The sequence below is a fragment of the Cryobacterium sp. TMT1-2-2 genome, assembly GCF_004403505.1.
In the GTDB taxonomy this organism is placed as follows: Bacteria; Actinomycetota; Actinomycetes; order Actinomycetales; family Microbacteriaceae; genus Cryobacterium; species Cryobacterium flavum.
The window spans coordinates 171967-284940 of sequence record NZ_SOGS01000025.1 but is presented as its reverse complement, the minus strand read 5'-3'; the positions used below and the strand labels follow the sequence as shown (position 1 = coordinate 284940).

109 protein-coding genes (2 of these 109 cut by a window edge) are annotated in these 112974 nt (G+C 65.7%); 33 read left to right on the top strand and 76 right to left on the bottom strand.

Annotated features, from left to right (window positions below):
* A protein-coding gene (gene wecB, locus E3T35_RS16440; protein ID WP_092341061.1) for a non-hydrolyzing UDP-N-acetylglucosamine 2-epimerase crosses the window boundary here: on the bottom strand, window positions 1–123 show its start. The gene continues 1044 nt to the left of window position 1, outside the view; 123 of the gene's 1167 nt are visible here — the first part of the coding sequence; its start codon is at window positions 121–123; the stop codon falls past the left edge of the window.
* 66 nt (window positions 124–189) lie between these two features.
* Window positions 190–873: a hypothetical protein gene (locus E3T35_RS16435; RefSeq protein WP_134343665.1), complete on the bottom strand. Its 684-nt coding sequence runs from the start codon at window positions 871–873 to the stop codon at window positions 190–192.
* Window positions 874–1095: 222 nt separating this feature from the next.
* On the opposite strand from E3T35_RS16435, the gene E3T35_RS20310 reads away from it, so the two are divergent.
* The 3 genes from E3T35_RS20310 to E3T35_RS16420 are packed head-to-tail and all read left to right on the top strand — an operon-like array spanning window position 1096 to window position 3385.
* Entirely contained in the window at window positions 1096–1935 is an 840-nt protein-coding gene (locus E3T35_RS20310; RefSeq protein WP_134343664.1) for an alpha/beta hydrolase fold domain-containing protein, read from the top strand.
* Window positions 1932–2462, top strand: a complete 531-nt coding sequence (locus E3T35_RS16425) for a hypothetical protein (protein ID WP_134380108.1) — start codon at window positions 1932–1934, stop codon at window positions 2460–2462. The genes E3T35_RS20310 and E3T35_RS16425 overlap by 4 nt, the downstream gene beginning before the upstream one ends.
* Complete coding sequence (locus tag E3T35_RS16420; protein WP_134343662.1) at window positions 2456–3385, top strand: MsnO8 family LLM class oxidoreductase; 930 nt, start codon at window positions 2456–2458, stop codon at window positions 3383–3385. The genes E3T35_RS16425 and E3T35_RS16420 overlap by 7 nt, the downstream gene beginning before the upstream one ends.
* A 3-nt stretch (window positions 3386–3388) precedes the next feature.
* Here the strand turns inward: E3T35_RS16420 and E3T35_RS16415 are convergent, their stop codons facing one another.
* The 4 genes from E3T35_RS16415 to infC form a co-directional block, all read right to left on the bottom strand.
* Window positions 3389–4189 (bottom strand): RNA methyltransferase, encoded by an 801-nt coding sequence (locus E3T35_RS16415; RefSeq protein WP_092341056.1) that lies wholly within the window; start codon window positions 4187–4189, stop codon window positions 3389–3391.
* A gap of 133 nt (window positions 4190–4322) precedes the next feature.
* Window positions 4323–4715 carry a 50S ribosomal protein L20 gene (gene rplT / locus E3T35_RS16410; protein ID WP_104196972.1) on the bottom strand — a complete coding sequence of 131 codons (393 nt, stop codon included), beginning with the start codon at window positions 4713–4715 and terminating at the stop codon, window positions 4323–4325.
* Window positions 4716–4767: 52 nt separating this feature from the next.
* Window positions 4768–4962, bottom strand: coding sequence for a 50S ribosomal protein L35 (rpmI, locus tag E3T35_RS16405; RefSeq protein ID WP_092341054.1), 195 nt, complete (start codon window positions 4960–4962; stop codon window positions 4768–4770).
* A complete protein-coding gene (gene infC / locus E3T35_RS16400; protein ID WP_104130035.1) occupies window positions 4955–5581 on the bottom strand; it encodes a translation initiation factor IF-3 in 627 nt (208 codons plus the stop codon). Before infC ends, rpmI begins: the two co-directional genes overlap by 8 nt.
* A gap of 288 nt (window positions 5582–5869) precedes the next feature.
* On the opposite strand from infC, the gene E3T35_RS16395 reads away from it, so the two are divergent.
* Window positions 5870–6235: a DUF1844 domain-containing protein gene (locus E3T35_RS16395; protein WP_092341053.1), complete on the top strand. Its 366-nt coding sequence runs from the start codon at window positions 5870–5872 to the stop codon at window positions 6233–6235.
* Window positions 6236–6317: 82 nt separating this feature from the next.
* Here E3T35_RS16395 and E3T35_RS16390 read toward each other — a convergent pair whose 3' ends face one another.
* The 8 genes from E3T35_RS16390 to E3T35_RS16355 form a co-directional block, all read right to left on the bottom strand.
* Window positions 6318–7106: a DNA-formamidopyrimidine glycosylase family protein gene (locus E3T35_RS16390; protein WP_104088855.1), complete on the bottom strand. Its 789-nt coding sequence runs from the start codon at window positions 7104–7106 to the stop codon at window positions 6318–6320.
* A complete protein-coding gene (locus E3T35_RS16385) occupies window positions 7099–11724 on the bottom strand; it encodes an ATP-dependent helicase (protein ID WP_134380106.1) in 4626 nt (1541 codons plus the stop codon). The genes E3T35_RS16390 and E3T35_RS16385 overlap by 8 nt, the downstream gene beginning before the upstream one ends.
* A gap of 45 nt (window positions 11725–11769) precedes the next feature.
* Window positions 11770–12630 carry an SseB family protein gene (locus E3T35_RS16380; RefSeq protein WP_134343660.1) on the bottom strand — a complete coding sequence of 287 codons (861 nt, stop codon included), beginning with the start codon at window positions 12628–12630 and terminating at the stop codon, window positions 11770–11772.
* Window positions 12630–13376, bottom strand: a complete 747-nt coding sequence (priA, locus tag E3T35_RS16375; RefSeq protein WP_092341049.1) for a bifunctional 1-(5-phosphoribosyl)-5-((5-phosphoribosylamino)methylideneamino)imidazole-4-carboxamide isomerase/phosphoribosylanthranilate isomerase PriA — start codon at window positions 13374–13376, stop codon at window positions 12630–12632. Before priA ends, E3T35_RS16380 begins: the two co-directional genes overlap by 1 nt.
* An 83-nt stretch (window positions 13377–13459) precedes the next feature.
* Complete coding sequence (gene hisH, locus E3T35_RS16370; protein ID WP_134343659.1) at window positions 13460–14089, bottom strand: imidazole glycerol phosphate synthase subunit HisH; 630 nt, start codon at window positions 14087–14089, stop codon at window positions 13460–13462.
* Window positions 14086–14709, bottom strand: coding sequence for an imidazoleglycerol-phosphate dehydratase HisB (gene hisB, locus E3T35_RS16365; RefSeq protein WP_134343658.1), 624 nt, complete (start codon window positions 14707–14709; stop codon window positions 14086–14088). The genes hisH and hisB overlap by 4 nt, the downstream gene beginning before the upstream one ends.
* Window positions 14710–14713: 4 nt before the next feature.
* Window positions 14714–15808 carry a histidinol-phosphate transaminase gene (locus tag E3T35_RS16360; protein ID WP_134343657.1) on the bottom strand — a complete coding sequence of 365 codons (1095 nt, stop codon included), beginning with the start codon at window positions 15806–15808 and terminating at the stop codon, window positions 14714–14716.
* A gap of 31 nt (window positions 15809–15839) precedes the next feature.
* Window positions 15840–16268 (bottom strand): LysM peptidoglycan-binding domain-containing protein, encoded by a 429-nt coding sequence (locus E3T35_RS16355; RefSeq protein WP_134380104.1) that lies wholly within the window; start codon window positions 16266–16268, stop codon window positions 15840–15842.
* 291 nt (window positions 16269–16559) lie between these two features.
* On the opposite strand from E3T35_RS16355, the gene lexA reads away from it, so the two are divergent.
* Entirely contained in the window at window positions 16560–17264 is a 705-nt protein-coding gene (gene lexA, locus E3T35_RS16350; RefSeq protein ID WP_092341044.1) for a transcriptional repressor LexA, read from the top strand.
* Between the two features lie 54 nt (window positions 17265–17318).
* Here the strand turns inward: lexA and metE are convergent, their stop codons facing one another.
* The 3 genes from metE to hflX form a co-directional block, all read right to left on the bottom strand.
* Window positions 17319–19661, bottom strand: a complete 2343-nt coding sequence (gene metE / locus E3T35_RS16345; protein WP_134343656.1) for a 5-methyltetrahydropteroyltriglutamate--homocysteine S-methyltransferase — start codon at window positions 19659–19661, stop codon at window positions 17319–17321.
* 87 nt (window positions 19662–19748) lie between these two features.
* Entirely contained in the window at window positions 19749–20714 is a 966-nt protein-coding gene (locus tag E3T35_RS16340) for a methylenetetrahydrofolate reductase (protein WP_092341042.1), read from the bottom strand.
* A gap of 221 nt (window positions 20715–20935) precedes the next feature.
* Window positions 20936–22528, bottom strand: a complete 1593-nt coding sequence (hflX, locus tag E3T35_RS16335) for a GTPase HflX (protein ID WP_134380102.1) — start codon at window positions 22526–22528, stop codon at window positions 20936–20938.
* 40 nt (window positions 22529–22568) lie between these two features.
* Between hflX and E3T35_RS16330 the strand changes: the two genes are divergently transcribed.
* Entirely contained in the window at window positions 22569–23177 is a 609-nt protein-coding gene (locus E3T35_RS16330) for a class I SAM-dependent methyltransferase (RefSeq protein ID WP_092341040.1), read from the top strand.
* Here the strand turns inward: E3T35_RS16330 and dapF are convergent.
* The 15 genes from dapF to thyX form a co-directional block, all read right to left on the bottom strand.
* On the bottom strand, window positions 23174–24055 hold the full coding sequence (gene dapF / locus E3T35_RS16325; RefSeq protein WP_092341039.1) for a diaminopimelate epimerase: 882 nt from the start codon (window positions 24053–24055) through the stop codon (window positions 23174–23176). The two genes, E3T35_RS16330 and dapF, sit on opposite strands and share 4 nt — an antisense overlap.
* A gap of 44 nt (window positions 24056–24099) precedes the next feature.
* Entirely contained in the window at window positions 24100–25083 is a 984-nt protein-coding gene (gene miaA, locus E3T35_RS16320; protein ID WP_241988888.1) for a tRNA (adenosine(37)-N6)-dimethylallyltransferase MiaA, read from the bottom strand.
* Window positions 25084–25088: 5 nt separating this feature from the next.
* The gene (gene miaB / locus E3T35_RS16315) at window positions 25089–26693 is read right to left on the bottom strand and encodes a tRNA (N6-isopentenyl adenosine(37)-C2)-methylthiotransferase MiaB (protein ID WP_134380100.1); all 1605 of its coding nucleotides are present in this window, start codon (window positions 26691–26693) and stop codon (window positions 25089–25091) included.
* A gap of 74 nt (window positions 26694–26767) precedes the next feature.
* Entirely contained in the window at window positions 26768–27520 is a 753-nt protein-coding gene (locus E3T35_RS16310) for a regulatory protein RecX (RefSeq protein ID WP_166789994.1), read from the bottom strand.
* 58 nt (window positions 27521–27578) lie between these two features.
* Window positions 27579–28724: a recombinase RecA gene (recA, locus tag E3T35_RS16305; RefSeq protein ID WP_134380096.1), complete on the bottom strand. Its 1146-nt coding sequence runs from the start codon at window positions 28722–28724 to the stop codon at window positions 27579–27581.
* Window positions 28725–29045: 321 nt separating this feature from the next.
* Window positions 29046–29270: a DUF3046 domain-containing protein gene (locus E3T35_RS16300; protein ID WP_092341035.1), complete on the bottom strand. Its 225-nt coding sequence runs from the start codon at window positions 29268–29270 to the stop codon at window positions 29046–29048.
* Window positions 29271–29366: 96 nt separating this feature from the next.
* On the bottom strand, window positions 29367–29675 hold the full coding sequence (locus E3T35_RS16295) for a helix-turn-helix domain-containing protein (protein WP_092341034.1): 309 nt from the start codon (window positions 29673–29675) through the stop codon (window positions 29367–29369).
* A gap of 144 nt (window positions 29676–29819) precedes the next feature.
* Window positions 29820–30380 (bottom strand): CinA family protein, encoded by a 561-nt coding sequence (locus tag E3T35_RS16290; RefSeq protein ID WP_370449347.1) that lies wholly within the window; start codon window positions 30378–30380, stop codon window positions 29820–29822.
* Window positions 30373–30966, bottom strand: coding sequence for a CDP-diacylglycerol--glycerol-3-phosphate 3-phosphatidyltransferase (gene pgsA, locus E3T35_RS16285; RefSeq protein ID WP_134380094.1), 594 nt, complete (start codon window positions 30964–30966; stop codon window positions 30373–30375). Before pgsA ends, E3T35_RS16290 begins: the two co-directional genes overlap by 8 nt.
* Window positions 30967–30969: 3 nt before the next feature.
* A complete protein-coding gene (locus tag E3T35_RS16280; protein ID WP_134380092.1) occupies window positions 30970–33885 on the bottom strand; it encodes a DNA translocase FtsK in 2916 nt (971 codons plus the stop codon).
* Between the two features lie 107 nt (window positions 33886–33992).
* The gene (locus E3T35_RS16275) at window positions 33993–35219 is read right to left on the bottom strand and encodes an ABC transporter permease (protein ID WP_104088838.1); all 1227 of its coding nucleotides are present in this window, start codon (window positions 35217–35219) and stop codon (window positions 33993–33995) included.
* Window positions 35216–35926 (bottom strand): ABC transporter ATP-binding protein, encoded by a 711-nt coding sequence (locus E3T35_RS16270; protein WP_134343648.1) that lies wholly within the window; start codon window positions 35924–35926, stop codon window positions 35216–35218. The genes E3T35_RS16275 and E3T35_RS16270 overlap by 4 nt, the downstream gene beginning before the upstream one ends.
* Window positions 35923–36984, bottom strand: coding sequence for an efflux RND transporter periplasmic adaptor subunit (locus tag E3T35_RS16265; protein ID WP_174777110.1), 1062 nt, complete (start codon window positions 36982–36984; stop codon window positions 35923–35925). Before E3T35_RS16265 ends, E3T35_RS16270 begins: the two co-directional genes overlap by 4 nt.
* A gap of 107 nt (window positions 36985–37091) precedes the next feature.
* Entirely contained in the window at window positions 37092–38069 is a 978-nt protein-coding gene (dapA, locus tag E3T35_RS16260) for a 4-hydroxy-tetrahydrodipicolinate synthase (RefSeq protein WP_134343647.1), read from the bottom strand.
* A 35-nt stretch (window positions 38070–38104) separates the two neighbouring features.
* Window positions 38105–38842 (bottom strand): FAD-dependent thymidylate synthase, encoded by a 738-nt coding sequence (gene thyX, locus E3T35_RS16255; RefSeq protein WP_134380090.1) that lies wholly within the window; start codon window positions 38840–38842, stop codon window positions 38105–38107.
* Window positions 38843–38943: 101 nt separating this feature from the next.
* Here thyX and E3T35_RS16250 point away from each other — a divergent pair, with 101 nt between their 5' ends.
* The 4 genes from E3T35_RS16250 to E3T35_RS16235 all read left to right on the top strand — a co-directional run bounded on the left by E3T35_RS16250 (window position 38944) and on the right by E3T35_RS16235 (window position 41364).
* Window positions 38944–39399 carry a thioredoxin family protein gene (locus E3T35_RS16250; RefSeq protein ID WP_134380088.1) on the top strand — a complete coding sequence of 152 codons (456 nt, stop codon included), beginning with the start codon at window positions 38944–38946 and terminating at the stop codon, window positions 39397–39399.
* A gap of 1 nt (window position 39400) precedes the next feature.
* The gene (locus E3T35_RS16245; RefSeq protein ID WP_092341027.1) at window positions 39401–39880 is read left to right on the top strand and encodes a DUF4395 domain-containing protein; all 480 of its coding nucleotides are present in this window, start codon (window positions 39401–39403) and stop codon (window positions 39878–39880) included.
* 153 nt (window positions 39881–40033) lie between these two features.
* Entirely contained in the window at window positions 40034–40465 is a 432-nt protein-coding gene (locus tag E3T35_RS16240; protein ID WP_092341026.1) for an OsmC family peroxiredoxin, read from the top strand.
* Window positions 40466–40473: 8 nt separating this feature from the next.
* Window positions 40474–41364 carry a TIGR01777 family oxidoreductase gene (locus E3T35_RS16235; protein WP_134343644.1) on the top strand — a complete coding sequence of 297 codons (891 nt, stop codon included), beginning with the start codon at window positions 40474–40476 and terminating at the stop codon, window positions 41362–41364.
* Between the two features lie 8 nt (window positions 41365–41372).
* Here the strand turns inward: E3T35_RS16235 and E3T35_RS16230 are convergent, their stop codons facing one another.
* Complete coding sequence (locus E3T35_RS16230; protein WP_370449349.1) at window positions 41373–41789, bottom strand: hypothetical protein; 417 nt, start codon at window positions 41787–41789, stop codon at window positions 41373–41375.
* Between the two features lie 23 nt (window positions 41790–41812).
* On the bottom strand, window positions 41813–42580 hold the full coding sequence (dapB, locus tag E3T35_RS16225) for a 4-hydroxy-tetrahydrodipicolinate reductase (protein ID WP_134343642.1): 768 nt from the start codon (window positions 42578–42580) through the stop codon (window positions 41813–41815).
* Between the two features lie 56 nt (window positions 42581–42636).
* Here dapB and E3T35_RS16220 point away from each other — a divergent pair, with 56 nt between their 5' ends.
* Window positions 42637–43152, top strand: a complete 516-nt coding sequence (locus tag E3T35_RS16220; RefSeq protein WP_134380084.1) for a GNAT family N-acetyltransferase — start codon at window positions 42637–42639, stop codon at window positions 43150–43152.
* Here E3T35_RS16220 and E3T35_RS16215 read toward each other — a convergent pair.
* Both E3T35_RS16215 and E3T35_RS16210 read right to left on the bottom strand, forming a co-directional pair.
* Window positions 43149–43751 (bottom strand): histidine phosphatase family protein, encoded by a 603-nt coding sequence (locus E3T35_RS16215; RefSeq protein WP_134343690.1) that lies wholly within the window; start codon window positions 43749–43751, stop codon window positions 43149–43151. The two genes, E3T35_RS16220 and E3T35_RS16215, sit on opposite strands and share 4 nt — an antisense overlap.
* A 64-nt stretch (window positions 43752–43815) precedes the next feature.
* Entirely contained in the window at window positions 43816–45159 is a 1344-nt protein-coding gene (locus tag E3T35_RS16210; protein WP_134380082.1) for a pitrilysin family protein, read from the bottom strand.
* A 213-nt stretch (window positions 45160–45372) separates the two neighbouring features.
* Between E3T35_RS16210 and E3T35_RS16205 the strand changes: the two genes are divergently transcribed.
* A complete protein-coding gene (locus E3T35_RS16205; protein WP_092341016.1) occupies window positions 45373–45963 on the top strand; it encodes a TetR/AcrR family transcriptional regulator in 591 nt (196 codons plus the stop codon).
* 10 nt (window positions 45964–45973) lie between these two features.
* On the opposite strand, the gene E3T35_RS16200 is transcribed toward E3T35_RS16205, so the two are convergent.
* Entirely contained in the window at window positions 45974–46990 is a 1017-nt protein-coding gene (locus tag E3T35_RS16200; RefSeq protein ID WP_134380080.1) for an aldo/keto reductase, read from the bottom strand.
* Window positions 46991–47318: 328 nt separating this feature from the next.
* Here E3T35_RS16200 and E3T35_RS16195 point away from each other — a divergent pair, with 328 nt between their 5' ends.
* Complete coding sequence (locus E3T35_RS16195) at window positions 47319–48932, top strand: peptide chain release factor 3 (RefSeq protein WP_092341013.1); 1614 nt, start codon at window positions 47319–47321, stop codon at window positions 48930–48932.
* A 66-nt stretch (window positions 48933–48998) separates the two neighbouring features.
* On the opposite strand, the gene E3T35_RS16190 is transcribed toward E3T35_RS16195, so the two are convergent.
* Together E3T35_RS16190 and E3T35_RS19405 are read right to left on the bottom strand one after the other, a co-directional pair.
* Window positions 48999–50684 carry a ribonuclease J gene (locus E3T35_RS16190; RefSeq protein ID WP_134343638.1) on the bottom strand — a complete coding sequence of 562 codons (1686 nt, stop codon included), beginning with the start codon at window positions 50682–50684 and terminating at the stop codon, window positions 48999–49001.
* A 272-nt stretch (window positions 50685–50956) separates the two neighbouring features.
* On the bottom strand, window positions 50957–51133 hold the full coding sequence (locus tag E3T35_RS19405) for a hypothetical protein (protein ID WP_158253290.1): 177 nt from the start codon (window positions 51131–51133) through the stop codon (window positions 50957–50959).
* A gap of 339 nt (window positions 51134–51472) precedes the next feature.
* On the opposite strand from E3T35_RS19405, the gene E3T35_RS16185 reads away from it, so the two are divergent.
* Window positions 51473–51976 carry a glutathione peroxidase gene (locus E3T35_RS16185; RefSeq protein WP_134380078.1) on the top strand — a complete coding sequence of 168 codons (504 nt, stop codon included), beginning with the start codon at window positions 51473–51475 and terminating at the stop codon, window positions 51974–51976.
* 104 nt (window positions 51977–52080) lie between these two features.
* Here the strand turns inward: E3T35_RS16185 and E3T35_RS16180 are convergent, their stop codons facing one another.
* The 5 genes from E3T35_RS16180 to E3T35_RS16160 are packed head-to-tail and all read right to left on the bottom strand — an operon-like array spanning window position 52081 to window position 58340.
* On the bottom strand, window positions 52081–53004 hold the full coding sequence (locus E3T35_RS16180) for a CoA ester lyase (RefSeq protein ID WP_134380076.1): 924 nt from the start codon (window positions 53002–53004) through the stop codon (window positions 52081–52083).
* Window positions 53001–53498, bottom strand: a complete 498-nt coding sequence (locus E3T35_RS16175) for a MaoC family dehydratase (protein WP_104088822.1) — start codon at window positions 53496–53498, stop codon at window positions 53001–53003. The genes E3T35_RS16180 and E3T35_RS16175 overlap by 4 nt, the downstream gene beginning before the upstream one ends.
* Window positions 53499–53520: 22 nt before the next feature.
* A complete protein-coding gene (locus tag E3T35_RS16170; protein ID WP_134380074.1) occupies window positions 53521–54687 on the bottom strand; it encodes an acyl-CoA dehydrogenase family protein in 1167 nt (388 codons plus the stop codon).
* Entirely contained in the window at window positions 54684–56729 is a 2046-nt protein-coding gene (locus E3T35_RS16165; RefSeq protein WP_134380072.1) for a biotin carboxylase N-terminal domain-containing protein, read from the bottom strand. Before E3T35_RS16165 ends, E3T35_RS16170 begins: the two co-directional genes overlap by 4 nt.
* A 3-nt stretch (window positions 56730–56732) precedes the next feature.
* Window positions 56733–58340: a carboxyl transferase domain-containing protein gene (locus tag E3T35_RS16160; RefSeq protein ID WP_134380130.1), complete on the bottom strand. Its 1608-nt coding sequence runs from the start codon at window positions 58338–58340 to the stop codon at window positions 56733–56735.
* Between the two features lie 113 nt (window positions 58341–58453).
* Here E3T35_RS16160 and E3T35_RS16155 point away from each other — a divergent pair, with 113 nt between their 5' ends.
* A complete protein-coding gene (locus E3T35_RS16155; protein WP_134343632.1) occupies window positions 58454–59050 on the top strand; it encodes a TetR/AcrR family transcriptional regulator in 597 nt (198 codons plus the stop codon).
* Here the strand turns inward: E3T35_RS16155 and E3T35_RS16150 are convergent.
* Complete coding sequence (locus E3T35_RS16150; protein ID WP_134380070.1) at window positions 59047–59670, bottom strand: LysE/ArgO family amino acid transporter; 624 nt, start codon at window positions 59668–59670, stop codon at window positions 59047–59049. The two genes, E3T35_RS16155 and E3T35_RS16150, sit on opposite strands and share 4 nt — an antisense overlap.
* A gap of 69 nt (window positions 59671–59739) precedes the next feature.
* Here E3T35_RS16150 and E3T35_RS16145 point away from each other — a divergent pair, with 69 nt between their 5' ends.
* On the top strand, window positions 59740–60639 hold the full coding sequence (locus E3T35_RS16145) for a LysR family transcriptional regulator ArgP (protein WP_134380068.1): 900 nt from the start codon (window positions 59740–59742) through the stop codon (window positions 60637–60639).
* A gap of 3 nt (window positions 60640–60642) precedes the next feature.
* On the opposite strand, the gene E3T35_RS16140 is transcribed toward E3T35_RS16145, so the two are convergent.
* The 4 genes from E3T35_RS16140 to pdhA form a co-directional block, all read right to left on the bottom strand.
* On the bottom strand, window positions 60643–61305 hold the full coding sequence (locus E3T35_RS16140; protein WP_134380066.1) for a VOC family protein: 663 nt from the start codon (window positions 61303–61305) through the stop codon (window positions 60643–60645).
* Between the two features lie 194 nt (window positions 61306–61499).
* On the bottom strand, window positions 61500–62921 hold the full coding sequence (locus E3T35_RS16135; protein ID WP_134380064.1) for a dihydrolipoamide acetyltransferase family protein: 1422 nt from the start codon (window positions 62919–62921) through the stop codon (window positions 61500–61502).
* Window positions 62918–63877 carry an alpha-ketoacid dehydrogenase subunit beta gene (locus tag E3T35_RS16130; protein ID WP_233206121.1) on the bottom strand — a complete coding sequence of 320 codons (960 nt, stop codon included), beginning with the start codon at window positions 63875–63877 and terminating at the stop codon, window positions 62918–62920. The genes E3T35_RS16135 and E3T35_RS16130 overlap by 4 nt, the downstream gene beginning before the upstream one ends.
* Window positions 63878–63966: 89 nt before the next feature.
* On the bottom strand, window positions 63967–65079 hold the full coding sequence (gene pdhA / locus E3T35_RS16125) for a pyruvate dehydrogenase (acetyl-transferring) E1 component subunit alpha (protein WP_134380062.1): 1113 nt from the start codon (window positions 65077–65079) through the stop codon (window positions 63967–63969).
* Window positions 65080–65210: 131 nt separating this feature from the next.
* Here pdhA and E3T35_RS16120 point away from each other — a divergent pair, with 131 nt between their 5' ends.
* The 7 genes from E3T35_RS16120 to E3T35_RS16090 all read left to right on the top strand — a co-directional run bounded on the left by E3T35_RS16120 (window position 65211) and on the right by E3T35_RS16090 (window position 72919).
* Window positions 65211–65672 carry an Lrp/AsnC family transcriptional regulator gene (locus E3T35_RS16120; RefSeq protein ID WP_092340996.1) on the top strand — a complete coding sequence of 154 codons (462 nt, stop codon included), beginning with the start codon at window positions 65211–65213 and terminating at the stop codon, window positions 65670–65672.
* Between the two features lie 186 nt (window positions 65673–65858).
* Entirely contained in the window at window positions 65859–66344 is a 486-nt protein-coding gene (locus tag E3T35_RS16115) for an NADH-quinone oxidoreductase subunit B family protein (RefSeq protein WP_092340995.1), read from the top strand.
* Entirely contained in the window at window positions 66341–68359 is a 2019-nt protein-coding gene (locus tag E3T35_RS16110) for a proton-conducting transporter membrane subunit (protein WP_134343626.1), read from the top strand. The genes E3T35_RS16115 and E3T35_RS16110 overlap by 4 nt, the downstream gene beginning before the upstream one ends.
* The gene (locus E3T35_RS16105) at window positions 68356–69309 is read left to right on the top strand and encodes a respiratory chain complex I subunit 1 family protein (protein WP_134343625.1); all 954 of its coding nucleotides are present in this window, start codon (window positions 68356–68358) and stop codon (window positions 69307–69309) included. Before E3T35_RS16110 ends, E3T35_RS16105 begins: the two co-directional genes overlap by 4 nt.
* A gap of 12 nt (window positions 69310–69321) precedes the next feature.
* Entirely contained in the window at window positions 69322–69981 is a 660-nt protein-coding gene (locus E3T35_RS16100) for a hypothetical protein (RefSeq protein WP_092340991.1), read from the top strand.
* Window positions 69981–71429 carry a proton-conducting transporter membrane subunit gene (locus tag E3T35_RS16095; protein ID WP_134380060.1) on the top strand — a complete coding sequence of 483 codons (1449 nt, stop codon included), beginning with the start codon at window positions 69981–69983 and terminating at the stop codon, window positions 71427–71429. Before E3T35_RS16100 ends, E3T35_RS16095 begins: the two co-directional genes overlap by 1 nt.
* Window positions 71429–72919: an NADH-quinone oxidoreductase subunit C gene (locus E3T35_RS16090; protein ID WP_198421043.1), complete on the top strand. Its 1491-nt coding sequence runs from the start codon at window positions 71429–71431 to the stop codon at window positions 72917–72919. The genes E3T35_RS16095 and E3T35_RS16090 overlap by 1 nt, the downstream gene beginning before the upstream one ends.
* 22 nt (window positions 72920–72941) lie before the next feature.
* On the opposite strand, the gene E3T35_RS16085 is transcribed toward E3T35_RS16090, so the two are convergent.
* The 3 genes from E3T35_RS16085 to E3T35_RS16075 form a co-directional block, all read right to left on the bottom strand.
* Window positions 72942–73277, bottom strand: coding sequence for a metalloregulator ArsR/SmtB family transcription factor (locus tag E3T35_RS16085; RefSeq protein ID WP_198412796.1), 336 nt, complete (start codon window positions 73275–73277; stop codon window positions 72942–72944).
* A gap of 51 nt (window positions 73278–73328) precedes the next feature.
* Window positions 73329–74024 carry an SGNH/GDSL hydrolase family protein gene (locus E3T35_RS16080; protein WP_241988891.1) on the bottom strand — a complete coding sequence of 232 codons (696 nt, stop codon included), beginning with the start codon at window positions 74022–74024 and terminating at the stop codon, window positions 73329–73331.
* 327 nt (window positions 74025–74351) lie between these two features.
* On the bottom strand, window positions 74352–76640 hold the full coding sequence (locus E3T35_RS16075; RefSeq protein WP_134380056.1) for a polyribonucleotide nucleotidyltransferase: 2289 nt from the start codon (window positions 76638–76640) through the stop codon (window positions 74352–74354).
* 629 nt (window positions 76641–77269) lie between these two features.
* Here E3T35_RS16075 and E3T35_RS16070 point away from each other — a divergent pair.
* Entirely contained in the window at window positions 77270–78220 is a 951-nt protein-coding gene (locus tag E3T35_RS16070) for a GAF domain-containing protein (protein ID WP_166789993.1), read from the top strand.
* On the opposite strand, the gene E3T35_RS16065 is transcribed toward E3T35_RS16070, so the two are convergent.
* The 4 genes from E3T35_RS16065 to rpsO form a co-directional block, all read right to left on the bottom strand.
* Entirely contained in the window at window positions 78210–79016 is an 807-nt protein-coding gene (locus E3T35_RS16065; protein WP_198417696.1) for a hydroxypyruvate isomerase family protein, read from the bottom strand. The genes E3T35_RS16070 and E3T35_RS16065 overlap by 11 nt on opposite strands.
* A 19-nt stretch (window positions 79017–79035) precedes the next feature.
* Window positions 79036–79746 (bottom strand): extracellular solute-binding protein, encoded by a 711-nt coding sequence (locus E3T35_RS16060; RefSeq protein ID WP_092340986.1) that lies wholly within the window; start codon window positions 79744–79746, stop codon window positions 79036–79038.
* 87 nt (window positions 79747–79833) lie between these two features.
* Window positions 79834–81348 (bottom strand): amino acid permease, encoded by a 1515-nt coding sequence (locus tag E3T35_RS16055; protein WP_134380052.1) that lies wholly within the window; start codon window positions 81346–81348, stop codon window positions 79834–79836.
* Window positions 81349–81516: 168 nt separating this feature from the next.
* The gene (gene rpsO, locus E3T35_RS16050; protein WP_092112143.1) at window positions 81517–81786 is read right to left on the bottom strand and encodes a 30S ribosomal protein S15; all 270 of its coding nucleotides are present in this window, start codon (window positions 81784–81786) and stop codon (window positions 81517–81519) included.
* 206 nt (window positions 81787–81992) lie between these two features.
* On the opposite strand from rpsO, the gene E3T35_RS16045 reads away from it, so the two are divergent.
* Entirely contained in the window at window positions 81993–82325 is a 333-nt protein-coding gene (locus E3T35_RS16045; RefSeq protein ID WP_134343619.1) for an ATP-dependent DNA ligase, read from the top strand.
* A gap of 1 nt (window position 82326) precedes the next feature.
* Here the strand turns inward: E3T35_RS16045 and E3T35_RS16040 are convergent, their stop codons facing one another.
* Genes E3T35_RS16040 through E3T35_RS16030 form a run of 3 tightly spaced genes read right to left on the bottom strand, consistent with a single transcriptional unit; the run spans window position 82327 to window position 87338 of the window.
* Window positions 82327–85227 carry an aminotransferase gene (locus tag E3T35_RS16040; protein ID WP_134380050.1) on the bottom strand — a complete coding sequence of 967 codons (2901 nt, stop codon included), beginning with the start codon at window positions 85225–85227 and terminating at the stop codon, window positions 82327–82329.
* Between the two features lie 57 nt (window positions 85228–85284).
* The gene (locus E3T35_RS16035; RefSeq protein WP_134380048.1) at window positions 85285–86394 is read right to left on the bottom strand and encodes an AI-2E family transporter; all 1110 of its coding nucleotides are present in this window, start codon (window positions 86392–86394) and stop codon (window positions 85285–85287) included.
* A gap of 59 nt (window positions 86395–86453) precedes the next feature.
* On the bottom strand, window positions 86454–87338 hold the full coding sequence (locus tag E3T35_RS16030; RefSeq protein WP_134380046.1) for an LLM class flavin-dependent oxidoreductase: 885 nt from the start codon (window positions 87336–87338) through the stop codon (window positions 86454–86456).
* 69 nt (window positions 87339–87407) lie between these two features.
* On the opposite strand from E3T35_RS16030, the gene E3T35_RS16025 reads away from it, so the two are divergent.
* Window positions 87408–88559 carry a M4 family metallopeptidase gene (locus E3T35_RS16025; RefSeq protein WP_134380044.1) on the top strand — a complete coding sequence of 384 codons (1152 nt, stop codon included), beginning with the start codon at window positions 87408–87410 and terminating at the stop codon, window positions 88557–88559.
* A 9-nt stretch (window positions 88560–88568) separates the two neighbouring features.
* Window positions 88569–88835 (top strand): protealysin inhibitor emfourin, encoded by a 267-nt coding sequence (locus E3T35_RS16020; protein WP_092340977.1) that lies wholly within the window; start codon window positions 88569–88571, stop codon window positions 88833–88835.
* A gap of 50 nt (window positions 88836–88885) precedes the next feature.
* Here the strand turns inward: E3T35_RS16020 and E3T35_RS16015 are convergent, their stop codons facing one another.
* Window positions 88886–90637 (bottom strand): BCCT family transporter, encoded by a 1752-nt coding sequence (locus tag E3T35_RS16015; protein ID WP_134380042.1) that lies wholly within the window; start codon window positions 90635–90637, stop codon window positions 88886–88888.
* Between the two features lie 205 nt (window positions 90638–90842).
* Here E3T35_RS16015 and E3T35_RS16010 point away from each other — a divergent pair, with 205 nt between their 5' ends.
* Together E3T35_RS16010 and E3T35_RS16005 are read left to right on the top strand one after the other, a co-directional pair.
* On the top strand, window positions 90843–91286 hold the full coding sequence (locus E3T35_RS16010; protein ID WP_134343613.1) for a pyridoxamine 5'-phosphate oxidase family protein: 444 nt from the start codon (window positions 90843–90845) through the stop codon (window positions 91284–91286).
* A 69-nt stretch (window positions 91287–91355) separates the two neighbouring features.
* A complete protein-coding gene (locus tag E3T35_RS16005) occupies window positions 91356–91601 on the top strand; it encodes a DUF167 domain-containing protein (RefSeq protein WP_134343686.1) in 246 nt (81 codons plus the stop codon).
* Between the two features lie 15 nt (window positions 91602–91616).
* Here the strand turns inward: E3T35_RS16005 and E3T35_RS16000 are convergent, their stop codons facing one another.
* The 3 genes from E3T35_RS16000 to E3T35_RS15990 all read right to left on the bottom strand — a co-directional run bounded on the left by E3T35_RS16000 (window position 91617) and on the right by E3T35_RS15990 (window position 94836).
* Complete coding sequence (locus E3T35_RS16000) at window positions 91617–91988, bottom strand: FKBP-type peptidyl-prolyl cis-trans isomerase (RefSeq protein ID WP_104197031.1); 372 nt, start codon at window positions 91986–91988, stop codon at window positions 91617–91619.
* Window positions 91989–92171: 183 nt separating this feature from the next.
* The gene (locus E3T35_RS15995) at window positions 92172–93419 is read right to left on the bottom strand and encodes a PrsW family intramembrane metalloprotease (protein ID WP_134380040.1); all 1248 of its coding nucleotides are present in this window, start codon (window positions 93417–93419) and stop codon (window positions 92172–92174) included.
* A 31-nt stretch (window positions 93420–93450) separates the two neighbouring features.
* Window positions 93451–94836, bottom strand: a complete 1386-nt coding sequence (locus E3T35_RS15990) for an FAD-binding oxidoreductase (RefSeq protein WP_134380038.1) — start codon at window positions 94834–94836, stop codon at window positions 93451–93453.
* 75 nt (window positions 94837–94911) lie between these two features.
* On the opposite strand from E3T35_RS15990, the gene E3T35_RS15985 reads away from it, so the two are divergent.
* Entirely contained in the window at window positions 94912–96480 is a 1569-nt protein-coding gene (locus E3T35_RS15985) for a DNA-3-methyladenine glycosylase 2 (RefSeq protein WP_134380036.1), read from the top strand.
* An 18-nt stretch (window positions 96481–96498) separates the two neighbouring features.
* Window positions 96499–97374: a fumarylacetoacetate hydrolase family protein gene (locus E3T35_RS15980; protein ID WP_166789992.1), complete on the top strand. Its 876-nt coding sequence runs from the start codon at window positions 96499–96501 to the stop codon at window positions 97372–97374.
* Here the strand turns inward: E3T35_RS15980 and E3T35_RS15975 are convergent.
* The 4 genes from E3T35_RS15975 to E3T35_RS15960 form a co-directional block, all read right to left on the bottom strand.
* Complete coding sequence (locus tag E3T35_RS15975) at window positions 97371–98624, bottom strand: MFS transporter (protein WP_134380034.1); 1254 nt, start codon at window positions 98622–98624, stop codon at window positions 97371–97373. The two genes, E3T35_RS15980 and E3T35_RS15975, sit on opposite strands and share 4 nt — an antisense overlap.
* Before the next feature lie 100 nt (window positions 98625–98724).
* Window positions 98725–99048, bottom strand: coding sequence for a hypothetical protein (locus E3T35_RS15970; protein WP_134380032.1), 324 nt, complete (start codon window positions 99046–99048; stop codon window positions 98725–98727).
* Window positions 99049–99101: 53 nt separating this feature from the next.
* Window positions 99102–100529, bottom strand: coding sequence for an NCS2 family permease (locus E3T35_RS15965; RefSeq protein WP_370449348.1), 1428 nt, complete (start codon window positions 100527–100529; stop codon window positions 99102–99104).
* 124 nt (window positions 100530–100653) lie between these two features.
* Window positions 100654–102213 carry a carboxylesterase/lipase family protein gene (locus tag E3T35_RS15960; RefSeq protein ID WP_134380028.1) on the bottom strand — a complete coding sequence of 520 codons (1560 nt, stop codon included), beginning with the start codon at window positions 102211–102213 and terminating at the stop codon, window positions 100654–100656.
* A 125-nt stretch (window positions 102214–102338) separates the two neighbouring features.
* Here E3T35_RS15960 and E3T35_RS15955 point away from each other — a divergent pair, with 125 nt between their 5' ends.
* Window positions 102339–103616 carry a uracil-xanthine permease family protein gene (locus E3T35_RS15955; RefSeq protein WP_092340962.1) on the top strand — a complete coding sequence of 426 codons (1278 nt, stop codon included), beginning with the start codon at window positions 102339–102341 and terminating at the stop codon, window positions 103614–103616.
* Between the two features lie 83 nt (window positions 103617–103699).
* Here E3T35_RS15955 and E3T35_RS15950 read toward each other — a convergent pair whose 3' ends face one another.
* The 3 genes from E3T35_RS15950 to E3T35_RS15940 are packed head-to-tail and all read right to left on the bottom strand — an operon-like array spanning window position 103700 to window position 105700.
* The gene (locus tag E3T35_RS15950) at window positions 103700–104032 is read right to left on the bottom strand and encodes a peptidase (RefSeq protein WP_092340960.1); all 333 of its coding nucleotides are present in this window, start codon (window positions 104030–104032) and stop codon (window positions 103700–103702) included.
* Entirely contained in the window at window positions 104029–105234 is a 1206-nt protein-coding gene (locus E3T35_RS15945) for an inorganic phosphate transporter (RefSeq protein WP_233197330.1), read from the bottom strand. The genes E3T35_RS15950 and E3T35_RS15945 overlap by 4 nt, the downstream gene beginning before the upstream one ends.
* A complete protein-coding gene (locus tag E3T35_RS15940; RefSeq protein ID WP_134343605.1) occupies window positions 105227–105700 on the bottom strand; it encodes an 8-oxo-dGTP diphosphatase in 474 nt (157 codons plus the stop codon). Before E3T35_RS15940 ends, E3T35_RS15945 begins: the two co-directional genes overlap by 8 nt.
* 57 nt (window positions 105701–105757) lie before the next feature.
* On the opposite strand from E3T35_RS15940, the gene E3T35_RS15935 reads away from it, so the two are divergent.
* Window positions 105758–106012, top strand: coding sequence for a mycoredoxin (locus E3T35_RS15935; RefSeq protein WP_134343604.1), 255 nt, complete (start codon window positions 105758–105760; stop codon window positions 106010–106012).
* Between the two features lie 105 nt (window positions 106013–106117).
* Here the strand turns inward: E3T35_RS15935 and E3T35_RS15930 are convergent, their stop codons facing one another.
* The 6 genes from E3T35_RS15930 to E3T35_RS15905 all read right to left on the bottom strand — a co-directional run.
* Window positions 106118–107146 carry a 6-phosphofructokinase gene (locus E3T35_RS15930; protein WP_092340956.1) on the bottom strand — a complete coding sequence of 343 codons (1029 nt, stop codon included), beginning with the start codon at window positions 107144–107146 and terminating at the stop codon, window positions 106118–106120.
* Between the two features lie 5 nt (window positions 107147–107151).
* Entirely contained in the window at window positions 107152–109338 is a 2187-nt protein-coding gene (locus E3T35_RS15925) for a DEAD/DEAH box helicase (protein ID WP_092340955.1), read from the bottom strand.
* A gap of 293 nt (window positions 109339–109631) precedes the next feature.
* On the bottom strand, window positions 109632–109967 hold the full coding sequence (locus E3T35_RS15920; protein ID WP_241987563.1) for a DUF6804 family protein: 336 nt from the start codon (window positions 109965–109967) through the stop codon (window positions 109632–109634).
* On the bottom strand, window positions 109967–111877 hold the full coding sequence (locus E3T35_RS15915) for a DUF2207 domain-containing protein (RefSeq protein ID WP_134380026.1): 1911 nt from the start codon (window positions 111875–111877) through the stop codon (window positions 109967–109969). Before E3T35_RS15915 ends, E3T35_RS15920 begins: the two co-directional genes overlap by 1 nt.
* Before the next feature lie 55 nt (window positions 111878–111932).
* A complete protein-coding gene (locus E3T35_RS15910; protein ID WP_104088789.1) occupies window positions 111933–112493 on the bottom strand; it encodes a GDSL-type esterase/lipase family protein in 561 nt (186 codons plus the stop codon).
* An 85-nt stretch (window positions 112494–112578) separates the two neighbouring features.
* Window positions 112579–112974: the final stretch of an SDR family oxidoreductase gene (locus E3T35_RS15905; RefSeq protein ID WP_134343601.1), read on the bottom strand. Its footprint extends 1125 nt past the window's final position; the window shows 396 of its 1521 coding nt (coding positions 1126–1521); its start codon lies beyond the right edge, outside the window; it ends in the stop codon at window positions 112579–112581.

The following is a 112974-nucleotide window of genomic DNA, read 5'->3' as shown; positions in this document are numbered from 1 at the left end:
CCGATGCTGCCCGGTTGAAATAAGTATCGGCGTGAATCGGGCGTCTTCCTGCAACGCTTTAATGATGGGTGCGAATTTCACGGCTTCGGGCCGGGTTCCAAAAATTAATCCGATGGTCTTCATGGTGCTCCTCAAGAGGTCGAGCCAGGTTTCGCAAGGGTGCCCCGCACTATGGCGAGGACTCCGAATTCAGATCCGGTGGTATTCGACGGCAAGCCACACGCAGTCGGTGTCGGCGTGGTATTGGTGCCAGGGGTAGTGGAAGGTTCCGCCGACTCCGATGCAGAACGGAGTCGGGTTGGTATTCCCCGGGCTGAGCAACTGATCTTCGTAGAGTGTGTCTTCGTTTTCGGACATGAATTTCTGCATTCGGCCGCGCCCGAGCACCTGGGTGTGCACCTCGATGAAGTCGTGTTGATTGTGAATGCCGCAGTCAGTGCCGGCCGGGCTGAACCAGAGGTTGGCTCGCACCTCGAAGCGGGACGTCCCGATGGCGTTGTCAGTGATTCCGAGTATGTCGGCGCAATTCAGCTCCACCGTCCCCAACCGGTCCTGCGGCGATTTCAGAAGGACCGGAGAACCAAACTGGGAATCATAGAAGTTCGTCCACCCACGGTGTACGAGTTGAGCTTCCTGCACGGCTGGTGATTCTATGGTCAGGACGATGAGTTTCTCGCCGGCGACCGTGCCCTGCCGAAGAATCGTAGATGAGAGGGCGGGGAGGATGCTCCGTTGGGAACCGGAGGTGAACGCGCGGGTGGGTGCCACATTCACGACGATGCCTGCTCCGACGATCGGCACTTCTGCCGGATCGTCGAGCACGCGGGCTGAAATAAGATCGCTGGTGAAGTTAAGGAGTCTCGCTCTTTCCATTTCTTAGGTCCCTCAGTTTGGCCTCTGCGAGGCTTTTAGGACACAAGATGCCGCTTCAGCGGCCCGGGAAGAGAACTGAAACAACGCGGTCACCTGCGCCGATCAACAGCTCTGTTACAACGCCCCCAGTATGGGTGGTGGTATTCCCCAGTATCCACACCCTGTCAGTGATAGGCAGCGCAGGGAGAGGCGGTGACCCGCCGTTCTTGTCAGGATCGACCTATGAGATTCGGCGCGATGACAGCAGCATCCGTGCGGTGGTCCGAGTCGGAAGTGCAGGCCGAAGACGGGTATCGCATCCCGCTCAGAATCTATGACGGTCCCCGAGCCGGCCTGGCCACACTGGTATGGGCGCACGGCGGAAGCTGGACGCGCGGTTCCCTTGAGGACTGGCACGCGGCATGCCTGGCCCTGACCTCCCTGTGCGGCCTTCGTATCGTCAATGTCGGCTATCGGCTGGCTCCGCGGTGGACGCACCCCACCGCCCTGAATGACCTCCTCAGGGTGGTGCGGTGGGCGTCCGCGCATCTGACAGACCCCGCGAGCCAGCTGGTGATTGGCGGGGACAGCGCCGGAGGCACGATTGCCGCTGGCGCTGCATTGTGGTGCCGTGATCACGGAATTCCCCTCGCGGGACAAATACTGGCCTACCCACCCTTGGACCCAGAGTGCACAGCGCCTTCCTACCTCGCCATGCCGGCACGATTCCCGGAGCGTCGCCAGCTTCAACAAGCGTGGGCTCGCTACCGGGGGCCACTCGCCGACCGAATGGGTGAGTCCTACCTGACACCGTTGAACGGGGCAAACCTGTCCGGACTCTGTCGCACCGCCCTCATCACGGGGACCTTCGATCCTGTCTCAGACGACGTGCGATCCTACGCCGCAAACCTGCAGCGCGACGGAGTTCCTGCCCTGTTGCACACCGATCCGGCGCTGGAGCACGGCGACTTTCTGTTTCAGAGAGGACCGCGGCCCAATCCTGTGCACGTCTGGATCAACACAGTGCTGGACACCTGGTTCGACACCACACACGACCACAACAGAATGAGGACCCCACGATGACCAGCCCATACCCGATTGACCTCTCGGTAACAGACAATGCTTCAGCCCTTCTCCGGCACTTCGCCGATCTCCGCGACGGCACGCACGGTGAGGCGCACAGTCGTGCCGACAAGGAGGCTCTGTTCGCGACCACAGCGACGCTCATGGATTCGCCGTGCCGCTCAGCGCTGACAGAACTGAATGCGGCGCTCTTGCTGAACACTGGAACGATCCACAGTACCGGTGTGGCCCGAACGCAGGACGGCGGGCTCGGCTGCTCGTGGACGCTGTCGTGGCCCCGTCAGGTAGCCGCAGAGATCCCTCCGATCACTCTGACGGCCTACTTCGGCCGCAACTTTCACCATCCACATCTCCGCGGAGGGACGGTGCGCGACTGGCCTCTCAACGTATTCACCCCCCTGCAGGCTGCGGGCGAGCTGCCGACGTTACGCGCGATAGCGGCCGCCGAACTGCACAACCTGGTCTTCCTCGCGGATTTCCGCATCGTGCCGGCAACCGGACCTGCTGAAGCAATTTCGCCGTGGTGAGGCTGTCGATTCTTGACCAGTCGCCGATCGCCGAAGGCACGACCGCTGCTGCGGCAATCCGCGACACGGTGCGGCTGGGGACGGTGGCGGCCGAGCTCGGTTATGAGCGTTTCTGGGTGGCCGAGCATCACGACTCCCCCAGTTTCGCCGGCACTGCACCGGAGATTTTAGCGCTCGCGCTCCTCGAAAACACGAGCGGGATCCGGATCGGTACCGGCGGGGTGCTGCTCGCTCGGTACACTCCGGCGAAGGTGGCCGAGACGTTCAATATTCTGGCTGCCTTGCACCCAGGGCGAGTCGATCTGGGGATCGGGCGGGCCGGCGACCGCGACGGTTCATACCCCGCGAAGGTTGTTGAGTTGCACGAGAGGCTGGGTCTCCTGCCCCATGATCCGGAACGCACGGATCTTCGACTCTGGATGCTGGGCGCCGGCCGCAGCACTGCCCCGGTCGCCGGAGCGATCGGAAGCGGCTACGCGCACGCCCACTTCTTGAATCAGGAATCCGCACAGGCTGCCCTGCACGCCTATCGAGACAGTTTTCTTGCGACCGTCCATCGCCCGGAGCCCGAGCCTCTTCTTGCCGTACGAGTCATCACAGCGGAGCACTCCAGCGTCGTGTCCGGGTTGCGGGAGATCGCCCTGCTGTGGCGGTCACGCAAAGACCTGGGTGATGACAGCCCGTTCCCCGCCATGAACGTGTCCTTGGCGCACCGCTGGAGCGGGCATGAAACGACCCGCCGCGCTGCCAACCAGTCATCGATTATTTCGGGAACACCACAGGACGTGAGACGTCAGCTTGAAGATCTGGCCCGCCTCCACGGTATCGACGAGATCATGGTCAACAGCCCGATTGCCGGGTATGCGGATCGAGAAGCTTCGTACGCCTTGCTCGCTGAGGCTTTTGCCCTGGTGCGGAAGTGATGCTCAGGCGCGCTGGGCGAATGCACTTTCATACAGGCAAACGGATGCCGCGGTCGCCAGGTTCATCGACTCGGCTTCGCCGTAGATCGGCACGCTGACACTGCGGTCGACCCGAGCGAGGTCTTCGTCGGTCAGGCCTCGAGCTTCGTTGCCGAACAGCCACACGGTCGGAGCTGCGAGCAGCCCCTCGTTGCGGGCGGTGAGCAAGTCGGAGCCTTTAATGTCGGCGGCGAACAGCTGCAGGCCGGCGGCGCGGGCACGGTCGAGCACGTCGGAAAGGTCGGCCGCGATGGCGACGGGCAGGTGAAAGATGGAGCCGGTCGAGGAACGGATGACCTTGGGGTTGTACAGGTCGACGCTGCGACCGGTGAGGATGACGGCGTCGGCGCCGGCGGCATCCGCTGCGCGAATGATGGTTCCGGCGTTTCCCGGGTCGCGTACCTCTTCAAGGATGGCGACGAGTTTGGGTTCGGCGTTGAAGATCTTCTTCACCGAGGTGGGGAACTGGTGGCAGACGGCCACGAAGCCCTGGGGGGTGACCGTGTCGGCCATGGCCTCGAGCACCTCTTCAGAGACGAACTCCACCTCAACCTGGGCGTCGACCGCTTTCTGGGCGAGGTCGGAGTAACGATCGAGCGCGGTCGGTGTGGCAAACAACTCCACGACCAGCTCTGGACGAAAGGTGAGGGCTTCGGAAACGGCCTGTGGGCCTTCGAGCAGAAACAGACCGGACTCGAGGCGCGCGTCGCGCTTAGCAAGTTTTGCGACGGCACGGACGCGCGGTGAACGTGAATTATCAAGCATGTACCCCAGTTTAGGTGCACAGCGAATGCGCACAAAAAAGGAGCGGGTGACCAGGTCACCCGCTCCTTATTTTGAGCCGTTCACGACATTCACGCCCAGGAGGCAGCCAGTGATGAACGGTTCGGTTGACGCATTACGCCGTGACGGCGACCTTCGGTGCCGAGGTGTCGGCGGGAAGAGCAGCCTTGGCGCTCTCAACGAGGGCGGCGAACGTCGCTGCCTCGTTGACGGCCAGGTCGGCGAGGATACGACGGTCAACCTCGATGCCAGCCAGGCCGAGGCCTTGGATCAGACGGTTGTAGGTGAGGCCATTCGCGCGCGACGCAGCGTTGATCCGCTGAATCCACAGGCGACGGAAGTCGCCCTTGCGTGCGCGACGGTCACGGTAGCTGTAGGTGAAGGAGTGAGTGAGCTGCTCCTTCGCCTTGGTGACCAGGCGTGAACGCTGACCGCGGTAGCCCTTGGCGCGTTCGAGAATAACGCGGCGACTCTTGTGGGCGTTTACGGCCCTCTTTACTCTTGCCATTTTCTACAAATCCTTATTCGTATTTACGAGGCCTGGTTTCCGGTGTTGGAATTTACAGACCGAGAAGCTTCTTGATGACCTTCTGGTCTGACTTGGCCAGCACCTGGTCCTGGTTCAAACGGGACTTGCGCTGCGTGCTCTTGACCTCGAGGTTGTGTCGAAGTCCGGCCTGCTGCTTCATGATCTTTCCGCTGCCGGTGACCTTGAAACGCTTCTTGGTTCCGGAGTGGGTCTTCATCTTAGGCATCTGGTTCCTCCTGTTTCGCTGCCTTGTCGGCAACCTTGTCTGCCTTATCGGCTACCTTGTCTGCCTTCTCGGCAGCCTTGTGGGCGTTGATCTCAGCCTTGGCTTCTGACTTGTTCTTCAACGGGCCAATCACCATGACCATGTTTCGACCGTCGATCATCGGAGTAGATTCCACGGAACCGTACTCGGCGACATCCTCGGCAAATTTTTGGAGCAGTCGTACGCCCTGATCGGGTCGGGACTGTTCGCGGCCACGAAAAAGAATCATGGCTTTGACCTTGTCACCGCTCTTCAGGAAGCCCTCGGCGCGTTTGCGCTTGGTCTCGTAGTCGTGCGTATCAATCTTGAGACGGAAACGAACCTCCTTGAGGATCGTGTTCGCCTGGTTGCGCCTGGCCTCCTTGGCCTTCTGCGCAGCCTCGTACTTGAACTTGCCGTAGTCCATGATCTTGGCCACGGGCGGCTTGGCTTCGGGTGCAACTTCGACGAGGTCGAGGTCGGCATCCTGTGCCAGGCGCAGGGCAACATCAATCGCCACGACCCCGACCTGCTCGCCGTTGGGACCAACGAGACGAACTTCGGGGACGCGTATACGGTCATTTGTACGGGGATCGCTGATGCGTCTCTCCTCTTGGTTAACTTCGTGATCACAACCAGCCAGCGGATGCTGACCGGGACGAAGAGAGGAAAATCACGCGTTTTCCACACCAACTTTTTCGTTGACGTGTTCCACACGGCACCCTGTCTACCCTCGCCCTGCCACCTTCCCGGAAGAGGTGATAACGCGACGGCGGAGTGCAATCTACCCGGTAACCTTGACGAAGCGGTATGCGCGGGTGGGAGATTCTCCACTTTCGTACCGAGACTATTGTCCCGGAACCAAACATTAGCCTAGCAGAGGAATGCAGTGAGCCAAAGTTTTGAGCACGATACGAGTTTTGAGCAGGATGCAGCACAAGCCACACGCGATATCGCCGATGTGGCCGCTGTGGAGATCATCACCACGGCCGCGGTGCACCTGATGAGCGCGGCCGCCGTGAAGTGCGGACTGGCCGAAGACCCCGACGCCCAGATCGACCTCGACGAAGCCCGCAAACTCATCACGGCCCTCGCCGGGCTGGTCACGGCAGCGGCTCCCGACATCGCCGATATGCATGCCCGCAGCCTGCGTGACGGACTGCGTTCCCTGCAACTCGCGTTCCGCGAGGCATCCGCCATTCCCGACGCCATCGGCGAGGGCCCCGGCGAGAAGTACACCGGGCCGGTCAATTAGCCCATTTTTTGTCGAGCGGATGCCGCGGTCGCCCCGACCGACGGCATCCGCTTTGTGTCGTGAGCACCGGAGCGGACCCGAGCTAGATCTGGCAGCGGGGGCACCAGAATGTGTTGCGCTGCTCGACATCACTCCGGCCCAGGGTGCCGCGACTGATGCGGGTACCGCAGCGCCGGCACGGCTGGCCGCCTCTCCCGTACACCCACACTTGCGCTCCGCGGCGCAGGTTGCCGGTGGTCGTGCGTTCGTCGCGGTCCTTGTTGGCCAGAAGCAGGCGGCGGGCCAGCGCGACGAGCCCGGCGATATCGCTGACCTCAGCCATGGGCCGGGTCGGCAGCAGTCCACGCAGAAAACAGAGCTCGTTGACGTAGACATTGCCGAGTCCGGCGAGATTGCGCTGGTCGGCGAGCGCCAGAATAACCGGTTGGTCGGGCCTGGCAGCGAGTCGATTGGTGGCCTCGGCACCGTCGACCGCGCTCCAATCGGGGCCCAGCAGGTCGGGCCCGAGATAGCCGACCACCTCCGACTCGGCGCGGGTCGGCACGAGTTCCAGAATACCCAGCTCGAAACCGACGGCGACCCACTCGAGGGTCTGCAGCACGATACGCGCCTGGAACGCCGGCCGGTGCCAGCGCGTGCCCGGCCGGTAGAGGTGCCAGGCACCCTCCATTTTGAGATGCGAGTGGATACTCGTCTCGCCGACCCGATGCAGCAGGTGTTTGCCGTAACTCACGACCTCGTGCACGGTCTGCCCGGTCAGGTCGACGGTGGCGAAGGCCGGCACCCGAATGTCGCAGCCGGTCAGGATGTTTCCGCGCAGGGCCTGGTCGAGGGAACGAGCCGTGCGGTAGACGGTATCGCCCTCAGGCACGCAGCCTCAGCCCCTTCGGCGTTTCGGTGAATCCGGCGGCGCGCAGGGCCGCGCCGAGTTCGGTGCCGATCACGAACACGCCGTTGGCCGTTTCCACGGCGATTTTCTGGATGCGCCCGGCAGTGACGAGGGCGGCCAGACTGGCGGTCGCTGCGGCGAGCACGGCAGCATCCGTCTCGTAGACAACCACAGTCTTGCCACCGCGCTCGACATAGAGCACGAGGCCGCCGTCGACGATCACGACCAGTGCTCCCGCCTTGCGACCCGGGCGGTGGGTGGTGTCCCCGGGCAGCGGCGGCCACGGCAGCGCGGCGCCGTAGGCGTTCGCCGGGTCCGCTGCGGCCAGGGTCACCGCGACGGCTGGCGAGGTGCGTCGGGCAGCGGACGGGTCGGATGCCCCCGCAGCGAAGGTGCGCAGCCGGTCGATGGTGCCGCCGGTGGCGAACTGGGCTGCGCCGAGCCCTTCGATGAAGTAGCCGCGACGGCAGCGGGCCATTTCTTCGAATCCGGTGAGCGTGCGGTAGACGAGCGAGAACCCCCCGGCGATTCCCTCGGCCATCACCGCGCCGCGGGTCACGACGCCGTAGCGTTCCAGCAGGGTCTCCCCCAGCGCGTGCGCACGACGGGTCGGCGAGTCATCGGCCACCGGCAGGATCGACCACCGCCCCGACACCGTTGGTGGTCCGCTGCGACTCGGCAGACTGGGCCGCGGCATCGACCGCCCGCGATGCAGGCGCGCCCGGGGCACGGCGCGGCTCTGCCGGTGCGCGGTATGCCCGCCGGCCAGGAGCGAGCGAACCGGGGCGAAGGTGTCGTTGTTGATCAGCCCGGCCCAGACCAGGTCCCACAGCGCCTGCACCAATTCCTTGTCGTCTTGGCTGCCCACGGCATCGGCGAGCTGGCGAAAGAAGTAGGCCCCGCCGCTGCCGAGGGTCGCGAGGATCTCCTGCTGCAGGGGCGTCGTGTCCACATCGATGGGCAGTGGCAGCGTGAGCTGGGCGGTTTCGGCGAGGTGCAGGCTGACCCAGCCGTCATTGCCGGCGAGGGTTCCCGCGCCCGCCCAGAGTACTTCGCCCGCGTTGGTGAGTTCGTCGAGCATGCCCGGCTGGTAGTCGCTCACTCGGGCTGGTAGAATGAGCGTCTCCCAGGCGGACGCCGGTATGCGCACTCCCTCGAGCTGTTCCACAACGGATGCGACGCCGTCGATTCCGCGCAGCTTACCGCCCACGTGTTGCCAGGCCGGCAAAAACCGGCCGATAGCCTTCTGATCGACGGGTTCCACCTCGTGCCGAAGCGCGGCGAGGGAACGGCGGCGGAGGCGGCGCAGCACCTCGGAGTCGCACCATTCCGGGCCGGTGCCGTTCGGTCGGAATTCGCCGGCCACGATGCGTCGGGCATCAGCGAGGCGGCCGAGGGCAATCTGTACGACGGCCTCGCCCAGCCCGAACCGCTCGGCGACAGCCCGCGTGGTGAACGGTCCATGCGAGCGAGCAAAGCGGCTCATCAGGTCGCCGAGCGGGTCCTTGACGGATTCGGTGAACGCTGCCGGTACACCGATTGGGAGCGGAACCCCGAGTGCGTCGCGCAACCGGCTGGCGTCTTCGACGGCCGCCCAGCGGTCCTGGCCGCCGATGCTCACCCGGATCGCGCGGCGGGAGTCGACGAGGGCGTGCAGGGCGTCGTCGGCGACAAGCGGGTCGGCGGCGGGCTGCGACTCGGGCGTGAGCATCCGCTCGGCCACTTCGATGGTGCTCAGCGGGCCGAGCGTGCGCAGCAGGTCGGCGACGCCTTCCACGCCATTCGCTAAATAGTCGGGGGCGAGCCGTTGCAGCTCCCGGTCGGTCTGGTCGATGACGGTGGGGTCGAGAAGTTCACGCAGTTCCACCCGCCCGAGCAGTTCGGCGAGCAGGCTCGAGTCGATTGCGAGGGCCGTGGCGCGCCGCTCGGCCAGCGGAGTGTCGCCCTCATACATGAACGCGGCCACGTAGCCGAACAGCAGGGTGCTGGCGAACGGGCTGGCGGTCTCAGTTGTGGTTTCGACCAGGCGCAGTTCGCGGGAGGCGATCTGCCGGGCCAGCACCCCGAGGGCCGGCAGGTCGTAGACGTCCTGCAGGCATTCGCGCAGGGTCTCGAGAATGATCGGAAAGGTGGGAAAGGTGCGGGCCACGTCGAGCAGTTGCGCGGCTTTTTGCCGCTGCTGCCAGAGGGGCGAGCGGACACCGGGCTTGTACCGGGGCAGGAGCAGGGCCCGAGCGGCGCACTCGCGAAACCGGGAGGCGAACAGCGCGGAGCCGCCGACCTCGTCGGTGACCAGCTGTTCGAGCTCGTCGGGATCGAACACGAACAGGTCACTGCCGGGCGGTTCGGTTTCAGTGTCGGGGATGCGCACGACGATGCCGTCGTCGCTAGCGACGCAGGAGCCATCGATTCCGTAGCGCTCGCGCACGCGGGCCCCGACGGCGAGTGCCCACGGTGCGTGCACCGGCGTGCCGTATGGCGAGTGCAGCACCACGCGCCAGTCCCCGAGTTCATCGCGGAACCGTTCGACCACGAGCGTGCGGTCGGTAGGCAGCTGGCCCGTTGCACCGCGTTGCTCGCCCAGGAAGGCAAGCAGGTTACTGATGGCGCGCTGATCGAGGCCGCCCACGGCACAGCGCTCCCGCGCCGCATCGGCCGGCAGGCTCCCGACTTCGCGCACGAAAGCACCGATGGCCTGACCGAGTTCAGCCGGGCGGCCGAGGCCGTCACCCTTCCAGAACGGCAACCGCCCCGGCTGCCCAAACGCGGGCACGACGAGTACCCGGTCGTGGGTGATCTCCTGGATGCGCCAGCTCGTAGTGCCGAGCGCGAAGACATCGCCCACCCTCGATTCATAGACCATCTCTTCGTCGAGTTCGCCGACCCGTTTGCCGGTGATCTGCTCGCCGCCGACCATGAAGACGCCGAACAGACCGCGGTCGGGGATGGTGCCGCCGCTGGTGACGGCCAACCGCTGCGCGCCGGGACGGCCGGTCAGGGTGCCGGCGTCGCGATCCCAGACGATGCGCGGGCGCAACTCGGCGAACTGGTCAGAGGGGTAGCGGCCGGCGAGCAGGTCGAGGGTGGCCTCGTAGGCGGAGCGGGGCAGCGTTGCGAACGGTGCGCTGCGCCGAACCATGTCGAACCAGGTCTCCACGTCGATCGGTTCAAGCGCGCAGGCCGCGACGGTCTGCTGGGCCAGAATGTCGAGCGGGTTGGTGGGAACCCGCAGCGATTCGATCGCGCCGGCCACCATTCGCTCGGCCGCGACCGCCGCGTGGATCAGGTCTGCACGGTGCTTGGGGTAGATCACCCCGCGGCTGATCTCACCGACCTGGTGCCCGGCGCGGCCGAGCCGCTGCAGTCCGCTCGACACCGACGGCGGTGACTCGACCTGCACGACCAGGTCGACGGCGCCCATATCGATGCCGAGTTCCAGGCTCGACGTGGCAACGACACAGCGCAGCCGGCCCGATTTCAGGTCGTCTTCAATGAGCGCGCGTTGTTCTTTGCTGACCGAACCGTGATGTGCGCGGGCGAGCAGCGGCTCGGCGCCATCGGTTTGGCCGCTCGCGCCCATCAGTTCGGCTGGCGGGCGAACGGCCGGAGGACTCCCCACAACACCTCCGTGCACCACGGGAACCAGCGCGGAGGCCGCCAGCCTCTCGGCATAGATTTCGTTGAACCGGGCCGTCAGGCGTTCGGTGAGCCGTCGCGAATTGGCGAACACGATGCTCGAGGAGTGTGCCAGCACTTCGTCGACGATGGCCTCTTCGACGTGGGGCCAGATCGATCCGGTCTGCGGCGCCGCGGCCGACGTGACCCCCTCGCGTTGAGGCACCGACCCGAGGTCGCTCATGTCATCGACCGGAACGACCACACGCAGATCGAACCTTTTCAGCGCGGGCGGCGACACGATCTGCACCGGGGCGGCGCCGCCCAGAAACCGTGCGACTTCGCTCTGCGGGCGTACCGTGGCCGACAGTCCGATTCGCTGGGCCGGCTGATTGAGCAGTGCGTCGAGTCGTTCGAGGGACACGGCCAGGTGGGCGCCGCGTTTGCTCGCCGCGACCGCGTGCACCTCGTCGATGATGACCGTCTGCACACCGCGCAGCGATTCGCGGGCCGCTGACGTGAGCATCAAAAACAACGACTCCGGGGTAGTGATGAGAATGTCGGGCGGCGTGGTGATCAGTTTGCGGCGGTCGGCGGCAGGTGTGTCTCCGGAGCGCACCCCGACCGAGACGTGCGGCGGCTCGAGCCCGAGCCGCTCAGCGGCGCGGCTGACGCCCACCAGGGGGGCGCTGAGGTTGCGTTCCACGTCGACGCCGAGTGCTTTGAGCGGCGAAATATAAAGCACACGAGTAGCGGGTGCATGCTTGGTTTGCTCTGTTCCTGGCGCTGACTCGGTATAGAGCCGGTCGATGGCCCACAGAAACGCGGCCAGGGTCTTCCCTGATCCGGTCGGAGCCACGACGAGGGCGTGCGAGCCCTGCGAAATAGCGTTCCACGCCCCGAGTTGAGCCGCGGTCGGCGCGTCGAACGCTTCGGTGAACCAGCCTCGGGAGGCCAAGGAGAAACGATCGAGAACGTCGGTCATAGGGTTATTGTCGCCTACCCCACCGACATTCGTGCTGCGCAAAATCTAGGCCGAGGCGATGAGCTTCACCCGCAGCGAATCGACACCGGTCGTAATGACCTCGCTCTCCGACCAGCGAGTGCCGAGCCGGCTCAGAATGGCGTCCAGGTCGGGCTGGGTGAGGCCGTCGACCAGTTCCAGTTGAACCACCAGTTCGGGCCCCTCCAGCCGCCCCAACGGGTCGCCGGCTGAGAGCTGAACGGTCAGCACCGACAGCTCCGTTGCGATGGATGCGGCGAACGCGTCGGCCACATGATGGCTGGCATAACTCGGTGTCCAGGGCAGGGATTGGGCGATCGCCCAGAGCGCCGGTCGCCGGATGACGAATTCGCCGGGCGAGGTGGGGTCGAGCACCACGAGGTCGGTGTTTTCCTGCGCGGCGGCCAGGGCGACGCGCACGGCATCCGCTGGAACGGGTCGGGCGAGGGGATTCCAGGCCGTCATGGCGGCCGTGGAGGAGAAGGCGGGCAACACGGTGCGGCCGTCGGGACCGGCCACGGTGATGATCGACAGCTCCTGGGTTTTATCGATCGTCTGCCCGCGTGCGTTCAGGGCGGCCTCGCCGAGCTTCGTCACCAGCGGAATCAGCAGGCGGGAACCGCGGATGGCGTCGATGACGCTTTCTTCGCCCGCTTCCCGGGCCTGAAAGCGGGTGAGCGCCTCGGCAAGCGCGGCGGGGGCTGACCCGTCATCGCCGGCGTCCAGATTGGCCTCGAATTCTCGGCCGGCCCAGGGCTGACCGGCCGAATCGGCCAGCTCGTTCGGCTCACCGGGCTGGCCCGGCGAGCTTTGGGAACCGGGCTGGCTCTGTGAACCCGGTCGACCGGAGGGATCGCCCGTTGAGCCGAGGTTGCGCGCCTTTGCCATTAGTCCCCCGCGACGTCCAGGGCCTCGGCCAGAGTGAACGCGCCGGCATAGAGCGCTTTGCCAACGATGGCACCTTCCAGGCCGAGCGGCACCAGCTTGCGCAGCGCTTCGATGTCATCGAGGCTGGAGATACCGCCGGAGGCGATGACCGGCTTGCGGGTGCGATCGAGTACCTGGCGGAGCAGGTCGATATTCGGGCCTTGCAGGGTGCCGTCCTTCGTGACGTCGGTCACGACATATCGAGCACAGCCGGCCTCCTCCAGCCGTTCGAGCACCTGCCAGAGGTCGCCCCCGTCCTTGGTCCAGCCGCGGGCGGCGAGGGTCGTGCCGCGCACGTCGAGTCCCACGGCCACGGCCTCGCCGTATTGCGCGATCACGCTGGCCGCCCACTCCGGGTTTTCCAGGGCCGCGGTTCCGAGGTTGATGCGTTTGACGCCCGTTGTCAGTGCTGCTTCCAGCGATGCATCATCGCGGATACCACCGGACAGCTCGATGTTGACACCCTTGACCTGGCGAATGACCTTCTTGATCACGCCGGTGTTGGTGCCGCGGCCGAATGCCGCATCGAGGTCCACGAGGTGAATCCATTCGGCGCCCTGTCTGGCCCAGTCGGCCGCAGCATCGACGGGGTCACCGTAGTTCGTTTCCGTACCAGCCTCGCCCTGCGTCAGGCGCACGGCCTTGCCTCCGGCCACATCGACGGCGGGCAGGAGGACGAGCCTCGGTGTCTTGTTGAACTCGCTCATTGGTTTCCTCGGTTGTGCGGTCGCAGGCTGCGGCCAATTTCATAGTGGTGGGGCGGATTGTGCAGTCTAGGCGCGCAGTTCTATTAGCGCAGGGTACCGATCCAGTTTTTCAACAAGCGGATGCCCGCCTCGCCCGATTTCTCCGGGTGGAACTGGGTTGCGGTGAGCGGACCGTTCTCGATCGCGGCCAGGAACGGCGCTCCGTGTTCGGCCCAGGTGAGCCGTGGTTCGGGGAACGGGGGCATGACCTCAAGCGTCCAGGACTGCGCGGCGTAGGAGTGCACGAAGTAGAATCGCTCGTCTTCGATCCCGCGAAACAGCTCGGAGCCCGGCGCGCTCGTGACGGTGTTCCAGCCCATGTGCGGCAGGATCGCGGCGGGAAGTTCGGTGACCGTTCCGGGCCATTCGCCGAGGCCCTCGGTGTCGACGCCTCGTTCGACCCCGTGCTCGAACATGACCTGCATTCCCACGCAGATTCCGAGTACCGGGCGATCGCCGGCCAGGCGACGGTCGACGATCTCGTCGCCGCGAACCGCTTTGAGGGCCTGCATGACGGCGCTGAACGCGCCAACACCGGGCACTACGAGGCCGTCGGCTTCGAGCGCGACCGTGCGGTCGCTCGTCAGGGTGACGTCAGCGCCGGCCAGTTCGAGCGCCTTGACCGCGGAGTGCACGTTGCCGGTGCCGTAATCGAAGACGACGACCCGAGTCACAGGGCTCCCTTGGTGGAGGGGATGCCCTGCACGAGCGGGTCGAGGGCCTTGGCGAGACGGAACGCACGGGCGAAGGCCTTGAACTCGGCTTCGGCGATGTGGTGCGGGTCGCGGCCGCCCAGCACGGTGACGTGCACGGTCAGCCCGGCGTGAAAAGTGATCGCTTCGAAGACGTGACGCACCATGGAGCCGGTGAAGTGTCCGCCGATGAGGTGGAATTCGAAGCCGGCCGGCTCGCCGGTGTGCACGAGGTACGGGCGACCCGAGATATCGACGACGGCCTGGGCGAGCGCCTCGTCGAGTGGCACGAGGGCATCACCGTAGCGGGAGATGCCCGACTTGTCGCCGAGCGCCTGGCGAATGGCCTGGCCGAGCACGATTCCCACGTCTTCGACGGTGTGGTGCACGTCTATTTCGATGTCACCGCTGGCGCGCACCGTGAGGTCGGTCAGGGAGTGCTTGGCGAAGGCTGTCAGCAGGTGGTCGTAAAACGGCACCGAGGTGTGGATATCGCTGACGCCGGTGCCATCGAGGTTCAGTGAGAGATCGATGCTGGATTCACTCGTCTCCCGTTGCAGGTGTGCGACGCGGGGCGCGGAAATGCCAACAGGTGAGCTCATAGCGCTAGTTTATCGGTCGTCCGAGGCGGGCCAGAGCGTCAAGGAACAGCGAAGTCTCCTTCTCGGTACCCGCCGTCACCCGCAAGTGGTTCGGGATACCGACATCACGAATGAGAATTCCCTCCGCCAGCAGCGCCTCAAACGTCTGCTGCGGGTCGGCCACTCCCCCGAATAATACGAAGTTGCTCCAGCTTCGGTGCGGGGCATAGCCCAGACGGGCCAGCTCGACCACGAGCCGATCGCGCTGTCCACGAATATCGTCGACCATGGCGAGCATCTCCGCGCTGTGCGCCAGGGCAGCGTTTGCGGCCGCCTGGGTGAAGGTGGAGAGGTGGTACGGCAGGCGAACCAGGCGCAGGGCATCCGTTACCGCCGGATCGGCAGCCAGATAGCCGACCCGCGCACCGGCAAAGGCAAAGGCCTTGCTCATTGTGCGTGAGACCAACAGTCGCTCCCGGCCTGGCAGCAAGGTGAGCGCACTCGGAGTTCCGGCGGGCGCGAACTCGGCGTAGGCCTCGTCGACGACGACGATGCCATCGGTCGCGTCGTAGGCGGCGGCGATGGTCTCGAGCGAGAGCGGGGTGCCGGTGGGGTTGTTCGGTGAGCAGAGAAAGATGATGTCCGGATTGGTGCGAATGATCTGGCTCACTGCGGTGGCCGGCGACAGCTCGTAGTCGGCATCGCGCGTGCCGGCAATCCAGGTGGTGTCGGTTCCGGCCGCGAGGATCGAGTACATCGAATAGGTGGGGGCAAACCCGAGCAGGGTGCGCCCAGGTCCACCGAAAGCCTGCAGTACCTGCTGGAGCACTTCGTTGGAGCCGTTGGCCGCCCAGATGTTGTCGGAGGTGAGTGCCTCGCCAAGATACTGCGCGAGTGCCTCACGCAGGGCGGTGAACTCGCGGTCGGGGTAGCGATTCACCGAGCGGATGGCCTCGGCCAGGCCGGCGAGAATGTCGCGGGCCACTGCTTCGGGAATTGGGTGCGTGTTCTCGTTGACGTTCAGGGCCACCGGAACGTGTAATTGCGGAGCACCGTACGGGGTGAGGCCTTGCAGGTTGGTGCGGAGCGGAAGATCGTCGAGAGTGGTCACACTCTCCATGCTACGACCCTGTGCTGGCGCGCATTGCTACTTACGAGTTGGCGGGCAGTTCGAGTCGCTGACCGGGCTGGAGCGTTTCGACGGTGAGCGCGTTCAGTCGTTTGATGTCGGCGACGACGTCGCGCGGGTCGGCGGACGGCGAGACCTCTTCGGCGAGGTCCCACAGGGTTTGGCCGGGTTCGACTGTGATGAACCGGGCAGACCCGACGTCGGTCGGCGAGTAGGCCAGCGTCGCCACGATTCCGGAGTCGGTCGTGTACGACGTGAGGTCGATGCCCGTGGCGAAATTGGATGCGCCGGCCGCTCCCCCGTTGAGGGCGAATGCGACGGCACCGATGACGAGGGGCACGGCTGCGAGGGTCGTGAACACCACTCGCCCACGCCGGGTGAGGTGCAGACGGGTGCCGGGGGTACGAGAAGCGCCGTATTCACGGGCTGTGGGTGCAAGTGCTGTGGTCATGTCAAACCTCCAAGGTAGGCGGGCTGCGAGTCTCGTATCCGGCCCTCGGCCGGGAAGGCCGGATACGAAACTATGTTCCGAATATAACTTCGAACAATCGAACATGCAAGCTTTTTCTGATCCTCACCCCGAATTTCGCGCAACACACTCGAATAAGTGTTTGTTTCAGGGTTCGGAACTGGATAAACTTTCGATAGGACAATTGCTTGATTTACACTCAACCAGACACCACCGACATCCCCGTGTGACACGGTTTCAGACCACGCGGGGCCAACTCCAGGAGGGCACATCGTGACACAGGACACCAGCGGTACCCGTGACAAGGGCGGCACCCGGCGCCGCAAGAGTTTGAGCCAGCGGCAGCTCGCTATTCTCGACGTGATTCAGCGTTCGGTGAGTTCGCGCGGGTACCCGCCGAGCATGCGTGAGATCGGTGACGCGGTCGGGCTCGCCTCACTGTCGAGCGTGACCCATCAGCTCAACCAACTCGAACTCAGTGGCTACCTGCGCCGCGACCCGAATCGTCCGCGGGCACTCGAAGTTCTCATCGAGATTCAGCGCGCTCCCGAAGATGTCGGTACCGGCGACCAGGACAGCTTCCACCCCGGCGTTCAGGTCGGCGACGCCGCGATGGTGCCCCTCGTCGGTCGTATCGCCGCGGGAATCCCGATCACGGCCGACCAACAGATCGACGAGATTTTCCCGCTCCCCCGCCAACTCGTTGGGCAGGGCGAGCTGTTCATGCTCAAGGTCGTGGGTGAGTCCATGATCGACGCCGCCATCTGCGACGGTGACTGGGTCGTGGTTCGCCAGCAGAAGACCGCGGAGAATGGCGAGATCGTCGCGGCCATGCTCGACAACGAGGCCACCGTGAAGGTTCTGCGAAAGCGCGATGGCCACACCTGGCTGCTGCCGCGCAACAGCAACTTCGAACCGATTGTCGGCGACTTTGCGGACATCCTCGGAAAGGTCGTCGCGGTGCTGCGTTCGGTTTAATCGACGAAGGCCCGACCACCAACCGGTGATCGGGCCTGTTTTCGGTCTGCCCCGCTAAACGCCGACGGTGGCACCGAGGCGTTCACGCACCACCCGCGTCGCGGCGAGCATGTTGTGCAGCGACTGCACGGTCTCGTCGTAGCCACGCGTTTTCAGTCCGCAGTCCGGATTCACCCACACCTGGCGTTCGGGAATGGATTCCAGGGCGGTGTCGAGCAGGATGGTCAACTCGTCCACACTCGGTACGCGCGGCGAGTGGATGTCGTAGATGCCGGCGCCGATGCCGTGGTCGAAGCCGCCCGCCTCGATTTCCCGCACAACTTCCATGCGCGACCGGGCCGCTTCGATGCTCGTGACGTCGGCGTCGAGGTTGCGAATGGCTTCGATGACAACACCGAATTCTGAGTAGCAGAGGTGGGTGTGGATCTGGGTCGCATCCGCGACCCCGGCCGTGGCGAGCCGGAAAGACCCGACCGACCAGTCCAGGTAGTCGGCCTGATCCCTCTTCTTCAGCGGCAGCAACTCGCGCAGGGCCGGCTCGTCCACCTGAACGATCTTGATGCCCGCAGCCTCGAGGTCGGAGATTTCATCGCGCAGGGCCAGAGCCACCTGGCGGGCGGTCTCGCCCAATGGCTGGTCGTCGCGCACGAAGGACCAGGCCAGAATTGTCACGGGGCCGGTGAGCATGCCCTTGACCGGCTTGGTGGTGAGGCTCTGCGTGTAGACCGACCAGTCCACGGTGATCGGTGTCGGGCGCGACACGTCGCCCCACAGAATGGACGGCCGGGTGCAGCGACTGCCGTAAGACTGCACCCAGCCGTTCTCGGTCACGGCGAATCCGTCGAGGTTCTCGGCGAAGTACTGCACCATGTCGTTGCGTTCGGGTTCGCCGTGCACGAGCACGTCAAGGCCGATCTCCTCTTGCAACTGCACAACGCGGCCGATCTCGGCGCGCATCAGCTCGCGGTAGGCATCCGCTGCCAGGGTTCCCTTGAGGAACTGTGCGCGTGCTCGGCGAATGTCGGCGGTCTGTGGGAAGGATCCGATCGTGGTCGTCGGCAGTGGCGGAAGGTGCAGCGCCGCCTCCTGGGCGAGGAGTCGATCGGCGTAGTCGCCACGAGTGAAGTCGGCTTCCCTCAGCGCGGCGGCACGGCCGCGCACGGCTCCGTCACGCACGCCGGGGGCGCTGCGCCTGGCCGCCAGGGCCGCCTCGGCCTCGGCCAGCGGCGCCGCGATGGCCTCACGTCCGGCGGTGAGTCCGAGCGCGAGGGTGGCGACCTGACCGACCTTTTGGTCGGCGAAGGCCAGCCATCTGGTCAGTGAGCCCGGCAGCGATGTCTCGTCGGCAACATCGTGCGGCACGTGCAGCAGTGACGTCGAAGTGGACACGGTGACCGAGTCGGAGAGGGCACGCACGCTCTCGGCGGCCTCGAAGGCACCGGTCAGATCGCCGCGCCAGATGTTGTGCCCGTCGACGACGCCGGCGACGAGGGTCTTGTCGGCCAGTCCGGGGACGGCCCGGGGCAGGGTGCCCCGCACCAGGTCCAGCCCGATCGCCTCGACGGCGGTGGCCGCAAGTACCGGCAGGGCGTCGTCGAGGCTGCCGTAGGGCGCGGCAACAAACAGGGCGGGCCGGCCGGTCAGTCGACCAAGCACTCCATAAGCGGATGCGACGGCCGCCAGCGTCTCCGCGCGCGGTACGTCGATGGATTCACTGACCAGGCCCGGCTCATCGAGCTGCACCCAGTCGGCTCCGGCATTCGCTAACCGCGCCAGGAGCGCCGCATACACGGGAAGGAGATCGTCCAGCCGCGACAGGGGCGAAAAGCCAGCCGGGGCTTCGTCACTGGCCTTGCTGAGCAGCAGGAAAGTGACCGGGCCGACGAGCACCGGACGGGTGAGGAACCCGGCCGCTTTGGCCTCGATGAATTCACGTACGATCCGGTCGCCGGCAAGCGAGAACGCGGTCTCCGGCCCGATCTCGGGCACGAGGTAGTGGTAGTTGGAGTCGAACCACTTGGTCATCTCGAGGGGCAGGTTTTCGCCCGCGCCACGGGCGAGCGTAAAGTATCCGGCCAGATCGAGGGTGCCGTCAGCGGCGACGAGCGAGGCGAACCGGGCGGGAATCGCGCCGACGGCAACGATGGTGTCGAGCACCTGGTCGTAGTAGGAGAACGACTCGGGGATCGACGAGTCGGTGCGGCCCAGCCCGAGACTGGCGAGCCGATCGCGGGTCTGCTGCCGCAGCCCAGCGGCGACGGCCTCCAGGGCCGGCGCGTCGATCGTCCCCGACCAGAACGCTTCGACGGCTTTCTTCAGTTCGCGCCGTCGGCCGATGCGTGGGTAGCCGAGGATGGTGCCGGTGGGAAAGGTGCTGGAAACTGGCGAAATGGGCATGGTGATTCCTTCACTGGAGCGATGATGGCTGGAACGGTCGGAGGAACGAACGTGGTGGGTGGGCCTCGCGCCTGAGCGGCGTGCGGCCTAGGGCATGGCAGCGGGCACTGGCAGTGCCCCACACCCTTCGAGAACCTTCAGCACGGTGTCGTGCTGGTTGAAGGCGTAGAGGTGAAGCCCGGGGGCGCCGCCCGCGAGTACGTCCTGGCCGAGGCGTACGGCGTAGTCGATGCCGATCTGGCGCTGGCCTTCGTCGGTCGGTTCGACCTCGAGCTGGATGGACAGTTCGGCGGGCAGCTTCTCACCGGAGAGCTGCAGAATACGGCGCAACCGGTTCGGGCTGGTCACCGGCATGATGCCGGGAAGGATCGGTAAGAGCACTCCGGCGGAGCGAGCCCGCTGGATGAAGCTCAGGTAGTCGTCGGCGTGGAAGAACAGCTGGGTGATCGCCAGGTTGGCTCCGGCGGCCTGCTTGGCCAGCAGGGTGTCGATGTCTTGGGTGACCGACCGCGAGTTCGGGTGGCCGTTGGGGAAGGCCGCAACGCCGATGCGCACCTTGCTGCGTTCCGTTTTCACCCCGCGGGCACCGGGCAGGCCCGGAATCACCGTCTCGATGTACGGCACCCGTTCGATCTGCACTCGATGGATGAGCTGTACCAGCTCCCCCGCGCTGTGCAGGTCGCCGAGAAAGGTGGTGTCGCCCTCATCCGCGCCCTGCGGCGCGTCGCCGCGAATGGCCAGAAAGCTGCGGATGCCGGCGTCGAGAAACTCGCGAATGAGGCGGCTGGCTTCTGTGTGCGAGGAGCCGACGCAGGTGAGGTGAGCCATGGCATCCACTGAAGTGTGGTCTTTGATGTAGCGCAGCACGTCGAGCGAGGAATTGCGCGACGAACCGTTGGCGCCGTAGGTGACCGAGATGAACTCGGGGCCGGCGGCGGCAAGGTGATCGATGGTGCGGGTGAGAGCGGATGCTGCGGCCACCGATTTCGGCGGGTACACCTCGAACGAGAACGCCGGGCGGGCGTCACACGCGTTGGGCGTTGGGGCGGTCATGGTTCCTCATTCGGCAGAAGCGGTACAGCGGGTGATGGCCGGGCGGCCGCGGACACACCAGAACACTGGTGGGTTTTCGCGGGCGGGTGCCGGGCTCGGCTGTCGCTCCATGCCGGGGAATGGATTCCGTCGGCAACGATTGATTAGACACTAACAACACCAGCGCCGGGTCGCACCAATGTGACAGTTCGTGTCATTGGTGCGCCGACGGGCGGTGGCAATCAGACGGAGAGCGCGGGCAGAATGACGAAGGGGGCGAACTGCGGCTCGATCTCGGGAGTGACGAACGCGGTGACGTGGGTGCCGGTCTCGATGTACTCGGTCGTCTCGATGCGGCCCACGTCGTGCAGAACGGCGATGAGGTCGCCGCGATCATAGGGAATGAGCAGGTCGAGTTCGATCTGCGGTGTCGGCAGCAGCAGCGCAACGGCAGCGAGCACGGTGTCGATGCCCTCACCGGTGCGGGCCGACACGAACGTTGCCTTGGGCTCCAGGCCGCGCAGTACCAGCCGGTCGTCATCGCTGATCAGGTCGCTCTTGTTGAAGACGACCAGTTGGGGAATATCGCGGGCGCCGACCTCGGAGATGACGTCGCGCACGGTGGCGAGCTGGGCCACGGGGTCGGGGTGGGACCCGTCGACGACGTGCACGATGACGTCGGCGTCGGCGACTTCTTCCAGGGTTGAGCGAAAGGCTTCGACCAGCTGGTGCGGCAGGTTGCGCACGAAACCGACCGTGTCGGTGAGGGTGTACAGACGCCCGTCGGCGGTCGTCGACTTGCGCACGGTGGCGTCGAGGGTCGCGAACAGGGAATTCTCGACCAGCACTCCGGCCTTGGTGATGCGGTTGAGCAGGCTGGACTTGCCGGCGTTGGTGTAGCCGACGATGGCGACCGAGGGAACGGCATTGCGCTTGCGGTTGGCGCGTTTGGCCTCGCGGGCCGGCTTCATCTCGACCATCTGCTTACGCAGTTTGGACATCCGGGTGTGAATGCGGCGTCGGTCGAGTTCGATCTTGGTCTCACCGGGGCCACGGGAGCCCATGCCGGCACCGGTGCCACCGACCTGGCCACCGGCCTGGCGAGACATCGAGTCGCCCCAGCCACGCAGGCGCGGGAGCATGTAGGCCATCTGGGCGAGTTCGACCTGCGCCTTGCCCTCTCGGCTCTTGGCGTGCTGGCTGAAAATGTCGAGGATCACGGCGGTGCGGTCGATGACCTTCACCTTGACCACGTCTTCGAGGGCACGGCGCTGGCTGGGCGCGAGTTCGGTGTCGGCGATGACGGTGTCGGCGCCGAGCGCCTTCACGATGTCGGCAACTTCCTGGGCCTTGCCCTTGCCGAGGTAGGTGCTCGGGTCGGGGGTGGCCCGGCGCTGCAGCAGACCGTCGAGTACGGTTGCCCCGGCGGTTTCGGCGAGGGCGGCCAGTTCGCGCATGGAGTTCTCGGCGTCATCGACCGTGCCGTGCGTGTAGACACCCACGAGAACGACGTTTTCGAGCCGCAGTTGGCGGTACTCAACCTCGGTGACATCTTCCAGCTCGGTCGAAAGCCCGCCGACTCGCCGCAGGGCGTTGCGGTCAGCACGTTCGGACTGGTCGCCGTCGTGCTCGCTACCGTCATACTCGCCGGATGCGTGAGTTTGCAGGGCCTGGGCTGCCCCGCTGCGGAACAGGGAGTAGCCGGCAGCTTTGCTGTCGGCGCTGGCCAACACGCGCGCTACGACATCGTCAGCGTCTGCGGCGTCTGCGCCTGTGTTTACTACCGCGGTGTTTTCTACCGCGTCGTTGCCCGAGGGCGCCGTTGGATCATTCATCCCATTAACCTTAGTTCAACGAAGTTGAAAGGTTCCTCTTATGTCGTCCGACCACTATTTTTCTCCGGCGCCCGGCACCGTACTGAAAACCCGCCAGATCACCGTGCAACTGCACGGCCAGGATCGGCTCTTGACGACCGCCAATTCGGTCTTCAGCCCCGCCCACATCGACGGTGGCACCGAGGTTTTGCTCAAGTACGCGCCTGAGCCGCCGCTCACCGGTCACTTTCTCGACCTTGGCTGCGGCTGGGGCCCGATCGCCCTGCACCTCGCCATGGCCTCCCCCAACGCCACCATCTGGGCCGTCGACGTCAACGAGCGTGCCCTCGATCTCGTGCGCACGAACGCCGCCGCGCTCGGCCTGACCAACATCAACGCCGTGCTCGCCGCCGATGTGCCCACCGACATCAGCTTTCGCACCATCTGGTCGAACCCGCCCATTCGCGTCGGCAAGGACGAACTGCACGGGCTCATGACGACCTGGTTACCCCGCCTCGAATCAGAAGCGGATGCCTGGCTCGTCGTGCAACGCAACCTCGGGTCGGATTCGCTCCAGCGTTGGCTCGCCGCCGAACTCCCCGACAACTTCGAAACCACGCGTGAGGCCATCAGCAAGGGCTTCCGTGTGCTGGCAGTGCACCGCGACTAGCCCAGGTTCAGAACCCCGTCGAAGACGAGCTCTGCCGGCCCGGACAGCGACACGTGCTCGCCGTCCTCGGCGGGGAACATGCGCACTCCGAGCACGCCACCGGGAACCTCGACCCGCCACTGGTGCGGCGCCGATTTGCCGGCCCAGTGCCGGGTGGCGAGGGCGGCCGCGACCGCTCCGGTGCCGCAGGACAGCGTCTCCCCGCTGCCGCGTTCGTGTACGCGCATGCGGAAGCGCCCGACGCCGTTGACGACCAGCGGTTCGTTGGGCACGACGAATTCAACGTTCACACCGTCGGCCGGCTCGGGATCGAGTTGCGGAATGAACGTGAGGTCGGCCGCGTCGAGTTCATCGTCGTCGGCGAGGGCGACGACCGTGTGCGGGTTGCCAACATTGATGCCGAGTCCCGGCCGCGCCACGGGCAGGTTCTTGGTGCGCACGAGCGGTTCGGTGCCGTCGAGCTTCCATCGGCCGAGGTCCACCTGAAAGCCGGAGGCGTTGCGCTGTACGTCCCGCACGCCCCCGCGAGTGCCGATGGTCAGGGTGTCGCCGGGCAGCAGCTCGGCGAGGTCGTTCTCAATCAAGAATTTGGCATACACACGGATGCCGTTGCCGCACATTTCCGAGACGGTCCCGTCGGCGTTCCAGTAGTCCATGAACCACTCGGCAGCGTCGTCTTCAGCGAGAGCGGCCGCGCCGTCAGGCAGGTTCTTGCTGCGAACCGCACGGATGATGCCGTCCGCACCGACGCCGAACTTGCGGTCGCACACAGCACGAATCTGCGCCGGCGTCAGCTCCGTAGTTCCGTCGGGATCAGCGAACAGCACGAAGTCGTTGCCCGTGCCGTGGCCCTTGGTGAAGTTCAGAGTGATGCCCATGCTGCCAGTTTACGGGGCGGCCGCTGCGAGACTTTCCGGGCACCTCAGAGCGGTCGTGCCGGGAGGGCACTGGGCGCACTGCCCCGGTCGACGTGTGCGAGGGCGTCATCGACCCGGTCTGCCGCATCGGATTCGACCCAGTGGGCGTGCGCGTAGCGTTTAAACCAGCTCACCTGCCGGCGGGCATAACGCCGGGTCAGCTGCTGGGTCGCTTCGACGGCCTCAGCTTGGCTGCGCGTGCCGTACACCTGGCCGAGTGCCTGCGCGTAGCCGATCGCGCGGCTCGCCGTCACTCCATTTTCGATGCCGGCCGCAAGCAGCCCTCGGGCTTCGTCGACGATGCCGGCCGCCCACATCCGCTCGACCCGGGCATCTAGCCGCGGGGTGAGCTGCTCGCGCGGCGTACGCAGGCCGAGCAGCACGGTGGGCTTCCAGTAGACCGGTTCCTCGGGCAAGGCCGCCAGATGCGGGGCGCCAGTGAGCTCGACGATCTCCAGGGCCCGCACCAGTCGGCGACCGTTGCTCGGCCCGATCCGCAGGGCGGCCTGCGGGTCGACGGCCTGCAGCCGGGTGTACATCAGGCCGGGTCCGCTCATGCTGAGTTCGGCTTCAAGCCGGGCGCGCAGTATCGGATCGGTGCCGGGAAACTGAAAGTCGAACACGACCGACGAGACATAGAGGCCCGAGCCGCCCACCAGGATGGGCACAGCCCCGCGCGCGCGGATCTCGGTGATGACGGCGCGGGCATCCGTTTGGTAATTGCTGACGGTGGCCTCGTCGGTCACGTCCAGCACGTCGAGCAGGTGGTGCGGAATGCCGCGGCGTTCGGGCACGGTGAGCTTCGCCGTGCCGATGTCCATGCCGCGGTAGAGCTGCATGGCGTCGGCGTTGACGATTTCAACCGACTGTCCGCGCTGAATCAGCCTTTCGGCCAAGTCGAGGGACAGCTCCGACTTGCCGGTGCCGGTCGACCCGACGATCGCGATCAGAGCCGCTGGGTCGGCTGTGACCGCTGGTACTGTCGACACGGCTCCTAGCGCTCGTCGTCGTTCACGTTATAGATGGGGATGGTGGTAGAGCCACCCTCGAGCCGCAGGCCGATCGTCGGCAGACCGAGCGAAACGGGGCCGGGGCCACCGGTTGCGCCGCCATGAGCGGGTACTCCGCAGGATTCGGCTTCCATACGGTCCCACGCCTCGCCGGCCCGAGTCGTTCGGATGCGGAGCGGCGCACCGTCGGTGGAGTCTGCGATGAGGTGGAACGGTGCGGCCTGGGTGACGACGACAGTGACCATATCGCCGGGACGGGGACGGGGTGAACCGGCTGGCACGTCGAAGTGCACGAGGCGGCTGTCGGGCGCCCGGCCACTCATCCGGTGGGTATCGCTGTCCTTGCGGCCCTCGTTGGCGACGAGCAGTTCCACCTCACGGCCGATCATCGCCTGGTTCTCTTCGAGGGAGATGCGCTCCTGCAGGGCCGCGAGTCGCTCGTAGCGGTCCTGCACGACGGCCTTGGGAACTTGGTCAGGCATTGTCGCGGCCGGAGTGCCAGGGCGAATGGAGTACTGAAAAGTGAACGCCGTCGCGAACCGGGCCTGTTCAACAAGCCGCAGGGTTTCCTGAAAGTCCTCTTCGGTTTCGCCGGGGAAACCGACGATGATGTCGGTGCTGATGGCCGCGCTCGGCATCTGGGCACGCACCCGGTCGAGAATGCCGAGGAACTTCGCACCGCGGTAGGAGCGTCGCATCGACTTGAGGATACGGTCGGAGCCCGACTGCAGCGGCATGTGCAGCTGCGGCATGACGGCCGGCGTTTCCGCCATGGCGTCGATGACGTCGTCGGTGAACGCGGCGGGGTGCGGGCTGGTGAAGCGGATGCGCTCCAGCCCCTCGATCTTGCCGGCCGCGCGCAACAGCTTGCCGAAAGCGAGCTTGTCGCCGAATTCGACCCCGTAGGAGTTCACGTTCTGGCCGAGCAGGGTGACCTCGATGGCACCGTCATCGACAAGGGCCTGGATCTCGGCGAGAATCTCGCCCGGGCGGCGGTCTTTCTCCTTGCCGCGGAGGGCCGGCACGATGCAGAACGTGCAGGTGTTGTTGCAGCCGACCGAGATCGAGACCCAGCCGCTGTAGCTGGAGTCCCGTTTGGTGGGCAGGGTCGATGGGAAGGTCTCGAGGGATTCGAGAATTTCGAGTTGAGCCTCACCGTTGTGCCGGGCCCGTTCAAGCAGGCTGGGCAGGGAGCCCATGTTGTGGGTGCCGAAGACGACGTCGACCCACGGTGCCTTTTCGAGGATGGTGGTCTTGTCTTTTTGAGCGAGGCAGCCGCCAACGGCGATCTGCATGCCCGCGTGCTTGCGCTTGACCGAGGCGAGGTAGCCGAGGTTGCCATAGAGCTTGTTGTCGGCGTTCTCACGCACGGCACAGGTGTTGATCACGACGATGTCGGCCTCGCCGCCATCGGCCGAGACGTAGCCGGCCGCCTCGAGCGAACCGCTGAGCCGTTCGGAGTCGTGCACGTTCATCTGGCAGCCGAAGGTGCGAACCTCGTAGGTGCGCGCGCGCCCCGACTCGTCGATCGCGGCTGCCGAGGGTGTGATCACGGTTCGGCGGGCTAGTTCGGGGGCGACGATACTCATAGTAGGTATAGTTTACGCGAGCAATTCGGTGTGCGGGCCGTGAGCCAGGCCCGCGCCTGCATCAGCGGCCAGCATCAACGAAAACGCACGCGGGAGGCGCCGCCGCCACCACGGCTGTCCATGGCTGCTTTGACGGCGAGTCGTACCGCTGCCGAGCTGTAGCCCTTACGCATGAGAAAGCCGGTGAGTCGACGGTCGATGGTCTGGTCGTCGAAGCGTTCCATCTGCCCGATGCGCTTGGTGGCCAGGTCGATGGCGCGTTCGGCTTCGTCGTCGGGAAGTTCTTCGAGCTTGTCCATCATGACGCCCGGGTCGAGTTTGCGCCTGCGCATCTCCGCTTCAACGCCGGTGCGGCCGAGGCCCTTGCGCACGTTGTGGCTGTGGATGATCTGGTCGGCAAGCTTGGCTTCGTCGAGGTAGTTCAGCTCAATGAATTTCTCGATGATCCCGCTGGCATCACCGGAGTCGACCCCGGTAGCGTTCAGCACCAGGAGGGCTTCGACCGTGGAGAGGGAGCGGCCGCGCAGCCGGTGCAACAGCACCTTTTCGGCCCGCTCCCGCTGATCGGCCGCATCAGCGACAAAGTCTGCTGCGGTGGCTTCGTCGTCGACCTGGTCGCTGTCGATACTCTCGGCCTCGTTATCGGCGGCGGCCTCTGCCTCCCGAGCGGCAGCCGCCGCGGCGGCGAACCTGTCGGCCGCCGCCGGGCGGGGTTCGAGCGGCGAGCGGCGTTTCATGCCCGGTGCCGCACCGGGCAGGTAGGTCACGGAAGCCAAACCGGAGTCGGCGCGTTCTGCTGCATCGTCCGGGGGTTCGAAGTGCACCATTGGCGTGACCTGCCTTTTGTTGTCGTTGCGGAACTGATGTTTGGTGTGGCGCGGCCGGTTAGGCGATCTTGCGGGCGGGGGCCGCCTTGGTGACGACAGGGCCGCCGGCCAGCACGGCTGCCGCATCCGCTTCGGCCTTAGCCTTGGTTTCGGCCTCCAGCGCGATTGCGGCAGCGGCCTTTTCGGCGGCTTTGGCCGCGATGCCCTCTGGACCGACACCGAGCTTGATCAGAATCTTGCGCTCGATCTCGTTGGCCATGTCAGGGTTCTTCATCAGGAAGTTGCGCGAGTTCTCTTTACCCTGGCCGAGCTGGTCGCCGTCGTAGGTGTACCATGCGCCGGACTTCTTGACGATGCCCTGGTCGACACCGAAGTCGATCAGGCTGCCCTCACGCGAGATGCCGATGCCATACATGATGTCGAACTCGGCCTGCTTGAAGGGCGGCGCCATCTTGTTCTTGACGACCTTGACCCTGGTGCGGTTACCGATGGCATCCGTGCCGTCTTTGAGAGTTTCAATGCGGCGAATGTCGAGGCGCACCGAGGCGTAGAACTTGAGGGCTTTACCGCCCGAGGTGGTCTCGGGGCTGCCGAAGAACACACCGATCTTCTCGCGCAACTGGTTGATGAAGATCATGGTGGTGTTGGTCTGGCTGAGGCCACCGGTGAGCTTACGCAGGGCCTGGGACATGAGCCGGGCCTGCAGGCCGACGTGCGAGTCACCCATTTCGCCCTCGATCTCAGCGCGCGGAACCAGGGCGGCAACGGAGTCGACGACGATGAGGTCGATGGACCCGCTTCGCACGAGCATGTCAGCGATTTCGAGGGCCTGCTCACCGGTATCGGGCTGGGAGACGAGGAGGGCATCGATATCGACGCCGAGCTTCTTGGCGTACTCCGGGTCTAGGGCGTGCTCGGCGTCGATGAAGGCGGCGATGCCGCCGTTCTTCTGCGCATTCGCGATGGCGTGCAGGGTGAGTGTGGTCTTACCCGAGGATTCCGGGCCGTAGATCTCCACGATGCGACCACGCGGCAACCCGCCTATGCCGAGTGCGACGTCGAGAGCAACCGACCCGGTAGAAATGGTCTCGACGGGGGCGCGCTCGTCGCTGCCGAGGCGCATGACCGATCCCTTGCCGAACTGACGATCGATTTGCGCGAGGGCGGTTTCGAGGGCTTTCTCGCGGTTCGCTTGTGATGCCATGGTGGTGATCTCCTTGGGTTCTGCACTGTCGCCAGTTGTGAACGGCGCTGCGGGTGTGCGTGGTGGCGCCTATAGGCTGTCGGCCCGCGCAGGGTCGGACCCTGATGCACGTTTCGACAAGGCATTTGCCGACTTTCTCTGACAAATTCGACTGTACGCCGCACCTCCGACACTGGTCGGGAGCACGATCAAACGGTGCGCAATCTGTCAGATTGTCTGCTGTGGAGGAGCCTATCAAGGCCGAACAGGTATTCGACCATTGTCGGGAATGTTTTTGCGGCGTGTCGAAATATCGGCCTAACCCGAGGAGGCTGAACGACGCTACTGGCGCGGAGCAGGAATGCCGGCACCGTGCCAGCGGCTGCGCGGCACATCGACTTCGGCGCAGAGCGCCAGCCAGACCTCGCGGGCGGGAACACCAGCAGCGAGGGCCTGATCAGCGGTACGCCCATCGAGCGGGGTGAGAACGAGGTCACGGGTGAGCACGCGCCCGTAGGCGTCGCCGAACTCTTCTTTCATCGCGGTGCGAAATTCACTGAGTCGCACGACACTCCTTCAACCTGAAATGACAACCACCGCCGACACTCTGTGTCGACGGTGGTTGATGATACTCAAAATGCTAGGAACGCTACCGGTTGATGACTAACGCACCATGAGATCGGCATCGAACGTGTTGACGAACTCGTCCGGTACCGTGTCGGGGAACTGATCGATTCCCTCGATGACGGCGAGACGGTCGCCAACTTCGCGCATGATGACCGAGATCGGGGTTTCCAGTGCATCGGCGACAGAAGCGAGAATCTCCGAAGAGGCCTCTTTCTGTCCTCGTTCTACCTCACTGAGGTAGCCGAGCGCGACGCTGGCTTTGCTTGCGACCTGACGCAGGGTACGCCCCTTTTGCAGGCGGAAGTCCCTGAGCACATCGCCGATTTCCTGACGAACAAGAATCATCGGAACCTCCTTCTTATGCCTAATAACTACCGGAATGCGAAGCTGGATGCTTACAATACTGCATTCATCCGACTCGTTGACACTACCGAGAATCACTGGGCTTTGCTTGTGAATGTCTTCGATGTAACCAGCCCGTAAGAGGAACTATTCCGCGTCACCCTGCGCTATCAGCGCACGCACAGCATCGATCGCTTGGCTCACGGTTTCGGCGCGAATCTCTCCCCGGTCACCATGGAGGTGCAGTGGAACAGCCCAGGATCCAGTGCCTTTGGAGAGACCGATGAACACCGTTCCAGCCGGGTGTCCCCCGTCGGGCCCGGGCCCGGCGACACCGGTCGTCGACACACCGATGTCGGCGCGTACGCCGTTCACCGCGAGCAGGGTGCGCACCCCGCCGGCCATCTGCTTGGCGACGTCGGCGTGGACGGGGCCGTGCACGTTCAGCACACTGCTGTCGACGTGCAGCAGGCTGCGCTTCAGGGCAGTGTCGTAGGCAACGACTCCCCCACGCACCACAACGGATGCCCCGGGAATGCGCACGAGCTCAGCCACGAGCAGTCCGCCGGTCAGCGACTCGGCCACGGCGATGGTGAGGTGATGGGTGGTGAGCTCGGCGATCAGCTCGGCCGTCGCATCCGCTGGCCCAGCCGACTGGGCCGGGTGAGTTACGGGGAGTGAACCCGTGACCGTGGCCGGGTCAGACAACGTCGTGCTTTCGCAGGCGCCAGGCCGAGATCAGATAGTCGAGGCCGGAGACTACGGTGAGCACGAGCGCGATGGTCATGGTGGCCGTGTTGAGCCAGTCCACCCAGTCGCCGAACACCTGGTTGAACGGCAGCAGGGCGAGCGAGATCGACACGGACTGGGCAACGGTCTTGAGCTTGCCGCCGCGACTGGCCGGAATGACCCGGTCGCGCAGCATGACGAAGCGGAACACCGTGATGCCGATCTCTCGCACCAGGATGACGATGGTCACCCACCAGGGCAACTCCCCCAGAATAGACAGGCAGACCAGGGCGCCACCGGTGAGGATCTTGTCGGCGATCGGGTCGAGAATCTTGCCGAGGTCCGTGACGAGGTTGTGGCGGCGGGCGATCATGCCGTCGATGCCGTCGGTGGCGATGGCGATGATGAACAGCACGGCGGCGACCCAGCGCAGGGTATCCTGAGGGCCGTCGGCGGCCAGCAGCATCCAGATGAAAACGGGGGCGAGCAGGATGCGCACGACCGTGATCAGGTTGGGAACGTTCCAGTTACTGGGCCGGGTGACGGATGCTTGTGGTGATGCCATGGTTCAGTCCCTGCCGGTTAGTTTCCAGGCATCCTCGTCGTCCAAGGCGCCGTCCACCTCAGGATACCCCTGTGACATTTTCTCGACCGGGTCATCGGCGTAGCGTGGGTCGGGCGCGGAGGCAGCACGCGAATCGTCGGACTGCGCCTTGAGGGCGTGCTGTTCGTCGTCGGAGCCGCGCAGGCGGGCGAGCACACTCGGCAGCTGTTCCGCGTTCACGAGCACGTCGCGCGCCTTGGAGCCTTCGGAGGGGCCGACGATCTCGCGGGATTCGAGCAGGTCCATCAGGCGGCCGGCCTTGGCGAAGCCGACACGCAGTTTGCGCTGAAGCATCGACGTGGACCCGAACTGGGTGGACACGACGAGTTCCGCCGCTGCAAGCAGCACCTCGAGGTCGTCGCCGATGTCGGAGTCGATTTCCTTGCGCGGGGCGACCATGGAAACGTCGGGCCGATAGTCGGGACGGGCCTGCATGGTGACATGCTTGACGACCTTCTCGATCTCGTCTTCAGTGACCCAGGCGCCCTGCACGCGCACGGCTTTGGAGGCACCCATCGGCAGGAACAGGGCGTCGCCCTGCCCGATGAGCTTGTCGGCGCCGGGCTGGTCGAGGATGACCCTGGAGTCGGTGACGCTCGTCACAGCAAAGGCGAGGCGTGAGGGCACGTTGGCCTTGATCAGACCGGTGACGACGTCGACGCTGGGCCGCTGGGTGGCGAGCACGAGGTGAATTCCCGAGGCGCGGGCCAGCTGGGTGATGCGCACGATGGAGTCCTCGACGTCGCGCGGGGCGACCATCATGAGGTCGGCCAGCTCGTCGACGACGACCAGCAGATAGGGGTAGGGCTTGAGTTTGCGTTCGCTGCCGGCCGGCAGCACGATCTCGCCATTGACGACGGCCTTGTTGAAGTCGTCGATGTGGCGAAAGCCGAAGCTCGCAAGGTCGTCGTAACGCATGTCCATCTCTTTCACGACCCACTGCAGCGCTTCAGCGGCTTTCTTCGGGTTCGTGATGATGGGCGTGATGAGGTGCGGCACGCCGGCGTAGGCGGCGAGTTCGACCCGCTTCGGGTCGATCAGCACCATGCGCACGTCGCTCGGCTTGGCGCGCATGAGCAGGCTGGTGATCATGGAGTTCACGAAGCTGGACTTGCCGGATCCGGTGGAGCCGGCGACGAGCAGGTGGGGCATTTTTGCGAGGTTGGCGATGACGAAACCGCCGCCGACGTCCTTGCCGACACCGATGGTCATCGGGTGGGTGGCATTAGTGGCGGTGCTCGACCGCAGTACGTCGCCGAGGGTAACGATTTCACGGTCGGTGTTGGGGATCTCGATGCCGATGGCACTCTTGCCGGGGATGGGCGAGAGGATGCGCACCTCATTCGAGGCGACCGCGTAGGAGAGGTTCTTGCTGAGCGCGGTGACCCGCTCCACCTTGACGCCCGGGCCGAGTTCGATCTCGTACTGGGTGACCGTTGGGCCACGGGAGAATCCGGTGACCTTCGCATCGACCTGGAACTGGCGCAGCACCTCGGTGATCGACTTCACGACGTCGTCGTTGGCGGCCGAGCGCGCTTTGGCCGGCGGGCCGGCGGTGAGAGTGGATGCCGCGGGCACGAGATAAGGAATGGCCGGGTGGGGGTCAGTGGAGGCGAGAGGGGGAAGGGCCGCGCCAGAGGCATCCACTGCCTGGCTGAGTTCGGGGAAGACGTCGTCGAAGCCGGGTAGTACTTCGGTGTGCCCGGCCGGGTCGTCGGAGTGCAGGCCGGTGGACGGACCGGTGCCGAGGTCGACTTCGCCGGTGAATCGTTTGACGGCGAGCTCCGCCTTGCGCAGGTCTTCGAGCACCTCGGTGCCGTAGTGGTCGCGTTCGGGCGGAGCGGTGTGGTCGGTGACCTCCGATTCGATGGCGCTGTCGAAGCCGCCGCGCGATTGATTGCCGCCAAGCAGCACGCTGAGCGGGTCAGGAGCCAGCTCAGCCGGGCCGGCCTTCGACTCGGTCGACAGCGCGCTGCCGAAGTCGGGGTCTTCCTCGCGCTTGCTGTTGTTGCGCCGCCACCACGGCAGCGCGCCTTCGGAGTCGTCGTCATCGCCTGAAACAACATTGACGCCGTCGAGCTCGACCTGCGCGGTCTTGCCCGGCTTGCCGTTCTTGGTCGCTTTCGTGGCCGCTTGCTCTTCGTCAGCCGTCAGCTGGGCGCCGAACAGCCAGTCGTAGAGCTCCCGGGAACGCTGACCGACCCGGTTCGGCGGGGTCTTGGTGATGATGAACAGGCTCAGCAGCAACAGCAGGATGACGACGATTGTGGCACCGATCGACGTGGTGAGCATGATCAGCGGGGCGGCGATCATCCACCCGATGACCCCGCCGGCCAGCGCGAGGGCCGGCATGCCGTTTTGCGGCTGCGGCTGCACGCCGAAGATATGGCAGAGCCCGGAGATGGTCACCAGCAGAAGGCTGAGTCCGATGCCGATGCGGCCGTTATCGTGCACCGAACTGGGTTTGCGAAACAGCCAGACCGAGAACAGCAGCAGAATGACCGGCAGGGCGAAGGCAACCCGGCCGAACAGGCCACCGAAGGTGTAGGCGTCGAGCCGCTGGGCGACGAGGTTGTTAATGAGGAACCACTCAACGATGGCGCCGGAGATGGCGAGCAGCACGAGAAAGAACGGCAGACCGTCGCGGCGTTCGTCTTTGGAGAGTTTTTCCGGGCCGAGGGCACGGGCGGCGCCGCCCGTGAGGTGGGCCAGGCCCATCCAGGCGCGGGCACCCAGGCTCGGCTTCACGTCGACAGCGGTGAATTTGACGGTCTTCTGCGCGGTGGTACCGCCGGCGCTCGTCGCCCTCGGTTTGCGCGCCGGAGCGCCCTTCGCTGCCGGGGTGCGGGCACGCCCGGTCGACTTAGTGCTCGTAGCCATGAAATAACGCTACCAAGCACCACCGACATTCGGCCGACCCCACGCCCACGGCCCTCGCGACAGGCGGGTATTGCGCACGCGGCAGCATCCGTTTGTCGCGCGTAAGTTTAGTAGCGGATGGCGTCGATCACCTTCACCCGCACCGCGACAAGTGCGGGGATCAGCCCGGCGAGGGCTCCGACCACGGTGGCGCAGACCAGGCCGAGCACGGCGGCTTCGACCGGGAACGGTGGAAAGTCGGTGACCTGGCCCTGGCTGATGAAGTCCTCGACAAATGGACTCTTGACAATGAGAACGGCGGCGATGACGCCGACGATGCCGGCGACGACGGTGGCGACAACACTTTCCATCATGACCGCGAAGAACACCCGGCCGGCGGTCGCCCCGAAGCTGCGCCGAATGCCGATCTCGCGGATGCGCTGTTTGAGCGTGACCAGGGCGATATTGACCAGTCCGAGCGCTCCGAGCAGCAGCACCAGCCCGGCGATGGCGCCGACAGTGAGTTTGAGCGAGAGGTAGGGGTCGCCGTCCTGGTAAGCCGCGAAATCTTGCCGGTTCACCTGCACGAACGCGTCAGCACCCAAGGCGCCCTGAACGTCACGTTGCAGAGCGGTCACGAGCTGTTCTGAGATGTCAACGGGTACCCACAGCTCGTAGGACGGCGGCCCGAATTGAAAATTGGGGTCGGTGACGACCGGCGTGATGGCGGTGAGTGCGTCGGCGAGCATGTACATCGCCGGCTCGGTCTCGTAGGAGAGGGCCGGATAGACGCCGGTGACGACGGCCGTCGTAGAGCCTTCACCGAGCAGGGTGGTGGTCGGGTGAGTGGCCAGGTCGGGTCGGCCAAGGCGGTCCCAGAAAATGGAGTTGATGAGCACAGCCGGAGCGAGCCGGGTCTGGTCGTCATCGGTGAACCAACTCCCCTCTTCGAGAGTAATGCGGTGCATGGTGCCGTAGGGCGGATCCACCCCGATCGTCTGCACCGGTACGGCGCCGTCGGTGAATTGCACCGTCTGCTGCGTATTGACGACACGGCTGGCGTAGTCGATTTTGTACCGTTCGAGCGCGGTGCGCCAGATTTCAGGCATCTCGGTGGGGGTGGAGCCATCGTTCATCGACGCAGACAGATACAGGCTGGCCGGGCGGCCGCCCGATCGTTCGTTGGATTCCACGGTGGCCTGCTGCGCGACCCCGCCGAGGCCGACCACGGTCGTGATGGCGCAGACGGCGACGGCCACCCCGATCAGGGACAGCATGACGCGGGTCTTATGGATGCGTACTTCCTGCCAGGCCTCGATGATGGCGCCGACCACGTTGCTCGCGAGGCGCTTCATGCTGGCACGCTACTGGCGGGCACGGTGCTGGCGACCTGCAATACGCCGTGGTCGAGCCGCAGATGCCGGGTGGCCCGGGCAGCGATGGCCGGGTCATGGGTGATGGTGACGAGGGCCGCCCCGGATTCGGTGGCGACCTCGTCGATCAAGTCCATCACCGTCTCGCCGGTTTCCAGGTCGAGGGCGCCGGTCGGTTCGTCGGCGAGAATGAGCCGCGGGCCGCGCACCAGGGAACGGGCGATCGCGACGCGCTGTTGCTCACCGCCGCTCAACTTGTCGGGCAGTGAAGCCAGCCGATCTCCGAGGCCAACCCGTTCGAGCATCTCGGTGGCGATGCGGGCGCGCTGCCAGAATTGGCGACCCTCGGCGTAGAGCAGCGGGGTCATCACGTTTTCCAGGGCGGTGCGGCCCTGCAGCAGGTTGAACTGTTGAAAGATGAAGCCCACCTCACGGCCGCGGAGGCGGTCGCGGGCGCCGGAGGACAGCGACTGCACCGGGCGATCTTCGAACAGCATGGTGCCGCTGGTTGGGGAATCCAGCAGGCCGAGCAGGTTCAGCAGGGTGGTTTTGCCCGAACCTGAGCGGCCGACGATCGAGACGCGGTCGCCCACGTTCACCTCGAGGTCGATACCGGAAAGAATCGTCAGCGGCGGCGCATCGATGAGCTGCACGGTACGGGTCACGCCCTCAAGGTGCAGCAGGGTCATTTAGAGATCCCGGTGCTGGAAATGCTCGGCATGTAGCAGACTTGGCTACCATCGGGTTGTGTATCGCAGCCGTCGGCTCCCGGTGCCACGGGGGCGCCGGGCACGAACTGGTTGATCAGGTCGCCCTCGACGAGTCCGTCGATGACCTGCACGTTGGTGCCGTCGGTCATGCCGAGCGTGACCGGGCGTTCTTCGGTGCCGCCGTCGGCCAACACGAACCAGACGACACCGGTCTCGGCCGACCCCTTGACCGCAGTTGTTGGCACGACAAGCACGTTTTCGGCGAGGCCGGCCGCGATCGTGATCTGCGCGGCCAGTCCGGAGAACACTGTCACCTCGGCCGGAATCGCACAGGTGACGGTCGTACCGCTCGTGCCCGTCTGGCCGCCGGTCCCACTGTCACCGCCGGCCGCTTCCCCAGCCAGCGGGGTCGTGATGGTCAGGCCCGTGCAGGTGAACGGCGCCGGCCCATTGGTGATCGCGACGGATGCTTCGGTCGGCTTGGATAGCAGCCGATACTGCTGCTCGGGGCTGAGCGCTCCGCTCACCGAGAAGCTCGGTGGTGCCACCTGGCCGGTCGAATCCCCCACGGCCACGCTTTGGCCGTGGATCACCGTGAGCGAGCTCAGGATGCCGGTGATCGGGGCCAGTACCTTGGCGAAGGTGATCACCGGTTTGGGCTGGGTGATGGTGACGTTACCGTCGGCATCCGTTGTTTCGACCGGGTCTTTGATCGTCTCGACCCGAATGTCGTAGATCTTGTCGTCCTTGTTCACGGCCTGCCCGGCAGCCACGAAGATCTCGTCGACCGTTCCGATGGCGGTCGCTTTGACGGCGACGGCCGGGTCGGCGCTGACCGTGCCCGGCAGGGTGACGTCGTTGCTGATGGTGCCGAGGGCAACCGGAATCTGGGGTTCGACGATGACGCCGGTCGGTTCGGCGGGATTACTGTCCACCGCGTTGTCGGGGTAGAACGCCAGCTTGACCAGCGCCACCGCGATGGCCGCGATGACAATCAATCGAAGAATAGGAAAGACCCATTTGCGTGCAACGTTCACGACACTCCCCACACGGCCGACCCGACTTGGTCGCGCTCGATGGGCTGATCCTAGCGTTTTACGAGCGGAGACGCCTCAGCCGACTCCGGCGCCGACGGCGCAAGCGCTTAGCGGGTGGTGCCGGCGATCTTGGGCAGCGATCCGCCGGCGGCCGCGTTGCGGTCGGGGCGGAAGTTGGAGAAGTCCACGCCGGGAATGTTCTGCACCAGCGACAGCTCGTCCTCGATCTGAGCGGCTTCAGAGTCCTCCGGGCCGACCAGGGGCAGGCGAACGCGTGGGCTGCCGATGCGGCCGAGGCCGTGCAGGATGTACTTCACCGCGACGGTGCCGGGAACGTGGGTCATCACGGCGCGCACGAGCGGTTCTAGCTGCTGGTGGGCTTTGGTTGCGACCTTGAGGTCACCGCGGTTGACGGCGTCGACCATGTGCCGGTACGGGGTCGCCGTGATGTTGCCGGTGACTCCGATCAGGCCGGTCGCACCGATCGAGAGGTGTGCCAGAACGTTGGGGTCGTCGCCGGAGAAGTACAGGAGGTCGGTCTGGTTAAGTACCCGGCTGACCTGCGCGAAGTCGCCCTTGGCGTCTTTGATGGCCAGGATGTTGGGGTGCTTGGCCGCGCGCAGGATGGTCTCGTAAGCGATTGCAACACCGGTACGGCCGGGGATGTCGTAGAGGATGACGGGCAGATCGGTGGCATCCGCGATCATGCGGAAGTGGGTGAGGATTCCGGCCTGGGTCGGCTTGTTGTAGTACGGGGTAACGATCATGTTGCCGTCGGCGCCGGCCTTTTCGCTCTGCCGGGCGAGCTGCATGGCGTGTGCGGTCTCGTTCGAACCACCACCGGTGATGATCTTCGCGCGGCCGTTCGCGACTGACTTGCCCACCTCGACCAGGCGGATCTTCTCCGGGTCGGTCAGGGTGCTCGTCTCACCGGTCGTGCCCGTGACGACGATGCCGTCGGCACCGGCGTTGATGACGTCGTCGATGTGCTTCTCCACCCCGGCCCAGTCCACTTCGCCATCAAAGGTAAACGGGGTGACCAGTGCGACCAGCACCTGGCCAAAGGGATTCGTAGAGGTAGACACGAAGTACAGGCTATCGCTTCGCCGCATCCGCTCTGCTACGGGGAGACTCGGCCGTTCTTATTGAATGCGGAATAGGTGAGGGGCATCAAGGCCTCGAAGTGGATTTCCATCTGCTCGGCGCACATTTCGATCTCGCGCTGCGGGAACGAGGGGAACGTCGTCCCCTCCCGTTTCGTGCGTAGGCTGAGAAAGTTCATCAGCGAGCGAGCGTTGAGCGTCACGTACATGGAGGAGTAGATGTTCAGCGGCAGCACGATGCGCGCGACTTCGCGTGCAACGCCAGCTTCGAGCATCCGCTGGTAGGCCTCGTAGGCGTGAATCGCGGCGGCGCGGGTCTGCTGCTGCACCAGCGCGGTCTGCTCGGCCGTGCCGGGCAGAAAGTCGTAGGCTCCCGGCTTGCCGACCTGCACGAGGTTGCGCTCTGCGGACGGCACGTAGAAAACGGGGTTCAGCTCCCGGTAGCGGCCCGACTCTTCGTTGTAGGAGGCGATGCGGTGCCGCATGAACTCCCGGAACACGAAAATGGGCGCGCGCACATAGAACGTCATCGAGTTGTGTTCGAATGGCGAACCGTGCCGGTCACGCATGAGGTAGTTGATCAGCCCGCGGTCGCGCTTTTCGTCGGCCTCGCTCGCTGAGCCGTCGAGCTGGCTCTGCTCGAGGGTTTGCTCCCCCAGGGTCGACACCCGGGCGGCAAACAGCACGTCAGAATCGTGGGCGCTCGCGCGCACCAGCTCCACGGTCACTTCAGATCGAAACTCAATTTCAGACACCGCCTCAGGCTAGCCGGTCTGCTCGCCGGCACGCCCGCGCGCAGCCGTAATGTCGCGTCACAGTCCCCCGAATAGGCCCGCGCCCACGTAACGTCAACACCATGAACCCACTCGAAGCGATCGGACTGCTACTGGCCCTGTTAGCGGCCACGACCGTTCTTGGACTCGTCTGGCGAGCCCGCCAGGGACGCGTGGCCCGCGTTGCCGGCGACGTCATCACGCCAGCGGATGTCGCGGCCTCGGCCCAGTTCGGCGCCATCGCTACCCTGCTGCAGTTTTCGACCGAGATGTGCGCCCGTTGCCCCGGAACCCGCCGGCTGCTGGGCGACGTGGCCGCTGAGCGCCCGGGAGTCGTGCACGTCGATGTCGATCTCACCCACCGCGCCGATCTCGCCAACCGCTATTCAATTCTTCAAACCCCGACGACCCTGATTTTGGACGCGACCGGGCGAGTGCGAGCTCGCGTGGGCGGCGCGCCGAACCGGGCCGCGATCAACTCGACCCTCGATGCGATCACGCAGCACTCCCAACCCTTCATTACCAGTCAACGGAGCTGACATGTCGACGTCGTCCCGCCCCCCGCTCGATCCGCGCGGCCCCCGCTTCGGCGCAGCCATCACGGCCCTGCTGCTACTCTCGGTCGTGTTTTTGTCGCTGACCGGGGCATCCGCTGCCGCACTGGCGCTGCTGGCTGTGATTACGGCCCTGTTCGCCTGGGGCGCGTTCGCCGGCGCCGGGCGGCACCCCTACGGCCTCGTGTTCAAGCGGTGGGTTCGACCACACCTGGCGCCACCGACCGAGCTCGAGGACGCCGCGCCGCCCACTTTTGCCCAGGGCGTCGGCCTCGTGGTGACCCTGATTGGGCTGGCACTGGGCCTGGCCGGAGTTCCCGGCGCTATCCCCATCGCCGCGGCCGCAGCATTCGTCGCGGCCTTTCTCAACGCCGCCTTTGATTACTGCCTCGGCTGCCAGATCTACCTGCTGCTCGTGCGATTCGGTGTGCTCAACCGGGCCGGCCGAACCGTCGGGAACGCCTGAGCCACCCAGCCCAATGCTGCCGGGACACGCCCGGCAGGGTACCCCGCCTGCTCCCCGGGCGTGTCGGCTGGCTCTCAGGTAATTCCCAGACGGGACTCGTTCGCGGGGCAGGTGAGACGGTTAGGGTGGAATCAATCACCTGGAGGTAACACCATGCCCACGACGCTCACCAGTGAAGCAACCACCGTCTGGACCGGCGATCTTCCGACCGGCTCCGGCACCGTCACCCTCGATTCCTCGCACGCCGCCGAATTCTCGGTGAACTGGAAAGCCCGCGCCGAGGGAGTGTCGAACACGACCAACCCGGAGGAACTGCTCGGTGCAGCCCACGCGGCCTGCTTCTCCATGGCCCTCGCCAACGCACTCGGTTCGGCCGGCCACACTCCCGAGAGCATCCAGACCACCGCGGCCGTCACCTTTGCGGCCGGCACCGGGGTCATTGGAAGCCACCTTCTGGTCAGCGCCAAGATTCCGGGCCTTACCGAGGCCGAGTTCGAGGTGTTCGCCCAGGATGCCAAGGACAACTGCCCGATCTCGAAGGCACTCGCGGGCATTCCCATCACCATTGAAGCCGAACTGGCCTAGGTCAGGGCGTGCGCGTTCTGATCGCCGGAGCCTCCGGCCTCATCGGTCGGGAGCTTAGTCGCCAGCTGGCCGCCGCCGGGCACACCCCGGTGCGGCTGGTGCGGCGGGAAGCCCTCGGCAAGAACGAGGTTCGGTGGGACCCCGCAGCCCATGCCCTCGACGTGAACGTGCTCGACACCATTGACGCGGTCGTCAACCTCTCGGGTGCATCACTGGCGCGGCTGCCGTGGACGGCGGGGTATCGCACAGAGATCCTGAGCTCACGGCTGTCGGCCACCCGCACGATCACCGATGCCCTCGCCCAGGCCGCCACTCCCCCGACGGTTCTCCTGAACGGTTCTGCCGTTGGGGTCTACGGCGATCGGCCCGGGGAGATCCTGAGCGAAACATCCGCTGTGGGAACCGATTTTCTAGCCGACGTCGTTACTCAGTGGGAGGCTGCGGCCCAGCTGGCGCCGGAGCCGACCCGCGTTGTGACGCTGCGCACCGGCCTCGTTCTGGCCAAGGGCGGCGCGCTGAAACCGGTGCTTCCCTTGGCCAAGCTCGGCCTGGCCGGACCACTCGGTGGCGGACAGCAGCACTGGGCCTGGATCAGCCTGCACGACGAGGCCGCGGCCATCGTGCATCTGCTGACCTCGACGTTGTCCGGCCCGGTAAACCTGGTCGGGCCGACCCCGGCGACCTCGAACGACATCATCAAGGCGCTGGCCACGGCGCTGCATCGACCGTTCGTCGTGCCGGTGCCCAAGCAGATCCTGACGCTGCTGCTGCAGGATGCCGCCCGCCAGCTGCTGCTCGCCGACCAGCAGGTCAGCGCCCAGAAGCTCCTGGACGACGGGTTCGAGTTCTTTCATCGCAATCCGGCGACCGCGATCGCCTGGATGCTGCGCCAGCCGTAGCCTACTCGCTACTTCGGCGTGCGCTCGAGTGCGATCGCGGTGCGGATCGCACCGCGAGCGCGCTTGCGGTCACCGGACGCGTCGTAGGCGAGGCCGAGGCGCAGCCAGGCGTGCCAGTTCTCCGGCTCAGCTTCGACCGCAGCCTGTGCCGCCGGAAACTGCTCGTCGGCGGCATCCCGGTAGGGGCGACCACTCGGACGCACCGGCAGATCGGTGCCGGGAAGCTCCCCCAGGTCGTCGAGCTGACGCACCAGGCGTTCAGAGCGGATGCCGAACGCAACTTCACGCGCCAGCGCCCAGAAGCCGATCAGCGGCAAAATGAGCAGTGCGAGCCCGATGGCGATGCCGACCGGCTCGCCGCTCTGAATGAACGCGACGGCCCGCACTCCGGCCAGCACAAGGTAGAAAACCAGCAGCACCGCCATGACGACGACGGCGATCTTGCCCTTCACTGGAAAGCCTTTTCGGTGGTGCCGGCAATGCCAAATCCCAGATCGACCACCTGATCGAGGCCGACTGTCACCCCGGTAGCCGTTCGGGTCGCATTGAGGGCCAGCAGAATGCCGCTCTCGTAGGCGTTCGGCGAGAGTGTGTTGTGGCTGATCGTGAGGGTTTCACCGGTACCGCCGAGAAACACGTCCTGACGGGCCAACAGTCCGGACAGGCGCAGGCTGTGTACGGGCACGCTCGACACCTGCTGCCCGCGGGCACGTTGGTCGGTGTGCGGCGCGGAGACCGGACCGAGTTCGGCGCGCGCCCGGCCGATCAGTTCGGCGGTGCGCACCGCGGTTCCAGACGGTGAATCGACCTTGGATGGCTGATGGGCTTCAACGATCTCGATGGAATCGTAAAACCGGGCGGCGAGGGCCGCGAACGCCGTGGCGAGCACCGAGCCGATCGAGAAGTTCGGAATGATGATGACACCGGTATCGTCACGACCGGCGAGGCGGCGGTCGAGCGAATCGATGCCGTCCTGGCTCCAGCCGGAGGTGCCGACGAGTACGCGCAAACCGTGCTCGGTCGCAAAGTCGACGACGCTCCGGCTCACGTCCGGTCGGGTGAGGTCGATGGCAATCTCTGCCCCGAGCATCTCACTGAGCTCGCTCTTCGAGTCCAGGCGGGCGACGACCTCAAAACCCTCGGTTCGGTCGATCAGGTCGGAGACCAGGCGGCCCATCTTGCCCGTTGCGCCAATGATGGCCACCGTCGTTGTCATGAGACCAATCTACCAATTGATCGCGCTTGCACTTGCCCGCGCAATAGCCTTGGCAGATGCCTCAGTTTCACGCCGTGTCCGTCGCGGATGCCGCGGCCCTCGCCCTGCTCACAGAATATTTCAGCAGCCCCGAACTGTCGTTTCGGCAGCCCCAGGGCACCTACCACCCGACCTATCCGCTCGCGGAGCAGTTCGTGCCGCCGCAGGGCATCTTTCTCGTGGTGCTCGACGAACCCACGAGCGATGGCCCGGCGGGCAACGACGCGAGCGGCGCGTATGTCGGGTGCGGGGGCATCCGTCGGTTGGGTAGCGCCGAAGGAGAGAACGAACCCGTTCGCTTCGAGGTCAAACATTTGTGGATTCAACCCACAACCCGCGGGCGTGGATGGGGGCGCCTGCTGCTGGCCGAGCTCGAGCGGCGGGCGGCAGAACTCGGAGGCGCTGAAGTGGTGCTCGACACCAACGTGGTTCTCGCCACCGCCGGGGCACTGTATCAGAGCACGGGCTACGAAAGCATTCCGTCGTACAACGACAATCCCAATGCCACGCACTGGTATTGCAAGCGACTTTAGAACATCAGGGGTTCCGGCAGCCCGGTACGCAGCTCGACCGGCAGGTGGCCGAGGTCGTTGTGGGTGATCAGAGTCCAGGGACGGCCCGGCTTTTGCTGCAGCACGGTCAAGCCGCAATTGGCCTGATTGATGCCGACCCAGCGCCAATCGGGAGCGCCGAGAACCTCACGCACAAACCAGGCGATCACGAAATTGTGGGTGATCAGCAGGTCGTGCCGCTGGCTGCGGCGCGGTTGCAGAAATTCGGCGACGGCGTCTTCCATCTGCGCTCGTCCGGCGGCGATCTCATCGTCGGTGACGGAGCCGAAGAACGGGTCGTAGGCCGACGGCGTTTCGGCTGCCCGGCCAGAGGGGATGCAGTCGAACAGCAGCGCCGACGATTCGCTGTGCAGGGCGGGCAGTCGTTCCGCCATGATCTCGGCGGTCTCAGCAGCCCGCTGCAGCGGTGAGTGCCAGGCGCCGGTGAACGGAACCCCGCTCAGGCGGTCGGCGATCAGCAGCGCCTGGCGTTTGCCGCGCGGTGACAGCGGACCGTCGTGCAGGCCGTGTTCGGCATCCTGCTGCTCGCCATGGCGTACCAGGTAGATGTACTGGGGCATCATCGTCCATTTCAAAGTTCAGAAGTCCGCCGGGGCGGATGGAGCACAAGCTGTGGGGTGAAGGTCAGCCTGGAAGGATCGCGGCGAAGGCATCATCCTCGAGGGCCCCGACCGCAGCGATCGAGACCGGACCGCTCGCGAGCTCGGCGGCGAGCTCCTGCACATCGGCCGCTGTGACGAGCGCAAGGCGGCGCAGGGCTTCGTCGAGATCGGCGAACTCGCCGAGGGTGATCTCGGACCGCCCCAGCCGAGACATGCGGGTGTCCGAGTCTTCCAAGGCCAAAGCGGATGCCCCGCTCAGCTGGCCGGACGCACGCTTCATCTCGTCAGCCGTGACACCGTCAGCGGCGAGGTGGTGCAGTTCACTCAGCATGAGCTCAGCGACCTGCCCGGCCTTGGCGGGCGTGCACCCGGCATACATGCCGAACAGGCCGGCGTCGGAGTAGCCGGGCGCGAAGGAATAGACCGAATAGGCCAGGCCGCGCTTCTCACGTACTTCTTGGAACAGTCGGCTCGACATTCCCCCACCGAAGATCGAGGTGAGCACGCTCATCGTGACGCGACGGTCGTCGGTTGCCAGCAGGCCGGGCATGCCGAGCAGCAGGTTGGCCTGCTCGAGCGGACGTTTGACGATCGTCAGGGCCTGTCCTTGGTGGATTTCGGCCGGCGCACCGCCACGGCGGCTCACCGGAGTTTGCGCGATGCTGAGGTCCCAGCCGGCCCGTTCGAGCGCGCGGGTGACGGCGTCGACCAGCTGGTCGTGGTCGACGGCACCGGCCACCGTCACGACGAGGTCCTGCGGGCGATAGTTGGCCTGGTAGTGCTCCCACACGGCCGTGCGGGAGGCCGCGCGAATATCGTCGGCGTTGCCGCCGATGGGGCGGCCCAGCGGATGTTTTCCCAGCACGGCTTCGAAAAATCTCTCGTTGGCGACATCGGCCGGGTCATCGTCGGCCATGGCGAGTTCCTCGAGAATGACGCCGCGCTCGGTTTCGAATTCACCTTCATCCAGTTTGGAGGACGTCAACATGTCGGTGAGTACATCGATGGCCATGCCGAGGTCCCGGTCCTGCACCTTGGCGTAGTAGCAGGTGTATTCCTTGGCGGTCATGGCGTTGTGTTCGCCGCCGACCGCGTCGAACGAGATGGCGATGTCCAGTGCTGACCGCGTCGGCGTGCCCTTGAACAGCAGGTGCTCGAGAAAGTGGGTGGAGCCGAAATGCCCCGGTTGTTCGTCGCGCGAACCGACGGCAACCCAGTAACCGATCGTGAGGCTGCGGGCGCCCGGTACTTGCTCGCTGAGAATGCGAACACCGCTCGGCAAAACGGTGCGCCGCACGAGGGCATCGCCGGCGGCCCGAAACGAGAGTTCGGCCTGGTCTAGGGGAAAATCGACTGCACCGTTCATATCATCCACCACCTTACAAGACCCGATCGGGGCGGCCGCCTCTCCCGTGGGAACTCGCTGGCCTACCCCCAGTTTGGCCGGAATGCTCCGTGGGGTCGATTGCGACAGACTGGTCTGTCTAGGGTGTGTTACAGTCTGGGAGCCGACCGGGGAAAACTCCCGGATTTGCGCTCATCCGGGGCTGTTTTCTGCCCCCTAATAAAGGAGTGCCGCATGACCACGCTGACAGCTGAAGCCGTTCGGCCGGCGACGCACGCCAAGGTGCGCATCCTCGCCACCGCCGACCGACTCTTTTATACCGAGGGTGTTCACACCGTGGGTGTGGACCGCATCATCAGCGAGTCGAAGGTCACCAAAGCAACCTTCTACAAGTACTACCGCTCGAAGGACGCCCTCATTGTCGTGTACCTGCAGGGCCGCGACCGCCTGGCTCGCGATTTTCTCGCCAGCCTTGACACGCGATACGACACCCCGGAGCAGCGATTGCGCGGAGTCGTCAACGAGATCTCGGCGCAGGTCATCCGCGAAGGCTTCCACGGCTGCCCGTTCATCAACGCGGCCGCCCAGTTCACCGACCCGGCCCACCCGGTGCGCCAGGCCGTGTCTGCACACCGGGACTGGTACGGCCGGTCGATCGAGGACATGTTCCGCGGCATGGGCCACGCCCGGCCCGGGGACGCCGCCGACGACTTCTTTCTCGCCCGCGACGGCGCCTTCGCCGGTGCCAACCTCGGCGACCCGATCGGTGCCCATACAGCCCTGCTGCGCGCCATCCAGCGAGTACTCGACGAGTCGGGCGCCTAACGCTGCGAGGTCAGTAGGCCGATACCCGGTCGAGGTCGAGCAGGTCGTTACGGCCGAGACGGATGCCCGCCGCCGCGACCAAAGACTGCACCTGGTCGGCCCGGCCCGCGCCAGCCACCGGCGCCACCACGTCGGGCCGGGCGAGCAGCCAGGCCAGGGCGATCGACGCCGGGGCCGTGCCCTGCGCTGCGGCGATGCGGTCGACCACGGCAAGAACGCGCAGCGATCGACGGTTGAGGTAGACCTTGGCGAGCTGACCGCGGGCGGTGTCGGCGGCATCCGCTTTGTTGCGGTACGCGCCGGCCAGAAAACCGTGGGCGAGGGCGAAGCCGGGCATCAGGGCCAGGTGCTGGGCGCGGGCGACGACCGCGACGTCTTTTTCGAGTTCGGCGCGATGTACGAGGTTGTACGGGGTTTCGGCGGCGACAAACTTGGGCAGGCCGAGGGCTGAGAGCACCCGGGCTTCCATGAGCCGTTCCGCCGAGAAGTTCGAGGCACCCAGGTAGCGCACCTTGCCGGCGCGCATCAGCGCGTCCACGGCAACCAGGCTCTCTTCGAGGGCGACGGTCTTGTCGTCGAAGTGAAAATAAAGCAGGTCGACGTAGTCGGTACCGAGCCGCACCAGGCTCGCCTCGACAGCGGCGACGATGCTGCGCTGGGTCAGTCCGGGGTTGTCGAGATTGCGGCCGATCTTCGTGGCCAGCACGGTTTCGGCCCGCGCGCACCGAGAACGCAGCCAGGACCCAATGATCACTTCGCTGCGGCCGGCCGCGAAACTGTCGGCGGTGTCTAGAAAATTGCCGCCGAGATCGCGGTGCGCGTCGAGAATGGCCAGGGAGGCATCATTTGTCGCGGTCCAGCCGAAGGCGTTGCAGCCCAGGGCGAGTGGATGCACGCACAGATCGGTTCCCACAATCTGCCGGCGAACCGGGCGCGAACCGACGGTCGTCTCGGACGGCCCCGTCTCGGCCTGTACGTGGTCGACCGACATCGCATCCAGAGATGATGACACCACCTGTCGGGGCATTGCGTTCTCCTCCCGGGGTGTTCGCCCGACCTGTGCGTTCTGCCGGGTTTTCTCGTCGTAAAGTGCTCTTGGGCCGACTTTAGGCGAGGCCACCGAGATTTCCCGGCGGCACGCTAAACCGTTACCAAAATGTACGTCGCGGGCGGCCGAACAGGGGGCGGTGGCTGCCGACCGCCAGTCGGTGCGCCCCCGATTTGTTAGACTGAAGATTGCGCAAAAATTGGGCTGCCTGTGCAGGTGCACATCCGCCCTGGGCCGCCGCCTGTCGAATCACGTGATCGATCGGCTGGCAAGGTATCCTGCCCGAATCAGCCGCAGGAAAGCAGCCATGACCACCGACGCCTCCGTGCCCAACCCCCAGGTTCCCCGCGAGGCCCTCCGTCGCCGCACCTTCGCGGTGATCAGCCACCCCGACGCGGGCAAGTCCACTCTGACCGAGGCCCTTCTGCTGCACGCCCGCGCCATCACCTCCGCCGGTGCCACCCACGGCAAGGCCGGCCGTAGCGGCACCGTCTCGGACTGGATGGAGATGGAAAAGGCCCGCGGCATCTCGGTCACCAGCGCCGCCATTCAGTTCGAATACCACGACGCCGTGATCAACCTCGTCGATACCCCCGGGCACGCCGACTTCTCCGAGGACACCTTTCGGGTGCTCTCCGCAGTGGATGCCGCGGTGATGCTCGTCGACGCCGCCAAGGGTCTCGAGCCGCAGACCATGAAACTGTTCGCCGTCTGCAAGCAGCGCGGCCTGCCGGTCATCACCGTCATCAACAAGTGGGACCGCCCCGGCGACACTCCCCTGGCCCTGATGGACGAGATCCAGACCCGCACCGGCCTGCTGCCGACCCCGCTGAACTGGCCGGTCGGCGAAGCCGGCGACCTGCGCGGCGTGCTCGATCGCCGCTCCGGCGACTTTCTGCGCTTCACCCGCACGGCGGGCGGAGCGACAGTGGCCGAATCGGTGCGGCTGGATGCCGCCGACGCGGCGATCGAGGAAGGCCCGGCCTGGGCATCCGCTGTCGAAGAATCCGAGCTGCTCGACGCTGAGTCGCAAAATCACGACTCCGAGCTGTTTCTCGACGGCCAGACCACCCCGGTGCTGTTCTGCGCGGCCGTGGCCAACTTTGGCGTACAGCAGCTGCTCGACACCCTGGTGGAGTTCGCGCCGCCAGCCGAAGCCCGCATCGACATCGACGGCAACCCGCGAAAGGTCACCTCACCGTTCTCCGGTTTCGTGTTCAAGGTGCAGTCCGGCATGAACTCCGCGCACCGCGACCACGTGGCCTTCGTGCGCGTGTGCTCGGGCGAATTTCGCCGCGGCATGATCGTCACGCACGCGGCGACCGGGCGGCCCTTCGCCACCAAGTATGCCCAGCAGCTGTTTGGCAAGGAACGCACCGTCACCGACCAGGCCTGGCCCGGCGACATCGTGGGGCTCGTCAACGCGTCGGCGCTGCGGGTGGGCGATTCGATCTTTGAAGACGAGCGGGTGGAGTTTCCGCCGCTGCCGCTGTTCTCCCCCGAACATTTTCGGGCGATCCGCCCCGTGGACTCGAGCAAGCACAAGCAGTTTCGCCGCGGCATCGACCAGCTCGACCACGAGGGTGTCATCCAGGTGATGCGTTCCGAGGTGCGCGGCGAGCAGGCTCCCGTGCTCGGCGCCGTCGGACCGATGCAGTTCGAGGTGGTCGAAGACCGCATGGTGCACGACTTTCACGCGGACATCCGCATGGAAGCGCTGCCCTACCAGGTGGCCCGCAAGACCGACAAAGAGAGCGCGCTCGTGCTCGCCGGAACCCGCCAGGTGGAGGTATTCACCCGCTCCGACGGCACCCTGCTCGCCCTGTTCAGCACTCCGTGGCGCCTGCAGGCCATTGCCAAGGAGAACCCGAAGCTTGTTTTGATCGACATCGCGAACGCGACCGCCGAAGACTTCATGTAGCTGGTTCGTTCAACCAGAAAGGGCCGCATCCTCGTGGAGGATGCGGCCCTTTCTGTTCGGTGCTGCTTACGCGTCGACCACCACGGAGGTGATGACGGGGCTGCGACGGTACTTGCGGTTCATCCAGCGGCTCACGGACTGCGTGAACAGGTCTTCGAGCTCGGCACCGTCGACGATCTTGATGCGGTTCGCGGCCTTCATGGCCTCGTCGATGACCTTGGTGGCTCCCTTGACCCACTCGTCGTCGTGCACGAATCCACGGGCCAGGAACTCGACCGGCTCGGAGAGCGTGCCGGTCTTGGCGTTGAGAATTCCGAGGATGGTGATGGTGCCGTCCTCGGCGAGCTTACGGCGATCTTCCATCGCAGCGGATGCTGCCCCGCCCACGGTCATCCCGTCGACGAAGACGTAGTCGGCGACGACACGGCCGGTGACCTTGGCGTGACCGTCGATGAGGTCGACGACAACGCCGTCTTCGACGACGATGACGTTCTCTTCGGCAACACCGGTCGCGATGGCGAGGTCGGCGTTGGCCGTCAAGTGACGCCATTCGCCGTGGATCGGCATGACGTTGACCGGCTTGACGATGTTGTAGCAGTAGACAAGCTCGCCGGCACTGGCGTGACCGGAGACGTGCACCTTGGCGTTGCCCTTGTGCACGACGTTCGCGCCCCAACGGATCAGGCCGTTGATGACGCGGTAGATGGAGTTTTCGTTTCCGGGGATCAGCGAGCTCGCGAGCAGCACGGTGTCGCCCTCGCCGATCTTGATGACGTGCTCGCGGTTGGCCATACGCGACAGCGCAGCCATCGGCTCACCCTGCGAACCGGTGCAGATGAGAACGACCTTGTCGTCCTTCATGCGCTCGAGCGCCTTCATGTCAACGAGCAGGCCCTTGGGAATGTTGAGGTAGCCGAGCTCGCTCGCGATGCCCATGTTGCGCACCATGGAGCGTCCGACGAAGGCCACCTTGCGGTTGTGCTTGACAGCGGCGTCAATGACCTGCTGGATGCGGTGCACGTGGCTGGCGAAGCTCGACACGATGATGCGGCGCGGGGAGGTGCGGAACACGGTGTCGATCGCCGGTCCGATGTCCTTCTCGGCGGTGGTGAAGCCGGGAACCTCGGCGTTGGTCGAGTCCGTCATGAACAGGTCGACGCCCTCTTCGGCCAGGCGTGCGAAGGCACCGAGGTCGGTGAGGCGCTTGTCGAGCGGGAACTGGTCCATCTTGAAGTCACCGGTCGCGAGCACAAGGCCGGCTTCGGTACGAATGGCGATGGCCAGGCCGTCGGGGATGGAGTGGTTGACGGCGATGAACTCGAGGTCGAACTGGCCGATCGTGCGGCGCTCGCCCTCTTTCACCTCGATGAAGTTCTGGCTGAGGCGGTGCTCCTGCAGCTTTGCAGCGAGGAAGGCCAGGGTGAGCTTGGAACCGACGACGGGAATGTCGCCGCGTTCCTTGAGCAGGTACGGCACTGCGCCGATGTGGTCTTCGTGGCCGTGGGTGAGCACGATGGCCTCGATGTCGTGCAGGCGGTCACGGATGGCGGTGAAGTCGGGCAGGATCACGTTGATGCCGGGCTGGTTGTCTTCGGGGAAGAGGACGCCGCAGTCGATGATGAGCAGCTTTCCCTTGTGCTCGAAGACGGTCATGTTGCGGCCGATCTCGCCGAGGCCTCCGAGCGGGATGATGCGCATGCCGCGAGCCGGCAGTGCCGGCGGAGTGCTCAGGTCGAGGTAGTGGTTATTCATGAATCTCATTTCGTTGTCTGCGGTACTGCATGTCCAGGTGTGTGGGGACCGAGATCGGGCATACCGAAAGCCAGCGAGCAATACTCAGGGGGCTTCAGCGCGCATACGCGTACCTCGTGTCGTGCCTGGCGGGCAAGTAAAATACCGGCCAGGTACCTCACTAGTCTACCGATGCATCAACACGCAGCGTTTTCGGTCACAAAAAAGGGACCCCGCACGTGGCGGAATCCCTCTTTTGGTGTTGCTCACCGCTCAAGCGGCCTGGCCGGTGGCTACGCGGCGCGGCGCCCGGCAGCGCTCGGCTGCGGCGAAACGTAGTCGCCGGCTTCGAGGTGCTGCGCGGTGCCGCTGACGTAACCGGTGGCAGTGATCGCGCGACGAACGTCGTGCGTGACGTACTCGTTGGCGGTGGTGGCGCGCTTGGTGGACTTCGATACGTAGGAATTCATGGTGCTCCTGGTGCGATTAGTACTAGCGGATGCCGACGGCTAGTCAAAGCACACAGTCTCGTTCGAGAGTGACAGCGGCACACATTGGCGGAGCTGATTCGAGTGAAACTGGGGTGTTGGCCCGGTCGGCGGAAAAATGCGCTGCGCCGCGCGGGCTGCAGAAACCCGGATCCTCTAGTGGATCGCCATGATTTCTGAGCTGACACCAGAATACCTGAGCCTGCCACCCATTTGGGGCAAATACATGATCTACACAGGCGCCGTGCAGGTACAGGATGGCCTGCAGCTACACAGGTGCCGTGCAGCCAGCATGGAGGCTTTCGTCGATAACATCTTTCAATGACTTCTTCTGCGCTGTACGACCTCCCCCTCACCCTCATCGACGGAACAGAAACAACCTTCGGCGCCTACCAGGGCAAGACCGTTCTCGTGGTCAATGTGGCCTCGAAGTGTGGCTTCACGCCGCAGTACGCCGGGCTGGAGGTGCTGTACCAGCGCTTCGCCGACGCGGGACTCGTCGTGCTCGGGCTGCCGAGCAACCAGTTCATGGGCCAGGAACCGGGCACCGAAGCGGACATCGTGGAATTCTGCGGCATGACCTACGGGGTGACCTTTCCCATGACGGCCAAGGTCGATGTGCGGGGCAAGCACCAGCATCCGCTCTATGCGGAGCTCACCAAGTTCAAGCGGGGACTGCTGCCCGGCCTGATCAAGTGGAACTTCGAGAAGTTCCTAGTGACCCCGACCGGTGAGATCGTCGACCGTTTCGCCTCCTCGGTCGAGCCGGAGTCGACCGAGATCGTCGAAGCTATCGAGAAGGTTCTGGCCGCCAAGGCCGCCTGACCCGCCCTTCTGTTGTGGACGGGGCCCAGGCCCCGTCCACGGGCCCAGTTTATAAACTGGGCCCCGGGCTACAAGGCGGGCCCGGTGAATTTAGCGCGCGGCCGTCAGCGGGCGGCGCGGCGCAACACGGCCTCGGCGTGACGCAAGACCGGGCCGTCGATCATGCGGCCCTCGTGCTGGAAGACGCCGCGCGCGCTTGCGGCGGCCTCGAGCAGCCCGAGGGCATAGTCAACCTCGGCTGCCGTCGGCTGGTAGGCGGCGCGAATGACGGCGACCTGGCTCGGGTGGATGCACGCGGTGGCGGTGAAACCGCTGGCGACGGCATCCGCTGCCTCAAGCTCGAGCCCTGCCGTGTCGGTGATGTCAAGGTGCACCGTGTCGATCGCCGCCTTGTCGTGCGCACGGGCGGCCAGCAACACCTGGGAGCGGGCCTGGCGAGCGACGTCGCGGTAGCGACCGTCCTCGAAACGGCTCGACGTGCCTCCAAGCGAGGCGACGAGGTCTTCGGCGCCCCACATGAGCCCGACAACGTTGCGCTCGGCGGCGATCTCGGTCGCCGAGATCACACCGGCGGCGGTTTCACACAGGGCGATCACCCGAAATGCTTCGAGCCGCTCGACCTGGCCGGCGCTGACCGTCTTGGCGAGCATCACGTCGCGATACTCCGTACGGGCCAACGCGGCCAGATCGAGTGCGAAATCGTCGGTGTCGGCCGGATTGATGCGCACGATTGTCGTGGCCGGGTCAAGCGGATGCTCGATCAGCGCGCGCCGCGCCGCCGCCCGGTCAGCGGGCGTGACGGCGTCTTCCAGGTCGAGGATGACGGCGTCGGCGCGCTCGGCGGCCTTCTCGTAACGCTCCGGCCGGTCGGCGGGGCAGAACAACAGGGCTGGACCGAGGGTGAACGGGGCCGGCGTGAACGGGCTGAGACCGGCGGGGCTGTCGTCGAAGGGGTCGAGGCCGGCCGGGTCGCTGTAGTCATCGAAGGAGCCCGCATCGAACGGGTCGCCATCGAACGGGCCGCTCATGCTGCTCCCTCGCGGCACCAGACCAGCACGGTGCGCACGGCCGAGCCGACGACCACTCCGTGCTGGTTGCGTCCGGTGTGTTCGAGCGTAATGATTCCCTGACCGGGGCGACTCTTCGACAACCGTTTGTCGGTGACGATGGTCTCCGAATAGAGGGTGTCGCCGTGGTGCAGCGGATGCGGAAACGTCACGGCCGAAAATCCCAGGTTCGCCACGATCGTGCCCTGGGTCAGCTGGGCGACCGAACTGCCGACCATGGTCGACAGAGTGAACATGGAATTCACCAGGCGTTCGCCGAACGGCTGGGTGGCCGACCACGCCGCATCGAGGTGCAGCGCCTGCGTGTTCATGGTCATCGTCGTGAACAGCACGTTGTCGGCCTCGGTCACGGTGCGACCCGGACGGTGCTGGTACAGAGCATCGAGGTCAAACTCCTCGAAGTAGAGGCCGCGCTGCTGAACCAGGTGGCGTTCTGGGGTACCGGGGTCGGTCATCCGCTTCTCCAATTCAGTCAGGTCAGGCCGCGAAGCCCAGCGCCCGCGAGATGACCATGAGCTGCACCTCGGTGGTGCCCTCGCCGAGTTCGAGCACCTTCGAATCACGATAGTGCCGCGCGACCGGATTCTCATTCATGAAGCCGTATCCGCCGAAGATCTGCGTGGCGTCGCGGGCATTGTCCATGGCCGCTTCGCTGCCTACCATCTTGGCGATCGACGCCTCCATCTTGAACGGCTTGCCGTTGATCAGCTTCAGCGCTGCGTCGTAGTAGGCGAGGCGTGCGGTGTGCACGCGCGCCTGCATGCGGGCGATTTTGAAGGCAATGTGCTGGTTGGAACCGATTGAACGGCCGAAGACGTTGCGGCTGTTCGCGTAGCGAATCGATTCCTCCAGGCAACCCTGCGCTGCGCCCGTGCAGAGCGCGGCGAAGGCGACGCGGCCCTCGTCGAGGGTCTGCACGAAGTTGGCGAACCCGCGGCCGCGTTCGCCGAGCAGGTTGGCCTCCGGTACGCGCACGTTGTCGAACACGAGCGGATGCGTGTCGGAGGTGTGCCAGCCGACCTTGTCATAGGGTGGCAGCGCCGTGAAACCGGGGGTCGGGGTCGGCACCAGAATCGCGGTGAGTTCCTTCTTGATCGAACCGTCGGCTCGAGTGGACTCCCCCGTGACGGCGGTCACCGTGACGAGGCGGGTGATCTCCGACCCGGAGTTGGTGATGAACTGCTTGGTGCCGTTGATCACCCATTCGCCGGCCTCCAATAAAGCAGTGGTCTTGGTGCCTGCGGCGTCTGAGCCGGCATCCGCTTCGGTGAGGCCAAACGCGGCGAGCGCCAAGCCACTCGCGAGGCGGGGAACCCATTCCTGCTTCTGCGCTTCGGTGCCGCTGCGGTAGACCGGCATGATGCCGAGGCCCACCCCGGCCTCGAGGGTGACGGCGATGCTCTGGTCGGCACGGGCTAATTGTTCAACCGCGAGGCAGAGCGAGAAATAGTCGCTGCCCTGACCGCCATATTCCTTTGGGAACGGCAAGCCGAACAATCCCATCTCCCCCATCTGGGCGATGATGCCGTAGGGCAGGCGGCGCTTGGTGTCGTACTCGTAGGCGGCCGGGGCGACGACGGTGTCGGCGAAGTCGCGCACCATGTCGCTGAGGGCCTGCTGGGTAGGGGTGAGTTCGTAGCTCATTCTGTGTCTTCCTTGTCTGAAGAGGTTTCGGGGGTCGTGATCGTTTCTGGAATAACGGTGGCGACGATCTGGTCGAGTGCCACGAGATCACCGGTCTTGAGGTTCACGGTGACGCGGCCGGCCGTGGCGGCCACGAGTTTGTGTTCCATCTTCATGGCCTCGACCACAAGGAGGGTTTGGCCCGCGCTGACCACGTCGCCGGTGGCGGCGTGCACCGCGATGACGGTGCCGGGCATCGGCGAGCGTACGTCGGGGCTGAGCGCCCCTGGTACCCGGCCGCGGCTGGCGAGGTGTTCCGCGAGCTGCTCGGCCCGGGATCGGTGCCGCAGTTCGAGCGAGAAGCCGTCAGCGCCGATATACACGCGCGTTCCGAACTTCTCGATCGCAAACACCCGGGTCTGGCCGTCGTAGTCGACGCTGAACGTGCCGTCTCCGACGCGAACGAGTCCGGCCGGCACGGCCGTGCCATCACCGACCGAAACGGATGCCGCCCCCGGCTCCCCCACAACCCGCACCTCCACGACGTCGGTCGCGCCCACCCCCAGCGCGTACTTCACGGGACGCGGCGAGCCGGCCCGCCATCCGCTCGGCCGCGTCCAGACCACGTTCGTGCCGGCGGCGGACGCCGCGAGCCCGTGCAAAAACAGCGCCCCGGCGGCAAGCAGGTGCTCCTCGGCACCGCGAAACTGGAGGTCGGGAAGCTTGCGTTCGATCAAGCCGGTGTCGAGGCGGCCGGCGCGCACGTCGGCGTCCGCTAACAGCAGCCGCAGGTATTCGGTGTTGGTCTGCACGCCGAGCACGACGGTGTCGGCGAGCGCCCGGTCGAGCCGGTTCAGCGCTTCCAGCCGGGTGGGAGCCCAGGCGATCACCTTGGCGAGCATCGGGTCGTAGTGCGAGGCGATCGTCAGACCCAGACTCAACGAGCTGTCCACCCGCACGCCCTCACCAATGGCCTCGTTCAGCTGCAACACCCTGCCCGTGGTCGGCAGAAAACCGCGCTCGGGATTCTCAGAGTAAACCCGCGCCTCGATCGCATGCCCCCTGAGGCATATATCGGACTGCGTGACCGTGAGCGACTCCCCCGCTGCGATGCGCAGCTGCCAATCCACGAGGTCGAGGCCGGTGATCAGCTCGGTGACCGGGTGCTCTACCTGCAGTCGGGTGTTCATCTCCATGAAGAAGAACTCGTCGGGCGCGGCAGCGGAGACCAGGAATTCTACGGTGCCGGCGCCGCTGTAGCCCACGCTGCGGGCGGCAGCGCAGGCCGCCTCCCCGATGCGCGCCCGGGTCGCCTCGTCGAGCAGCGGCGAGGGCGCCTCCTCGATGACCTTCTGGTGCCGGCGTTGCAGCGAGCACTCGCGCTCACCGAGGTGAATCACGGCGCCGTGGTTGTCGGCGAGCACCTGCACCTCGATGTGCCGCGGGGTCGCCACGAGGCGTTCGAGCAGCAGGGTATCGTCGCCGAAGGCACTCAGCGCCACCCGCCGGGCGGTTTCGAGGGTGGCGGGCAGGTCTTCAGCGCGTTCCACCACGTGCATGCCCTTGCCGCCACCGCCGGCGGACGGCTTGATCAGCATCGGGTAGCCAACGTCGACGGCGGCCGCGATGAGCTGCTCATTGCTGAGGCCCGGCTCTGCCACCCCGGAAATGACCGGCACCCCGTAACCGGCCACATGGTTCTTCGAGCGGATCTTGTCGCCCATCACGTTCAGCGCGTGCACGCTCGGCCCGATGAAGACGATCCCGGCGTCGGCACAGGCCTGCGCGAAAGCCTGGTTCTCGCTCAGAAATCCGTAGCCGGGGTGAATCGCCTGGGCTCCGGTTCGCGCCGCAGCGGCCAGCACGGCCTCGACATTGAGATAGCTGTCGGCCGGGGCGGCGGCGCCGAGGCGCACCGCGGCATCCGCTAGCGACACATGTAGGGCGTCACGGTCGGCGTCACTGTAGACGGCGATAGAGCGGATGCCGCGTTCCCGCAGGGTGCGGATGATGCGGCAGGCGATTTCGCCGCGGTTGGCGACCAGAACGATGTCAAATGTCATGGCTCACATCCGGAACAGGCCGAAGGCGGACTCGCCGAGCGGCGCGGTGGCGCAGACGGACAGGGCGAGGCCCAGTACCGTGCGAGTGTCGGCTGGGTCGATGACGCCGTCGTCCCAGAGCCGGGCGGTGGAATAGTACGGGCTGCCCTGAGTCTCGTATTTCGTCAGGATCGGATCCTTGAACGCGGCTTCCGCCTCGGCCGACCAGGTGTCGCCGCCGCCCTCGATCTGCTCACGCTTGACGGTTGCGAGCACGGACGAGGCCTGCGGGCCGCCCATCACGGAGATGCGGCTGCCCGGCCACATCCAGAGAAAGCGCGGGGAGTAGGCGCGGCCGCACATGGAGTAGTTGCCGGCGCCGAAGGAGCCGCCGATCACGACGGTGAGCTTGGGCACCCGGGCGGTGGCGACGGCGGTGACCATCTTGGCGCCGTGCTTGGCGATGCCGCCGGCCTCGACCTCTCGGCCCACCATGAAACCGGAGATGTTCTGCAGGAAAACGAGCGGAATTCCCCGCTGGTCGCAGAGTTCGATGAAGTGCGCGCCCTTCTGCGCGGACTCGGCGAACAGGATGCCGTTGTTGGCAACGATGCCCACCGGGTGGCCATGGATGTGCGCGAACCCGGTCACGAGGGTGGTGGCGTATTCGCGCTTGAATTCGTGGAATTCGCTGCCGTCGACGATGCGCGCAATGACCTCGTGCACGTCGTACTGGCCCTGCACGTCGACCGGGACTGCTCCGTAGAGTTCGCCCTCATCGGCGACCGGGTCGACGGTGGCGATCACTTCCCAGGCGGGGGCCTGGGAATGCGGCAGGGTCGAGACGATGTCACGCACGATCTGCAGGGCGTGCTCGTCGTTCTCGGCCAGGTGGTCGGTGACGCCGGAGACGCGAGAGTGCAACTCGCCGCCGCCGAGCTCCTCGGCGGTGACGATCTCGCCGATCGCGGCCTTCACCAGGGGCGGTCCGCCGAGAAAGATGGTGCCCTGGCCCCGCACGATCACGGTCTCGTCGCTCATCGCCGGAACGTAGGCGCCACCGGCGGTGCAGGATCCCATGACCGAGGCGATCTGCGGAATCTTGGCCGCGGACATCCGTGCCTGGTTGTAGAAGATGCGGCCGAAGTGGTCGCGGTCGGGGAAAACCTCGTCTTGCAGGGGCAGGAAGGCTCCGCCGGAGTCGACGAGGTAGATGCAGGGCAGCCGGTTTTCGAGGGCGATCTCCTGGGCGCGCAGGTGCTTTTTCACCGTCATCGGGTAGTAGGTGCCGCCCTTGACCGTGGCGTCGTTGGAGATCACGAGTACGTAGCGGCCGTGCACGAGGCCGATGCCGGCGATGACGCCCGCGCCGGGACTGTCGTCGTTGTAGAGGCCGGTCGCGGCGAGCGGCGCGATCTCGAGGAAGGGGCTGCCGTCGTCGAGCAGTTGGTCGATGCGCTCGCGGGGCAATAACTTGCCGCGGTCGAGGTGCCGCTGCCGGGACTTCTCCGGACCGCCAATGGCCGCCGTGGCGAGGCGCTGTTTCAGGTCGGCCACGAGCTGCCGCTGGGCGGCGTCATTGGTGGCAAAGGCCTCAGCGGAGGAGTCGAGCTGACTCGCGAGTGTCTCCATCGACATCTTCCCGTTTGTGGGGCCGGAGCGCCCGGCATCAACTACAGTTAGTGTTTACTAACTGAAATTCAGGTTAGTCATGATTAACTGAAATGTCTAGTTGAAAGGCTCGCATGAGCACACCGACCGAAACGACGCCGCGCAGCCAGGCCAAGGCCGACCGCAGGGACGCCCTGCTCGGCGCTGCGGCAACCCTGTTCGCCCGCTCGGGCTTCAACGGCGTCTCGATCGAGGACCTCGGTGCGGCCGTCGGGGTGAGCGGACCGGCGGTCTACCGTCATTTCAGCGGCAAGCAGGCCGTTCTCGCCGCCCTCCTCATCGATGTGAGTGAGGATCTCGTGGCCGGCGGCCACACTGTCGTGACCGAAACAACGGATGCCGCGGCCGCCCTGCCCGAACTGGTGCGCTTTCACGTGCGCTTCGCCCTCTCCAACCCCGATGTGATCCGGGTGCAGGATCGCGACCTCGACAGCCTCGCCGAGGCTGACCGGCACCGGGTGCGCCTGCTGCAGCGCGAGTACGTGGAACTGTGGGTGGAGGTGCTGGGGCGCGTGCACCCGTCGATCGACGAAGCCCTGCTCCGAATTCGAGCCCACGCAACCTTCGGACTGCTGAACTCAACACCACACAGCGCCCGCGCCTCCTCGAAGGCGGCCGTGCGCGCCCTGCTCGAGGAAATGGCGCTGGCGGCTCTGGGCCTGCGGAGCTAGTTCCCGAGCGCGAGGCGCACACCGAGGGCGATCATCACCACGGCAATGACCGCATCAAGCACTCGCCAGGACGCCGGCTTGGCGAACATCGGCCGCAGCAGGCGCGCCCCGAAGCCAAGCGCGGAGAACCAGACGAAGCTGGCCGCAATGGCGCCTCCCGCCCACCACCAGCGTTCCGTTGCGCCCTGCTGGTTGGCGACAGCGCCGAGAAACAATATGGTGTCTAGGTAGACGTGCGGATTCAGCCAGGTGAGGGCCAGCACGCTCACGACCGCGACCCGCATGCCGGTCGTGGCCACGACTCCCGAGACGACGAGTGCACCAGGGCGAATTGCCCGACGAGCCGCGACGAGCCCGTAGATGATGAGGAAGGCAGAGCCGAGCACGCGGATCACGATGATCGCCACCGGCGCTGCGGCGACGACTACCCCGAGCCCGAGCACGCCGGCCAGGATGAGCACGGCGTCCGACACCGCGCAGATCGCGACGACGGGAACGATGACCCGGTTGTGCCCCTCGATGCCGAGTCGCAACACGAATGCATTCTGCGATCCGATCGCGATGATGAGGGAGAGCCCGGTGGCGAGGCCGAGCAGGACTGGCAGAAAAGTTGAGGTCACCGGTGCAACGCTAGGCGCTCGCGATAATTCAGTACAGCTATAGTTTCTTAGGCTGGATAAGCTGGTCTAATGCAACGATTTACGCTCGAACAGCTCGCGACTCTGCTCGCGCTCGTGAGCGAGGGGTCGTTTGAGGCGGCCGCTGCCCGGCTGCACGTGACCCCTTCCGCGGTGTCGCAGCGCGTCAAGGCGATGGAGCAGACGAGCGGGCGGGTGCTCGTGCAGCGCACGACCCCGGTCCGGCTCACCGACGCCGGCGACGTGCTGCTGCGCTACGCGCGCCAGGTGGAGCTGCTCGAGGCCGACACCGTGCGCCAGCTGCACGAGGGCAGGTCCGACGGTCGGGCGTTTCCTGTGTCGCTCGCGGTGAATGCGGACAGCCTCGCCACCTGGTTTCTCGATGCCCTCGCCGGACTCGGAGAGACCCTCGGTGTGGCCTTCGACCTGCACCGGGAAGACCAGGAACACACGACGAGACTGCTGCGCGCCGGGACGGTCATGGCAGCAGTGACCTCCACGCGGGAGGCCGTGCAGGGGTGCATCACCGAGCCGCTCGGTCAGATGCGCTATCACGCCGTCGCGACGCCCACGTTCATCGAGCGCTGGCTGCCGACACATGGCGGCCTGATCGCCCTTCCCGGCGCACCCGTCGTCGCCTTCGAGCGCAACGATGACCTGCAGGAATCGTTTCTGCGCGACTATACCGGCAGTGGCAGCAGCGGGCCGATCCACTACATTCCGACGTCGAACGACTTCGTGCGGGCTATTCTGCTGGGCTTCGGCTGGGGCATGCTGCCCGAACAGCAGTGCGCTGTCGAGATCGCCGATGGTCGTCTGGTCGATCTGGCCCCCAAGTCGGCGGTCGATGTTCCCCTGTTCTGGCAGCGGTGGAACCTCTCTTCGCCCCTGCTGGATGCCGTCTCGACGGCCGTGCGAGCCGAAGCCCGGACGACCCTTCGGCCGTTCTAAGCGTCAGAAGGCGGCGGTGCAGACGCAGAGCTCGTTGCCCTCGACGTCGGCGAGCACCCACCAGTCGGGTGCGTGCTCGTCGGTGAGCAGCACGCCGCCGACTTCAAGCACGGCCGCGACCCGTTCCTCGGCGTCGTCACTTGGCACGTAGACGTCGAGATGGATGCGGTTGCGGTCGGTGCGGGCGATCTCCATGTGCTGAAACCAGACCTTGGGGGCGAGGCCGCGCGGGTCCACGAGTTCGATGCCGTCGTCGCCGGCCACCTCGGTGTAGCCGAGGCCAGCGCGCCAGAATGGGCGCACGGCATCCGCGTCGGTGCAGTCGATCGCGATGTCATAGCGCGTCGGCTGCGCGGGACGCGAGGTGGCACCGAGGGTGTCGGCGATCTGCTGCACGCGGGCGGCGAGCTCGAGGTCACGCGCGGTGACTCCCCCGGCGTCGTGCGAGGTGAGGGTGAGTGAGACGGTGCCGTAACCCAGGCGTACGTCGGGGTGGTGGTTCATCTGCTCGGCCACGTCGCCGACCCGGTTGACCAGTTCCAGGGCGGAGACGAAGTCCTTGGTGCGGAAAGCGGCGTGCAGGCATCCGTCGAGGTGCACGAAAGCTGTGCCCGTCAGCTGCTTCTTCGTCGTGAAGGGGGCGAGGAGTGCACGTTGAGCGTTCATGCCTCTACTCTGCTCCGCCGCCGCACCCCGGTCAACCGCCCGTCTGGTGCATAACTCCTGCAATCTGCAGAGCCAAAACCCGGATGCCCCGGAATTCCGCGGAACTCTTTGGGCGGGCTGACAAATTGCAGGTGTTATGCGCACCAGAGTGGATAAAGACGACTAGTGCAGGGGAGGGAGCGGATCGGCGAGGGTTAGACCATGGTCAGCACGCGGGCCGGGTCGGCCAGGATCGTACCGATGTCGGCGAGAAAGCGGGAACCCTGCTCGCCGTCGACCAGTCGGTGGTCGAACGACAGGCTGAGCGTGAGCACCTTGCGCAGTGCGACCTCGCCGCGATACTCCCACGGCCGAGAACGGATGGCGCCCATCGCCAGAATCGCCGCCTCGCCAGGGTTCAGGATGGGCGTGCCGGCATCGATGCCGAACACTCCGATATTGGTGATGGTGATCGTGCCGCCGGACAGCGCCGCCGGGGTGGTGGTGCCGGACCTGGCCGCCGTGGTGAGTTCGGCGAGCGCGGCAGCCAGGCCACGCAGGTCGAGCCGGTCAGCATCGACGATGTTCGGCACGAGCAGCCCACGCGGGGTTGCGGCAGCGATGCCGAGGTTCACGTGGTGGAACTGCACGATCTCACCGGCCGGCTCGTCCCAGCGGGTGTTCACCGAGGGGGTGCGCCCGACGGCGAGGCAGAGCGCTTTGGCCACCACGGTGAGAATCCCGATGCCGGCGCCTTCGAACTGCCGGTCGGTGCGCAGGGAATCGAGCAGTTCGACGGTCGGTGTGACGTCGATGGTGAGGAACTCGGTCACGTGCGGCGCGGTGAAAGCGCTCTGCACCATCGCTGCCGCGGTGAGCTTCCGCAGGCTCTTGATCGGCGAGCGGGTCTCGCGCACGTCGTCGCCGCGGCTCGTGGCCGGTGCCGCTGTGGCCGGTGCCGTTGTGGGCGATACGGGCTCCCCGTGCAGGGCGGGAGTCGGCACGGATTCGGTGATGTGGGCGCGAACGTCGTCCCGAGTGATCAGGCCGTCTTTTCCGGTTCCGGTCACCGTAGTGAGGTCGATACCGAGGTCGCGGGCCAGGGCCCGCACCGGCGGTGTCGAGCGCGGGCGTTCGGCAAGGGGTACCGGGACGGGTGCCACGGCGGGCTGGTCGGTGGATACTGCGGCCGGCGTCACCGCGGGCACCGGCGCGGCTGTCGTCGGAGTTGCGGGAGCGGGCACCGATTCCGCGCCACCCGCGCGGGCCCGACGCTGGGGGTGGCCGCCGCGCTCGACGGCGGGGCCATAGCCGACCAGGTTGGCCTCGCGCTGCTCAGCCGGAGCGGCGGCGCCGGCCGTGGCATCCGTTGGTGCCGTAGAAGTCGGTTCGGCCCCGCCGCCGATGTCGAAGCTGACAATGGGTTCGCCGACGTGCACGACCACACCGGCCGGCTGGTGCAGCACGCTGACCACTCCAGCGAACGGGCTCGGCAGTTCGACCACGGCCTTGGCGGTTTCCACGTCAGCGATGTGCTGGTTGAGCGTAACCTCGTCGCCCGGAGCTACGAGCCAGGCCACAATCTCACTCTCGGTGAGACCCTCACCGAGGTCGGGCAGTTTGAATACCTTGATCATCGACGCCCCATGACCCGGTCGACACCGTCGAGAATGCGGTCGAGGTCGGGCAGGTAGTGGCTCTCCAGCTTGGCTGGCGGGTAGGGCACGTCGAAGCCGGTCACCCGCACCGGGGCGGCCTCCAGGTAGCTGAAGCAGCGTTCGGTGATGGTCGCGATGATCTCCCCGCCGAGTCCACCCGACTGGGCCGCCTCATGGGTCACCACCACACGCCCGGTCTTTCGAACAGATGCCTCCACCACCGCATAGTCCACCGGTGACAGCGACCGCAGGTCGATGACCTCGATCGAGATTCCCTCGTCGAACGCGGCCAGCGCCGCGTCCTTCGCGGTGGACACGAGCGCGCCGTAGGTGAGGAGCGTGACATCCGTTCCCGGAGTCACGATGACGGCTTGCTCCATCGGGGCGCCGAGCTCCGGCACGACCTCACCCTTCACGTGGTAGCGACGCTTGGGTTCGAAGTAGAGCACCGGGTCGTCGCTGGCGATGGCCTGGCGAATGAGGCTGTAGGCGTCTTGGGCATTGGAGACGGCGATCACGCGCAGTCCGGAGGTGTGGGTGAAGTAGGCCTCGGGTGATTCGGAGTGGTGTTCGGCCGCTCCGATTCCGCCGCCGAATGGCACCCGGATGGTGATCGGCATGCGCACGGCTCCCTGGGTGCGGTAGTGGAACTTCGCGACCTGGCTGACGATCTGGTCGAAGCCGGGAAAGATGAAGCCGTCGAACTGAATCTCGCAGACCGGGCGGTAGCCACGGTAGGCCAGGCCGACTGCGGTGCCGATGATTGCCGATTCGGCGAGCGGTGTGTCAATGACCCGGCGAGCGCCGAACTGGGCGAGCAGGTCGCTCGTGACCCGGAAGACACCGCCGAGGGCGCCGATGTCCTCGCCGAGGAGCACCACCTTGGGGTCGTCGAGCATGGCCTGGCGCAGGCCCTCGTTGATGGCCTTGCCCATGGTGAGGGTCTTGGTCTCGGTCAACGGGACCGGCTTCGGGGCATCAAGGCCGGGCAAGGTGGTGGGGGTCGTCAGGGTGGTCATGGTCATCACACCGTTCCATTTTGTTCAGCAATATCGAATTGTGTTCCAAAGCTCGTGAGATACCCGGCATACTCGGCGCGCTGGCGCTCCAGGGTGGCGTTGGGAGTGGAGTAGACATGGTCGAATACGCTGAGCGGCTCGGGGTCCGGCAGGCCGATGCAGCCGGCGCGCAACTCGGCGGCCGCGGCATCGGCGATCGCCTGGGTGGCCGCTTCAACCTCGGGGGTGATTTCACCGAGCTTCGTCAGTAACCGGTGCAAACGCAGCAACGGGTCGCGGGTCTTCCACTCGGCCAGTTCGGCCGGGTCTCGGTAGCGGGTGGGGTCATCCGCTGTGGTGTGCGGTCCCATGCGGTAGGTGACCGCTTCGATGAAGGTGGGGCCGCCGCCGGTGCGGGCCCGGTCGAGTGCGATTCGGGTCGCGGCCATGACCGCGATCACGTCGTTGCCGTCGATGCGCAGGCTCGGGATGCCGAAACCCGGCGCGCGATCGGCGATGTTGCGGTGAGCCTGTACCCCGATCGGTTCGGAGATGGCCCACTGGTTGTTCTGGCAGAAGAAGACGACCGGGGCCTGGAAACTCGCCGCGAAGACCATGGCCTCGTTAACGTCCCCCTGGCTCGTGGCGCCGTCACCGAAGTAGGTGATGGCCACGGCATCGATTTCGTCGCGCTGGGCGCCGAGGGCCCAGCCGGTGGCGTGCAGGGTCTGCGCGCCGATGATGATGTTCGGGGTGGCCATCTGGACGGTGTACGGGTCCCAGCCGGACTGGGCGTTGCCGCGCCAGACCTTGACGATGTCGGTGAGGTTCACGCCGCGACAGTAGGCGACCGCGTTCTCGCGGTAGCTCGGAAAGATGAAGTCGTCGCTGCGCAGGGCGCGAGCGGAGCCGACCTGCGCGGCTTCCTGGCCGAGCAGCGGCGGCCACAGGCCGAGTTCGCCCTGGCGTTGCAGGGCGGTCGCCTCGGTGTCGATGCGGCGCACCACGACCATGTCGCGGTAGAGCGCCAGAAGGGCCAACCCGTCGAGATCGTCGACCCACGGGTCGAAGTCGGGCCGGGGCATCCGCTCGCCGTCAATCGAGAGAAGCTGCACCAGCTGGGGGGAGAAATCAATCATGGGTCGCTCCGAGCGTCATTGCTAAAGTTGACGTGAGCCTATGTCGACCCGACAGGGAGCACAACCACTGTGAAAAATAGTGAGCAGAGTGCCCTATTCAGGCTCGCCAGACCGTGTTAATGTTTTACACTATGTACAGCCTTGACAAGACCGACACGAAGCTACTCCAAGCGCTCTCCGCCGACCCGCGCAGCACCTTCGTCGCGCTCGCCGACACCCTGGGCCTCTCCCGCAACACCGTGCAGGCGCGCATGAAGCGATTGGAAGACTCTGGCGCCTTTCTCGGCTTCGATCGCCGGATTAATCCGGCCGCCCTCGGCTACCCGCTGACCGCATTCATCGAGGTGCACGTGCAGCAGAAAAGGCTCGCGCAGATCGTGATCGACCTCGCGCTGATCCCCGAAATCGTGCAGGCGCACGGCATGAGCGGGCAGACCGACCTGCTGGTACGGGTCGTCTGCACGGATGCCGCCGACCTGTTTCGCATCGACGGCACGATCCTCGCCTGCGAGGGTGTCGAACGCACGGAGACCTCGCTGGCCATGGGCGAGGTCATCCCGTATCGCCTCACCCCGCTGCTCGACCGTGGCTAGTCGTCGGGATCTATTTGCTAATTTCTTCATATAGTTATATAAAGAAGTAATGAAGTTATTTGCGCTGGTAGTCTTGCACTCAACCAGACGCACCGCAAAATCCGTCGCCTGCCCAACACCTTCGACTTTCGCGCTCCCCACAGAAGGCACCAGCTTCGTGAACATGCATGCACACCGGGGACTCGTATGAGCTTCCTGCGATTGGCCACCCTTATTCGTAACGGCTCACGCATCGCCGAACCGGCCCCGCCCGCCCCGCCACTGTTGGCGGGAGCTGAAGTGTTCGGTGGCAGCGTGCAGGTGCGGTTCATCAACGCCGGCGGCTGCAACGACTGTGCGCTCGAAGTGTCCGCAGCCTTCGGCCCGGTCTACGACGTGGAACGCTACGGCGTGCGCCTCGTGCCCTCACCGCGGCATGCCGACGTCCTTCTCATCGTCGGCAGTGTCACCCGCAATATGGCGGAGCCGCTACGTCGGACGATTGAGGCCACCCCGACCCCCCGGTTTGTGATCGCGGTCGGCGACTGTGCCCTGCACGGCGGTGCCTTCCGCGACGGCTACGGCATCATGGGTCCGGTGTCCGACTTCGTGCACGTAGATATCGAGGTACCAGGCAGTCCGCCGGAACCGACCGAAATCGTGCAGGCCCTCCGCCGGATGACCGGCCGATGACCGGCATCGGAGCTGGGCTCCTCCTGCAACTGGGCCTCGGCGCGCTGGCCGTCACGAGCGCCCTTCTGGCGGCACCCTCCCTGCGGTCACGGGCGGGCGGCATCCTCTGTACCCTCATCGCCGTCACCGGCTTTGTGACCGGCCTCGGTGCCCTGCTCGGCGCCACCGGCGGCCTGCTCATTCCGATCGCCCTGCCGATGGACCCGCTACTGCTGGCCCCCGACCGCCTCGGCGGCCTGTTCATGCTCGTGGTTTCCGGCGTCGGCATTCTCGTGTCGCTCTACTCGATGAGTTCCACCCGCGGCCCCGACGCCAGCCGCACCGCCTGGGTGGCGATGCCGGTATTCCTCGTGGGAATGCAGCTGGTACCGGCCGCGACCGACTCGGTGTCGTTCCTGCTGGCCTGGGAGATCATGACCCTCGGCTCCACCGTGCTGCTGCTCGCCGACCATGCCAGCCGCGCCACCGTCGCCTCGGCCGGCATCTGGTACTCGGCCATGTCCCAGTTGAGCTTCTTCTTCATTCTGGCCGGATTCGCCGTGCTCGCTGCCGCGTCGGGCGGAACCAGCTTCACCAACCTGCAGGCGATCGAACCCGGTTCGTGGGCGGCGAACGTGGCCTTCGTGCTGTTCCTACTCGGTTTCGGCGGCAAGGCCGAACTGGTGCCGCTGCACGTCTGGGTCCCCCGGGTGCTGCCCGAAGCTCCCAGCCACGTCTCGGCCGCGATGAGCGGGGCCATGGTCAAGATCGGCGTGTACGGCGGTTTGCTGGTCTGCGTACGGCTGCTGCCCGACGGTCCGGCTTGGTGGGGGATCGCGATCATGCTGGTTGGAGGCGCATCCGCTCTTTACGGCATTCTGCAGGCGTCCGTGTCGAGTGACCTCAAGGTGTTGCTCGCCTACTCGACCACTGAGAACATGGGCCTGGTCTTTCTCGGCCTCGGGGCGAGTATGCTGCTGCGCGGCTACGACGCCACCGCAGCAGCAGATGCCGCGCTCGTCGCCGCCCTGCTCCTCGCCGTCAGCCACGCCGCGTTCAAATCCACGCTGTTCCTCGGTGCCGGCGCCGTCATCCACGCCACCGGCGAGCGCAACCTGGACCGCCTCGGCGGACTCGGCGCCCGCATGCCGGTCACCGCCGCCGCGTTCGGCATCGCGAGCCTCGGCGCCGCCGCCATTCCGATCACCAGCGGCTTCGTCGCCGAGTGGATGCTGCTGCAGTCGCTCATCCACGGTGGTCGTCAGGGCGGGGCGGTCGTCTCGGTCGCGGCATCCGTCGCCATGCCCCTGGCCGTCGCCGTGATCGCCCTCACCGCGGGCCTGGCCCTGCTCACCTTCGTCAAGGCCTACGGTATTGCCTTCCTGGCCCGCCCCCGCAGCGCCCCAGCAGCGGATGCCCGCGAGGTGCCGCCGCTCATGCAGCTCTCCCTCGCGCTCGGCGCCCTCTCCGTGCTCGCTCTCGGGCTACTCCCCGGGCCGATCGCCGCGCTCGTGGCGAACACGGTCAGCTCGAACCCCACCGCCGCGGTGCAGTCGGTCGGTCTGGGCGGGGTGTCGCTACCCGGTATCGGGGCGGTACTGGACCCGATCATGCTCGTCGTGCTCTCCGCCCTCGTCGCCATCCCGGTGGTCGTGTCGATCGTCGTGTCGGCCCGGCGGCATCCGCATCGCACCGTCGACCTGCCCTGGGGCGGCGGCGGTTCCCGGGCGCGGCCGCGCATGCAGTACACGGCGACGTCCTACGCCGAACCACTGGTGCGGGTCTTCGACGACGTGCTCAAGCCGTCCCGTGATGTGCAGGTCACCCACGTGGCTGAGTCGCGCTATCTGGTGGAAAAAGTACGGGTCGAACAACACGTCTCCGACGTGATTGAAACCCGGCTGTATCGGCCGGTACTCAACCTGTTCCAGCGTTACGGCATCGTCGTACGGCATGTGGCCAACGGCAGCATCCACCGCTATCTGTCCTATTCTTTCGTTGCTCTGCTGATCGTGCTGATTGTGGTCTCGCTATGAACGCCGTCGTCAGCGCCATCATCATCGCTTTCGTGCAGGTCCTGCTGTTTGTCTTCCTCGCCCCGCTCCTCATGGGCGTGATCCGCCAGGTGCGGGCCACCATCGAAGGTCGAGCCGGTGCCGGAATCTGGCAGCCCTGGCGCGACGTGCGCAAACTGCTCGCGAAGAATCCGGTGCGTGCCGAAGGCAGCAGCTGGATGCTCAAGGCAGGCCCGGTCGCTCTGATGGTCTCCAGCCTGCTGCTCTGCGTGCTGCTGCCGCTCGTGGGGACCATACCGTTCCCGTCCATTCCGAGCGACCTGTTCGTGGTCGTCTCGGTCATGCTCATCGGCGTGGTCGCGCTCGCTCTCGTCGGACTCGACGGCGGTACGGCCTTCGGCGGCATGGGATCCAGCCGACATATGACCGTCGCGGCCCTGGTCGAACCCACCCTGTTGCTCTCGGTCTACGCTCTGTCGATTCCGGCCGGAACCAGCACGATCTCGGCGATCGTCGAGACCCGGCTGTTCTCCCCCGAGGTGATCATCTCGCCGGTCAGCGTGTTGGCGCTCGTGGCATTGTCGATTGCGATCATGGCTGAAACAGCTCGGCTGCCCGTCGATAATCCGGGCACCCACCTCGAACTGACCATGCTGCACGAGGCAATGACCCTCGAAGCGAGCGGCCGCGACCTGGCCTGGCTCGAGGTCGGCTCCTGGCTGAAACTGGCCGCCCTGCTCGGCCTGGTCAGCAACCTGGTCGTGCCGTGGGGTGTCGTCACCGATTTCAGCGCCCTGGGCCTCGCGATCGGCGTGGTCAGCATCGCCGTGAAAGTGCTCGTGCTCGGTGTTCTGCTCAGTGTCGGCGAGATCTTTTTGGCCAAGGTGCGCCTGTTCCAGGTCCCCGAGCTTCTCGCGGGTTCCTTTGCCCTCGCCTTCCTGGCCGTCACCGCCTCCTACCTGGTCGCCTGAGGAGCATCCGTCGTGTTTGAAACTTTCTATCCCCAACTGATCGGCTTCTGCACCGGCGCCCTGCTGCTCACGAGCGCGCTGATGGTCTGGCGTCATTCCCTGCTCGCCTCGATCCGGCTGCTCGCCCTGCAGGGCGTTGCCCTTGCCGCACTCGTCGCGGTGATCGGCATCGCCGAGGGCGAGTCCGAACTGGTGCTGGTGTCGCTGCTGATCCTGTCGGTGAAGGGCGTCGGCCTGCCCTGGGTGCTCGCTCACCAGTCCAAGGCGTCGATCAAGCAGATTCAGGAATCGCCCCGGCTCAACCCGACCGCCGCGCTGCTCGCCGTCACCCTGCTGACCATTCTCAGCTATGTCGTGGTCAGCCGCGTCTTCGGTCTCGGCGACAGTGAGACCGGCCACGCCGCACCGATCGGCCTGGCCATGGTGCTCATCGGCTTTCTGCTGCTGATCAGCCGGCGCCGCGCGCGCTCCCAGCTCATCGGCTTTCTGCTGCTCGACAACGGCATCGCCACCATCGCTTTTTTGACCAGCGGCGGCGTGCCTATTCTGCTCGAATTCGCAGTCTCCCTCGACGTTCTGCTGGTCGTGCTCATTTTGCACGTGTTCGCCGGCCGCATGCGCACCAAGTTCGGCGGCACTGCCGTTGATCAGCTCAGAGAGTTGCACGACTGATGTCATTTGTTCTGTGGATTCCCCTGGTCGGCCCACTCGCCTTCGCCGGCCTCAGCCTGCTTCTGCGCGGCTCGGCGCACCGCCGTTTCGTCGGAGTCGCCGCGTCGAGCGCGGTGCTCGTCTCCGGCCTGCTGCTGGTCAGCGCAGTGCTCGACGGTGCCGTGTTCGAAAGCGGCGGCGGCATGCTGCGTGCCGACGCCCTCTCGGCCTACATGCTCAGCGTCGTCGGAGCGGTCGGACTCATCTCCACCTGGGGTGGCCTCAGCAGCGCGGCGTCGAGCCGCACCAGGGATGCCGCCGGCTACGAGGCGCTCATCGCCTTGTTCCTGGCCGCGATGTCACTCGCCGTGCTGGCCGACAGCATCGGCCTGATGTGGGCCGCCGTTGAGGCAACGACCATCGCCACCGCATTCCTGGTCGGCCACCACCGCACCCGCCGGTCCCTCGAAGCAGCCTGGAAATACGTCATCCTCGGCTCGGTCGGTGTGGCCATCGCGCTGCTGGGTATCGTGCTGATCTACGCTGCCTCGGTCGGTACCGACACCCCGACCCTGTCCTGGGTGCTCCTGAGCCAGGCCGACCGAGGCCTCGACCCGGCGCTGATCACCGCCGGCGGCGCCCTGGCCGTGCTCGGTTTCGCCACCAAGTCGGGTCTCGCCCCGATGCACACCTGGCTGCCGGATGCCCACAGCCAGGCCCCAGCTCCGGTCTCCGGCCTCATGTCGGGCGTGCTGCTCTCGGTCGCGCTCTACGCGATCCTGCGCATCCAGTCGATCACCAACCTCGTGATCGGCCCGGAGTTTCTGCGCACCATGCTCAGCATCGGTGGCCTGCTCTCCCTGCTCGTGGCCGCGTCACTGCTCATTCGCCAACGCGACTACAAGCGGATGCTCGCCTACTCCAGCATCGAACACATGGGCCTGATGGCGATCGGTGTGGCGATCGGCCCGGCCGCGCTCCCCTCGGTGCTGCTGTACATTCTCGGCCACGGCCTGATCAAGGCGACCCTATTCGTGATCTCCGGTCGTATCCTCAAGGTCGAGGGCACCCCGGTGATCTCGGACGTGCGCGCATTGTTGGTGCGACGGCCTGGCCTCGCCGTACCCTGGCTCATCGCCATGGCCGCCATCGTCGGCTTTCCCCCGTTCAGCATCTTCTTCTCCGAGGTCGGCATCATCATGGCCGGCTGGTCGGTGGGCCTCGGCGGCGTCGTCGGAGCGGCCCTCGTGCTGCTGCTGGTGATCTTCGCCGCGTTCACCCGCCTCACCGTGCAGATGACCATCGGCGCTCCCCCGGACGGCGCCGCGTTCACACCCGACTATTCGACCCACGGCCCGCGCCTGCCGATCATCCTGGCCCTGGCCACGACAGCCACGATCGCTTTCGTGGCCGAACCGGTCGGCACTCTACTGTTGCAGGCCACAGCCGTTCTCGGAGGTACCAACTAATGGCTGACGAACTAATGCCCGGCGAACTCCGCCACCTCGACCGTGCGGAATTGCCGGCCGCCGCCGGGGCGCTGCTCGATGCCGGCAGCCGGCTGGCCCTGGTCGCCTGCCACGAAGACGACGACCACTTTCGCATCGTCTATTCCTTCGTCGGGGATGCATCGTTGCGGGCCGACCTGGTGGTCACTGTGCCGCGGGACGATGCCTGGATTCCCAGCCTCGCCGAGATCTCCCTGCCGGCCGGCAACTTCGAGCGCGGCATCCGCGACCTGTACGGCGTCGTTCCCCGCAATCACCCGCAGCCGCACCGCCTGGTTCGCCACGGCCACTGGCCGCGCGGCTGGTACCCGATGCTGCGCGCCAACGCCGCCGTGCCCGAGTTTGAGCCCGACGTGGAATCATTCCCCTTCGTGCCGGTTGAGGGCCCTGGCGTCTATGAGATCGCCGTCGGCCCGATTCACGCCGGCATCATCGAGCCCGGCCACTTTCGCTTCTCGGTCGTCGGCGAGACCATCGTGCGCATGGAAGCCCGCCAGTGGTACCTACACCGTGGTGTCGAGAAGGTGTTCGAGGGCAAGACTGCGGGCGAAGGCGTGCTTCTAGCCGAGCAGATCAGCGGCGACACCGCCATCGGTCACTCCCTCGCCTTCGTCATGGCTGTCGAACAGGCCGCCGGTATCGAGGTGTCGGAGCCCGACCGGCTGCTGCGTGCTCTGCTTCTGGAACTCGAGCGTCTCTACAACCACGTGACCGATCTTGGTTCCCTGGCCAACGACGTGGGGTTCAGCATCATTGACGCGCACGCCCAGGGGCTCCGTGAGCAGCTGATGCGCATCAATAAGTCGGTCACCGGACACCGCCTCCTGCGCGGTGCGCTGAGCGTCGGCGGCACCCGGGTGAACGCGCTCCCCGAAGCCGCCGATCTGGTGCGCATTGCCGCCGCCATGGCCGAACTGGCCGGCATCACGCTCGGCCATGCCATCGTGCGCGGCCGTTTCACCGGCACGGCCCGGCTCTCCAACGCGCACGCGACCCAGATCGGAACGCTCGGCTACGTCGCGCGCGCATCGGGCATCGACACGGATGCCCGCAACGAGCATCCGTTCGTCAATCTGGGCGAAGTCTTCCACGTCGTGACCGAAGACAGCGGTGACGTGCTCGCCCGGTACACCGTGCGCGCCCGCGAGGTCGAGGTGTCGACCGCGGTCGCCGTCGACCTGCTCCGACGCCTGCAGGGCCACACCGGAACCGCGTTCAGCGTGAACCCGACGAGCGCCGGCACCGGACTGGCCCTGGTCGAAGCGTGGCGCGGAACGGCAACCCACCGGGTTGAACTCGCCGCCAACGGCACGCTCGCCCGCGTCAAGGTCGTCGACCCGTCGTTCCTGAACTGGCCGGCCGTACCGGATGCCCTGTCGGAAACCATTGTTCCCGACTTTCCGCTGGCCAATAAGAGCTTCAACCTCTCCTACGCCGGCAACGACCTGTAGGCCGGCTCAGGCCCAGCAGCAACTACTCTTGCTCGAGGTGGCGGAGCAGGGCGTGCGAGTCGGTGAGGTTGGCCAGCACCATACGCTTGGCCGCGGCCAGCAGCTCAACCGCGCTCGGGTCGCGCAGTGCATAGAAAATGGAGTTACCCTCCCGGCGGGTGACGACGACGCCGGCACGGCGCAGTACGCCCAGCTGCTGGGACAGGTTGGACAGTTCGCAGCCGAGTGCTTCGGCGAGTGACCCCACCGAGCGTTCGCCGGCGACGAGCTGTTCCAAAACCTGCACGCGCAACGGATGCCCGAGCGACTTGAACAAGTCGGACTTCAATTGGGCAGCGGGCAAACCTGAAGACAACACAAGTTTAGTATATCGTTACCTTATGATTCTTTCAACTAGATAGGGCCGCTCTCACCTGCGGCGCAGCAGCCCGTCATTCACGAGGGCCCGCGCGTAGCCGAGGCTGTTGCCGAGGGCGTTCGGGTGAAAGTTGGCCGACGCGAATGGGTTCAGCGGATCAAACGCGAAGTATGGTATTCGCGAACCTACACCGTGCGCGGCGAATTCCTGCGAGGCATCAACGAAGCGGATGCGCGGGGTCGTCATCGCAGCGACGGATCCGGCAAGCACCGTGTTCAGCGCGTCTGTGGCCCCATTGAGTACATCGCCCAGCGGGGAGAATCCGGGCTTGAACTGGCGCGGGTAGCTCAAGACCGCGATCTTCGCCTGCGGCAGCGTATCCGCTACCAGGCCATACGTGCCCACGAGCTTGGGAGCGAGAACGCTCAGCTGAGCCACGCTGTTGTTGATTGCACCGAGGCAAACCGGACTGGCCGGGTTGGGCGCACAGGCCGTCAACACGACGTTGGAGCCGGCATCGATGCCGCCAACAGTGAGGGTGACGAGGGCGGTACTGGGGCTCACTCCGAGAAGTTGAGCCGGGATATCCGCTGTGCTGGCCCCGGAACAGGCATTATTCGACACAAGTCGATAGGGGCTGACCACGGCCGAGAAGATCGGGTAGCTCGCCCGCTTGGAACGCAGGCAAGCGGTGCCGTCGAACGCGTACGGCGGCGCGCCCTGACCAGAGGTGAATGAGTCGCCCAGGGCGACATAGCCGGGAGCGGATGCGCCAACCGAGGCTGCGGGATCGGAATTGGTCTCAGCCAGTGCCGGGCGCTCACCGCGCCAGCGAGCAGGGCGGCCGCGAGTACGGCGACGGCACCGAGGCGTTGCAGGAATCCTGAAACTAATCGTTGATTTGTCATGCCGCGAACGTAGACCCGGTCATCAGACCCGCAAGGCGTTGTCAACGACTCAAATTCGGGCCGCGCGCGAAAAGGCCCGCACTGCAAGCAGTGCGGGCCTTCCGTCTACCCGACCGACCTGGCGAGAGGTGATCGGGAGATCTATTGGGACCGGTCTTCGTAAGTACTAGACCTCGATCGAAGCGTCTGCGCTGTCGGAGGCCGCAGCGCGACCCTCGGTGTCAGCAGCCTCTTCCAGTACCGGGGCGAGCGAGAGCTTTCCACGGTCATCGATCTTCGTGATTTCCACGAGAACCTTCTGGCCGACGCCGAGCACGTCTTCGACGTTCTCCACGCGCTTGCCACCAGCAAGTTTACGCACCTCAGAGATGTGCAGCAGACCGTCCTTGCCCGGGAGCAGAGAAACGAAGGCACCGAACGCGGCGATCTTGACGACGGTTCCGAGGAACTGCTCGCCAACCTCGGGGTTGGTCGGGTTCGCGATGGCGTTGACCTGGGCGCGTGCGGCCTCAGCCGACGGTCCATCAACGGCACCGATGTACACGGTGCCGTCTTCCTCGATCGAGATGTCGGCACCGGTGGTGTCCTGGATCGAGTTGATCGTCTTGCCCTTCGGGCCGATCAGCTCGCCGATCTTGTCGACGGGGATCTGCACGCTGATGACGCGCGGCGCGGTGGGCGCCATCTCGTCGGGAGCGTCGATCGCCGCGTTCAGCACGGAGAGGATCGTGGTGCGGGCATCCTTCGCCTGCGTCAGCGCGCCGGCCAAAACCGAGGCGGGGATACCGTCGAGCTTGGTGTCGAGCTGGATCGCGGTGATGAATTCGCTCGTGCCGGCGACCTTGAAGTCCATGTCGCCGAGGGCGTCTTCGGCGCCGAGGATGTCGGTTAGTGCCGCATAGCGGGTCTGACCGTCGACGGTGTCGCTGATCAGGCCCATGGCGATACCAGCGACCGGGGCGCGCAGCGGCACTCCGGCGTTCAGCAGGGACAGGGTGGAGGCGCAGACGGAACCCATCGAGGTGGATCCGTTGGAGCTGAGCGCCTCGGAAACCTGACGGATGGCGTAGGGGAATTCCTCACGCGTCGGCAGCACGGGAACCAGGGCACGCTCAGCGAGCGCTCCGTGGCCGATCTCGCGACGCTTCGGCGTTCCGACGCGACCGGTTTCACCGGTCGAGTAGGGCGGGAAGTTGTAGTTGTGCATGTAGCGCTTCTTGGTGACCGGGCTCAGCGAGTCGATCGACTGCTCGAGCTTGAGCATGTTCAAGGTGGTGACGCCCAGGATCTGGGTTTCGCCGCGCTGGAAGATGGCCGAGCCGTGCACGCGCGGGATGACCGCAACCTCGGCGTCGAGCGGACGGATGTCTGCCAGCCCACGACCGTCGATGCGGATGCCCTCGTTGAGCACGCGCGAGCGCACAACGAGCTTGGTGACCGACTTGTAGGCCGCGTTGACCTGGTTGTTGGCGCTCGCGTCGAGCTCACCGGCGTCGACCTTGGCCGCGATGGCGGCCTTGACGGATGCCTTGAGCGCGTCGTCGGCGTTCTGACGTTCGACCTTGTCGGCGATCGTGTAGACCGTCCCCAGCTGGTCGTACGACAGCGCCGCGACGGCGTCGTAGGTGGCCGGCTGGTAGGGCGGGAACAGGGCGAAGTCCGCGGTGGGCTTGGCGGCGGCATCCGCTACCTGCTGCTGCGCGAAGACGAGCTGCTTGATGAAGGGCTTGGAAGCCTCGATGCCCTGGGCAACGACCGCTTCGTTCGGCGCGATGGCGCCACCCTTGATCAGGTTCCAGGCGGCGTCGGTGGCTTCGGCCTCGATCATCATGATCGCGACGTCCTGCACTCCGGCGGCGTCCGTTACAACGCGGCCGGCGACGACCATGCTGAACACGGCATCATCCAGCTGCGAGTGCTTCGGGAAGGCAACCCACTGGCCGCCACCGTTCTCGTCGGGAATGAGGGCAACGCGAACGCCACCGATCGGTCCGGAGAACGGCAGGCCGGCGAGCTGGGTCGACATGGAGGCCGCGTTGATCGCGAGCACGTCGTACAGTTCGTCGGGCTCGATGGCCAGAACGGTGATGACGACCTGGATCTCGTTGCGGAGACCGTCGACGAACGACGGGCGCAGCGGGCGGTCGATCAGGCGGCAGGTGAGGATCGCGTCGGTTGAGGGACGACCTTCACGACGGAAGAAGCTGCCCGGGATGCGACCGGCGGCGTACATACGCTCTTCAACGTCGATGGTGAGCGGGAAGAAGTCGAAGTTGTCTTTCGGCTGCTTGCTGACGCTCGTGGCGGAGAGCAGCATCGTCTCTTCGTCAATGTAGGCGGCGGCAGAACCCTGCGCCTGCTGGGCGAGACGCCCGGTTTCAAAGCGGATGGTGCGCTTGCCGTACTTGCCGTTATCGATAACGGTTTCGGCGAACGTGATTTCTGGACCCTCCATGTGGGGGTTTTCTCCTTTAAGTTTGCTTCTCGCCATGCTGGCGACGAAGGCTCGCGTGCCCGTATGACAGGCGAGTGGGACGAGGAGCTCGACCAGGCAGGACTAAGCCGCGTTTCAACAATCTCTGTGTAAACACTGTCGTTTTGCTGGCCACCAGTAGAAATTCACCAGAAGCTGCGCGCCTGAAATACGCGAGTCTGGGAAACCACCACCGAGGACCAGCTTCCTGCCAGTTGCGCTCCGGTTGCTCGGCCGCTTCCGAAGAAGGACCGTCACCGAGCCTATCAGACACAGAATCAGCCCCGAACTGGTGCCACCAAGTCGGCGGGCACGGTCGGAGTCTCGGGCAGAGTGATAGGGACTGAAATGAGGGTGCGACGGTGCAGGGACTCAGACGACTGCTGGTTGTCGGAATCATGCGCGCGTGGGTGAAACTGGCTCTGCAGGACAGCGCGAGTGTTCCGCGACCAACCGGACCGCCACAGGCGCACTCGCCGGGGACAAACAGCGATCGTGTGCTCATTCTCGGCGGTGGACCCGCCTCCGGCTGGGGAGTCACGAGCCACGATCTTGCCCTGCCCGGATCGTTGGCCCGTGCACTATCGACTCGAACGGGCCGCGGCACCGATGTGAGCCTGGTGGCCGACCCGTTTGGACTTCTCGATGAACTCCCGAATCTGCTCATTGGGCAAGATCTGAGCCGGATCAATGCGGTCGTCGTGTTTGTCGGCGTGAATGATGCCGTGAATCTCACCGCTGAAAAAGCCTGGGAGCGAAACATGGGCCTCCTGCTCCGGGCCCTTGAACGGGAAACGTCCAACGAAACGTCCGTGTATGTGATGGACATCCAACCGATTCGATCAATCCCGGTTTTTGACAGCTTGCTCGGGTCCATCGCCAACGCGCACGCACGTCGTTTGACCGCGCGCACGGAGCGCGTCTGCCGATCCATCCTACGAGCGGTCTATCTACCATTGACGGAGAACACAATTCTGGTCTCCGGCCGGTATCGAAATTCGTCGGACTACCGCCTGTGGGGGGAATTCCTGGCCTGCGAAATGGCCGCTCGACTCGATCTGGCCCACGACCGCCACGGGTCGAACATGGTCAGTCCGGTGCAGATCACAGCGCCGCCCGAAGTCGAAGCCGGTGTGGAATCACACCTGCGAGAGACCCGCTTTGATCCTGTCCTCGCGTTGGCGCAACAGTCCTTCGGTACCGAGTCCGCGGCCTTCGTGCTTCGCGACCATTCCGGGTTGCGAGTGGTGGCAAGTGCTGGGCCCACGGGTGTCAATCCGGCGAGATCCGATTCGATGTCGGCGACGGTCGTTATCCAGCCGGGAGCACTCGTCGTGGGCGATACCGAGACAGACGAGCGTTTTCGCGGCAAGCCCTACGTAACGGGTCCCCCATTCATGCGATTTTTCGCGGGTTTTCCGATCGAATCACCGTCGGGTGAACGAATCGGAATTCTGTGCGTGTTCGACCCAAAACCACGCAGTCGTGCGGATACTGACATCGTGCTCCTGCGGCAACTGGCCCTCATGATTCAGCACGAACTGCAGGCGATCAGATCGTAAAGGCATCACGCCAGGCCAGGCCAGCGACGGTCTCCTTGGCTGGCCGATACTCCAGACCGATCCATCCGTCATAACGAAGAGTGCGCAGTTCGGCAAAGAACGAATCCCAGCCGATCTCGCCGGTGCCCGGCTCAGTCCGGCTGGGCGGGTCGGCGATCTGCACGTGGGCAACGTGCTGAAAGAGATTGCGCAGGCGGCTGATCACATCGCCCTGCTGCACCTGGGCGTGGTAGACGTCATAGAGGATTCCGAGGGACTCGCTGCCGATGGCTTCAACGACCGAAGCGGCCTGCTCTACGGACTCGAGCACGAATCCGGGAGCATCTCCCTGATTCAATGCTTCGAGCACGAGGATGACGTCGGTCGACGCCGCCTGCTCGGCCGCCCAGGCCAGGTTGGTGACATAGGTCGCGAATGCGCGATCCCACCGCACACCTTCGGGCACGAGGCCGCCCATGACGTGGATGCGCGTCGCACCGAGACCAGTGGCGTATTCCAAGGATCGGGAGATGCCATCGCGGAATTCGCCGACCGAGTCAGGAACGCAGGCGTAGCCGAACGTCGACGGTCCTGGCGTATTGATCAGCACCTGGTGCAACCCGGCGTCCGCCAGGCACCGGCGCAACTGCGCGAGTGGAAAGTCGTAGGGGTTCGCGTATTCGACGCCGGCGAAACCGGCCGCGGCCGCGGCATCGAAGCGTTCCAGAAACGGTCGTTCCGTGAAGAGCCATTTGAGGTTCGCATCCAGGCGGAGCGGAATGAGTTCGCGCATGGTTTGTTCTCCGTCGACAGTCATCTGCGGATGCAACTTGCCACTAAACGGCGCGAAGACCGCTACGTTCGTAGGCGGCGCGGGCGACGTCACCGTTCAAGAATTCCAGCAACGCCAGCGCCTCCGGCTTCGCCGCCGCCGCGTTGCTCAGGGCTGCTGCGAATTCGGTGAGGTGCTGCACCTCGTCGGGGAATGGTCCGACAATGGCAATTCCGGGCACGAAGGCGAGCTCGCTGAGCTGCTGCACCGCGAGATCAGCACGGCCGTCACGTACGGCCACGCCGGTAAACCCCTTCGCGAGTGGCGTGGCTCTGGCATCCACTTCAGCGGCGATGCCGAGTCGCTCGATCAGGGTGCGAAAGTAGATGCCGCTCTGACCGGCCTGAGAGTAGGCGACCGAACGGGCGTTGCGCAGTGCGCTGGTGAGCGCCGGCACGGTCGAGATATCGGGTTTGTCGGCACCGTCGGCCACGCCGATTCCGATGCCGGTCGTCACCAGGGGGACGACGGTTGAGGGGTCGATGACACCGTCGGCCGCCAGACTCGCGAGGGCCGGGGTCGCGACGATGACAATGTCCGGCCGCTCGCCGGCCGCGAAGCGGCGTTGCAGTTCGGTGGTGGGGTCGAAGTGGGCATCGATCGCTATGCCTGTTTCAGTCGTGAACGCGGCGAAGATTTCGGCCTCGAGGGCCTTCTGAGTCGCCAAGCCGCTGAACAGTACGACGCTCGGTTTCGTGTCAATCGGGTTGCTCATGATAGACATCCTGCCGTCGTTGGTGGAATTTCTGGCCCAGCGAGAACATATTGCCGATGCACTCCAACTATAGGGGAAGTTTGTATCCTATAGCGGCTTGGAGGAGTCGACCAGAGTGTTGCTGGCGGCCGCACGCTGCTTGATGCCGAGCACGGAGTGGCTGCGTCCGTAAGCGAAGTACACGATGAAGCCCACGACCAACCAGACCGCGAAACGCACCCAGGTGAGGGTCGTGAGATTCAGCATCAACCAGATGCACAGCACGGCAGAGAGAATCGGGAGCACCGGTGAGAACGGTACCTTGAAGGCGCGCGGCAGGTCGGGGCGCTTCTTGCGCAGCACGACCACGGCGATGCTGACCAGCACGAATGCCGACAGTGTGCCGATATTGATCATTTCTTCGAGCACACCCACGTCGGTGAGGCCGGCGATCACAGCGACGGCGGCGCCGGAGATAATCTGAATGCGCGCCGGAGTGCGGCGTTTCTCGCTCGTCACGCTCAGCCAACGCGGCAGCAGGCCGTCGCGGCTCATCGCGAACAGCACCCGGGAGAGGCCGAGCAGCAGCACCATGATCACCGTCGTGAGACCGACCAGGATTCCAATCGAGATGACCTGGGCAGCCCAGCCGGCACCGACAGCGACGAAGGCCGTGGCGAGGGATGCGTTCGGGTCGTCGGCCAGCACCGTGTACGGCACCATCCCGGTGAGCACGAGACTCACGCCGAGGTAGAGCACCGTGACGATGGCGAGCCCCGCGAAGATGCCACGCGGCAGGGTCTTCTGCGGGTTCTTGACCTCTTCGGCGCTCGTGGCCACGACGTCGAAACCGATGAACGCGAAGAACACCAGGGACGCACCGGCGAGCAGCCCGAACAGGCCGTACTGGGCGGGAGCTGCACCGGTCATGAAGGAGAACAAGGACTGCATCCAGACATCACCATCGCCGCCCGTCGTGGGCACCTCGGCTGGAATGAACGGGCTGTAGTTTGCCGTGTTGATGAAGAAGGCGCCGACGATAATGACGAAGACGACGATGGCGACCTTGATGATCGTGAACACGCTCGCGACCCGGGCCGACAGCTGGGTGCCGAGCACGAGCAGCGTGGTGAAGATCGCGACGATGACGAAGGCGCCCCAGCTGACGTCCAGACCGAGCACCTGGATCGTGGACGGGACGTTCCAGCCGGCCAGGTCGAACACTGTGCTCAGGTAGATACCCCAGTATTTGGCGATTACTGCGGCCGCGGTGAGCATCTCGAGGATGAGGTCCCAGCCGATAATCCAGGCCAGCAACTCTCCGAGGGTGGCGTAGGTGAAGGTATAGGCGGAGCCGGCGACGGGCACGGCCGAGGCGAATTCGGCGTAACACATGATCGCCAGCGCGCAGGTGAACGCGGCCAGCAGAAAGGCCAGGGTGACCGAGGGCCCGGCGTAGCTGCCGGCGGCCTTGGCGCCGACCGAGAAAATTCCCGCTCCGACGGCCACGGCGACACCCATGATCATGAGGTCCCAGGTACCGAGGGTGCGTTTAAGGCTGTGGCCCTTCTCCAGCGAGTCTGCTATCGAATCTTCAATACTCTTGGTGCGCCAGAGACTCATGCGTTGTGGTATCCGTTCGTTATTGCCAACCCCTATGTTAGCAACTCCGTTCTACCCCCATTCGGCAGCCAAACGCAAAACGGGTCGCCACCCGAAGGTGACGACCCGTTGTGAAGAAGTTCGTGTTATCAACGCTGCGTTCGCACCGTGCAAATTACTTGCATGAAATTAGCGACGCAGGCCGAGGCTGCCGATCAGTGTGCGGTACCGAGTGATGTCGATGTCCGACAGGTAACCGAGCAGACGGCGACGCTGACCAACCATGAGAAGCAGGCCACGACGTGAGTGGTGGTCGTGCTTGTGCTCTTTCAAGTGCTCGGTGAGGTCGAGAATGCGCTGCGTAAGCATTGCAATCTGAACTTCCGGGGACCCGGTGTCGCCTGGGTGGGTAGCGTACTTTTCGATGATCGCCTTCTTAGCATCTGGTTCGAGTGCCATAAAGTGGGATCCCCTTTCTCTCACTGCGCGGTGCCCTTGGCCAAATGCCTGAGCTCTCTTTATCCGCGGCCGTTGAACGGCAACCTTCATACTTTAGCAGAGTGGGCGGCCGACGCGGTCACGCTGCGGGAATTGTCGGCGACGAGCCGGTCTGTCCCCTCCCCCGGCTACCGCTACAGTGGTGGAATAATCGAGGAGGTGCACGTATGGGTACATTGCTTTACGGCAATCCGGGCATCGTGATCACCTTCGACGATCGCGCCCTCATGCACTTGCAGATCGTGATCAGTACCAAGCTGCGCCGGCGCGAAAGTTTTGTGTTCACCTGGACCGATTCCGCCGACGTCGGCAGCGGCCGGAGCGCGATCTGGCTCGACCCCACGAGCACGCTCTACTACCGGTATTTCGGCAGCCGAATCCCGTCGATCAATCGGGACTGGATCGAAGCGCTCATGCTCTCGGCCAACAGCGCCGGCGGACTGGTCTTCATCGCCGAGCCCGACCCGACGGTAACCCTCCCGGAGAAAACACGCCGCTAGCTCAGCCCGCGAGCTCGCCGAGCACGTCTTCGAGAGCGTGCAGAAAATGGTCGGCGCTGGCGACGGTGAGGCAGAGCGGCGGCTTGATCTTAAGCACGTTCTTGAAGTCGCCGGTGGGCTGCACGATGACGCCCCGCAACAGCAATTCGTCACAGAGCCGGGCGGCCACGGCGGTGGCTGGCATGAAATCGACCCGGTCGAGCACCAGTTCGACGCCGAGGTAGAGCCCCATGCCGTAGACCGCGCCGACCAGGTCGAACCGTTCGCCGAGCTGTTCCAGCCCCCGCTTGAGGTGCCCGCCGACGACCTCGGCATTGCCTTGCAGGCCCTCATCGCGCATGATGTCGAGCACGGTCAGGCCGATGCGGCAACTGAGCGGGCTGCCGCCGGCCGAAGAGAAGAACGATCCCTCCTGGGCGAAGCGATCGGCTATGTCGCGGCGGGTGATGACCGCGCCGAGCGGATGCCCGTTGCCCATCGCCTTCGCGATGGTGATGATGTCGGGAACCACGTTCTGCTGTTCAGTACCCCAGAAGTGGTGACCGAGGCGCGCGTAGCTCACCTGCACCTCGTCGGCGATGCAGAGCCCGCCGCGGGCGCGAACCTTCTCGTAGACGCCGGTCAGGTAGCCGTCGGGCAGCAGCACTCCGCCGGCGTTACCGAACACCGGTTCGGCAATGAATGCGGCGACGCTGTGGCCCTCGTCGTCGAGGGCGGCCAGGTCGCCATCGAGGTCATTCAGGTACTGCGGCGCCGATTGCATGCCCCGATACTTGCCGCGCACGGCGTTCGGCGCCTCGACCAGATGCACCCAGTTTGGCCGGGTCTGAAGGGCCTTGGGGTTGTCGGCGACCGAGGAGGAGACGGCATCCGCTGCCATCGACCAGCCGTGGTACGCCTCCCGCACCGAGAGTACCGTGTCATGGCCGGTGTACGTGAGCGCCAGGCGCAGCGCGAGGTCCACGGCCTCGGTGCCGCTGTTGACCAGGAAGACGGTGTCGAGCGGGTCCGGCGCGAGCTCGGCAAGTCGTTCGGTGAAGCGCACGAGCTCGTCGTAGTGAAAACGCGAGTTGGTGTTCAGCAGCGACCACTGGCTTCGGGCTGCTTCGGCAATGCGCGGGTGTCCGTGGCCGACGGTCGTGACATTGTTGACCATGTCGACGTAGCTCTGCCCGTGCATGTCGATCAGGTGGTGCTTCCAGCCGCGCTCGATCTGCGGCGGGGCCGCGTAGTAGTGCTCCTGCACGCGCGCGAACGACGCATCACGGCGCTCAAGCAGCGCGGCCGGGTCGGCGAGTGGTCGGGCCGTCTCCAGCCCGATCAGGGCTGAGGGGTCGGGGCAGACCCGCTGCCATTGCGCGGCACCCGAGGGTGCGACGAAAAACGGCGGGCGGATGCCGCGCAGCCGGCTGGCCTGCACTGTCACCCGGGCGCCGGTCGTTCCGAGGCCGGATCCGGCCTGAATCCGCTGGCCGTCGAGCCCTCCCCCGTGAACCCCGGTCAGCCACAGGTCGTAATCTGCGCCCTCGAGCCGCACGGTGTCGGCATCCACCACCACGATGGTCCCGTCGATCGGCGCTGTCACCGGGCTGCCGGCCGGCAGATACACCTCGACCCCGAGGGCCAGGGTGACCGACTCCTCGGCCGTGTCGATGCGGGTCTGCGACAGGCGATACTCGCCGTAGCGGGTGACTGCGTGCCCTGAGCGGGCGGCGGCATCCGCTGCCACGCGCCCGTCAATGCCGGGTTCGAGCCAGATTCCAGCGTCGAACGCTGCGCTGGTGACCGACAGATCGATGATCGCACCGGGGTCGACGGTGCCCGCCAGGGGGTGATCAGTGGCCACGATCGGCGCCGGCTCGCCGGTCACCACGAAACGGATGAGGGCCTCGAGCTCTGCGCCGTCTTGCTCCGCCGCGGTGGCGAACGCGAGCCACTCGCGAGAGCGGTTGGCGTCGGCGTAGTCGTTATCGTGATCGAGGTGCACCTGCTGCTCGCCGCTCACCACGAGCACCGCGGTGCGCAGCACGATCAGCGGCCAGAGGGCGGCGAGTTCGGTGTCGGTGAGCGGTACCCTCTGGGTGAACGCCTCGATTGCGTCGAGGACGGCGAGCGGATGCCGCGGACTGCGATACAGCACGCAGGCGCAGGTCGCGGCGAGTTCGGCGACGAGCCAGCCCTGGGCCACGTCCCCGAAGTCGATCACTCCGGTGATCGTCTCGGCGTCGGTGCGGCTGACCACGTTGTCGTCGGTCAGGTCACCGTGGATGGTCTGAACGCGCAGGTCGGTCGCGACGCGGTCGACCTGCTGCCGTGCGACCTCGGTTACGGTGCGGAGCCGTTCGCGGCGCACGTCGTCGTCAACGTAGCCGAGGAGGGCATCGATGACCTCCCCGCCGCGCCGCAGATCCCACTGTGACAAGCGGTCCGTTCCCGGGTGTTCGAAGTCGGCGAGGCCCTGAACCAGGCGCCCGGCCACGTCACCGAGCGCGCGAATCTGCCCGACCGACAGACGCACGGCATCGGTCAGCGGATGCCCGTCGACGTAGGTCAACAGGCGCAGGTCGAGGTTCTGCCCGTCGATCGTGACACGCTGAACCTCGCCTCCATCGATCCCGGCTATCACGGCGGGCAGGTCGAGACCCAGGTTGCCGAGGTGCCCCAGGTTGGCGAGGTGCCCCAGCGCAGCGTTCTGGGCCTCGAGCTCCACCGTCAAGATGGCCGGGTTGGCGACTTTGAGAACGAGGGAACCGGCATCCGTTTCGATCCGAAAATTGCGGTCCTGATTACTGCCGAGCTCGGTGACAACGCCCGAGACTCCGAACCGGTCCCGGACCAGCTCGGTTGCCTGCTCGGGCGTCAGGTGCGGGCGCGGCAGGTGATAGGGGCTCTGCTCGGTCATGGTTCTCCAGTCATGCAGGGGGCAGCGGTGGCACGAGCAGGGTTGAACGGATGCCGGTCAGCGCTTTTGCACGCGACGCTTCGGCGGCATGGCGCGCGGGGCATCCGGGGTGTTCCAGGCCTTGGCGATGGCCCAGGTGACGGCCGCGATCGGCACCGAGAGCACGGCGCCGACGATGCCGCCGAGAATGGTTCCGGCGGTCAACCCGACCAAAATCACCAGCGGATGCAGCTTGAGCGACTGCGCCATGACGACCGGCTGCAGAAAGTTTCCCTCGAGCTGGTTCACCGCGATCACGATGATGATGACGATGAGCGCGACGCCCGGACCGCTCGCGACGAGGGCCACCAGGGCGGCGAGCACGCCGGCCGCGGTCGCGCCGATCAGCGGGATGAACGCGCCGAGGAACACGATGACCGCCAGTGGCAGAGCCAGCGGAACCTGCAAAATGGCCAGGCCGATACCGATCGCCGTGGCATCGACAGCGGCGACGATGGCGGTGCCGCGCACGTAGCCGCCGAGCACGCGCAGCGAGGTGTGGCCAATGCGGCGTCCGCGGGCGAGCCGCTCGCCCTTGAACGGCGTGAGGAAGAAGTTCCAGATCTGGCCGCCATCCTTGAGGAAGAAGAACAGAATGACCACGAGCAGCACCGCGCCGGTGATCAGTTCGAACACAGCGGATGCCCCGGCGAGCGCCCCGGTACCGAACTGGCTGCTGGTGAGAAAGTCCACGACGGCGGTGCGCGCCGTGTCGATCTGCTTCTCATCGACCTGGATCGGTCCGTCGATCAGGAACTGCTGAAGATGGTCGATGCCCTCCGAGGCCGAGGAGAACAGCTCGTTCCACTGGTCACGCACCGCCAAAACGATGAGGGTGATGATTCCGCCGAAGACAACGATGCCGCCGAGCAGGGTGATCCAGGTGGCGAGAATGGCGGCGACTCCGCGCTTGCGTAGCCCGTTGATCACCGGGCTGAGCGCTGAGGCGAGGATGATCGCGATCAAAACCGGGATGACGACGAGCTTCAGCTGCACCAGGCCGAAGATGACCACGGAGGCCAGCAGGATGACGAGCAGAATCTGGCCGCTGCGCAGGCCGAGCCACCCGAGCCGATCAGTCAGCGGGGTGCGGGGAACGATGGGCCTGGGGTCGTCGTGTGCGCGCATGAAACCAGCCTAGACATCCGCTGGCCGGAAACCCCGATCGACCGGCCTCTTTGGCCGATTCAGTTCAGGGTTGCCGCGACCGTATCGAGGATGGATTCGTCGCCGGCGTAGATGCCGTGCTCGCGTGGCCAATGGCTGATCACGTCGGTGAAACCGAGCTCGGCGGCCCGGCCGACGGCATCCTCAAACGCGTTCATGCTCTGCAGGGAGTATGTTCCGCCGCTGTCGAGTGAGAGGTAACGGTCAATCGTGGCGGGGTCGCGGCCGGCTCCGCTGACGACGTCGTCGAGGCGCATGGTCAGGCCGCGCACACTGGTCCACCATTCTTCTCCCTCGACACCGTCCTGTCCGGTGGTCACCCAGCCCTGCCCGAACCGGCTGACCAGCCCGAGACCCCTCGGCCCGTTGGCCGCGATCAGGAACGGCACGCGCGCCCGGTCAGAGCCGCCCGGTGTCACCATGCGAGCATTCTTGGCGGTATACCACTCGCCGGTGAAACTGATTCCGTCAGTGGAGCCCGGTTCTTCGCCGCGTAACAGCAGGTCGAGGTCCGTGATGAATTCGGCGAACCGTGCGTGACGTTCACGGGGGGTGTACTCCGGCTGGCCGAGCACGCGCGCGTCAAAACCGGTGCCGCCCGACCCGATGCCGAGCAGAAACCGCCCGCCCGAGATGTCGTCGACCGTTGCGACATCTTTAGCGAATGGCACCGGATGCCGAAAGTTCGGCGACGAGACAAAGGTGCCCAGTGCTATCCGTTCGGTCACGGCCGCAGCGGCGGTGAGGGTGGGGATGGTCGCGTTCCACGGCTCGTCAGCGAGTGAGCGCCAGGACAGATGGTCGTAGGTGAAGGCGTGGTCGAAGCCGTACTGCTCGGCGCCGAGCCATTTTCTGCGGGCGACCGGCCACGGGTCCTGGGGAAGGATGACGATTCCAAAGCGCATGAGGCGAGTCTATTCAGCGTGACCAAAACGCGCGGTTGCAATGTCGGCGGCCGGTGCCAGACTCTGCACATGGACACTCGCGAGCTCCACACCACGTGCACGATCGTTCCGCCCTACCTGCTGGTGCGGCTGGCGAAACTTGATGATCCCCGATTTGCGCAGGCCGCGGCGGCCGCCCGGGCCTCGCTGCTGCGGGACTCGCAGATTCGCCAGTTGCGGGGCGGGGCGCATCCGTTTCCCTACTCGGGGGCGCGCACGCTGCCGGCTCGAACCCCCGGTGAGTCTGACCGTACCATTTCGGATGCCGGTGGCCAGGAACGCCTGCCGGGTCGCCGGGTGCGCGCCGAGGGCCAGCCTGCCGGCACCGACCCGGCCACGAACGAGGCGTACGACGGGCTCGGTGCCACCCAGAACCTGTTCTGGACGCAGTTCGGGCGCGACAGCATCGACGGCAACGGACTGCCCATGGATGCGACCGTGCACTACGGCAAGCAGTACGACAACGCCTTCTGGGATGGCGAACGTATGGTGTTCGGCGATGGTGACGGGCAGGTTTTCACTCGCTTCACGATTTCGCCCAGCGTGATCGGGCACGAGCTCACCCACGGAGTGACCCAGTTCACCGCCAATCTCACCTACCAGGGCCAGTCGGGGGCGCTCAACGAATCCATCTCCGACGTGTTCGGTGCCCTGGTCGAGCAGCACGTCAAGAACCAATCGACGGCCGAGGCCAGCTGGTTGATCGGGGAAGGGCTGTTCACCGACCAGGTGGAGGGCGTGGCCCTGCGTTCAATGAAAGCGCCAGGTACCGCATACAACGACGATGTGCTCGGCAAAGATCCGCAGCCAGACACCATGGCCGGGTACGTCGAAACCGAGGACGACAACGGTGGAGTGCACCTCAATTCAGGCATTCCCAACCGGGCGTTCTATCTGGTCGCCGATGCCCTCGGCGGCAACGCCTGGGAGACGCCGGGCCACATTTGGTACGAGACTCTCACCGGCGGTGCGCTGGCCAGCACGAGCGATTTCGCGGCGTTTGCCGCGGCCACGGCCCATACCGCGGCGCGTCTCTACGGCAATGGCGGTGCCGCCCACGACGCGGTAATGCGCGCGTGGGCGACGGTGGGCGTGGTGGCAGCGATTCCGTCGCCGCTTCCCCAGCAACCAGCCCCGCCACCACCCCCGAGCCGGCCAGGCGTACCCCGGCCACCGGAGTAGCATCGCGGTATGAAAGTCATCGTCTCCCGCAGCGGCGGGACGGCGGGAATCCGCCTGACCTGGGAAGTGCGAGTTGAAGAACAGCCCGACCCGAATACCTGGGCTGAGTTCCTGAACTCCCTGCCCTGGGACGACGTCACCGACAGCGAGGCCACCCCCGACCGGTTCGCCTACCGCATTCGGTGTGCCCCGCACGAGGTGGTGCTCGCCGAACCCCAGGTGAACGGGCCGTGGCGTGATCTGGTCAACCGGGTCAGGGCAGCCAACGGCATGTAGCGGCTGCCCGTCTCACACCCTGTCCCGGTTCAGGCCTCTGGCCTCAGGCCTCAGGCCTTCGGGCGACGACCCCACCGCGGTCGGCGGGCCGGATCGTCGGTCAGCGCTGCCTCGATGTGGCCGTCGACCTGCTCACCGAAGTGGTCGTCGAAGTTCTCCTCGAGGTGCGCGGTGACGGTCTTGCCGATGCGGCGGGCCATTTCCTCCCGGCGTTGACGGCGTTCGGCAGCCACCAGAACCTCGTGCTCGATGCGGAACGCCTTGTAGATGGCAATACACATACCGATCATGACGATGCTCACCGGAATAGCGGTCAGAATCGCGCCGGTCTGCAGGGCGGCCAGTCCGCCAGCCAACAGCAGGGCGATAGCCACGAGCCCGCCGAGGCTGGCCCACATGATGCGGCTCCACTTGGGCGGATTGGTGTCTCCGCCAGAGGCCAGCATGTCGATGACGAGTGAACCCGAGTCGGCCGAGGTGATGAAGAAGATCGCGATGACGATGACCGCGATCACCGAGAGGATCACGCCAAACGGCAGGGTGCCCAGAAAGTTGAACAGTACGTTCTCGGGGATGATGCCGACCTTGGGGTCGAACAGACCACCGCCGTCGCCCTCCCAGGCCTGACGGATGGCGCTGCCGCCCATGACCGCGAACCAGACGAACGTGACCAAGGTCGGAACGAGCAGCACGCCGGCGATGAACTGGCGAACCGTGCGTCCACGGGAGATGCGCGCGATGAACACGCCCACGAACGGTGCCCAGGAGATCCACCAGCCCCAGTAGAAGACGGTCCAGGCACCCTGGAAGTCGAGGCCGGCCTGGCCGGTGAATGCTCCGGTATCGAAGGTGAGTCCGACCACGTTCTGAAAGTAGCCGCCGACCGATTGCACCAGCAGACGCAGCAGGTACATTGTGGGGCCGAGCAGCAGCACGGCCACGAGCAGCAGGCCGGCCATGCCGAGGTTGATGTTGGAGAGCCACTTGATGCCCTTGCCGACGCCGCTGACCACAGAGGCCGTCGCGATGATGGTGATCACGACGATCAAAACCACGAGCAGGGTGTTGGTGACGTCGCCGACCACGCCGAGGTAGCTGAGGCCTGCGGCGATCTGCTTGACGCCGAGGCCGAGAGAGGTCGCGACACCGAACAGGGTACCGACGATGGCGATCACGTCGATCGCGTCACCGAGACGACCCTTGACCCGTTTGGTACCGAGAAGCGGCTCGAGGGCCCAGCGAATCGAGACCGGACGTCCTTTGCGGTGGATCGAGTAAGCCAAGGCCAGGCCGACCACGGCGTAGATGGCCCAAGCATGGAACCCCCAGTGCAGGAAGGTCTGCGACATCGCGGCGGAGGCGAGATCTGCGGAATCGCCGGTCACCCCGGGCTTGGGTGTCGTGAAGAAGGTGAGCGGTTCTGAGGCGCCCCAGAAGACCAGGCCGATACCCATCCCGGCAGCGAAGAGCATCGAAAACCAGCTCGTCAGACCGAATTCGGGTTCGTCATCGTCTTTGCCGAGCTTGATGTCGCCGAAGCGGCTGAGGCCCATCCAGATGGCGAAGACCACAAACGCCGCCACGATGACGACATAGTACGGGCCGAGGCCGGCCACCACCCAGCCCTGCAGCAGGGCAAGAACGCTGCCCGTGCGCACCGGAAAAGCGATGGCCACGATGACGACGGCCAGAATGATGCCGAGTGCCGGATAAAACACTCGGGGGGCCGGAACGACGAAACGACGGGCTTTGGGTGAACTGCTGTGCGGCGTTTTCGCCGGTACTTCGGGTAATGCACTCACTGTGGAACTTTCTCAAAGAATAGATTGCGGCGCGGTGGGGAACCGCTCTGGCACCGCCAGGTACCTGCCCCGCTGGGCAAATTTCCAGCTTACAGGCAAACCACCCTGCACTGGGGCAATATGTTTTCGGTGCCAGTTTGCCTGCCAGCGTGCAAAACGCGCTTCTCCCGCTCGCCCTGGGGCTCGGGGCGTGTGACGATGGACCATGACTTTCAACGACGTGAACGCGGCTGCATCGGCCGTGCAGAATCTCAGCGAAGAGGAATGCTGGAATGCCTTACTGTCGGCCAGTCTGGGGCGCCTCGCCGTGGCCGTCGGTGGCATCCCGGATATTTTTCCGGTCAATTTTGTGGCCGCCGACCGGCACCTGCTGTTTCGCACCGCGTCGGGCACCAAACTGATCGAGCTCACGGTCAACAACCGAGTCGCGTTCGAAACGGACGGCGTGGGTCGCGACGACGCGTGGAGCGTCGTCGTGCACGGAACAGCCAGAGCGCTCGACACCCAGCGGGAGATCGACGCCGCCGCCGCCCTGCCGCTACGGCCGCTGATCCCCACGGTCAAGCCGGTGTTCGTCGAGATCGTGCCGGAGTCGATCACCGGACGGCGTTTTCTACTCGGCCCGGAACCAACGGCGGCTTTGCTCTAGCCTCAGCACGTTAGCGTTAACGAGCGCCCCTCACCACGAACCGGGGCAAACAGGAGTGCCGTGCCCGCCATGCTCAATCTCACGGTGCACGTGAAGCCCGGCAGCCGCAAGGGTCCGCTCGTGGTGGACGACCCGGAGAATACGCCGGAACACGCATCCGTTACGGTCTTTCTGCAGCAGCGAGCCGTGGAGGGCGCCGCGAACGACGCCCTCGTGGCTCTGCTGGCCAAGCATTTCAAGGTGGCTAAACGCGACGTTAGCATCATCCGCGGTCACACCTCGAAGATCAAACACCTGCGCATCGACCGCTCGTAATCAGGGTCGAACGACTCAGCTCACGCCGAGCAGGTCGATCACGAAGATCAGGGTCTGGCCGGACAGTCGGTGTCCGGAACCGGCCGGTCCGTAGGCGAGGTGCGGGGGTACAACGAGCTTGCGACGGCCGCCGACCTTCATGCCGGGAATACCTTCCTGCCAGCCGGCGATGAGTGAGCGCAGCGGAAAGTTGATCGACTGGCCGCGGTTCCAGGACGAGTCGAACTCGTCGCCGGACGCAAACTCGACGCCGAGGTAGTGCACATCGACGGTAGCGCCGGCGGTAGCCTCGGCACCGTCACCGACGACGACATCGGTGATCTCGAGTTGTTCGGGCGCAGCGCCCTCCGGGAAGTCAATTTCGGGCTTGGAATTCAAATCAGTCATACCCCCATCCAACCGGATCGGGCGGAGAAATGCACACCGGCGACCCACCTGGCAGGTCGAAAAAAATAATGCTTGCGCCGGACCGCTCGCGGGTGCACTCTTGGTGTACACCAACTCGTCGCATCGGGAGAGTCGTCGGCACCGCCACACCACCGAAGCGGCGAGTTTCTGTTGGTTCCGCGCCTACGATACCGCTGGTGCCGTACCCGGCCGCACCTGCCCCAGCACATCGGCCCGATGATTCATCAACCGTCCGAGCAGGCGAGCCTCGTGGGCGTGCAGCGCCGGCGTGCTCTGGCCACGCACCAGGCGGTCACGCACGAAGGCGAGGCGGGTCGCATCCGCTATGAACAGGCGCATGGCGATCTTCTTGGGTCGTTGCTGCCGTCGGCCCCAGGCGAGCGCTTGACGTCGGCCGGCGCCCGTGCCGAGCATCGAAACCTCCGCGGCGGTGAACCAGCCGGCCTGCGAATATTCGTGCAGCCGCCGCAGGGTGATGCGGGCTTCCTGCCGGCGGAGAAACACCACGACAAGAATGGCGACGATGAACAGCGGCACCTGTATGACCGCGTAGTAGATGAGCACGGAGGCATCACCGCTCAGCACAAAAGTGGAACCGTTCCACAGTGCGTGCAGCAGGATCGCGGGGGTGAGGCCGAGCAGAATATAGCCGACCGCGCCGCCCTTGCTCGCGCTGCGCCGTGCGGCCAGCCCGAGCGCGAGCCCGGTACAGATCGTGAACGTGACGTGCGCGAACGGCGAGAAGACCCCGCGCAGCAAGAACGTGATGCCGAGGCCCTGCGCGTTGCCCTCGGTCATGGCCAGGCCGAAGTATTGAATGTTCTCGGAGAACGCAAAGCCGGCCGCAATCGTCGCGGCGTAGACGACGCCGTCGACCGGGCCGTCGAAGTGCCTCCGAACCGCCCAGAACAGCACGAGAATGCCGAATCCCTTGGCGACTTCCTCCACGATCGGGGCCTGAATGACAGCGGATGCGAAATCACTCCCGGTCAGTGCCCCCGAGCTGGCCGCGATCGTGATCTGAACGCCAAGGTCGAAGAGCAGTGCCGTGACGATGGAGATGCCGGCACCCCACAGCAGTGCGAAGATGAGGGCCGGCCGCGGCTCCGGATCCCAGCGGTCGATCCAGCGCACCGCGAGCAGCACGACAGTGAGCGGCAGAAGCGCCAGGATCAGCCCGACCAGCAGGGCGCCGGCACCGAGGAACGTGGTGAGGTACAAGAACACGGCGAGCAGGGCCAGCCCGGCGAGCACGATGCCGATCACGGCCAGTACGATCGGGCCGGCGCGAGACGGGCGTACCGGCTGGCTCCAAACCGGCTGCACTGGGGCCGGACTCTCCTGCACGGGCTGCTGCTGGGATGGCTGCTGCGGGGCTGGCTGCTGGCCCGGTGGCTGGTCGAGGCTCATTGTTCGAGAATACCTGCCCGGGCGGCCCAGCTCAGGCGGCAAACATGGTGCCGGGGTTCAGAAGACCGAGCGGGTCAAAGACCGCTTTGAGCTGGCGTTGCAGCTCGAGGCTCGTGTCGCCGATCTCATCGCGCAGCCAGCGACGTTTCAGCACGCCGACGCCGTGTTCGCCGGTGAGCGTGCCGCCGAGGGCGAGTGCGGCCTGGAACATCTCGTCGGCGGCGGCCCAGATCTCGTCGGGCACCGCCGCATCCGCTTCCCCGCCACGGGGAATGACGAAGTTCGGGTGCAGGTTGCCGTCACCGGCGTGGGCGACGGTGGGGATGGGGATGCCGGTGCGGGCGCTGATCTCGGCGATCGCGGCGAACATCTCGGCCATGCGCGAGCGCGGTACGGACACGTCCTCGATCAGCACCCGGCCGAACTGCTCCAGGGCTGGGTGCATGGCGCGGCGGATGGCCAGCAGGCGGTCGCCGGAGGCAGCATCCGTTGACAGGCTGGCTTCGCCTCCTGCCGCCCGCAGCACGGCAACGGCCTGTTCGGCTTCGGCGAGCGCCGCCGGACCGTCGGTCTGCACCAGCAGGAATGCGCCGCGACCGAGCGGCAGACCGGCCGAGCCCTCAGGCCCCAGGTAGGCGGCGACTAGACCGAGCGCGACCGGATCGACCAGTTCCATCACGGCGGGGCGGATGCGTGCGGCCGTGATCGCCGCGCTGGCTGCGGCCGCCGCCGTGACCGTGTCGAAAACCGCACCGATCGTGGCAACGGCGCCCGCCGTGAGCGCGCGCACCCGCACGGTCGCCTCGACGATGACGCCGAGGGTGCCCTCGGAGCCGGTGAGCAGCGCGGTGAGATCGTAACCGGTGACGCCCTTGACCGTGCGGTGCCCGGTGTGCAGCAGGCTGCCGTCGGCGAGTACGACGGTCAGACCGAGCACCGCCTCCCGCGTGACGCCGTACTTGGCGCAGAGCAAGCCGCCGGCGTTCGTGGCGATGTTGCCGCCGACGGTGGAGATGGCTTTGCTGGCCGGATCGGGGGCAAACCACAGGTCCTGCTTCGCGAGCTCGTCGTTGAGGTGCTGGTTGATCACTCCGGCCTCCACGACGGCGAGTTCGTCGTCGGCGTTGATTTCGAGGATGCGGGTGAGCCCGGCCACGCTCAGCACGATGGCACCGTCGGTGCCGCAGGCTCCGCCGGACAGTCCCGTTCCAGCGCCGCGGGTGACCACCGGCACCCGGCATTCGGTGGCGATGCGCAGCACGGCCTGCACGTGGGCGACCGTGGTGGCACGCACCAGGGCGAGGGGGGTACCGTCGGCGATCCAGCCGGATTTGTCGGTGCGGCTGGCCGCGAGGTCGAGTGGTGCAGTGCTGACGATGTCGCCAAGCTCGGACTGGAGGCGCAGCAGTGCGTTCATTCCCCCAGCCTATCGACGAGCACCCATGTCCGATTTCCGCTACCACCCCGCGCCCGATCGTGACAGGCTCGAGGTATGACGTCCTCCGCTTCAGCCGATCAGGTCTTCGCCGAGCGGTACCGCATAATGTGCTCGCGCGACACTCGTTTCGACGGCCAGTTCATCACCGGCGTGCACACGACCGGCATCTACTGCCGGCCGAGCTGCCCGGCCGCAACGCCCAAACCGGGCAATGTGTCCTTCTACCTCACCGCGGCGGCCGCCCATGAGGCCGGGCTGCGAGCCTGCAAACGGTGCCTGCCCGACGCCGTGCCCGGCTCACCGACCTGGAATCTGCGGGACGACCTCGCCGCCCGCGCGATGCGACTGATTTCTGACGGCGTGCTCGAACGCGACGGCGTGCCGGGGCTCGCCGCCAGCCTCGGCTACACTCCCCGGCATCTGACTCGGGTATTGGTCGCCGAGCTCGGTGCCGGTCCGCTCGCCCTCGCCCGCGCGCATCGTGCGCAGACCGCACGCCTGTTGTTGCTGGGCACCGACCTGAAGATTACGGATGTGGCGTTCGCCGCCGGCTTTGGCAGTGTGCGCCAGTTCAACGACACCGTCACGGCCATCTACGAACGCACCCCCACCGAGGTGCGAGCGACCCGGCGCCCACTACTGACGCACTCGGTCCCCGGCGTCGATCCCGCCGAAACCAGGATCACCCTGCAGTTGCCGGCCCGAACGCCGTTCGACGGCACCGGGCTGCTGCGCTTTCTCGCAACCCGCGCCCTCCCGGGCGTCGAAACGGCCACCGCAACGAGCTACGCCCGCGCCGTGCGGCTACCGAACGGCACGGCCACCATCGACGTGACCCTGTCGGGAACGGATGCCGCCTCCGCGCTGGCCTGCAGCATCCGTCTGACCGAGCTCGCCGACCTGGCACCGCTGGTGAGCCGGGTGCGTCGACTGTTCGACCTCGATGCCGACGCACAGGCCATCGATCACCATCTGGCCGCGGACCCGGCGCTGGCCGTGTCGGTCGTCCGGGCCCCTGGCATCCGTGTACCGGGCAGTATGGACGCCGAGGAGACACTGTTCCGGGCGCTGATCGGGCAGCAGATTTCGGTCGCCGCGGCCCGCACCGCGTTGACCAGGCTGGCTGACACGCTTGGCGAACGCCTGCCCGGGGCCGAGTCTCGGCTGCTCTTTCCCACCGCGGCGCAGATCGCCGCCGGCGGCCGCGGCGTGCTGCGCGGGCCGGGCGCTCGCATCGAGACGATCCTGCGGGTCGCGGAGGCGCTGGCTTCGGGCGAATTACAACTGTCAGCCGGGCAGACCCGCACCGAACTCGAAGCACGTCTGGTCGCGCTGCGGGGAATCGGACCGTGGACGGCCGGGTACGTGGCCATGCGCGTGCTCGGCAGTCCGGACATCCTGCTGACCAGCGACTTGGCACTGCGGCAGGGTGCCGGCCGACTCGGTCTGCCGGTTCAGCCCCGGGCTCTGGCCACGCGCGGGGCTGACTGGGCGCCCTGGCGGAGTTACGCCGGAATGCACCTGTGGCGCGCTGCCGGTGCACCCGCTTTACCGCAGGGGGCCGTTACCTCCAAGCAGACCGACCGAGGGTTGGAGCACCTCACAGGGCAACCCGCAGGCTGAGCCGGTTAGCCTAAAGGAGTGAAATTTGCGCATTTGAGAGTTGACGGCTCCTCCGTTCCCCGATTGGCCGTGATCTTCGACGATGCGGCACTGTTTCTCGACGACGTCATGGACGACGCCCCCCGCGACCTGCAAGACCTGCTCGAACGCGGCGACGCCGGCTACGAGCGGGTGCGCGCGATCAGCCTCGACGCCGTCTCCAACGGTGCCGTGCTGACTCAGGTCGACGAACTGCGGCATTCCTCCGCGGTGCTGCGCCCGCCGCAGATCATCGCCATCGGCGCCAACTACGCCGCACACTCCTCCGAGCTGAGCCTGCGCCTCGAAACCGCCGCTACCGTGTTCTCGCTCTGGCCCAACTCGCTCACCGGGCACGGCTCAACCATCACCTGGCCGCGCGACCTCACCACACAGGTCGACTACGAGGCTGAACTCGGTGTGATCATCGGTCGCCCGGCCCGCAACGTGACGGTCGCCAACGCCCTCGACTACGTCTTCGGCTACACCGTCGTCAACGACATCACCGCGCGCGACCTGCAATTCTCCGAAGCGCAGTGGTCACGGTGCAAATCCTTCGACGGCTTCACGCCGACCGGACCGCTCGTCGTCACCGCCGATGAGATCGGTGACCCGCAGAACCTCTGGCTGACCACGCACGTCGACGGCCGCATCCTTCAGGACGCCTCGAGCGGCGACATGGTGCGCACCGTCGCGGAGATCATCTCCTACCTGTCCAAAACGTCAACCCTCATGCCGGGAACCCTGATCTCCACCGGTAGCCCGGGCGGCGCCGGATACAGCCGCAAACCCCCGATCTTTCTGCGCGACGGGTCCACGGTGACCATCTCGATCGACAAGATCGGCATGCTCACGACGCACTGCCGCGAAATCTAACAGCGCCGATATCTACCCGACGTGGCGATGATCGACGCTGCAACCAGCGGGGTGATGCCTCCGCCGACCAGGGCACCGAGGTTGTAGGCCATCCCGGCGCCGGTGTAGCGGTAACGGGTGGCGAACAGTTCGGGCAGGAACGCGCCGACCGGGCCGTAGATCCCGGCGATGATGAGCAGCGTGCCGGAGAGTCCGAGGCCGAAGGACCAGGCCGTTCCGATATCAAGGATGGAAAACAGCACGAGCGACCACGGCACCGCCACGCTGCAGGACGCGACGATGACCGCCCGGCGACCGATCCGGTCAGAGAGGATAGCGCTCGCGATGGTGCCGACGGCGAAGACGAGGGCTCCGATGATGCCGAGGGTCAGGATGGTCGGCCGGCTGTGGGCGAGGCCCTCGGGGTTGGTGCCGTAGCTGGAGAGGAATGCGGTGCCGGTGTAGAAGAAGGCGAACAGCATCATGGTCGACGCTCCCCCGAGCAGAATCTGGCGGGGCTGCTTGCGCACGACTTCCCAAACCGGAAGTTTGCGGGCAACGGGCGCGGCACGCCTGGCATCCGTTGCGGCCTTGAACACGGGCGTCTCTTCGATCTTGAGCCGGATGTAGAGGCCGATGATCACGAGTACCGCGCTCAGAATGAACGGGATACGCCAGCCGTAGCTGAGAAACGCGTCGGAGGCGTCACCGAGGGTGAGGTTGATGATCAGAAAGGTCATGCTGGCCAGGGCGAATCCGATGGACGGGCCGAGTTGCGGAAATGCGGCGTACAGCCCGCGACGCTTCGGCGGTGCGTACTCGGCGGCTAATAATGCCGCTCCGGCCCACTCGCCGCCGACTGCGAAGCCCTGCAGAAACCGCAGCAGCACGAGAATGATCGGGGCGGCGAGCCCGATCACACTGGCGCTCGGCAGCAAACCGATCGTGACGGTCGCGAAACCCATAATGAGAAGGGTACTGACCAGGGTCTTCTTGCGCCCGAGCCGGTCTGCGAAATGCCCGAACAGAATGGCGCCGAGCGGGCGCGATACGAACGCAACGGCGAACGTTCCGAACGAGGCGAGCGTGCCGGCCCCGGTGCCGAGCTCCGGGAAAAACACCTGCGGAAACACCAGTGCGGCGGCCGTGCCGTAGATGAGAAAGTCGTAGAACTCGATGATGCTGCCCATGGAACTGGCGACGGCCACCCTGGCCATCGAGGTGCGGCGCGGCGTCGGCCGAGCCTGCCGGATTGCGGTGCTTTCGAGCATGCGATATCTCCCTTGACATCGTGAGTCACAACGCTGTTGTCGTGACGAATGTCAGCGTGGCAGCGGGTGCCGGCGGCCACCACCTCCCGGGGGGAGGTGGTCAGGGCAGAAGCCGGAAGGCGCGGGCGATTCGCACGGCCTGGTCATGGTGGTGGGTGATGCGGTGCGAGTCGAAATAGTCAGCGACGCCGAACGGCCGGGACTGGTGCAGGGCCCGCCCGCCGACGCCCTCACCCGGCTGCACGTTGAGATTCTTCAGCCCCTGCGTCGTGGTGCCGACGAACTCGGTGATGACGAGTTCGCCATGGTTGACCAGCCCGGCGAAGATCACCGCAATGCCGGTTTGGGCAGCAAGCTGCCTGATCGCGCCCTTGAGCAGGTCGCGATCGCTCGGGCGGTAAACGTCGTCGTTTGCTGCGTGCATGATTCCCGGCTTACGAATCGGATCGGTTACCGGGTGCTAGCAGGTGCCTCGGTTCAGCCGATCAGCGCTTCCACCGGGCCGCGCACGAAGAACAGCACGAAACCGACCGCGACGACCCAGAGCAGCGGGCTGATCTCGCGGCCCTTGCCGGAAAGGCTGCGCACGAGCACCCAGCTGATGAACCCGGCCCCGATGCCGTTGGCGATCGAGTAGGTCAGCGGCATCACGATGATGGTCAGAAAGATCGGCAGCGTGCTGGAGAACTCGGTGAAGTCCAGGTGACGAATCTGCGAGACCATGAGCGCCCCGACGATGACGAGAGCGGCGGCAGCCACTTCGAGCGGCACGATCTGGGTCAACGGCGTGAAGAACATGGCGGCCAAAAAGAGGATGCCGGTGATCACGTTGGCCGCGCCGGTGCGAGCACCCTCGCCGATTCCGGCACCGGATTCGATGAAGACGGTGTTCGAGGAGGCGCTCGTGGCGCCGCCGGCGACGGCGCCGATGCCCTCCACGATCAGGGCGGACTTCAGCCGGGGAAACTTGCCGTCCTGGTCGGCGAGGCCGGCCTCACTGGCCAGGCCTGTCATCGTGCCCATGGCGTCGAAGAAGTTCGTGAACACGAGGGTGAAGACGAGCATCACTGCGGCGAGCATGCCGATGCGTTCGAACGCGCCGAAGGACACCTGGCCGATCAGGCCGAGGTCGGGCAGCGCCACGACGCTCGTCGGCAGCACGGGGGCGTTCAGGTTCCAGCCGGCCGGGTTCGTACCGAGCGAGGGGCCGACCTTGAAGATGGCCTCGAGGATCACGGCGATGGCGGTGGTCGCCACGATGCCGCTCAACAGCGCTGCCTTGACCTTGCGGGCCAGGAGCACGCCGATGATGATGAGCCCAATCACGAAGACCGCGGTCGGCAGGGTAGCGATCGAGCCGGCGTCGCCGAGCTGAACGGGCGGTGAGTTCGCGCCGCTGGCCCGCACGAAGCCGGAGTCGACCAGTCCGATGAACGCGATGAACAGGCCGATGCCGACCGTGATGGCGATCTTCAGCGGACGAGGGATGGCATTGAAGATGAGTTCACGCAGGCCGGTCGAGGCCAGCAGCACGATGATGAGGCCGTTGATGACGACCAAGCCCATCGCTTCGGCCCAGGTGACCTGGCCAACGACGCTCACAGCGAGGAACGAGTTGATGCCGAGCCCGGCAGCGAAACCGTAGGGCAGTCGGGCGATGAGGCCGAACAGAATGGTCATGACGCCGGCGGTCAGGGCGGTGACGGCGGCAACCTGCTCGTTGGGCAACCAGCCGCCTTCCACGTCGACGGCGGCCTGGTCGGCGCTGAAACCGCCGAGAATCAGCGGGTTCAAAATGACGATGTAGGCCATCGTGACGAAGGTCACGACGCCGCCGCGAAATTCCCGCGACCAGGTGGAGCCGCGGCTGGTGATCTCGAAGTAGGAGTCGACCCGGGCCTTCAGGCCACGTGCTGCCGGTTGCGGCGAGGCCGCAGTGGTGGGTGTTTCAGTGCTCGAAATGGTGTGCTCCCAGTGCCGTGGCCTTTAACGCAAGGTTCCAGTCTACGACCGGGCCAGCCGGGTCAGCTCAAACGTGCGGCACGAACCGTCCCCAGGCCAGTCGTCGTTCCTTGTGCGGATCGGATTCGACGTGGTCTGTTTGGTCGATGATGAGCGTTTCCCGGGTGCTTTCGTCGTAGCGCGGCCAGGCCGCCGATGGCACCCCGCCGGCGACGAAACCCAGCCACCAGCCCTGCATCCTCGTGGCAATGTCCAGAAAAGTGCGGCGCCCGCCGAGCGCCGTCATGCCGCGGCCGAACCAGCCGTCGAGCCGGTCGAACAACGGAAACAGTTCGAGGCCGTGGGTCGCGTCGAGGCCCATCAGACGCAGCAGCCGCGGCGCGGCGTCGAACCGGTAGAAGTACACCGGCGCATAGCGCGAGTGTCGTTCTGCGACCTTCACGCTCGGATACCAGAACGAATAGTCGCCGCCGAAATCGAGCGCCGCCCGCAACGCGGGAATACCCGGGTACTGCGCCTTGAGGGCCTTTTTCGCCTTCTTCTTGGTTTTCTTGAATATCGCGCGGATCCGCGCCGGGGTCGTCGCCAGAATGTCGATCCGGCCGCTGAACAGTGATCCCTCCCGCGCGTTGGTGCCGATGATCAGCGGGATGCGCGCGGCCCGGCCGTCCCGAAAGGCATCGAGCGGTCGCTCGGGCAGAAAATGGCCGTCAATGACGGGGCAGAGCGGGATCGTGCCCGGGTCTTGGTCGGGAGTGCGCACGGTCAGCGCTGTCGTCGCTGCGGCCAGTTGCGCGGGGTCGGCCGCGAGGAGCAGTCGGGCGGCATCCGCGTCGCTGTACGGGCCGTCGGTCAGGCTGTCGAGGAATTCGCCGGCCCAGCGCGCGGTGAGATCGCTCGGGTAGACCGCGTTCGGCGGCGCACTCTGCGCGATCGCCCGGTGGAACAGTCCGGCCGCGCCCGGCACGGTCATCAGCGTGGTGACCGCGTTGCCGCCGGCCGACTCGCCGAACAGGGTGACGGCATCCGGGTCGCCGCCGAAGGCGTGAATGTTCTCGTGCACCCATTGCAGGGCGGCGACCTGGTCTCGTAATCCCAGGTTGCTCTCAAACGGATGCTCCGTCGTGGCATACCGGGAGAAGTCCAGGTACCCGAGGGCCCCGAGCCGGTAGTTGATGCTGACGTAAACGATGCCGCCCCGTCGCACCAGGCCCTCCCCCTGCCGCGGAACCTCACGGCTGGAGCCGACGCTGTAAGCGCCGCCGTGGATGAACACCATCACCGGCCGCAGTGCGTCCTGGAGCTGCGCGCTGGGGCGCATCCGCTCGTCTGGCGCGATCACGTTGAGGTTGAGGCAGTCTTCGCCCTGCGGAATGCGCGGGTGAGCGCCGCGAAACTGGCCCTTGTGACTCTGCGGGGCGATCGGGCCCCACTCGCTCGCGTCGCGCACGCCGTGCCAGGCCGGAGCCGGCTGCGGCGCACGAAATCGTCGCTCACCCACCGGAGCCGCCGCATAGGGGATACCGCGCCAGGCCAGCACACCGCGCTCGCGCACCCCACGGAGCAGTCCGTTGGCCACTCGCACCTCCAGCCCCGTCTCGGTGGTGGGATCAGCGAGTTGGCTCATGCGCCCGAGTCTATTCCGCCGTGCTGTGAGGACCGTGCCGTGAGGACCGGTTGTCGGCTGCGACTACGCTCGACTGTGATCAGGCAACAGGACTGATCACGCAGCATAAAGAAACGAGAACCGCAATGGCACTGCCCTGGACCCTGCACGGCGACGGAAAAACAGTCGGGGCACAGGAGGTCGTAGGTCCGGGCGAACGCCTGAGCTGGCCGCTGACCATCGGCATCGGCTCGCAGCACGTCGTGGCCATGTTCGGTGCGACCTTTCTGGTGCCGCTGCTCACCGACTTTCCGCCGAGCACCACACTGCTGTTCTCCGGTATAGGAACCCTCCTGTTTTTGCTGATCACCGGCAACAAACTGCCCAGCTACCTCGGCTCGTCGTTCGCGTTCATCGCACCGATCACCGCGGCAACCGCCTCGGCCGGCATGGGCAGCGCCCTGTTCGGCATCATGGCCGTCGGGGTACTCCTAGCCCTGGTCGGCGTGATCGTTCAGCTCACCGGCACCGGGTGGATCGACCGGCTCATGCCGCCGATCGTGTCGGGCGCCATCGTCGCGCTAATCGGATTCAACCTCGCCCCGGTGGCTAAGGCCAACTTCGACAAGGCACCGCTCACCGCTCTGATCACCCTTGTCGCGGTGATTCTGTGCACGGTGCTGTTTCGCGGCATCCTCGGTCGACTGTCGATCTTTCTCGGCGTGGTCGTTGGCTACGTCGCGGCCGTCTTCTTCGGCGAGGTCGACTTCAGCCGCGTCGCCGACGCCGCCTGGATCGGGCTGCCGCCGTTCACCGCCCCGGCCAACCCGTTTGAGAACCCGGCCGCAGTCTTCGGGGTGCTGCCCGCTTTTATCCCCGTCGTCCTCGTGCTGATCGCCGAGAACGTTGGCCACATCAAGGGCGTCGCCCAGATGACGGATGCGAAGGTGAACCGGCTCACCGGACGGGCCCTGCTCGCCGACGGCCTCGCCACCATGCTGGCCGGTTTCGGCGGCGGCAGCGGAACTACGACCTACGGCGAGAACATCGGCGTCATGGCGGCCACCCGCATCTACTCCACGGCGGCCTACTGGGTGGCCGGCATCGTCGCGATTCTGCTCGGCCTCTCCCCCAAGGTCGGGGCGATCATCTTCACCATCCCCGACGGGGTGCTCGGCGGTGTCACCACTGCGCTCTACGGGCTGATCGGTGTCATCGGCGTCAAGATCTGGCTTGACAACAAGGTCGACTTCTCCAAGCCGGTTAACCAGTTCACGGCCGCGACCGCGCTGATCATAGGCATCGCCGACTTCACCCTGAACGCGGGCACCCTGAGCTTCAACGGCATCGCCCTCGGCACCGTGGCGGCCATCACGATCTACCACCTGATGACCCGGCTCGGCCGCCTGCGCCAAACCGCCTGACCCACCCTCACACGGACGGGGCCCAGGCCCCGTCCGTGGGCCCAGTTTATAAACTGGGCCCGGGCCCCGTCCGTGGAGGCAGGCTATCGGTGCAGGGCGGGCACGATCAGGTAGACGCCGTAGAGCACGGCGATGCCGCACAGCACGAAACAGGCATAGCCGGCGTAAAGCGCCAAGCGTTTCAGCCCGGGCGCGAGCGGGTTGGCCGCGGCGGCCTTGCGCGCTCGTTTGACCTGTTTCGCGGCCTTCTTCGGGCTCAGCACGGTGATCGCGCCGGTGAATTCGTGCGGCTCCACCAGCGGGATGCGACCGGCCGTGGTAAGCAGGCGCAGGCCCAGCGAGTAGAGGCTCACGAGCAGAGCGGCCGAGAACAGTGACGCGGCCGAGACGATGAGAAAGGCGCTCCAGTCGATCACAGCGATACCTTCTTGCGGTCGCCGCGGCCACGCCGCGTGGGCCGGCGCGGCGTCTTCTTGATGTTGACCACCCGTCCGGCATCATCGATGTCGTTGAGCAGGGTGTGGTGCGAGACCCGGTTGCGACGCGACCAGCGGAACAGGGCCATGATGACGATCGTTCCGATCACCATGTCGAGCACGATGCCGATCGGCCCGAGCAGGGCGAGTCCGGCGGCGAATGCGCCCATGATGGCCGAAGCCGGCAGGGTCATGACCCAGCCGAGAGCGATGCGGCCGGCCATCCCCCAGCGGATGGTCGACCCGCGGCGGCCCAGGCCGGAGCCGATCACCGAGCCGGAGGCAACCTGGGTGGTGGAGAGGGCGAATCCGAGATGGCTGGAGGCGAGGATCGTGGCCGCGGTGCTGGTTTCGGCGGCGAAACCCTGGGCCGGCTTGATCTCGGTCAGGCCGGTGCCCATGGTGCGGATGATGCGCCAGCCGCCGGTGTAGGTGCCGACGGCAATGGCGAGGGCGCAGGCGGCGATGACCCAGAAGGTGGGCCCGCTGCCGACTGCCTGAAACCCGCCGGCGATGAGGGTGAGGGTGATCACTCCCATGGTCTTCTGGGCATCGTTGGTGCCGTGGGCCAGCGCGACGAGCGAGGAGGAGAAGATCTGCGCGTAACGGAACCCGCCGCGGCCGTCTGGCTTGCCGACGTCGCGCCGGGTGATCGTGTAGGCCAGGCGGGTGGCGACGAGCGCCACGCCTCCCGCGATCAGCGGCGCGATCAGCGCGGGCAGGATCACCTTGGCGGCCACGACGTTGTAGTCAACGGCCTGGGTACCGACGCCGATGATCGTGGCGCCGATCAGCCCACCGAACAGGGCGTGGCTCGAGCTGGACGGCAGGCCCATCAGCCAGGTGACCAGGTTCCACACGATCGCGCCGATCAGGCCCGCGAAGATGAGTTCGGGGGTGATCAGTACCCCGCCGTCCCCCTCCTTGATAATGCCGCCAGACACTGTGCGGGCAACCTCGGTCGAGAGAAAAGCACCGACCAGGTTGAGAATGGCGGCGACGCCAACGGCGACCTTGGGCTTCATCGCGCCGGTCGCGATCGGGGTGGCCATGGCATTGGCCGTGTCGTGAAAACCGTTGGTGAAGTCGAAGATGAGTGCCAGCGCAATGACCAGCACGATGATGAGGCTGAATTCAGGCACGAGACACCACGCTTTCCAAGTCGGCTCCGAAGGTGAACGTGGCGCGCACCGGCACTCCGTCGAGCACCCCGGGCAGCCAATGCCGGGCGTCGTCCCACATCTCATCGACCGGCAGGCTCGCCACCTCGAACCAGACGGGGTTCAGCTCGTTCGATTCCCGCGGCGTTCCGGACCAGTCGTCGCAGACGAACACGGTCGATTCCTGGCTCCACTCCTGGCGGTGCGGAAACAGGTAGGTGAGATACCCCAGTTCCGTCAAAGCGGATGCCGCCACCACCAGCCCGGATTCCTCTTCGATTTCGCGCACGGCAGCATCCACTGCACTTTCGCCGATTTCGAGCTTGCCGCCGAGGCCGACGATGTTGCCTACGCCGAGGCCTTTCTTCTTGCGGCCCAGCAGTACCTGCCGGTTGCCTTCGGGAGATAGTCGAGTGAGGTAGCACACGCATACCTGGGGCAAAGTCATTGCTTCATCTTAACGCGCACGCGGTGCATTCGGATGCGGCTCGGATAAGCTTGCAGAATGAACTTTGTACCCGCTACCGGAACCATCACCATGTTCACCACCGATTGGTGCGGCTACTGCAAACGATTGAAGAAACAGCTCGACACCGCCGGTATCGGCTACACCGAGGTGAATATCGAGCAGGTTGACGGCACACCCGAACTTGTGATGAGCCTGAACAACGGCAACCAGACCGTGCCGACCATTCTGTACCCCGACGGATCGGCCGCGACCAATCCCTCGCTGGCCCAGGTGCAGGCCAAACTCGCCTGAGCAGCCCGCCGGGCCCAGCTCGGCACCTCGCGGCACTCGTTTGATAAGCTGGCACTGGTTTGAACGCGTGCCACGAGTTCAAACGCGTGCCACGAGCGCACTCTTCTAGCCGAAGAGTACGGCAGCCTCGTCGTAGCGGGCCGGTGAGACCCGCTTGAGGCCGATCGTGGCCGATGCGATGCTCACGACGTCGATCTCGGTGCCGCGCAGCGACACCATGGAGCCCCACTGGGAGTTGTGGATCGCGTCGACCGCCGCCATACCCAGGCGGGTGGCGAGCACCCGGTCGTAGGCCGACGGTGCGCCGCCGCGCTGGGTGTGGCCGAGCACCGTGGCCCGGCTTTCGATGCCGGTGCGTTCTTCGATCAACGGGGCGATGATCTCGCTGATTCCGCCCAGACGAGGCCGATGAAAAGCGTCGAGGCCCTTGGTGGAGTGCGCCTTCTCCATGCCGGAGAGCAGAAAACCCTCCGAGACGACGATGACCGGGGCCCGACCGCGGTCGCGAACGTGCTCGACCCAGTCGCAGATCTGCTCGATCGACTTGGGCTGCTCAGGAATGAGGATGGCGTGGGCGCCGCCGGCCATGCCGGAGTGCAGCGCAATCCAGCCGACGTGGCGTCCCATGACCTCGACGACCATGCAGCGCCCGTGCGATTCGGCGGTCGTACGCAGCCGGTCGATGGCTTCGGTGGCGATTTCGACGGCGGTGTTGAAGCCGAACGAGTAGTCGGTGGCCTCGAGATCATTGTCGATGGTTTTCGGCACGCCGACAATGTTGAGTCCGGCCTCGGTGAGGCGGTGCGCTGCGGTCAGCGTGCCCTCCCCGCCGATCGCGATCACGGCGTCGATGCCGTTGGCGTCGAGGGTGCGCTGGATATTCTCCGGGCCGCCGTGCTCGCCCTCGAACGGGTTGGTGCGGGAACTGCCCAAAATGGTGCCGCCCTGGCGAGACAGGCCGCGCACGCTGTGACGATCGAGTTCCATGAACTCGCTCTGCACGAGTCCGCGCCAGCCATTGCGGATTCCGACGAACTCGAAATCATGCGTGCGCACCCCCTTGAGCACGGCGCCGCGAATGACCGCGTTCAGTCCGGGGCAGTCGCCGCCGCTGGTGAGAATACCGATCTTCATGCGGGTTACAGCTTTCCGTCGAGGGCCTGGGTGAGCAGGAAGATAAGCGCACTTGCCTGCACCGATTCGGTGGCCGAAAACTCTGCCTGAGACCCATCGAGGGCGCGGGCGGCCAGACCCTCTTTGCTGCCGATCAGGTCGGCGATACGCGCATCGATGGTGTGCGCGGCGATGATGCGCCACGCGGTGACCGGCTCGTCCTGGCCGATGCGGTGCACCCGGTCGATGGCCTGGGTCTGCTCGGCAGCGGTCCAGCTGAGTTCGGCGAGCACCACGTTGGACGCGGCCTGCAGGTTCACGCCGACACCGGCCGCGGTGAGCGAACACACCGCGATCGCGACGTCGGGATCGTTGTTGAACGAGTCGATCGCGGCCTGGCGGGCCAGGGCACTCTGGTCGCCGCGCAGCGAAACCGTTTTCAGGTCGCGCTTGGCGAAGATCTCCTCCGCGGTGTCCATGACGTCGATGTGCTTGGCGAAGAACACCACCTTGCCGACCGAGCGGGCGAGTTGCGCAGCGTAATCGGCTGCGAGCCCGGCCTTGGCCTGACCGATCTTGCGCACCATCGTGAAGACGTTTTCGCCAGTGGTCTGGCCCTTGGAATCTTCGAGCTCGGCGTGGGCGACGGCGCGAATATAGGCATCCCGCTGGTCTTCGTCGGGAACAGCTGGACCGCCGGAACCGGCATGGCGGGCAGCCACGAGCGCCTGGTAGCGGGTGACCAGACGGGCACCCAGCTCACGTTCGGCTTGACGAATGGATCGGCCGAGGTCATCGTCGAGTTCCACCGGCAGGTCGGCGATGCGCTTGGCCGGCAGGTCGGCGGCGACGTCGACCTTGCGGCGACGCACGATGCCCATATCAATGACAGCGGCGCGGGCTTCCTTGTAGAACCCCATGTCGGCGGGAGTCAGCCCGGTCTCTTCGAGGCGTTTCAGGAGGGCGGGGGCCGGCTTGTCGCCGTCGATCCAGCCGAGGAACTGCCAGATGGCACGAAAATCATCGACGTCGTTGATGAGAGGGGTGCCGGTGAGCGCCATCAGCAGCGGGTTGCCGCCCGGAGTACGGCGGCGGATCTGGTCGGCGAGCGACAGCACGTGTTTGGACCGTTGCGAGGACAAATTCTTGATGAAGTGCGCCTCATCGACGACCATGCCCTTGAACCCGAGCGTGCCGAGCCAGGCCAGGTGGCGGTCGAGCACGTCGTAATTCACCACGACCACGTCGGCGAACGCGTCGAGGGTGTCTCCGTCGCCGTGGATGACGGTGGCCCGCCGGTTCGGCGTCCACAGCTCAACTTCGCGGGCCCAGTTCATCTTGACCACGTTCGGCACGATGGCCAGCAACGGGTAGGCGTTGGCAACGGATGCCGCCAGCAGGCTTTGCGCGGTTTTGCCGAGGCCAGGCTCGTCGGCGAGCAGGTAGCTGCGGTGGCCGAGGCGGGCGCTCTCGATGAAACGTGCCTGGTGCCGCATGAGCTCCATGCCGCCCGGGGAGAGCCGGTCGAGGCGGGGGGCTTCCGGCATGTCCATGCTGGCCGCCTGGCCGCCTGAACCATACTCGAAAGATTTGAACAGGGGGCCGAGCAGTTCCCAGTTGGCGAGTCGACGCGGGTGCACGATCGGCTGGGCCGCTGCGCTGAAGTCGGGGGCCAGGAACGGGTTAGCCAGCTGCCGGGCTTTCACCGACTGCGGGATGACCTGGTTCTGCAGCACGACCGGTGCGGCCTCGGGCTCACGGGTGATGATGAGTTCGTCGGGGCTGAGCTCGGCACCGGATTCGAGCAGCCAATCGCGCCGAAACCGCTGGGCGACGGTGGAGACGCCCGCATCGGGTTCGAGCAGGGTTATCAGGCTCGTGTCACGGGCGGCCGTCTTGGCCAGAATCTGGGCGATCCCATCGAGGCGTTTGAGCAGCTCTGCTCGGTTCGCGTCGGAGAGCTCTTTGTCGCCTTTGACCCGGGCGCGTTCCTCTCGCATCAGCAGGGCGATGACCTGGTATTTCGTGCGGTTGGTCGGCCCGAGCTTGGTACCGGACTGCGCCTTCGCTTCGACCTCGCGCACCTTGCGGGCGAGAATCGGAATGATCGGCGCATCATCGTCGCGGGAACGCGGGTGAGCCCGATTGCGGGTGGACCCACTACGACCGAGGTTGTTCCGGCTGCTCGAGGCATCGGTGCGGGTATAAGCCATTGTTCTCCACTTCGAAGCAGCACGGTACGGGTACCGGCTGTACCTATCCGAGCGTGCCGGTCACGGCATTCTGGTGTTACCGAAACGCGCAGTGCGCACACACCGTTTCTCCGGCGTGCAGAAACAGGTGGTACACGAAACACAGCACGGGCCCTGATCATGACGCCGGACCCAAGGTCAAGCGGATGCTGTCGCAACGGTGGTGCAGATATGACAGGTACTGCCACCGAATGCGAGAGCCAGTAGAGATCTGATCGAGTTCTCTCAACGCGATAGTAGTCTACGCCCGACGTTCAATCCTTGCGAATTGGCACTTTGGTGCGCAGACCGACGACGATGAAAACGATCGCCGCGATGAACTGAGCCGAGACCCAGCCCTGACCGCTGAGGTCGATGATCACGACCGGGTTCCACAGGATAGCCATCGGAACGAGACCGATCAGCCAGTACCACGACCGGGCCTGAATCACGAAGACGCAGATGATGAGCGCCAGAATACTGACCGCGTAGCGAATGATGATGAAACTCTCGCCGTCCAGAAGCGCGAGTCCGGCGAGCAGAACGATGGCGCCCAGCAGGCCAGGCGCGAGAGCCGAGCGAGTGAACGTCGGTGCGGCTGGAGTGCCCATCAGACTCCTCCCCCGCCCCCGCCGCCGCCTCCGCCGCCCGAGAAACCGCCGCCGCCTCCACCGGAGCTCGATGAGCTCGTGGCGCTGCCCGACCAGGACGCCGTCGTGGCGGCCTGGAAGGAGCTGATCGCACCCGCGAAGTACGCCGCCTGGAAGATTCCGGACCCGTAATACCAGTCGGGCTGGGTGTTGCTCTCGGCGTAGTACTGGCTCAGCACGCCGGACCAGTCCTTCTCCTGCCCGAACAGTGCGGCCAAGGGCAGCACGCGTTCGTAGAGTTTCACGATCTGTACGGCGGGGGCATCCGCTGTCGCGGTGGCAAGGCCGAGATTTGGCCGACCGTTTTCCGGCCGATAGACGGAACGCACGGCTCCCTCCGGACTCTGCAACACTCGCAGCCGATCGGCTTCGGCGAGACCTATATACAACTTGACGCCCTTCAGATAGTCACGCAGTTCCGCACCACTTTCAGTGAGCGTTCTAAAATTGGCGACCAACGCGATGGTGGCAACGGCAGCCACGACGCCCAGCGCGATGATCAGCAGGGGCCAGAACCCGCCCACCACCGTGATGACGGCGCCCAGGCCGGTCACGACGGCGACACCACCGCTGACCACGGCAATCCCCATGAGCACACTGCGCAGGGCGACGTTTTTCTGTTCCCGCAAACCCAAACGCAGAGATTCCGCGTGGCTCGCCGTGCGTTCCTTCGCCAGCGCCTTGCTCAACGAAATGCTCTTCTTCTTCAGGTCACGTTGGTCGCCGGGCTGCAGTCCGGGAAAGAGCTTGCCGAGAATGCGGCTCTCGGTCTCGTCGACGCCGTCGGCGTGCACGAATTCGAGCAGAAAGTGACTCTTCTTGTCGCTGGTCTCGAGAATACGCACGTTGCCACGCACCGCGAAGCTGATGAACTGGGCCGCCATCGCCTTGCTCGAGGCACCGACGATGTCTCCGGAGGTGAGCAGGTTCACCCCTCGCGGCGGAAGATACTCGGCGATGATGGTGAATCGACCGTGCGCGTCACGCAATCGGGTGGCGCGTAACAGTGCGGCCAACAGGGCCGTCAGCAACGCCACGATGGCGGCGGCCAGCCCAATGCTGGGGAAGGCGTTGGCGGTGAAGGAATCATCGCGCGGCACAAAGGTACCCGGCTGAAACTCGACATCGATAGTCAGGTTCTCCTGCGGCCCGAGCTCGCGGGTAACCGCGGAGATGGTGGGTTCAGTGTCGGACCCGGTGAAACGGATGCTGTCACAGGGCAACTGAGAATCATCCCGCCCCTGAAAACACCGCAGCTTGCCGCTCAACCGGTCGACGAGCTCCGGATCGAACCGCACCGTTGCGGTGACCAGGCCGAACGGCTGGTCCCATCCGGTGCCGTTTACGTCCCAGTAGAACTCTTCGGTGTTCGCGTTGTCGGGATACAGCGTGACGTTGGATTGCGCGTACGTGATCACGTAGGTCTCTGCGCCGTGTACGAATTCGTCGGCGGCACTCGTCACCACGAGAAACTCTTCATCGCGGTCTTCGCTGGTGGTCTCGGTGCCAAACGGTCGGGGCGTGCCGTTCTCGTCAGTGACGCTCTCGATCACGATGTCGGTGGGACGCCCCCGGTAGTGCGTGGGGATGGCGCGCTGAATGCCGTGGTTTTGGTCGATCTCTGGGAAGCGGGCCACGATGGTCTCGACGGTTGTCAGCGTTGACCGGCCGTCAGCGTCCAGGCCAAGGTCGTATTGGGCGTCGAAGGAGTCAAAGCTGAAGTCGTTGACGCCTGCGCCCACCAGGCTGAGCGGAGCGGTGGCGGCCTGCGCTGGCGGCGTCGGGGCGAGCACGGCTCCCCCGATGACCAGACCCCCGCTAATCAGCGCACCGAGAGTGAGGACGAGTGCGGGGCGAACCGATCTGAGCATGAGTCCACTCTACCGAGCGTGCCAAGCAGGCAGCCGCGTGCTCGTCCCTGGCGGTTCAGGCGTGCTGGATGGGAATCGATGTCGTCGACGGCGGGCGTTCGAACAGCATCTCCAGCCCCGGCTTCAGTTCGGCGAGCCAGGCCGCGTACCCGGCCGGATTCAGGTGCAGGCGGTCGATACCGAGTGCCGGGTCGAGCTCGCCGTCCGGCAGGGCGAGAGCCGGCCAGAGGTCAAGGTATTGCACGTGCTGGGTGGGTGCATACTGCCACACGTGCCGGTTTATTGAGCGGATGGTCTCGGCAAAGTCCCGGTCACGTGGTAAAACAGACTGCACCATTATGCGGGTCTCTGGCAGGGCTCGACGGAGGGTGTGCAGGATGGTCTCGACGTTGCGCACGACGTATTCGTCGGACTTGCGCCAGCCGAGATCGTTGGTACCGACCCCGATCACGATGGCGTCCGGCCGCAACTCAATCACCCGATCAATCTGCGCGATCACCTCATCAGTGGTGTTTCCACTGGCGGCCAAATTGTGCACATCGTGCTCGGGAAACCACTCGTCCCACAGACCGCTCGCGACAAGGCCGTCGCCCAGAAAGGCGAGAGAAACTGACATAGTGGCCTCCTACTCGTAACCATCATGCCCCGAACCAGGCCGAGCCGCCAGAATTCTCAGAGTATACGCACGTTCTACTGGAACCTCAGTTATCCTCAGAACGAGATACTGCGCCGAGCGGATGCGGCACCTCGGTTTTCGGCTCCACCGCCGCCGTGGCCGTGATGCGGGTGGCCATGCCCTCGAAAATGATGCCGTGGAACGGCAGGATCGCCGCCCAGTACAGCCTCCCGCCGAGGCCGCGGGGAAAGAACACCGCGCGCTGGCGGTAGAGGGAGCCGCCGGCATCCGTTGGTGTCACGCTCATTTCGAGCCAGGCCCGGCCTGGGACGCGCATTTCGGCGCGGAGGCGCAGAAAGCTTCCGTGGTCGATCTGCTCGACCCGCCAGAAATCGAGCACCTCACCGTTGTGCAGGTGGTCGGGGTTGCGGCGGCCGCGGCGAAGACCGACCCCGCCGACGGCCTTGTCCATGAGACCGCG

Bases quoted from the DNA above. Each gene is read 5' to 3' on its own strand.
- E3T35_RS16435 (WP_134343665.1), bottom strand. From the start codon at position 873: ATGGAAAGAGCGAGACTCCTTAACTTCACCAGCGATCTTATTTCAGCC.
- E3T35_RS20310 (WP_134343664.1), top strand. From the start codon at position 1,096: ATGAGATTCGGCGCGATGACAGCAGCATCCGTGCGGTGGTCCGAGTCG.
- E3T35_RS16425 (WP_134380108.1), top strand. From the start codon at position 1,932: ATGACCAGCCCATACCCGATTGACCTCTCGGTAACAGACAATGCTTCA.
- E3T35_RS16415 (WP_092341056.1), bottom strand. From the start codon at position 4,189: ATGCTTGATAATTCACGTTCACCGCGCGTCCGTGCCGTCGCAAAACTT.
- rplT (WP_104196972.1), bottom strand. From the start codon at position 4,715: ATGGCAAGAGTAAAGAGGGCCGTAAACGCCCACAAGAGTCGCCGCGTT.
- rpmI (WP_092341054.1), bottom strand. From the start codon at position 4,962: ATGCCTAAGATGAAGACCCACTCCGGAACCAAGAAGCGTTTCAAGGTC.
- E3T35_RS16385 (WP_134380106.1), bottom strand. From the start codon at position 11,724: ATGACCGACGTTCTCGATCGTTTCTCCTTGGCCTCCCGAGGCTGGTTC.
- E3T35_RS16380 (WP_134343660.1), bottom strand. From the start codon at position 12,630: ATGGCAAAGGCGCGCAACCTCGGCTCAACGGGCGATCCCTCCGGTCGA.
- priA (WP_092341049.1), bottom strand. From the start codon at position 13,376: ATGAGCGAGTTCAACAAGACACCGAGGCTCGTCCTCCTGCCCGCCGTC.
- hisB (WP_134343658.1), bottom strand. From the start codon at position 14,709: ATGAGCTCACCTGTTGGCATTTCCGCGCCCCGCGTCGCACACCTGCAA.
- E3T35_RS16360 (WP_134343657.1), bottom strand. From the start codon at position 15,808: ATGGAGAGTGTGACCACTCTCGACGATCTTCCGCTCCGCACCAACCTG.
- E3T35_RS16355 (WP_134380104.1), bottom strand. From the start codon at position 16,268: ATGACCACAGCACTTGCACCCACAGCCCGTGAATACGGCGCTTCTCGT.
- metE (WP_134343656.1), bottom strand. From the start codon at position 19,661: ATGCCCATTTCGCCAGTTTCCAGCACCTTTCCCACCGGCACCATCCTC.
- E3T35_RS16340 (WP_092341042.1), bottom strand. From the start codon at position 20,714: ATGACCGCCCCAACGCCCAACGCGTGTGACGCCCGCCCGGCGTTCTCG.
- hflX (WP_134380102.1), bottom strand. From the start codon at position 22,528: ATGAATGATCCAACGGCGCCCTCGGGCAACGACGCGGTAGAAAACACC.
- E3T35_RS16330 (WP_092341040.1), top strand. From the start codon at position 22,569: ATGTCGTCCGACCACTATTTTTCTCCGGCGCCCGGCACCGTACTGAAA.
- dapF (WP_092341039.1), bottom strand. From the start codon at position 24,055: ATGGGCATCACTCTGAACTTCACCAAGGGCCACGGCACGGGCAACGAC.
- miaB (WP_134380100.1), bottom strand. From the start codon at position 26,693: ATGAGTATCGTCGCCCCCGAACTAGCCCGCCGAACCGTGATCACACCC.
- E3T35_RS16310 (WP_166789994.1), bottom strand. From the start codon at position 27,520: ATGGTGCACTTCGAACCCCCGGACGATGCAGCAGAACGCGCCGACTCC.
- recA (WP_134380096.1), bottom strand. From the start codon at position 28,724: ATGGCATCACAAGCGAACCGCGAGAAAGCCCTCGAAACCGCCCTCGCG.
- E3T35_RS16295 (WP_092341034.1), bottom strand. From the start codon at position 29,675: ATGATTCTTGTTCGTCAGGAAATCGGCGATGTGCTCAGGGACTTCCGC.
- pgsA (WP_134380094.1), bottom strand. From the start codon at position 30,966: ATGGCATCACCACAAGCATCCGTCACCCGGCCCAGTAACTGGAACGTT.
- E3T35_RS16280 (WP_134380092.1), bottom strand. From the start codon at position 33,885: ATGGCTACGAGCACTAAGTCGACCGGGCGTGCCCGCACCCCGGCAGCG.
- E3T35_RS16275 (WP_104088838.1), bottom strand. From the start codon at position 35,219: ATGAAGCGCCTCGCGAGCAACGTGGTCGGCGCCATCATCGAGGCCTGG.
- E3T35_RS16270 (WP_134343648.1), bottom strand. From the start codon at position 35,926: ATGACCCTGCTGCACCTTGAGGGCGTGACCCGTACCGTGCAGCTCATC.
- E3T35_RS16250 (WP_134380088.1), top strand. From the start codon at position 38,944: ATGAACCCACTCGAAGCGATCGGACTGCTACTGGCCCTGTTAGCGGCC.
- E3T35_RS16245 (WP_092341027.1), top strand. From the start codon at position 39,401: ATGTCGACGTCGTCCCGCCCCCCGCTCGATCCGCGCGGCCCCCGCTTC.
- E3T35_RS16240 (WP_092341026.1), top strand. From the start codon at position 40,034: ATGCCCACGACGCTCACCAGTGAAGCAACCACCGTCTGGACCGGCGAT.
- E3T35_RS16230 (WP_370449349.1), bottom strand. From the start codon at position 41,789: ATGGCGGTGCTGCTGGTTTTCTACCTTGTGCTGGCCGGAGTGCGGGCC.
- dapB (WP_134343642.1), bottom strand. From the start codon at position 42,580: ATGACAACGACGGTGGCCATCATTGGCGCAACGGGCAAGATGGGCCGC.
- E3T35_RS16220 (WP_134380084.1), top strand. From the start codon at position 42,637: ATGCCTCAGTTTCACGCCGTGTCCGTCGCGGATGCCGCGGCCCTCGCC.
- E3T35_RS16215 (WP_134343690.1), bottom strand. From the start codon at position 43,751: ATGCCCCAGTACATCTACCTGGTACGCCATGGCGAGCAGCAGGATGCC.
- E3T35_RS16210 (WP_134380082.1), bottom strand. From the start codon at position 45,159: ATGAACGGTGCAGTCGATTTTCCCCTAGACCAGGCCGAACTCTCGTTT.
- E3T35_RS16205 (WP_092341016.1), top strand. From the start codon at position 45,373: ATGACCACGCTGACAGCTGAAGCCGTTCGGCCGGCGACGCACGCCAAG.
- E3T35_RS16200 (WP_134380080.1), bottom strand. From the start codon at position 46,990: ATGCCCCGACAGGTGGTGTCATCATCTCTGGATGCGATGTCGGTCGAC.
- E3T35_RS16195 (WP_092341013.1), top strand. From the start codon at position 47,319: ATGACCACCGACGCCTCCGTGCCCAACCCCCAGGTTCCCCGCGAGGCC.
- E3T35_RS16190 (WP_134343638.1), bottom strand. From the start codon at position 50,684: ATGAATAACCACTACCTCGACCTGAGCACTCCGCCGGCACTGCCGGCT.
- E3T35_RS19405 (WP_158253290.1), bottom strand. From the start codon at position 51,133: ATGAATTCCTACGTATCGAAGTCCACCAAGCGCGCCACCACCGCCAAC.
- E3T35_RS16185 (WP_134380078.1), top strand. From the start codon at position 51,473: ATGACTTCTTCTGCGCTGTACGACCTCCCCCTCACCCTCATCGACGGA.
- E3T35_RS16180 (WP_134380076.1), bottom strand. From the start codon at position 53,004: ATGAGCGGCCCGTTCGATGGCGACCCGTTCGATGCGGGCTCCTTCGAT.
- E3T35_RS16175 (WP_104088822.1), bottom strand. From the start codon at position 53,498: ATGACCGACCCCGGTACCCCAGAACGCCACCTGGTTCAGCAGCGCGGC.
- E3T35_RS16170 (WP_134380074.1), bottom strand. From the start codon at position 54,687: ATGAGCTACGAACTCACCCCTACCCAGCAGGCCCTCAGCGACATGGTG.
- E3T35_RS16165 (WP_134380072.1), bottom strand. From the start codon at position 56,729: ATGACATTTGACATCGTTCTGGTCGCCAACCGCGGCGAAATCGCCTGC.
- E3T35_RS16160 (WP_134380130.1), bottom strand. From the start codon at position 58,340: ATGGAGACACTCGCGAGTCAGCTCGACTCCTCCGCTGAGGCCTTTGCC.
- E3T35_RS16155 (WP_134343632.1), top strand. From the start codon at position 58,454: ATGAGCACACCGACCGAAACGACGCCGCGCAGCCAGGCCAAGGCCGAC.
- E3T35_RS16145 (WP_134380068.1), top strand. From the start codon at position 59,740: ATGCAACGATTTACGCTCGAACAGCTCGCGACTCTGCTCGCGCTCGTG.
- E3T35_RS16140 (WP_134380066.1), bottom strand. From the start codon at position 61,305: ATGAACGCTCAACGTGCACTCCTCGCCCCCTTCACGACGAAGAAGCAG.
- E3T35_RS16135 (WP_134380064.1), bottom strand. From the start codon at position 62,921: ATGATCAAGGTATTCAAACTGCCCGACCTCGGTGAGGGTCTCACCGAG.
- E3T35_RS16130 (WP_233206121.1), bottom strand. From the start codon at position 63,877: ATGGGCAAGGCCATCAACGAGGGCCTGCGCCAGGCCATGCTCGACGAC.
- pdhA (WP_134380062.1), bottom strand. From the start codon at position 65,079: ATGATTGATTTCTCCCCCCAGCTGGTGCAGCTTCTCTCGATTGACGGC.
- E3T35_RS16120 (WP_092340996.1), top strand. From the start codon at position 65,211: ATGTACAGCCTTGACAAGACCGACACGAAGCTACTCCAAGCGCTCTCC.
- E3T35_RS16115 (WP_092340995.1), top strand. From the start codon at position 65,859: ATGAGCTTCCTGCGATTGGCCACCCTTATTCGTAACGGCTCACGCATC.
- E3T35_RS16110 (WP_134343626.1), top strand. From the start codon at position 66,341: ATGACCGGCATCGGAGCTGGGCTCCTCCTGCAACTGGGCCTCGGCGCG.
- E3T35_RS16105 (WP_134343625.1), top strand. From the start codon at position 68,356: ATGAACGCCGTCGTCAGCGCCATCATCATCGCTTTCGTGCAGGTCCTG.
- E3T35_RS16095 (WP_134380060.1), top strand. From the start codon at position 69,981: ATGTCATTTGTTCTGTGGATTCCCCTGGTCGGCCCACTCGCCTTCGCC.
- E3T35_RS16090 (WP_198421043.1), top strand. From the start codon at position 71,429: ATGGCTGACGAACTAATGCCCGGCGAACTCCGCCACCTCGACCGTGCG.
- E3T35_RS16075 (WP_134380056.1), bottom strand. From the start codon at position 76,640: ATGGAGGGTCCAGAAATCACGTTCGCCGAAACCGTTATCGATAACGGC.
- E3T35_RS16065 (WP_198417696.1), bottom strand. From the start codon at position 79,016: ATGACTGTCGACGGAGAACAAACCATGCGCGAACTCATTCCGCTCCGC.
- E3T35_RS16060 (WP_092340986.1), bottom strand. From the start codon at position 79,746: ATGAGCAACCCGATTGACACGAAACCGAGCGTCGTACTGTTCAGCGGC.
- E3T35_RS16055 (WP_134380052.1), bottom strand. From the start codon at position 81,348: ATGAGTCTCTGGCGCACCAAGAGTATTGAAGATTCGATAGCAGACTCG.
- rpsO (WP_092112143.1), bottom strand. From the start codon at position 81,786: ATGGCACTCGAACCAGATGCTAAGAAGGCGATCATCGAAAAGTACGCT.
- E3T35_RS16045 (WP_134343619.1), top strand. From the start codon at position 81,993: ATGGGTACATTGCTTTACGGCAATCCGGGCATCGTGATCACCTTCGAC.
- E3T35_RS16040 (WP_134380050.1), bottom strand. From the start codon at position 85,227: ATGACCGAGCAGAGCCCCTATCACCTGCCGCGCCCGCACCTGACGCCC.
- E3T35_RS16035 (WP_134380048.1), bottom strand. From the start codon at position 86,394: ATGCGCGCACACGACGACCCCAGGCCCATCGTTCCCCGCACCCCGCTG.
- E3T35_RS16030 (WP_134380046.1), bottom strand. From the start codon at position 87,338: ATGCGCTTTGGAATCGTCATCCTTCCCCAGGACCCGTGGCCGGTCGCC.
- E3T35_RS16025 (WP_134380044.1), top strand. From the start codon at position 87,408: ATGGACACTCGCGAGCTCCACACCACGTGCACGATCGTTCCGCCCTAC.
- E3T35_RS16020 (WP_092340977.1), top strand. From the start codon at position 88,569: ATGAAAGTCATCGTCTCCCGCAGCGGCGGGACGGCGGGAATCCGCCTG.
- E3T35_RS16010 (WP_134343613.1), top strand. From the start codon at position 90,843: ATGACTTTCAACGACGTGAACGCGGCTGCATCGGCCGTGCAGAATCTC.
- E3T35_RS16005 (WP_134343686.1), top strand. From the start codon at position 91,356: ATGCTCAATCTCACGGTGCACGTGAAGCCCGGCAGCCGCAAGGGTCCG.
- E3T35_RS16000 (WP_104197031.1), bottom strand. From the start codon at position 91,988: ATGACTGATTTGAATTCCAAGCCCGAAATTGACTTCCCGGAGGGCGCT.
- E3T35_RS15995 (WP_134380040.1), bottom strand. From the start codon at position 93,419: ATGAGCCTCGACCAGCCACCGGGCCAGCAGCCAGCCCCGCAGCAGCCA.
- E3T35_RS15990 (WP_134380038.1), bottom strand. From the start codon at position 94,836: ATGAACGCACTGCTGCGCCTCCAGTCCGAGCTTGGCGACATCGTCAGC.
- E3T35_RS15985 (WP_134380036.1), top strand. From the start codon at position 94,912: ATGACGTCCTCCGCTTCAGCCGATCAGGTCTTCGCCGAGCGGTACCGC.
- E3T35_RS15975 (WP_134380034.1), bottom strand. From the start codon at position 98,624: ATGCTCGAAAGCACCGCAATCCGGCAGGCTCGGCCGACGCCGCGCCGC.
- E3T35_RS15970 (WP_134380032.1), bottom strand. From the start codon at position 99,048: ATGCACGCAGCAAACGACGACGTTTACCGCCCGAGCGATCGCGACCTG.
- E3T35_RS15960 (WP_134380028.1), bottom strand. From the start codon at position 102,213: ATGAGCCAACTCGCTGATCCCACCACCGAGACGGGGCTGGAGGTGCGA.
- E3T35_RS15955 (WP_092340962.1), top strand. From the start codon at position 102,339: ATGGCACTGCCCTGGACCCTGCACGGCGACGGAAAAACAGTCGGGGCA.
- E3T35_RS15940 (WP_134343605.1), bottom strand. From the start codon at position 105,700: ATGACTTTGCCCCAGGTATGCGTGTGCTACCTCACTCGACTATCTCCC.
- E3T35_RS15935 (WP_134343604.1), top strand. From the start codon at position 105,758: ATGAACTTTGTACCCGCTACCGGAACCATCACCATGTTCACCACCGAT.
- E3T35_RS15930 (WP_092340956.1), bottom strand. From the start codon at position 107,146: ATGAAGATCGGTATTCTCACCAGCGGCGGCGACTGCCCCGGACTGAAC.
- E3T35_RS15925 (WP_092340955.1), bottom strand. From the start codon at position 109,338: ATGGCTTATACCCGCACCGATGCCTCGAGCAGCCGGAACAACCTCGGT.
- E3T35_RS15920 (WP_241987563.1), bottom strand. From the start codon at position 109,967: ATGGGCACTCCAGCCGCACCGACGTTCACTCGCTCGGCTCTCGCGCCT.
- E3T35_RS15915 (WP_134380026.1), bottom strand. From the start codon at position 111,877: ATGCTCAGATCGGTTCGCCCCGCACTCGTCCTCACTCTCGGTGCGCTG.
- E3T35_RS15910 (WP_104088789.1), bottom strand. From the start codon at position 112,493: ATGTCAGTTTCTCTCGCCTTTCTGGGCGACGGCCTTGTCGCGAGCGGT.